The following is an 89,275-nucleotide window of genomic DNA, read 5'->3' as shown; positions in this document are numbered from 1 at the left end:
AGTCCTGAATGCGGTCAGAAACAAGATCATTCACCTGATATTCGCCCTGATAAAAAATCAGACAACCTACCAGAACAACTTGCATTTGTCATAGAAATCGGACTGACACAATGAAGCAGACTTTATAATTCAATACACTGCTCTATAAGGAGTGTATGTCCACAAAAAAATAGGGCGGCCAGAAGCCGCCCTATTTCGGGATTTACATTTCCACAACCTAATACTCTAAATTAAAGACACGGGTAAAGCCTGAGCGTTGCACAGCAGGCTACCTACTTATTTTCTCTTTTACAGCACGCCATTCCAGCCACCCTGGCGGTAGAACTGCAGCAGGCGCTGACGCATCTGGTGCTCGTAGCGTGAGCGGATGGCGTTGGCCTGGGCACGGGCCAGATTGGCCTTAGCCAGTGAGTACTCAAATATGTTGGCCGTACCGGCGTTGAGTCGGCTTTCTACCATCGCAAAGCTCATCGTAAGTGATTCGAGCTGGCTCTGGGCAGCGGCGAAGCGGTCGGAGGCGGCATTGGCATCCAGCACCGCCTGCTCGATGGCCTGGCGCAGCTGCTGACGCGTTATATCCAGTTGGTTCTGGGCGATGCGCTCCTGTACTTGGGCGGTAGCAACCCTGGGGCGGGTTACCCAGCGGCCCATGAGAGGGATGTTCAGGCCCACACTCAAACCTCCGTTACGGGTAGCGTTGAGCTGCTGGAAGTAATCCAGATTGGCATTGGTAGAGGCATAAAACGCCCCGAAATTAGAAGACAGAGTCAGAGACGGGAAATTACCCGCCTTGATGGACTTCACCAGGTACGTAAAGCTCTGCCGACGTAGTTCGGCTCCGCGTAGTTCAGGAAATACTTTCTGGGCATCTTCATAGATATCCTCGGCATTCATAGTTCCATTGGGCTGGTCAGCCGGGGCCAGCGGTTCCAGTTCTACGTTATCGCTGGGGGGCAGGTTCAGGAGCTGGAAGAGCGCCAGACGCGCCGCCCGGTAGTTGTTAAGGGCCGTCACCTGGTCGAAGCGGTCATTGGCCAGCTGCGCCTTGATCTCGTACAGGCCACTCTCGCCCACTACGCCGGCGCTAACCTGCTTCTGCACACGATCTACCTGCTGCTGTGAAGCTTCTACCTGCTGTAGAGCCGCTTCGTTCAGAGCCCGGGTAGCCAGTACCTGTACGTAAGCCTGTACCAGCAGGATGGTCTGGGCGTTCAGGATGGCCGTACGGCTTTCGATGGCCGACTCCCGCAGCAGCTGGTTCTGACGGACCTGGTTCTGGATCTGGAAGCCCCGGAATAGGGTCAGATCAAGCCCCGCTCCTACGTAGTTGGAGTTGTAGAGCTGGTCAATGTAGGCGTTGGTGAAGCGGTCGATGCTCCGGCCCAGGTTGACGCTCTGGCTCGCACCCAGTGCCAGCGAAGGTAGCTGCTGCGATTTTACCTGCCGCCACAGTGCATCCGCCGCCTCAGCCTGCAGCTGCGCATCGCGGTAGGTCAGGTTATTCTTAGCCAGGATATCGACGCACTCGCTCAGGCTGAGCATAGCGTCCGGCGTGGATGCGCCCTGTGCTTTAGCAAGCTCAGGCACCAGAAATCCGGGAATAAAACCAAGTAAGAGTAGTAAATATTTCATGGCTATTTTAGGTAGTTAGGAGGTAGGTTGTTAGGTGTTAGCCTTTCTCCTGTTTTATAACAAATTGAATTTTCTAAGACAGTAGTAAATGAATTGTATCTATGAGTTCAGCTTCCGCAGCCTTATTCCTAAGAACCTAATACCTAACAGGCTAACTCACGCCAGCCAGCCGTCTTTGAGGCGTACGACCCGGTCGCCGTAGGTAGCATTGGACTCCGAGTGCGTCACCTGTACAATGGTGACGCCATCCTCCTGATTCAGCTTCTTGAACAGCTCCATGATTTCGACGGCCTGCTCCGAGTGGAGGTTGCCGGTTGGCTCATCCGCGAATATGACTTTGGGACGGTGTACAATGGCCCGCGCCACGCCTACCAACTGCTGCTGTCCGCCCGATAGCTGATGCGGAAACAGGTCTTTCTTGGCTACTATATTGAAGCGGTCGAGCAGCTCAGCAACCCGGCTCTTGCGCTCCGACGAGGCCACGCCCTTGTACAGCAGCGGCGTTTCGATATTTTCGTATACAGTCAGCTCGTCAATGAGGTGGTACGCCTGAAACACGAAGCCGATGTGGTTGCGGTGCAGATCCGTACGCTTCTTCTCGGACAGGCTCTGAACGGGCTCGCCCAGGAAGAGGTACTCGCCTTCGGAGGGTTCTTCGAGCAGTCCCATGATATGCAGCAACGTAGACTTACCCGAACCGGATGGACCCATAATGGACACAAACTCACCTTCGTTGATGTCTAAATTGATGTTGCGTAGTACGTATGCTTTACCGAAACCGGCGGGATAGTGCTTGGAGATTTTCTGAAACTGTAACATCAGGGTCTGTATTGGGGGTTATAGTTGATTATTTTCAAATTGCATACCAGAACTTGCCTTTGCTGATATACAGCCATTTATGCCTATTTAGACACAAAAAACCGTCCGAAATCGCACACTTTTGTACGAATTCGGACGGCACAAATATCAGGAGTATTTACAATGGAATCGCCTATCAATTGGTAGATATATAACGGCTGCCTTTGGCGTATTTGAAGTCACTGCCCCGGCTGAATGTTACCTGGCTCAGGTCGCCCTCGCGCTTGAAGTCGGTGTACTTGAAGTCGGCGTAGCCCTGGAAGTGGGTACCCTTAAAGGTAACGCCATCCTGAAAATTGGCGTACTTGAAGTCAGCTACCTGGCTGATACGGGTATTGGCAAAATTAGCCTCATCGCTGAACTTGGCATACTTGAAGTTGGCCGAATCCGTAAAATCCACATTGGCAAATCGGGCACCTTCGTTAAACTTAGCATACTTGAAGTTGGCCTGGTGCCGGAACTTACTGTCCGCAAAGGATACCTTTTCGGCAAAGTCAGAGTACTTAAATTCGGCCAGTCCCTCAAAGGTACAGTTCTCAAATACAACGGCTTCCTTGAAGTCAGCCGTGTAGAGTGTCTGGTCATCGCCATCGTTGTTCATGACACTTCCCAGCAGGCCGCGTCTTTTTCCGTCTTTGCCTACCACCTTGTAGGCCACTACATCACCCCTGAAGGTACAGTTACGAAAAGTGATAGGTACCTCCACGCGGCTCTTGTACTCGCGGGTATCCATGTTTCCGCGTTTTTTCAGCTCCTTATTCGACAGCTCCGTCAGGTCCAGGTCCCCTTCGATGGTTTTGTTGTTAACCTCGACCGCGAACTTCCGGTCAATGTTCTGAATGATTTCTTTGGCCGAAAGCGTAGACTGGGCCGTGGCCGACACGGCCAGCAGGGCTACCAGCGCAAGCGAAAAGAAGTAGGAAAATGTGGTTTTCATGGCGTTACGAGTTTTAAGTATCTGATGTGATTTACTCAACAGATGGTGGATACAGGGCAAAGGTTGCATGGGTCTGAAAAAAGCTGTAAGCTATATGCAATAGGCTGTAAGCTTGCTGTCTTCCTTCCCATTATACATTAGAAGTGTACGAAGGAATAATAGTGTATAAAAAGGCGCCTTAAATGCAGCCCCAGAGGGGCCAAACCTTAGTAGCAGATTAGCGAGTTGGAGGGATTTGAGCCCCGGTAGGGGCGATACCAGCCTCATATGTGCCGCTGCCACGGTGGCCGCTCCTACGGAGCTCTTTGTACACATTTGATGCTATTTCTCCTAAAGTACCGCCCGGCAGCGGCCGTCCGCCTCCGGGGCTGAATGGAAATTCCTTCGTACACTACTAATGCGTTATTCATTATCCATTTTTAATTATACATTAATAATCATTCGCTCTTCAGGCTCTTCACCGGATTGACCAGGGCGGCCCTGATGCTTTGGAAGCTGATAGTCAGTAGTGCAATGGCTACTGTCACTACGACCGCTACCACCACCATCCACCAGCTCATAGTGATCTTGTAGGCGAAGTCCTGCAGCCAGAGGTCCATGGCGTACCAGGCCACGGGCGTTGCAATGACAATGGCGATTACTACCAGCTTAAGGAAATCCAGGGAAAGCAGGGTCACGATACTGGCCACACTGGCGCCCAATACCTTGCGAACGCCAATCTCCTTGACACGCTGCTCGGTTGCGAACTTCACCAGCCCGAACAGCCCCAGACAGGCTACGAAGATCGTCAGTCCGGCAAAAAGGGCTAGGATGCGGCCGGTTCTGAGCTCAGCCTGGTAGGTAGCCTGGTAACTTTCGTCCAGGAACGAATATCGAAAGGGTTCGCCGGTTCCGAATCCCTCCCACTTCTCTTTGATCGAAGCCAGCAGATCGGCCATATCCTGCGTCCTGGCTTTGACGATAATTGAGCCAGAGTTGTCACCCAGTGCCATCACCATAGGGGCTATTTCCTCGTGCAGCGAACGGTAATGGAAATCTTTCACTACCCCAACTACCCGGTATACCTTGTTCTGACCCGAACTGAGCAGTACGCCCGGATTCGTCAGGGTCTTGCCTAGGGCCCCTTTGTGCCAGCCAAACGTCCTTACCGCCGCTTCGTTGATGATCACTGCCGACGAATCAGTCAGAAACTCCGGTGAGAAGTTACGGCCAGCCACCAGCTTTATGCCCAGAGTCGGGATGTAGTTGTAATCTACCCCAAAGTAGCCCATCCGGAAGAGCTGCGCATCGTTACCATCCGGGTACAGCGACAGGATGCCGTTATTAGGCGACCCGGCCGGCAAAAAGCCCGAAATACTGGCGCTGGTGACCCGGGTATCCTGCAGAAGCTGGCGGCGTAGTACCTCTTCGTTACGGCCCAGCGTCCAGGTTTCGTTGATTACCAGTACCTGCTCCTTGTCGTAGCCCAGCTTTATATTCTGGATGTAGCGGAGCTGCCGGTATACTACCGTAGTACCGATGATGAGGGTAATGGAAACAAAAAACTGAAAGACCACCAGGCTACTCCGCAAACCGATGCTACCGCGACTTACTACACGGCCGGTAGTACCTCCTTTAAGAATAGAAATGGGTTTGTACGACGAGAGGAAAAAGGCCGGATAGCTCCCCGCCAGCGCCCCCACCAGCAGGCCGAACAAGACCAGCCCCACCAGGGTCCAGGGGGTACGCAGCAGGTCAAGATCCAGTTCCTTGCCCGACAGATCATTGAAGAAAGGCAGAGCCAGGTATACGATTGCAATCGCCAGCACGAGTGACAGCCCCGTGAGCAGAATAGACTCCACCAGAAACTGACCTATCAGCCGGCTCTTCTCGGAGCCCATTACTTTACGGATACCTACTTCCTTGGCCCGCCTGGAGGCACCGGCCGTGGAGAGATTCATGAAGTTGATACAGGCCAGCAGCAACATAAACAACGCAATAGCCGCAAACAGGTATACGTACCGGATATCACCGCCGGGTTCTATTTCGGTTTCGGCTTTGAAGTCGGAGCGGAGGTGGATGTCGGTCAGGGGCTGGAGATACAGGCCAATGTCATTGCCCTTCTTACGGAACTCCGTCAGGCCAATCCCGATCAGCTTCTCCAGGGCCGGTCCCATGTGTGTTTCCACCACACGCGTCAGCTTGGCTTCGAGCTGGCGGTAGTTATAGCCCTCGGGCAGTACCAGATAGGTGAAGTATCCCGACACAAGCCAGTTGGGCTGGCGGGACTCCGGCACGCTTGCCATGGAGGCAAACAGGTCCATGTGAAAGTGTGAGTTGGCCGGTACCTTGTCAAAAACGCCGGTAACGGTATAGGAGGCCTGGGAATCTTTGATGGTTAGTACCTTGCCGATGGGGTCAGCATCGCCGAAGTACTTGCGAGCTACCTTCTCCGATATGACTACAGTATTGGGCTGTACCAGCGCCGTACGGGCATCCCCTTTGAGCAGAGGCAGCGTAAATACCTGAAAGAAGTTAGAGTCCACAAAGGCAAAGGCTTCTTCCTTGAAAGTCCGGTCGCCGTAGGTAATGCGTGGTACCCCGCCGGTTCTGAGGCGGGTAGCGTCCAGTACCTCCGGGTAGTCGTTGCGCAGGACTTGGGCCACGAGTGCCATCACGTTGGCTTCCCGCATTTTTTCTCCGTTCATGGTACCTCTGAATACCACCCGTACGATACGATCGGCTTTCTCGTGGTAGCGGTCATAGCTCAATTCGTTAAACACAAACAAGCCGATCAGCAGGCAGGTCGCCAGTCCCAGGGCCAGCCCCACGATATTGATGGCGGTGAAGGCACGGTTGCGGATCAGGTTCCGCCAGGCTATTTTGATATAGTTTTGGATCATGGCTAGGTTAGGTGGTTAGCTGTTAGGTGTTAGCTATTAGCTCTTTGTTGAACGTGCGCTACAAGGAGTTCGTCGCTAAAGCAGGTACCTACACATAGTAGCAATTATACATTTTTAATTATACATTCTTCATTACTCGCTCCTTAGCGAGCGCACCGGATTCATGAGGGCGGCTCTAATGGACTGGTAGCTTACCGTCAGAAAGGCTATGAGCACGGCCAGTACACCTGCCAGTACAAAGGCCCACCAGGGTATATCGATGCGGTAGGCGAAGTCCTGCAGCCAGCGATCCATAGCGTACCACGCCACGGGTGCCGCAATGACCAGAGCTAGTAGTACCAGCTTCATAAAGTCCTGAGAGAGCATAGCTACGATACTGGCTACTGACGCGCCCAATACCTTCCGGATACCGATCTCTTTGGTTCGCTGCTGTATGATATAGATCGCCAGTCCCAGCAGCCCCATGCAGGCAATCAGAATAGCCAGGAACGAAAACAGGCTAAATATACGCTGCGATACCTGCTCGGCCCGGTACAGGGCACCCCAGTCCGAATCCAGGAAGGAGTAGTGGAAGGGTTGCTCGGGCAGGTACTTCTTCCAGACCTTGCCGGCCTGGGCCACGATGGCCTGCGGATCATCAGCCTGAATACGCATAACGATCTGACTGTTGCTGCGGTTAAACCAGCGATCGTTGAGCACAAACAGCGGTGCTATGCGCTGGTGCAGTGACTGGTAGTGGAAGTTCTTGATGACTCCCACGATAGTATACGTCACATCGGCACCATTGGCCTGACCAAAATTCCCCGGACTAATCAGCTTTTTGCCAACGGGATCGGTCAGGCCCAGTTCCCTAACCGCCTCCTCGTTAATGAGGACTGATAAAGAATCATTGAAAGACTTAGAGAAACCGCGCCCGGCTACCAGCTTTATATTCATAGCCTGCAGGTAGTTATCGTCCACTACAGTACCCCTACCCGTCACAGTTTCAGTTTCGGCCTCTTTCCGGAAAATAATACCGAAGAATCCCCCCTGAGTACCGGGGGTAGCGTTGGTACCTCCTACGGCCTGCACACCCGCTATCCGCCCCAACTCCTGCTTAAAAGCCTCCGTCTTAGGTCCCAGAGAGCCCGCTCCCTGCAGATTAACCACGGCTTCTTTGGTGAAGCCCAGCTCTTTGTTCTGGATATAGCGTAGCTGCGTCAGTACGACCAGCGTACAAATGATCAGGATAATAGATATTGAAAACTGAAACACCACCAGTCCGTTGCGGAGCAGATGCCCCTGCCGGGTCGACATGAATCTTCCCTTAAGTACTTTGATGGGTTCAAACGACGAAAGTACCCCCGCCGGATAGCTGCCTGCCACCAGGCCGATCAGCAGGGCCAGCAACAGCATGAAGGGCGCGGTATCCCACCGTAGCAGAAACAGGGTTGAGAGCTGCTTACCCGCCAGATTGTTGAAGAAAGGCAGTAGTATACCTACCAGCAAAAGCGACAGCAGGAAACTGAAAAAGCTCAGCAGCACCGACTCGGTCAGGAACTGCGTAGCCAGCTGGCTCTTGTTGGAGCCCAGGGCTTTGCGGATACCTACCTCACGCGCCCGCTCCGACGAACGCGCCGTAGCCAGATTCATGAAATTGATACAGGCGATCAGCAGTACAAATACGGCAATCACCGAGAAGATGTACACCAGCGTACGATTGCCGTTGGGTTTCAGCTCGGCTTCCAGGTTGGAATCCAGGTGAATATTCCGTACGGGCTGCAGGAAGTAGTAGTAGCCGTTGCCTGCCCTGACGTACTCCTGGTACGATACCCCAAAACTACGCTGTACCTCACCGGCGGCGTACTTCTCCACCAGCGCCGGCAGCTTGCTTTCTACTACCTGAGCGTCAGTATTAGGCTTCAGCAACAGGTACGTAAGTACCGAAAAGCTGGTGTGGTTTTCCTGCTCCGCAAAGGGAAAGCCTTTCAGGCTTATCACAAAGTCGAAGTCAAAGTGAACATTGTCGGGCAGATCTTCGGCTACTCCCGTTACCTCCAGTTGGGGGCCGTCTACTATTTCCAGGGTTTTGCCCACCGGATCCACTTTTCCAAAAAGACGCTCGGCGGTACTTCTGCTGAGTACTACGGTATTGGGCCGACTCAGGACCTGAGCCGCTTGTCCCTGCAGCAGTGGCACCTTGAATACGTTAAAAAAGGTAGAATCAGCCGCCAATACATTCTTCTCTTCCAGCACCTGCCCCTGGTACTTCATGAGGGTACCTACCCCGTCCCCGCCGAAGGGTACCATACGTACTACCTCCTCTACCTCCGGAAGCTCGCGCTTGACATCCTGCGCGTACGATGCAGGAATAATGGCGTACTTCGTGACGCGGTCGGGGTACTTGCGCTCCAGTGCCATCCGGTAGATGCGCTCCCCTTGGGGCCAGTAACGGTCATAGCTCAATTCATCAGACACATACATCACAATCAGGATGCAGCAGACCATGCCGATGGATAATCCGATGATATTGATAGCGGTGTTCACCTTGTTTTTCAACAGGTTCCGCCAGGCGATTTTGAGGTAGTTCTGGAGCATGAGCTTTGTTGATAAGAATAAAAGGTATGAAGGGAGGAAAGCAGGAAGGGAGAAAAGAAAAACACGTTCGGCACTTTCCTCCCTTATTACCTTTCCTCCTTTACTCACTCCTGAGCGAGCGTACGGGGTTCATCAGGGCGGCGCGTAGTGAACGGTACCCTACCGTAAGCGCGGCAATAAGGAGCGTAGCCGCAATAGCCAGAGCAAATATGCCAACGCCTACTTCAATCTTGTACTTGAACTCCGAGAGCCACTTGTTCATGACCCACCAGGCCATCGGAGCCGCCAGCACAAAGGCGATGATGACCAGCCGTGCAAACTCTTTTCCGAATAGCCACAGAATATTCTCCACACTGGCACCCAGTACTTTGCGTACCCCGATCTCCTTGGTCTTCTGTACCGCCATGAACGAAATCAAACCGTACAAGCCCAGACAACCGATAAAGATGGCTACTCCGGCGAAGAACTGGATCAGCTGGAGCATGATGGAGTCAATAGCATAGAACTCGGCAATGCGCTCATCCAGAAACTCGTGCTGATAGACATACTCCGGGAACGTCTCGCTCCATACCTTTTCGATGGCCGCCAGGGTAGGCTGCAGGTTACTGGTGTTCACCTTCACAGCATAGTTCTGATACCGGCTGATATCGGACATGATGCATACGGGGCTGATGTCGGTACGGAAGGAGTAGTTATAAAAGTCCTTCACTACCCCTACGATCGGAGCCGTCATGGTACCACCGTTGACGCTGAGCTGCTTGCCGATCACCTCCTCCGGCGACTTCACCCCCAGTTTCTTTACGAGTGTTTCGTTCACCACAAACTCACGCACGGTATCTGATGGCACTATATTACGGCCCGCTACGAGTTGCAGATCAAAGGTGGACAGGTACTTGCTATCGGCTACTTTCATGTTGATTGAAAACACTTCGTCTTCGGTACGGGTATCGTAGCGCAGGCCGGTATTCAGGTTGGCACCCGCTGCGGGTGCCTGGAAGCAAAAGGCACTTTCGTTCACGCCTGCTACCTGCTCCACCCGACTGCGCAGCGTACTCAGCTTGGCCTGATCCCGTACCGGTACGGGCAGCATCACTACCGCATCCTTATTGAAGCCCAGATCCGACTCCTGCGAGTACCGCATCTGGTCGGCTATGACAATGGTCCCAATGATCAGGATCTGTGAGATGGCAAACTGCGTGATCACCAGTCCGCGGCGCAGCGTGAAGCCTCCCACGTGTTTCTGAGCCAGCTTGCCTTTCAGCGCCTGCATCGGCTGGAAGCCGGCCAGAATCAGCCCCGGATACGAGCCCGAGAAGAATACCACCATCACCAGCAGTACCACCAGAAAGCCCAGCAGGTAGTAGTCCTGAAGGAGGTTGATGGTCATCTGGGATTCGAAGAGCTGGTTGGCAAAGGGCAACGCCAGATGCGCCAGTCCGAAAGCAATACCGGTCGCAAAAGCGGTGATCAGAGCCGTTTCGGAGATAAATTGCCAGAATAGCTGCGCCCGCAGGCTACCCAGTACCTTACGCACCCCAATCTCTTTGGCCCGGGTGAGTGCCTGAGCCGTAGCCAGATTGATAAAATTAACGCAGGCCGTAATAATCAGGAACAGTCCTACCAGCGACAGAGCCCACAGGTTTTTCTTCTCTACGTAGCCGTCCAGGTCGGGGTTGAAGTGCATATCGGCAATGGGCTGCAGCTTAAACCGGAACACCTTGGCGCCCTCGGCATCGTAGTACTTCCTGGACATCGACGGCAGTGCCTTCTCCACCATAGCCTGGGTGACACCCGGCTTCAGGAGCACAAAGCAGTTCAACCCGCTGAATACACCGCCCCAGCTTTCATCACCGGCCAGCCAGGCGTTCTGGTCTTTCAGATTGGCGTACGAAAGGTATATCTCCTGGCGGCGGTCCGTCGTAGCGGGCAGGTCCTGCAGTACGCCCGTTACCTTGAAGTCGAAGCGGTTGTCCAGACGGATGGTCTGGCCGATGGGATTCTCATTGCCAAAGTACTTATTGGCTATTTTTTGGGTAACTACCGCTGTATTGGGTTCGGCAAGAGCAGTTTTCTTATCTCCCTGCACCAGGGGGAAGCTCATGACATCGAGAAACTCAGGTTCGGCGTACGCTACCCCCTGCTCTTCCTGAAACTTCTTATTGTCGCGTGACTGCGGCAGCGACAGCAGCTGATTCTGGTAGACAGCGACGCGGGCTACTTTCTCGGCAAAGGTGTAGTCATTGCGGAAGGCCTTGCCCAGGGGCTGCGGTACGCCGCTGGAGTAGCTGATCTCTTCGCTATGAAACTCCGAAATAACCCGGTAGATCCGGTCGCTCTGGGCATGAAAGGTATCGTAGCTCAGGTGGTACCTGACCAGCGTAAAGATCAGGATGGCACAGGTAATACCCATAGCCAGGCCCGCTACGTTGATGATGGCGTAGGCCTTGTGTCGCTTCAGGTTCCGAAAGGCGATTTTTAAGTAATTCTTGATCATGGCTATTGCTAAAGGATAAAAGGTTCGAATGGAGAAAAGGAGGAAGGGAGGCCGCTTTGTGGAAAAAAGAAGGGAGAAAAACACTTTCGACACTTTCCTCCTTTCCTCCTCTTCCCTATTATTCAGATCGTAGTGACTTTACCGGGTTGGCCAGGGCGGCTTTCATGGATTCATAGCTGGCAGTGACTACGGCAACCAGGAACGTCAGTGCGATGGCCAGCAGCATAATGCCGGCTCCAATGGGTATCTTGTAGGAATAGTCTTCCAGCCAGGACTGCATCATGTACCACCCCGCCGGTGCGGCTATCACAAAAGCAACGACGATAAGGAGCGCGATTTCTTTACCAAAAAGAGAAAGTATACTCGTCAGGCTGGCGCCTAGTACCTTCCGGACACCAATCTCCTTGGTCTTCTGAGAGGCCATAAACTTCACCAGACCGTACAAGCCCAGGCAGCCGATAAAGATAGCGATCAGCGAAAACACCCGGATGAGCTTCAGCATGATCTTTTCCAGTTGGTAGCTTTCGGCAATTCGGTCGTCCAGGAAGTGCTGCTCGTAGAGGTGGTCGGGAAAGTACTCGTTCCACAGCTTCTCTACGTCCTTCATGGTCTGCTGCAGGTTAGCGGCCTTGAGCTTTATGCCGCAGCTATGATGAATATCCTTCCAGGTAAATATCGCTATGGGATCGATATCGTTCTGGAAAGAGGTATTGTTCCAGTTTTTGAGTACACCATAGATGGGTGCGGGCTTGCCCCAGACACGCAGGGTCTTGCCGAGGGCTTCGTTCGGACTTTTCAGCCCCAGACGCTCTACGGCCTTTTCGTTGATCAGGTACCCCCGGGTGGTGTCACTCTGAGGTATGTTCTGGCCGGCTACGAGCTGCAGACCAAATGTTTTGATGTAGTTGTGATCTGCGTTTTTGGTACTGATCTGCCATACTTCGTCCTTCTGGCGGGTATCGTACCGGAAATTCGTTGTATTGGCGGACTGATCAGTTGGCATAAACAGGCAGAACGAAGCGTCGGCGACACCGGGTATGGTCAGTAGTCTTTCGCGGAAGGTAGCCTGGTTGATCTTGTCAGGAGCGGGTATTGGTACCTGTACAATGCCTTTGGTCTCGTATCCGACGGATTTATTCAGCATGAAGTCCACCTGGTTATTGACCACCAGCGTACAGATTACCAGCAACTGGATCAGCACAAACTGAAATACGATCAGGCCCCGGCGTACCGACATACCGCCGATATGACGGGTAGTGACGGAGCCTTTCAGGGCAAGTACCGGACGGAAGCCCGCCAGGATCAGCCCCGGATAGGAGCCCGCCAGCAGCACTACTACGACCAGCAACCCGGCCAGAAACAGCCACAGCATAGCATCGGACCAGGCCACGCTGGTAGGCCAGGCGCCGGGTTGTTCGAGCCATTCGCTGGCATTGGGCAGGATACTGGCCGCTATACCCAATCCCACAACCATAGCAGCCAGGGTGATGAGGGTAGTTTCGATCAGGAACTGAACAAATACCTGGCTCTTGGTACCACCGATGGACTTGCGTACCCCTACTTCTTTGGAGCGCCGCATCGCCTGCGCCGTAGCCATATTGATGAAGTTGAAGCAGGCGGTCACAATCAGAAACAGACCGATAGCCCCCATGATCCAGATCCACTTCATGGGCATAGAGCCGTAGTAGGTCTCGGAGTGGTGTATTTCGCGGAAAGGGACCAGGTGGTGAAAGTATGACTTATAGTCGTTTTCGCCGTGGTACTTCTTGTTGATCATTTCCAGCTGCTTCTGAACGTACGCCGCACTTACGTTTTCAGGAAGCAGGGTAAAACAAAAGGTATTGGAGTTAACGCCTCCCCAGTGTTCCAGATCGGAGCCTCCGTGTCTGAACTTAGGGTTGGCCGGAAGGGTCTCAAAGGACACAAAAAACTCGTAGGGCAGGTTTGTATTTTCACGTGGATTACCGACAATACCTGTTACTTCCAGGTCCAGCTGGTTTTCCAGACGAATGATTTTTCCGATGGGATTTTCCTTACCAAAGTACTTCTCCGCCATCCGCTCACTCAGTACAATGGTATTGGGCTTGCTCAGCGCCTGCTTGGCGTTGCCTACCTGCCAGGTATAATCAAAAATAGAGAAGTACTCAGGCTGTACATAGGCCGACTTCGGCCCTTCCTCTTTGAACTTCTTCTGGGGTTTTCCATTCGCATCCAGCGTAGCCAGCAGCAGGTCATAAGCGCCCAGGCACATACCGGTAGTCAGTTTGGGCAGTTCGGTACGCATGGCCTTCCACATAGGAGTAGGTACTCCCCGTGAGTAGCTGCTACCATCAAACCTGAACTCAGTCGTGACCTGATAGATACGGTCGATGTTGGTATGGTAGTCGTCGTGGGTTGTCTGGAACCGGATAAACCAGAACACCAGCAGAGCACAGGCTAAGCCCAGCGAAAGACCTCCTATATTAAGCAGCGCGTACGTCTGATTTCTAAGCAGATTTCTCCAGGCGATTTTGAAGTAGTTAAGGATCATGGCGGTTTAGGTAGTTAGCTGGTAGGTACTTACTTTTAGCTTCTCCTGTTCATCAAAAATTCATGGCTAATAGATGGAAATTACGTACACTGTTCCACCTGACAGGTACCTTACTAGTACTAAAAGCTATGCCAATATGCAATTCTAGCTGTAAATCAAGCATTTAGCATACCCATAAAAAACAAAAGTGTCCGATATCGGACACTTTTGTTCATAGGCGAACAAGCCTCAAAAACACGCTATAAGTAGTTGCTACTGGTTGATGTAAACGCTACCGCTGCTCGCTGACAGCTTCACCGGTATACCACCCCCATTCAGGCGGCCTTCTACGCGGTCATTACCGGCGTGGCCGCTGAAGTTCTTCAGAGGTACATTTACCTTGTTGCCACGCAGGTCCAGGTCCAACCCTTTGTCCAGCGGCATGTGTACCCGCACACTACCCGCCGAGGTAGCCAGGGTTACGTAATCGCCTAGTTTATCAAAGTCTACTTCAATAGCTCCGGCGCTGGTGCTGGCCCGCAGGCTGGCGGCCACTCCGGCCAAACGAATGGAGCCCCCGGAAGTACCCGTGTTCAGGGCTCCTTTGATCCCTTCGCCTTTGATACTGCCCCCGCTGGTCTTAGCCTCGATGTCGCCATCCAGGTTATTAAGGGCTATACTGCCCCCGGAAGTTCTCAGCATAATCTTACCATTCAGGTCATTGGCTTTGATACTCCCCCCGCTCGTTACGAGCTCTACATCCTTCGAGCACTTGTCTACCTCGATGCTACCGCCGGAGGTACGTCCACGCACTACGCCATCCAGGTCACGTACCTTGATGCTACCGCCACTGGTGGTAAAATTCTGCTCGCCCGTCAGGGAGGCGATCCGGATGCTGCCGCCGCTGGTGCGGAGGTTGGTCTGCATGTTACGGGGAGTATACACTTTAAAACCGATAGAAAGGCTCCGCTTCCAGTCGTTGTCACGGTTGCGGCGCTTGGCGGTCGCTATGACCGTGCTGCCCTCGGTCCGGATGTCTATGTCGTAGTCCTGCAGGCGCTCTTCGATCTCCTTGCTGCTCAGGTTGTCACGGCCGTTCCAGTTGTTGGGGCGCACGTACATCTCTACCTTGACGCCGCTGCTGTTGTTTCCCTCTACACTGATGGAGCCCCCGGAAGTTTCGACGCGCAGGGCGCTGAGCGAGCCGGAAAATGTTTTGGTCGAGTAAGGCGTCTCGTCGTTGGACTGAGCATAGGCGGCGGCGGAGGCTACCAGTACCCAGATGAGCAGGAGTATACTTTTATTTTTCATGGTTATTGGTTAGTTATTTTTTTAAGGATGATTAATAACTCGCTGAGGTTGCGTCCCTCCATTAATAATTTTACTGTCATTACTCATCCAATAACTATACCCAAAAAAACAACGTACTGATAACCTGATAGTTAACTATTTATATAAAACAAAAAGTGCCCGATACCGGACACTTCACGTACGCAGCCGAACAGTTACTGTCTGCTATTTCTTCTTTACTTCCATGATCTCAATCTCCGTAAACTCGCCCTTCTTACCCCAGCCGCACTCTACCTGCTGCTTTCCGCTGGTAGCACGATACTTAACGGTAATAGGGGTAAAGCTGTAGCTATTTTCGGTTCTCCATTCGGCCACAGCTGCCTTCAATTTATTTTCGGTCGCTTTGGTAGGTACATAGTAGTAGGTCTGCTCGCCCGACGCTACCTCGATGTGCCAGTCACAGCCATCGGCGGCCAGATTGCTCACTACGGTAGCCTCCGTATCAACGACATTCTCGAGAGGTACTTCATTATCCTGGCAACTTACCCACGCCAGCAGCCCAAATAGTGTGATTACTAGTTTCATAATGGCTAATCAATTTTTTGTTTAAGGTGATAACTTATTAAAACTATACCGGCTAGCGTCTTAGTCCGCTTTGGCACAAGGCCCCTCCGTAAAGCGGGTAATGCCCGCCGCCAGAGCTTCACAGTCGTTGGGGTAGGTCTTGCCATTACACCCGCACACAGGAGCATATATCTCGTAACAGGCCCGGTCGTCGCGGGGACGCTCCTGGCAGTCTTTTACTGCATCCTGATCCTGGCATCCGGGTAGGCTCCCCCAAAGCAGCAGTACCAGCAGGGTGGTTTTCGAAATCAGTTGCATAGCTCTTCTGTTCCCTTTGGTTTACACCTACATAGAGTCGGTATAAACCAAAGGGGTTGTAAACTATACAAATATTTTTTTGTAAAGATGAAAGATCAGGCCCAACGGTACGGGCACAAGGGGAGTGAGACCATCCGGGCTAGCCGGTGGCAGTAAAACAACGGGGAAATCAGCAAGCTACTAAGGAAAGCGTAAAGGTAGGTGGATAGGCGTCAGGCGTTGGTAATATAGTGTTCCAGAAACTGAATGTGCTGCCGCTGCTCACTCATGATAGAGTTAACAATATCTCCAATACTAAGTACCCCTACGACCCGTCCCTGATCCACCACGGGCAGGTGTCGGATCTTCTTTTCGCTGAACAGCTTCATACACTCCTGAATACCCATATCCGACGAAACCGTGAATACAGGACTCGTCATAACCTCACTAATGGGGGTACTGCTGGCTTTGCGTCCCTGGACAATCCCCTTGCGGGCGTAGTCCCTTTCGGAGAAAATACCTACCAGTTCTTCTCCATCCAGCACCACTACGGCTCCGATATTTTTGTCGGACATAAAATACAGGGTGTCAATAACGGTAGTTGCAGGTGTTACACTCCATACGCCTGACGTAGGCTTGTCATACAGCAGTTTTTTGACTGAGATCATAACTTTTTCATTTTGAGATAGTAAAGAGAAAAGTACAACGTATCGAATATAAGCACCGGCTATATAAAATACAAATACTTATAAGAAATTTATTATTAAATTTCTATTGAAGCTGATTCTTTGTATATTCACTGAAAAAGAGACGTATGGTACCTGTTCTGATAGTGTCGATCCTACTGGTGCTGTTCGGATTTTTCCTGTTCAGCCTGCGCCTGCTTTTTGTGAAGGGGGGAGAGTTCAGAGGTACCTGCGCCAATAACAATCCACTCCTACGCAATGAGGGCGCTACCTGTGGGGTATGCGGCCGCAAAGCGGGCGAAGCCTGCGAGAAGCAGGAGGAGGAGGTAGTGAAGAGTGAGAAAGGATGATAATGATCTAAAACTTACTCCTTCTGACCGAATCCCGGCGTACTGTATACCTGCAGAGCGCCGTCCTCCCCTTCGTATATTCCGTATAGCTCCATCCTATGGGCTTTGGCGATCGGCAGCGCCTTATCCAGCCCCATTACCAGAAAAGCAGTAGCGTAGGCGTCGGCGGTCATGCAGTCGTCGGCGATGACTGAGATACTAAGCAGGTTATGTGTAATGGGAACACCCGTATGCGGGTCAATGGCGTGGCTGTACCGGCGCCCGTCGCGCTCGACAAACTTTCGATAACTACCCGAGGTAGCCAATGCCCGCCCGCTCAGAGGGACGACCGTCTGCAGGGGCCGCCCCGCCTCCTGGTTATCTACGGGCTTATCGATGCCTATGTGCCAGGCTTCGCTACGTTCATTCTGTCCTTCGGCCCGTACCTCCCCTCCTATCTCTACCAGGTAGTTGCGTACACCTCGGCTTTTAAGAAATCCGGCAATGACATCCACCGTATAGCCCTGCGCAATGGCATTAAAGTCAATCTCCATGGCGGGAGTTTCCTTTACCAGTTGTCCCCCTTCCAGCCGTACCTTCTGGTACCCCACCAGCCGCAACAAGCTATCCACCCGGACCCTGTCGGGCTGCGGCAGGCCTTTCTTATAGCTAAATCCCCAGGCCTTTACCAGCGGGCCTACGGTGGGGTCAAAGTACCCTTTGGTATCCGCTGCTACCTCCTGAGATCGCCGGAACACGGTAGTAAAGTGCGCATCGGCCCGTACGTAGGAGCGGTTGGCATTGAGCCCACTGATCACGGAAGTACTATCCCAGAGGGACATGCTGCGGTCAATCACCCGGAAGATGCTGTCCACCGACTGCGAGAAATCCCTGGCTAATGAGTCGTTGTAGACAATCCGGAAGGTAGTACCCTGGGCCTGCCCTTCGAGGTGGGTATAGCTCTTCCGGGTGGACTGGCATCCTGCCAGCCAACCCGCCCAAACTATACATACACAGATGAACTTTAACCGCATTAGCTACCGAAGTCGTCGAAGGATACGTTTTCGGATGGGATGCCCCAGTCATCGGCCATTTTGAGCACCGACTGGTTCATCATGGGTGGACCGCAGAAGTATACTTCCAGGTCTTCGGGAGCGGGATGTTTACTCAAGAATTCTTTGATTACTACGTTATGAACAAAACCAATGAATCCGTCGCCCTCGGGATCGTTAATGTCTTTCTTTACCGTCCAGTTGTCTTCGGGCAGGGGACCATCCAGGGCTACGACGAATTTAAAGTTAGGGAATTCTTTCTCGATCTGCCTGAACTCATCAATATAAAACAACTCCTTGCGGGTACGGCCCCCGTAGAAGAAGGTTACCTTGCGCTCAGTCTTCAGGGTATGGAACAGGTGGAACAGGTGCGAGCGCATGGGGGCCATACCGGCTCCCCCGCCTACGTAGAGCATCTCGCGGTCAGTATCTTTAATAAAGAACTCCCCGTAGGGGCCTGATATGGTTACCTTATCACCGGGTTTCCGACTGAATATATAGGAAGAAGCTACGCCCGGATTGACATCCATCCACCCGTTACGGGCACGGTCGAAGGGAGGCGTGGCGATCCGGACGGTCAGCTTGATGATGTTGCCCTCGGCGGGATGGTTGGCCATGGAGTAGGCCCGGAACAGGGGCTCGTCATTGACCATTTTGAGCGACCACAAGTCAAATTTATCCCAGTCCTCCTGAAACTTATAGGGCGAGTTGTGGTAAAGTGGGTGCGCCGTGATGTCTATGTCTTTGTAGTCCACTACCGTCTCGGGAATGTCGATTTGAATGTACCCACCCGCTTTGAATTCCAGATGCTCCCCCTCCGGCAGCTTTACCATAAACTCCTTGATAAACGTAGCTACATTGTAGTTGGACTCCACCGTACACTCCCACTTCTTCACCCCAAATACCTCCGCGGGTACCTCTATGCGCATATCCTCCTTGACCTTGACCTGACACGCCAGCCGGATGTGCTCCTTGACCTGACGGCGGTTGAGGTGGTTGGTTTCGGTGGGTAGTACTTCGCCTCCCCCTTCGTAAATCTGGCACTTGCACATGGCACAGGTACCTCCACCCCCACAGGCCGACGACAGGAAGATATTACGCGCCGCCAGCGTAGACAGCAGCGACGATCCCGGCTTCACGACCAGGGGTGTATCCCTGTTGTCATTGATGATGATGGCAACGTCGCGCTGGGGCAGCAGACGCTCCTTGGCCAGCAGGATCAGGAAGGCCAGCAGCAGGATGATGACTATAAAAACTACGACACTGGTGGTGAGTACGGGTAGCATGGGCGGTCAAAGTTTGATTCCGGAAAAGCTCAGAAAAGCCAGGCCCATCAGAGCCGTAATGATCATTGCGATACCCAGGCCCTGCAGGGGCTGAGGGACGTTGGAGTAGCGAAGCCGCTCCCGAATGGCCGCCAACAGCACAATAGCCAGGAAGAAACCAACACCTGCCCCCAAAGAGAAAACGGCCGTTTCGGCAAAGGTATACTGGCGCTCCTGCATGAACAGCGAAGTACCCAGGATGGAGCAGTTGACGGTAATGAGCGGCAGAAAGATACCCAGCGAAGCATAGAGCGCTGGCATAAACTTCTCTACGCTCATCTCGACCAGCTGCACGGCACCGGCGATGGTGGAGATAAAGAGTATGAAGGCCAGGAAAGTCAGATCCACCGAGGCCAGTGACGGATGTATCCAGGCCAGGGCCCCTTCGCCCAGCATGTAGTTCAGGATAAAGTAGTTGAGGGGGGTAGTCAGCACCATTACGAATATAACGGCCAGCCCCAGGCCAGAGGCCGTCTTGATCTTCTTAGATACGGCCAGGAATGAGCACATCCCCAGGAAGAAGGCGAAGATCACATTCTCGATAAAAATGGCTCTGATGAATATATTGATTAGCTCGTACATAGCTGTTAGGTAGTTAGGTGTTAGGTAGTAGCTTTTTAGCGTCACAACACCATGGCCTGTGTCCCCACAGGCCATTTATTCATATCTTTTACTCAGGACGCGTTGATAAGCTTGCGGTTGCGGCTGCGCTGCCACCAGATGTAGATCCCGATCACGAACAGAGCCGCCGGAGGCAGTACCATCAGACCGTTGTTGACGTAGCCCATGTCGTACGCCCACTGAGGTACTACCTTAAAGCCGAATAAGGTACCTGCCCCGAACAGCTCCCGGAAAAAGGCCACCACTAGCAGTATCAATCCGTAGCCGAGGCCATTGCCAATACCATCCAGAAAAGCCGGCCAGGGCCGTTGGGCCAGCGCAAAGGCTTCCAGTCGCCCCATCACGATACAGTTGGTAATGATGAGACCTACAAATACCGACAGCTTTTTGCTGATGTCAAACATGTAGGCTTTCAGGAGCTGGTCTACGATGGTAACCAGCATAGCTACAATGATCAGCTGCACGATGATCCGGATGCGGGTGGGAATGGTGCGCCGCAGCATGGATACGATCAGGTTGGAGAAAGCTACCACAAACGTAACCCCTAGCGCCATGATCAGGGCGGGCTTCATCTGCACCGTTACGGCCAGCGCCGAGCAGATACCCAGTACCTGCACGGTGACGGGATTGGAGTCATCGAGCGGATCCCGCAGGGTTTGTACATTCTTCTTTGAAAATAAAGCTTCTCTTTTCTTAACCGGTACTACGGACGGAGTTACGGTGGTAGCCTCTTCACGTACGGTGGTGAGCTGTTCTTCCTCACTCATCAGTTGTTCTTCTTCATTCATAACACATGCGATGGTCTGGTGAAAAATGGTTTACACTACTGACTCTACTTACGGTACTCACTCAACAGGTTATTACTCTTGTGCTTTTTGAAATAGGTCAGGTACGGTTCCAGCCCTTCTTTGATCATATTGTGGGTACCCTGCGAGGTAATAGTCCCTCCCGAGATGGCATCGACCCGGTACATATCGCCGTACTCAAGCTTATCCGTCTTCTTGATCACGTTCACCGACACAAACTGACCGTCATCCGACATGATCTTCTTGCCCCGGAACTGGTCCTGAAAAGGCTTTTCGGCTATTTCAGCGCCCAGGCCGGGAGTCTCGCCCTTGTGGTCGAAGTAGGCACCATAGATGGTATTGAAGTCCCCTTCGAGCGAGATGTACCCCCATATCGGTCCCCACAGCCCTACCCCCCGCACGGGTATGATATAGCTTTTGCCTCCTTCCGGTGCTGTGTACACGTAGAGGGGCAGCCGACGCTCTTGCCAATCCTTATCCGTTTCTTCTTTCATATCAATATCCTTGGCATCCACTCCCTCCAGTTCCTCTCCGGAGACATTGAGTACTACCTCTTTGATACGACTCCTGTAGGTCTGCTCGATCTGCTGTCGCTCCGTCAGGTCGAGGCGGACTGCTTTTAGAATATTGGCTTTGGTATCCAGTATAACGTTGGCCTGCTGAGCGGGCTTCAGCCCCTCGGCGGTCACGGCCAGTATCACCGCTGTCAGTACCGACAGCACCGCCGCGTAGATGAGTGTGTATTGGTTGCTATGCACGCTTTGCCCGGTTTTTGATGTGTTGCTCTACTACGACATGATCAATGAGTGGTGCAAAGACATTCATCAGCAGAATGGCCAGCATCACGCCCTCCGGATAAGCCGGATTAAATACCCGCAGCACCACCGTAAAGACGCCGATCAGGATTCCGTAGATCCACTTGCCCCGTTCGGTCTGGGCCGCACTCACCGGATCAGTAGCCATGTACACGGCTCCGAATGCAAAGCCTCCCATCAGCAGGTGGTAGTAGGCTGGTGTGTGCATGGCGTGGGTGGTAACATCCGCCGGCGCCAGCCCATTCATAAGCAGTCCCATACCCAGAGCACCCAGACAGCAGGCCACGATAATTTTCCAGCTACCTACTCCGGTACCAATCAGAAGCAGGGCCCCAAGCAGGCAGGCAAAGGTGCTGGTTTCGCCGATGGAGCCTGCTTCAAAGCCCCAGAACTGGCGCCAGGCCGAAGGCATAGCTTCCCAGTTGGTATCAAAAGCGACCAGACTGGTGGCTCCCGAATAAGCATCCACCAGCGTATGCCCCGGCTCGGGCGTAAGGTCCACCCATACGTCGCCGGTCATGTAGGACGGAAAAGCAAAAAACAGGAAGGCCCGCGCCAGCAGCGCCGGGTTCATGAAGTTCATACCGGTACCTCCGAATATTTCCTTGCCCAGTACCGTACAGAAAATTGCTGCCAGCCCCACCATCCAGAGCGGTATGGTCACGGGCAGAATGAGCGGGATGAGCATGCCTGTTACGAGGTACCCTTCACTCACCTGATGCCCCCGCAGGATGGCAAAAATGAACTCCACCCCCAACCCTACCGCGTAAGACACAATGACAATGGGAAGTACCCGCTGAGCGCCGAACAGGAAATTATCGACAAAGGACACCTGCATACCGTAGGCCTGGTAGTGCTGGTACCCTACGTTCCACATACCGAAGAACAAGGTGGGCGTCAGGGCTACTATAACCGTAAACATGGCCCGCTTGAGATCCATGGCATCGCGGATGTGTACTCCGTTGTGGGTAGTGTGTCCGGGCACAAACAGGAAGGTCTCCAGCGCGTCAAAAGCCGGATGGAACTTCTCAAAGCGCCCGCCTTTATGGAAGTGCGGCTTGGCAGTATCAACAAGCATACGGATTGGTCTCACGGCACAAGTAGTGTTAAGGGTTCAGGTATAGGTAATGGGTCCGGCGGGTGAGCATGACGCTCTCCTGACGGGCCTTTGAATACTGGCAAACTGATAAGCTATATCCTCGGGGCGCTGTCCCAGCCGGGACCACGACCCTGAGTTACCGATTCAAAGCAATCCTACAAACTACTGTACGCTACTGTATGGGGAGTAAGCTACCCTTCGGTACGGACGTATTCCAGCCCCTCCGAAATAATACGCTGTACTTCAATCTTGGAAGTACACACAAATTCACATAGAGCGAAGTCTTCCTCCGCAACTTCATAGATACCCAGCTGTTCCATCCGCTCGATGTCCCGGGCCAGGATGGCCTTCAGCAGTACGACGGGCATGATGTCCATAGGGAGTACCTGATCGTACTGGCCCGTCATGACAAAAGCCCGCTCTTCGCCGTGCATGTTGGTATCGAGCTGGTAACTACGCTTGGGAAACAACCAGGAGAAATAGGTACGGGACAGGCTGAGCTTATTAACGCCGGGTAGCAGCCAGCCCAGAAATTCCGGCTCGTCCCCTTCGGGCACGACCGTCAATTGATTGCAATAGTGGGATAGAAAGTCTTCGCTAGAGGAAGTGACACCAGTAAGAATGTTTCCTTGTACTATACGTAACTTTCCTTCTGCCAAACGTCCGTCCAGTAGAGTACCCAGCTTTTGTCCGGTAAGTACCCGATAATACTGCGGCTCCTTCACGCAGCTGCCTGTCAGGGCCACTATGCGCTCGGCCCGATACCGTCCCTCCCGGAACAGTCGGCCCATGATGACGACATCCTGCGGTTGTACGTACCAGACTACCTCGTCCTTCCGGATGGGCGACAGGTGGTGAATCTGTACGCCTACGTTGCCGGCCGGGTGCGGCCCCTGGAAGTAGTGGATGTTTTCGGAAGGAATATCTGCCAGATCCGCTTCATTGATCCTGCTATCAGCCCCTCCCCTCAGGCTTACATGCAGCCGCCCGGGAGCCAGCTTGTGCAGGGCATCCAGACCGGCCTGAAAGTTTTCTTTTTCCTGATCCAGGATGTACTCTATATCCGGAGCCAGGGGAGCGGTGTCAAAGCAGGAAATAAATATCCCCTTGGGCGTATCCTCGGGAGTGGCTATCAGCGTGTAAGGGCGCTGCCGGATGTAGTTCCAGCAGCCACCTTCCAGCAGGCGCTCTACGATAGCCTCACGGGAAAGTCCAACCGGATCTACCTGTGGATAAGACACATAGCGCAGACCAGCACGGTCGGGGATGATGCGTATTTCGAGGATGCGTCGCTTCTCTCCCCGCACTACCTCGGCCACCTCCCCACTCACGGGCGAGGCCACTTTTATAGCTTGGTTGCTCTTGTCATAAAACACAGGCTGGCCTGCCAGCACCTCCTGCCCCACTTCTACCAGTAGCTTAGGAACAACCAGCTTAAAATCAGCTGGTTTGACAGCTATCACATCTGATACGGGAAGTGAAGTGAGGACGTATCCGGCCTTTCCGACAAGATTAATATCGTAGCCTCTGCGAAGTTTGATTGCTTTACCCATAATGCTACAAAATCTTTTAATAGTTCAATAATAAGCTTTTGTAGCCTATTTCCTACTATCTGTTTCAAACATTTTTTCAGAAAATTTAAAAGCATTTTCCGGCACACATCCTGCTGCTCTTGCTGCTAATACTCAGGCAGTTCCACGCATCTTCGCAAAGTACCATTGTAGCCGACCCGGCAACCTTACTATACCATATTCACCTAATGGTATACATACAAAAAAGGTACCCCTCCCGGAGTACCTTTGCCTTGTACATGACTACCTCTGCTAGTTATCTTTTTCGTATTTCAATAATATCAATCTCATCGTATTCGGCTATACGTCCGAAACCACACTGCACATGACCCTTCTGACTAGTGGGACGGTACCTGATCCTGACCCTGGTGGTAATAGCTCCACCCGATCTAGGCAAAGTAGCTATAATGGTTTCGACTTTATACGCCGTGCTCTTACTGGGCAGATAAAAACTGGTGTGATGGTCGTGGGTTATCATAAAGTGCCACTCACACCCATCTACCGGCAGGTTATTTACCAGCCGGGCGTTGGTTTCTATGGTACCATCCGGATCTACTTCTTTGTCCTGACAGCCCACAAATACCCCAAACAGCAATAGTATGAATACATATCTTCTCATGGGTTTGATTCGTTACAGGCGCCTCCTGGTAAAGCAAGTGAATCCTTGCTTCTGTCAGAATCTCTACAAAATCTGTTCCTGACATGAGCGCAACTACCTACTACTGAAACCCAACTAACGGAAGCTGTTACTACTGATAGTCAAAGAGTCATAAATAAACAGGAGCAGTTGCTGAGGCTCTGTCCCCAGGCAACTGCTCCTGTTCGTTTACCCTTGTAGTTTTGCTAAGCCGTGGCTCCCTGTAAGAACCGGCGGCTCTCCTTCTTCACGAAGGTGATGGGTACAAACTCATCGGTAGGTGCCCCGATGTAGTACACGGTCCAGTCGGGGTCGTGGTGCGCGAGCATCTCGCTGATGCAGTCGGCGCGGTGTCCCTGTGGATTGCTACAGTCGTCCCAGTAGAATAGTTCTACGCGGTAGTGCAGCTGCTGCTTCTGTCCGTTGATGGTAACTTCCACCTCAATTTCCTGCTTGCCCGGAAGCGGAGGAATCGGAATTGCTATGTGACTCATACGTGTTAATTTATTTAAAGGTTAAGTAATTTATTAGTAAAAGGTACGAAAGCGGCCGCCGGAGGAGCGCCTCCCGCGCGGGATAAAAGCAGGAAAAGAGTACTGTCACCTATTATTGAGCTTCCCTTTCCTATCACTCAACTCATTATGATTAATAAAGCCTGCAAAGTAACTACTGCCGGGACTGCTGCGTAAACCTGGGCGGCGACTGCCACAGCACATTCACGATGTACCAGGTACCATATAACGTGCCAATGAATGTTTTACCTTTTTACTCTGCTTTCAACACTTTAACAGGTTCGATCTGCCCCGCTCGAATGGTTTGGGATAGGACAGTCAGTAGTCCGACCAAGGCAACCAAACCAAAGCCTATGCTTAAATTTATAAGACCTAAATCAAGATGACTGCCCATTTCTTCTCTTAATAATTTACCGCCAAACAAACCCGCTGGCACACCAATAAGCCCGGCATTCAGGATAAGAACACCAAAATTCTTGGTAACTATCCACACCAATTTTATATTGTTTGCTCCCAATATTTTCCGTATACCCAGTTCTTTGGTGCGCGTTTCTACGGAGTAACTGGCTATACCTAAAATGCCCAAAGCAGCGATTATCATGACAATCAGGGCAGAGCCTCCAAACATTTCCATTTCTCCACTGATTTCTCCATTAACTTCTCCTGAATAACGATACTCTTTTAAGTTATAAAGATTTGCTGTTTTCTCAGGAAAATGGTTTTTCCATACCGATTGAATGGCCTTGGTCGCTTCCAATTCTGTATTTGGCTTTATTTTTATGGTCAAGGTGGTTATTTCATTTGGCAAATACCGATAGATTAAAGGGAGTTGTTGGCCAATAATCTCATTGGGTATGATACCAATGACTTGTACAGAGGCAGAGTCCAGCAAGAGATTTTGCCCCACCAGGGTCTCCGATTTAGATTCCAATAATTTTGCGGCAGCTTCATTCACCAACACATATTGCTCCGTACTTTGGGGCATAGTTGAAGGAAAATTCTGCCCAGCTAGTAAGCTGATACCTTCTGTTTCAATGGCTTTCGGGTCAATACTTACGTACTTCATTTCCAGAATCTTATCGTTAAATGTGACAGAATCTTTGCCCATTTTAATCGGTTCATAGTACCAGTTCGTCGCCAAAATCGTTTCTACCTGACTTAACTGACTTATTTCGTTTTGCAGGTTTTGATATTTTTCACCTTTTAAATCCAGTGTCAGAACATTGGATGGCACAGTTGAGCTGATGATTGCCCTATTTTTTCTATCATAATCGGCTACTATGACAACCAATATCATAAATAGGATAGTCACTGAAAATTGAACGACTAGTAAAGCTTTGTAAATAGCAACACCCCGGAACAGCTTTATATTCTTCATTTTACGCAAAATCTGTATGGGCTGAAACGCTGACAATAGCCATGACGGAAATGCCCCGGCGACTAAGCCCGTGATAACTGCGTAGGTTATCAAGCCTACTATTAAGGATATATCCCAGGAGAATGTCACATCATCCATATCGGGTATATAGTGGGCTAACGTAGTAACACAGGGCACTGTAAACAACAAAGCTAGCAGGGCAACAATGGTCGATTCCAGTAAAAATTGACCGATAACTTGTCCTCTTGTTGCGCCTATGGTTTTGCGAACACCTACTTCCTGCGCCCGGGAGAAAGCACGCGCCAATGCCAAACTGATATAATTGAAAGCAGCTAAAAGGGTTAAAGATAGAATTATGAATAGCTGCGTTTTTACGTCTTCCCAACTAGTGCCCGCATTGGGGTTATTTTTAAGATCGATTTTTCTAGGGGTAATATCTTCTATGGGTTGTGCCAAAAATTGAAGATTGCTCTTATCCAATTTTCGATTATAGTTCTGGAGCGTAGCATTAAGTTGCTTTATATCATCTTCTGATTTTAAACGGGCATAAATTGCTGAACTCTTGAAGCCTCCCCAATCTTGTGAAATACTACTGATTGCTCCTTTTTTTTCGAGCATTTCAGCAGAATTAATAGACAGCATTGCCTCAATGGGCAGATGTGTTTCTAAAGGCGGGTCCTGGATTATTCCCCCAACGGTATAAGAACCTAAGCTTTCAAATTGAAGCGTATGTCCTAAGACATTGGTACTGCCAAATATTTTCTCTGCTGTTTTTTCTGTTAAAAAAAGGGTGGTGGAATTATTGGCAAGGCTTTTCGCATTACCTGACAATAATTTAAAGCCAAAAACATCAAAAAAAGAAGGCTCTGAAAATTTTATGTCAACAGGTACATCACCCTTGTCGGTTTGCAGGTTATGTTTTCCTGCCAGACGTACTTTAACCGTTTTTTCAATAAAGGAGACGCTTTCCATCTGAGTCGCTAACGGCAATGGAGCTGTTGCCCATTTGGTTTGTCCCCCCTCCTTTATTTCCTGCGTGAGTACCCGCACTATTTGGTTTAATTCCGGATGAAAATGGTCTGTATCAAAAGTGGCTTTTAGTCCTGTAAAAAGAATAACACCAACCGCCATACTCAGTGACAGGCTCAGTATATTGACTAATGAAAAAAGTTTGTTTTTCCAGAGTATCCGGATAGCGATTTTTAGATTGTTCTTTATCATGGCTCGTTAGGTGGTTAGACGGTCCGCCGCGCGGCGCTAGCTAGTAGCTGTTAGTTCTTTTTTCTGAAATCTTGACTGGCTTCACTGGGCCTATGTTTCTTCACCGTAACCTGTGTGTCCTCACGGGTCACGGTGAAGAAAAGTAAGATTTTGCGTATCTACTGCCGGGTCTGCTGCGTATACTTAGGCGGCGACTGCCACAGCACATTCACGATGTACCAGGTACCATTTTCCTTCATCAGGTGGATGTAGTCAATACCCCATACAGCCTTTACCTTGGCCGAAGCCGTCTTGTCGGCTATTTCAAATACCTCTACCTCCCGCGGCGACTGCGCATTGGTGCGGTTGCCGTCCTTGTTCCATACTTTGGCCAGGCTGATCAGAGCCGGGAAAGGCATCTCCAGCTGCCGGGAGTAGTTGTTATCCTTCGTGCTATACGAGAAGCCGCGCTTCTGCAGGCTCGGGTGGATGCTCTGGTATGCCAGTGTAGTATCTACTTTATAGAAGGCATCAATGTAGTTGAAGCAGGCTTGCTTGACAGCCGCCAGATCTTCGGTTTGGCTGTTCTGGGCGTAAGTCCGGGTAAGCGCCGTCAAAAACAGAATAATCACAAATAACTTCTTCATAGCTAATCCATTATACGTTATCAATTCTACATTTTACATTATTCGGAGCGCAGCGACCTCACCGGATTCATCAGAGCCGCCTTGATACTCTGGTAGCTCACCGTGGCCAGCGCTATACAGATAGCCGCCGCCGCCACGCCTGCAAATACCCAGGCGCTTATTTCGATCCGGTAGGAGTACTGCTTCAGCCACTGCTGAAGACCAAACCACGCCAGCGGCAGGGCAATAGCCAGCGCGATCACGACCAGTTTCACAAAGTCGCGGCTGAGCAGGTACACCACACTGCTTACGCTGGCGCCCATCACTTTACGGATACCTATTTCCTTGGTTCGCTGCTCAATCACCAGCAGAGCGATGGCAAACAACCCCAAGCAGGACAGCAGAATAGTAATGGTGGCAGCCAGACTGAAAATCTGCGTCAGCGCCTGCTCGTTGCGGTACCAGTTATCAATGTTCTCATCCAGAAAAGATCCCATGAACTCAGAGGCCGGAGCTACCTCACGCCACACCGCTTTCAGCTTATCCATGGTACCGGCCAGGTGGTTAGGCGACACCCTGACAAACACGTAGTTGATCGGCTCGGAAGCTGACAGGTGCATTGTAATCGGCCTTGCCTCCTCAGCCACGGAGTAGAGCTGGAAGTCCGGCACCAGACCGATGATCTGGTAGCGGGTCCCGGCCGTGTCGGTTTCAAAATAGCTACCTACCGGCTGGCTGTTCCCGATGGCCTTGGCCATGCTTTCGGTGATAATGACCCGGTTGACCGAATCGGTTGGGAAGGCCGGATCAAACTCCCGACCCTGCAGCAGCTTTATATCGAGGGTCTTGAGGTAGTCATAGTCCACCAGCAGCCAGTCAGTTACCACCTCTTTGTCTTTATAGTCAAATCCAAGCGTAGCCCTTGAAGAAACCCGGTCTTTGCCCCGCCCCAGATTGACCCCGCTACCCGTTACCGACAGCACCGCCGGATCATTGGCAAACTGGTTGCGCAGGCGCTGGAGTACTTGTCGGCCATTGGCCCGGTTCCCTACCGGTATGCTCACTACCTGCTCTTTCTGGAAGCCCAGTGGCTTTTGTCGCAGGTGGTTGATCTGCTGCCGGGCCACAATGGTGAAGCAGATAAGCAGGCACGAAATAGCAAATTGGGTTACGATCAGCGAATTGCGCAGTATGCCCGGACGTTCGGTAGTGATCTTTCCTTTCAGTACCTCTATCGGATTAAAGCGGGCCATCTTCCAAGCCGGGTACCCGCCTGCCACCAGCGATACCAGTACAAAAATGCCCAGCATGACCGCCAGGAAGCCCGGCTGGAAGAGCTGAGTTACCTGGATGCGGGCATCAAAGGTCGCGTTGAAAGTAGGTACCAGGTTGAGCGCCAACATAAATCCCGTGGTAAAAGCAAGGGTACACACCAGCAGGGATTCCCCCCAGATCTGGACGAATAGCTGCGCCTTCACAGCGCCCATGGACTTGCGGACGCCCATCTCCCGCATGCGGGTAAACAAACGGGCAATGCTGAGATTGATAAAGTTAATGGAGGCGATCAGCAGGATAAACAGCGCGATACCAATAATGGCATACACAACGGCAATCGGAGCTCCCTTGCCACCCGATATCTGGGTATCAAAATGTACATCGGCCAGTGGCTGCAGCCGGATGGCAAACCGGTCACCACGCTCATCAGGTGTAGCGCCTTTTTTGGTGAGGGTCTCGATAGCGGCCGGGAAGTACTTGGTGGCAAAGGGTTTCAATTTGGCTTCCAGGGCACCTTGCTCAATGCCCGGGGCCACTTTGATAAATACAGGATGAGAATAGGCCTCCCAATCATCTTTCTGATCCTGGTACTCGGCAATACTTTCAATCCGGATCAGCGCGTCGCACCGAATGGACGAATTATCGGGTATCTCGTCCATCACGGCACTAACTATGTAGGTCTGCTGGCTGCCTTCGTTGCCTACCTGTAGCTGCTTGCCTATGGGATCTTCCTTACCGAACACTGCCTCCGCCAGACTCTTACTGATCACCATACTGCTCATATTCAGCAGGGCGCTCTCCCGGTTGCCCTTGAGCAGCGGAAACGAAAATATCTTTAAGAAGTCCGCGTCTGTCTTACTCACCAGTTTATCAAAGTACCTTCCCTGGTAGGTAATCAGGGTGGATTTGCCAGTTAGGATCCGGGTAGCGGCTTCTACTTCGGGAAACTCTTCTTTCAGGGCTGGCGTAAGGGGCATGGGCATACTTCCCGTTCGTTTGGCTCCTTCGGGATCGTTGGAGAAGAAGTAGGTTTGAAAAATACGCTCCCTATCTTCATGGAAGGAGTCAAACGTTAACTGACGGTAGGCCGTCAGGAACAGAAAAACACAGATACAGAAGGCCACCGACAGCCCCACCACATTAATAGCGGCAAAGCCCCGGCCTTTCCAGAGGGTACGAATGGCGATTTTGAAGTAATTTTTAATCATGGCTGTTTTAGGTGGTTAGCAATTAACTTTTAGTAGTTAGCTTTTTATGGCTTGTAGAGACACAATCCTTGCGCCTCTTAAGCAGAACATCTTCAGTGGCGGCCGTCCCACCCTGGTAGGGCTTGCTCCTCCCGCCTCCATTATACATTCTTCACCGCGGCGGCGGCCCGCTTTACATTATACATTACTCGCTCCGAAGCGACTTCACCGGGTTCATGAGAGCCGCTTTGATGCTTTGGAAGCTGATAGTGATAAAGGCAATGACTACCGCCAGCGCTCCCGATACCACAAATACCCACCACGGAATAGTAATCTTGTAGGCAAAGTCGGCCAGCCACTGGTTCATGGCGTACCAGGCTATAGGCGAAGCAATGACGATGGCAATGAGTACCAGCCTGAGGAAGTCTTTGGAAAGCAGTAGTACGATACTGCTCACCGAGGCTCCCATGACCTTCCGTACACCAATCTCCTTAGTACGTTGTTGCGCCGCAAAAGCTGCCAACCCGAATAGTCCCAGACAAGAAATCAGGATAGAGATAAGGGTAAAGTAGCTGACGATCCGCGACGTACGGGCCTCGGCCTGGTAGTTCTTCTGAAAATCCTCGTTCAGGAAGGTATACTCAAACGGCTCGTCGGGCCGCAGGGCTTTCCATTTCTGCTCAATAAAACCGAGCACATTCTGCATGTTATCAGTATTGACGTGTACAATGAGATAGTTAAAGCTATCCCCATTATTCAGCAGAAACGCGTAGGGTTCGATGGTCTGGTGCAGGTTTTCGTAATGGAAATCTTTCACCACCCCCACTATCTCAAACGGATAGCTGACGCCATTCCAGTCGAAGCTCAACCGTTGGCCAATTGCTTTATCCGCCGGAATCTGGAACTCCTTTAGCAGCGCTTCGTTGACGACCATCCGGTCGTTGGTATCGCCCGGAAACTCGCGGGAGAATAGCCGCCCCTGCTTCAGCTCAAAGCCCATCGTCTGCATGTACTCGTAGTCGACGCGGTTGATCTTGATGTCGTGCCCCTGGTCTTTGGACTGGTCGGGGCGGTGCATCACCAGGTCGGAGGCGTTGAAGATACCGGGGTAGTACTGGGCACCTCCTGCCGCTACGACCTGGTTGTTGGAGAGTATTTCGTTTCGTAGTGCTGTGTAAGCCTCACGTGACTCCTGTGACCGGAAAGGAATGGCTATCTGCTGGTCCTGGGTAAAGCCCAGCGACTTGTTGCGCAGGTACTTCATCTGCTCCTGAATCACGAACGTAGCCAGCACCAGCCCCACCGAGACCACAAACTGGAACACCACCAGACTACGGCGCAACGCAACCGCCGAAAGAGTATTGGTAAACTTCCCCTTCAGGACCAGCGCCGGGTTGAACAGTGACAGGTAAAAAGCCGGATAGCTACCCGCTACAAATCCCGTCAGCAGGGCCAGCCCCAGGAACGTCAGGAGGATGGACGGCTCGAGCAGCTCATTAAAATGAAGTTGCTTGCTGGTCAGTTGGTTAAATACAGGCAGCAGCAGTACCACGAGCAACAACGCGATCACCAGCGCCAGCAGCGTCAGTACCATCGACTCACCCAGGAACTGCCGCACCAGCGCGAATTTCTCCGCTCCCATTACTTTACGTACTCCTACTTCCGCCGCCCGACGAGCCGAGCGCGCCGTGGACAGGTTCATGAAGTTGATACAAGCAATCAGTAGGGTAAAAATGGCAATGGAAGCCAATATGTACAGGTAGGTAGTCGTATTGGTAGGGGTAACAACGCTCTGAAACTGGTCGTACAGGTGCAGGTCTTTTACCGATATCAGTTGCAGGTCTACATCAAAGCCATACTGCTTCAGATCAGCCCGGGCGTACTTCTCCACGAAAGCCGGTAGCTTCTGCATCAGTTGGGCTGACTCGGTACCCGGCCGCAACCGCAGGTAGGTATAGAACATGTTGTTATTGGCGAAGTCCAGCTGCCCCTCCTTCAGAAAATTACCAATGCTACCGGCGTAGATGGGTACAAAGAAACGGGCGTCGATGTGGGAGTGAGCGCTGGCATCGCGGTACACGCCCGTAACCTTGAAGTCTTCACCGCCCCCCTGGTCACCACTGACCCGGATGGTCCGGTCGAGCGCCGGGCTGTTCCCGAATAGTTTCCGAGCCACCTCCTCCGACAACACCAGCGAGTTGCGGTCAGCCAACGCGTTAGCAGCATTTCCCTCCACAAACTCATAGGAGAACATAGTAAAGAAATTGGAATCCACCTGATAGCCTTTGCTCTCATAAAATGACAGCACCTGTTTTCCCTGCTCGCGTACCTGGAGCAAGGCTTTGTTCTCGGGGGCAAAAAGGCGGCTCGTTTCCTCTATTTCGGGGTACTCCGACTTCAGCGTCGGGGCGTACGGGGCTGGCGAAGTAGCGAACTCCCTACCCGCGCTCTGCCCGATCACCGCTTTGAGGCTCAGCATGTACAGGTTGTCGGCGTGCTCGTGGTGCTTGTCGTACGATAGTTCGTTGCGGATGTACAGCAGCAGGAGCATACAGCAGGTCAGCCCCACCGACAGCCCCAGAATATTAATAGCGGAGAAGGTCTTGTTACGGATAATATTCCGCCAGGCTATTTTAAGATAGTTCTTTATCATGGCTTCGTTAAAGGATTAAGGGTACGAAAGGAGGAAAGTGGACACTTCTCCGTTATGTGATTTTCTCTTCTCTATCTTGTCTATTTTTTCTATTATTCATTTTCCTCATATCAATATTAATTTCCGCAAAGTGCTCTTCCAACAGCTAACAACTTACCTTTCCTCCATTCCTCCCTTCCTGCTTTCCTCCCTTCCTCCATTACTCCGAGCGTAGCGACCTCACCGGATTCATCAGCGCCGCCCGGACTGACTGGTAGCAGACCGTTAGCAAGGCAATGAGGATGGCGAGTAGAGCCGCCAGCGCGAAAATCCACCATTCGATGTCGATCCGATTGGCGAAGTTCTGCAGCCACTGCTCCATCAGGTACCAGGCGATAGGCGAAGCTACCCCAATGGCAATCAGCACCAGCACCAGAAAGTCTTTCGAGAGCAAAGCCACGATGCCGCCCACACTGGCGCCAAGTACTTTGCGGATACCAATCTCCCGGGTGCGCTGCTCCACCGTAAAGGCCACCAGACCAAACAGGCCCATGCACCCAATCAGAATGGCCCAGAGCGAAGCCGTGGAAAACAGGTTGCCATACTGCTGCTCGGAGGCATATTGCTTATTGAAATTATCGTCTACGAAGAAGTACTCAAACGGATTACCCGGAAAGGTAGCCCTGTACATCTGCTCCACGGCCGCGATCTTTTCGGGCAGTTCGCCGGCGGTGAGACGGAGCGTGTAGAAGGTGTTGTTGTCCTGTGGATAGAAGATAATGGGTTCGATGGCCCGCTGCACCCCTGTATGGTGGTAGTCCTGCACCACCCCGACGATTTCCAACTCACGCTCGTCCCACCTGATGCGGGTGCGGACGGCCTCCTCGGGCGTTTCGAAGCCCAGTTGCCAGATGGCCCGCTCGTTCATCAGTACCTTGCTGTTCTCGTTCCAGGACACGCGGCACTCCTCGGGCGTAAAGTTACGGCCCGCTTTCAGCGTCATGCCGTAGGTAGCCAGGTAGCGGCTATCAATGATGGCGAAGGAGTAGGTCTTGTGTTCATCGCCGGGGCGGGGACTAGGCTTGACGAAGCCCGACGTAGCAAAGTTGAACCAGTTGCTGGGTACACTGCCCGACACGCAGTAGTCGCTGATAAAGCTCTGCTGCGTAATGTCACTGATAAAGCCTGTTTTGCGGTTGGCAAAGCTACTGTCTTTGCCCACATCCGGCCCCTTCACTACCAGCAACCGCTCCGTATCGATACCCAGGTTCTTGTTTTTCATGTACCGGAGCTGGCTGTAGATAACCAGCGTCGCCAGTACCAATACAATAGAGATAGTAAACTGTACCACCACCAGCGACTTCCTCAACAGGATACCACTCGTGGAGCGGGTCAGCTTACCTTTCAGAGTATCTACTGGATTGAAGCCCGACAGCCGGGAGGCGGTAAAGGCACCGGCCCCCAGTGAGCCCAGCAGCAACACCCCCAGCCCTACGGCCCAGGTCGAAGTATAACCGAGCATACCCAGCGACAGCTCTCTCCCGATCAATCTATTGAAAAGGGGCTGTAGGAGTTGTACCAGCAGGATAGCGCCCCCCAGCGCCAGTGCCGTCACCAGCAGCGACTCGCCCAGGAACTGCCCCATCAGCATCCGCTGCGTAGCGCCGATCGCCTTACGTACTCCTACTTCGCCGGCGCGTTTCAGGGCATGGGCGGTGGAGAGATTGACATAGTTGAACCAGGCAATCAGGATGATGAGGAGCGCAATCACCCCCAGCATGTACACGTACTTCAGGTTACCGGTAGTTTGCAGCGTATCCGAGAGCGACTCCGCCAAGTGGGTATAGGCAAAGGGCTGCAGCCGGAACTTCACGCCGTCATTCTCCTGCCCCAGCTCATCCCGGAAGGCCGTGAGCTTCTTTTCAAAATCGCTGGGATCCACGCCTTCATTCAGCAGAAAAAAGGTATTGATGTACTGCGAGTCCAGGTTATCCAGCGAAGCCCAGCCGTTGCCATCAATGTAGCCCTTGCTTTTCATCGTTGCCAGCGAAAACACCATGTCGTACCGGATGTCGGAGTTGAGGGGGATGTCTTCGTAAATGCCCTCCACCGTAAAGGGTGCCGAGCCAAACTGGTTAGACAGCGTAAGTACCTCTCCCATCGGGTCCTGCGTACCGAAGTACTTCCGGGCCGCCGACTCGGACATAAACACCACGTTCGGCTTTGCCAGCGCCCGGGGCTGTCCTGCCCGAAGCGGAAAGCAAAAAAACTGGAAGAAGTTCTCCTCTACAAACCCGATGCCCTTCTCCCGGAATGGCTCCTCATTACCCGCAGCGGTCTTGATGACACCCTGCGATACGCCGAACTCAAAGCGGCAGTAGTCCTTTACCTCCGGGAAGCGCTCCTTGATGCGCGGTGCCCAGCCCGGCTCTATCTCCGGCCAGCTTTGCCCTTTTACGTCCTCATTCAGCAGTCGCACCATGTGGGGCAGCTGCGTATGAAATCGGTCGTAGCTCCGCTCGAAACTAATGTATTCCAGTATGAGCAGGAAAGCCGCAATTCCCAGCGCCAGCCCTACCACATTGATAAAGCTATACACCTTGTTGCGAACCAGATTCCGCCAGGCTATTTTGAAGTAGTTGGTAAGCATTGCGTTTTAGGCTTTAGGCTGTATGCAATAGGCTTTTTATTATAGGATAAAAGGAGGAAGGTATTTGCCTTAGTTGAATTTACTTTCGGCACTTTCCTCCGCGCGGCGGCCGCCTTTCCTGCTTTACTCCGTTTTTAATGAGCGCACCGGGTCCATGAGGGCGGCTTTGAGGCTTTGAAAGCTTACCGTCAGGAAGGCTACCAGTACGGCTACTACCCCCGCCAGCGCGAATACCCACCACTGGATATCGATGCGGTAGGCGAAGTCCTGCAGCCACTGCTCCATGGCATACCAGGCCAGCGGCGAGGCTACTACGATGGCGACCAGTACTAGTTGCAGAAAATCCTTTGAGAGTAGGCCTACGATACCCGACACCGAAGCTCCCAGTACCTTGCGCACACCAATCTCTTTGGTACGACGTGCCACCGCCAGGGTAGCCAGACCGAACAGTCCCAGACAGGCAATGAGGATGGAGATGATGGAGGCGATGGTGACGATACGGCTCAGGCGCTGCTCCGCTTCGTACTGCCGATGCAGGTTATCATCCAGGAACGTAAAGTTGAAAGGCTCGTTGAGTGCAACTGTCTTCCAGGTCTGCTCGAGCAGGGCCACCTGCTCCGAGAGCTGTCCCGGCGCCAGCCGTACCGACATGTCCAGTGCGGTAGAGCTTCCGATATTAACGTTTTCGGAGTACTTGAATAATGAGTCAGGACGCATGGTCAGCACCAACGGCTGTACTTTGGAGTGCAGTGAGGCGTAGTGGAAGTCTTCGGTGACGCCAATGATGCGGTGGTCGTGGAAGCGGCCGGGGATCTTTTCGTTCAGCGGGTCCTTCAGGCCAAACTGCTTCACAAAAGCCTGGTTGACGATGATGCCCCCGTATGTGTCGGCGGTATTGGCCGGGTCAAAATTGCGGCCCTGTACCAGCTTTATACCGTATGTAGGTACAAACTGCGGATCCACCGCGTTGAACTGAAACTCACGATATACCTTCCTGTTGTCAGTAAAGCCCAGCGTGCCCCAGCTACCGCGGTCCTCTTCGGCGAAGGGAAAGGCGGATGCCGCAACATTCCGTACCTCTTTATGATTGGCCAGGGCATTTTTGTACCGTTCGGCCAGTTGTCGTCCTTCCGGACCTCCTACTCCTACGGGTATAATCACGGTCTGGTCTGATTGGTACCCGAGCGAGGTACCTTGCAGGAAGTTCAACTGCTGGTTGAGCAGGATGGTACCCGCAATCAGGAAGATCGACAGGCTAAACTGTACTACCACCAGCGACCTACGAAACAGACTCACGTCGCCTTTCAGGCTGATCTTTCCTTTAAGTACCTCCACCGGACGGAAGCCGGACAGTACCAGCGCGGGGTAACTACCGGCCACCAGCCCTACTACCCCTACCAGCCCCAGCAGGAATAGCGCCGTTACCGCATCGAAGCGGAAGGTCAGCTCCTGATTAGACAGCTTACTAAACGTAGGTGTGAGTACAAAGGCCAGCGCTACACCCAGCACTACCGCAAATAGCGTCATTAGCAGGGCTTCGCTCCAGAACTGGTTCATGAGCTGGCCTCTCAGCGCTCCCATGGCTTTGCGTACGCCTACCTCCTGCGCCCGGCTGATAGAGCGCCCCAGCGACAGGGTCATGAAGTTGATGCAGGCAATCAGCAGGATGAAGACAGCAATCGCTCCCAGAATATAGGAATAAGCCGGGTTACTGGTAGGTTCGATACCACCCGTCAGCTCGGTGTTGAGGTGAATGTCCGGGATGGGCTGCAGGTTGATCACATAGTTGTTATCCTGGTATTTATCGCCGAGGGCGGTCTTGAGCAGGGATGGAAACTTCGCTTTTAGCTTCTCCGCATCCGACCCCTCGCGCAGTAGTACGTAGGTTTCGGGGTCAATCATGAACCAGCTTTTCTGCATCTTGTCCGAGACGTACGGTAGTACATTGGCCATGGGGATGATGATCCCAAAGCGGATGCTCGAGTGCGTCGGAGGCGTTTTGGCGACGGCCGTTACGGTATAGGCCTCCATGGCGCTGTCGAGCTGCATGAATAGCTGCTTACCGATAGGGTTCTCATCCCCGAAGTACTTCCTGGCGATCTCCTCCGTCAGTACCACCGAATACAGGTCCTGCACCGGATTGCTGCCCGCTGAGCTCACTAATTCAAAATCGAACATCCGGAAGAAGTCCTTATCTACCTCATGTACGCGTTCGCTCAGTACCTCGCTGCCCTTCCGGACGTTGAGAGTACTCGTCCGGACACGGGTCATGGCTTCTACCTCCGGGTAGGTTTCTTTCAGCGTAGGTCCCAGTACGTAAGGGGTAACCGTATTGGTAAATACTTCTCCTTTATATACCTCCTTCGTCCAGGAGCGGTACAAGCGGTCGGTCTTGGAGTGGAAGCGATCAAAGCTCCACTCGTGCCGGACGTACATCCCCAGCAGGAGACAGCAGGTAATGGCCAGCGTCAGCCCCCCCAGGTTAATGAAGGAGTACACTTTATGCTTCGCAAAGTTGCGCAGCGCTATCTTGAGATAATTTCTGAACATGGCTGTTAGGGCTTTAAGCAGTAGGCTGTAAGCTTTAGGCTTTCATTCTACATTATACATTCATAATTATTCACCGCGGCGGCGGACCGCTATACATTCCCACAGGGCCTCTACATGCTCTTTTGGGTCAGGCCCAAGCTCTTTTCCGTTTCTTCCAGGAGCTTTTTGATTTCCCGTTCGGTGCGGCCTTCAGTGTTGATGGTGCGCTCGAAGATGTGCTCCTCGCCGTTTTCGAAGTACTCATAGCGTACCTTGATACGTTTGGCCTCGATGTCTTCTTCGATGGATTTCTGAAAAGGAGAGTGTTTTTCCATGACCGGATTAGCAGAAGCCGTCGCCTCAGCCGACGCGGTGGTCCAGGTAGCAGGCGCGTCCCTATGAGCTACGGTACTCCGGGCCTCCGGGCAAGTAGCTGATGCAATCCGGGTGGCAGATCTGGCGGGGCGGGGCGCATACGCGGTACTCAATTCTTCCTGCGTCTTCCGGCCCTTTACTGATTCAAGGGTACGAGCTACGAGGTCCTCCTTTTCTTCCTTGCTCATACCACTCACGTTGAAGGTATTGGAGTAATGAATGGACCGTCCTTTTTCTTCAATATCCACCTTGATCTTGAGGCGCTTACCGTCGTCATGAACTTCTTCATGAAATAAGTACTGCTGCGCTACTGCCGTGAAGCTAATAGCCAATAGGAATAGGGTTGCAAGAGTTTTCATAGCGTTAGGTTGTTTATTCGGTTCGTAAGGATTTTATGGGGTTCATCAGCGCCGCTTTGATACTCTGGAAGCTGATGGTGAAGAGCGCAATAAGGATGGCTACGATACCCGCCAACGCAAATACCCACCATTGGATGTCGGTGCGGTAGGCAAAGTCCTGCAGCCAGCGGTCCATGGCGTACCAGGCAATGGGGCTGGCTATGACTATCGCTATGAGTACCAGCTTCATGAAGTCTTTGGAAAGTAAGGCTACCAGGTTGCCCACCGAAGCACCCAGTACCTTGCGGACGCCAATCTCCTTGGTACGCTGCTCGGCCATAAACATGGACAGTCCCAGCAGGCCAAGGCAGGAGATGAAGATGGCGATGCCAGCGAATACCCCGAAGAGTACCTGCTGGGTCTGCTCGCGGGCGTAGAGACGGCCAAAACGCTGGTCCAGAAACTCGTAGCTGTACGGCCGGTCGGGGAAGTGCTTCTTCCAAGTAGCCTCAATATGCCCCAGGGCCTGCTGCAGGTTACCACCTGCTACGTGTACGGACATCCAGTTGAGTCGCCGGGGCTCCAGAAATAGGGCAATGGGCGCCACCGTCTGGTGCAGTGATTCGAAATGGTAATCTTTGGTAACGCCGATGATCTGTCCGCGGTCATTGCCGTAGCCGAAGCCTTTGCCGATAGCCTCGCGGGGATCTTTCCAACCGAGCATTTTCACCGCCGTTTCATTCAGGATGAAACCGGCAGAGTCGTCGGTGGTGTGCTGGCGGGAAAAGTTGCGTCCCGCGGCCATCTCGATCTGATAGGCCGGTATAAAATCATGGTCAACGGTCAGGGCTTTGATACCTACCTCAGCCGGAGCCATGGAGTCGCCTTTCATTACCAGTGCCCCGTACGAGTCGAGCAGGCGCCCCGACGGAATACGCGACGAACTTCCTACCTCCACCACGCCGCTGTTCTGCTTCAGCTCCTGCTTGATGGTTTCGTAGTTGGTACTGGTATCTCCTACCATGCGCAGTAGTACCATCTGGTCTTTGGAGTACCCCAGCTTGTAGTTCTGGATGTACCGCATCTGGTTGTACACCACCACGGTACTGATGATGAGCGCCACCGCAATGGCGAACTGCGCTACGACCAGCGTCTGCCGCAGCTTACCGTTGCGCATGGCCGAGGCAATCTTGCCCTTCAATACGCTGGTAGGCTGGAAGGACGTCAGGAAGAAAGCGGGGTAACTACCCGCGGCCAGGCCAGTCAGAAGAGTAATGGCGAGAATAATAGCCAGAAACTGCGGGTCGAGCAGTACGCCGAATGACAACTGCTTCTGCGTAAACTCATTCAGCACCGGCAGGAACAGCACCACCAGTACCAGTGCAATCAGTACCGACACCGATACCAGCAGCACCGACTCACTCAGAAACTGCCCTACCAGTTGATTACGCACAGCACCTACTACTTTGCGCATCCCTACCTCCTTGGCGCGCGAAGCCGAGCGGGCCGTAGCCAGGTTCATGTAGTTGATGCAGGCAATGAGCAGGATGAAGATGGCAATGGCCGAAAACAGGTACACGTACTGTATATCGCCGTTTGCCTCGATCTCGGAGTCGAGGTGGGAGCGCAGGTGAATGTCCGTGAGCTTCATCAGATTCAGTACTGAGTACGACGAAGCCTTGGTGCCTCCGTCCTGCGGAATGTGCCGGTCCTGAAAAGCCGGAAAGGCCCGCTCCAGCTTCTGCGGGTCGTAGCCCTCGGGCAGCAGCAGGAAGGTCGAGAAAGAGTTGTTGCCCCAGTTGGTGCGAAGGCCTTCGGCTCCATAAAGCCGGTCGTCGTTCAGGGTCGAGAACGACAGCAGGAAGTCGGGGTGGAAGTGCGACTGGGCGGGCAGCGGCTCAAACACGCCCGTGACGGTAAAGTCAAACTGGCTGTCCAGCCGGACGGTCTTACCCACCGGATTCTCATTGCCAAAGTACTTCTCCGCCATGGGCCGGGAGAACATGATGGAGAAAGGATTCTCCAGCGCCTTATCCGGATTACCATTCAGTACATTAAAGCTAAATACCTTGAACACATTAGCCTCCGCCATGAAGGCATTCTCTTCGTTGAAGACTTTATCATTATGCCGGATCAGCCAACTCGTCTCCAGCATCCGTACTACCTCTTCCACCTCGGGAAAGTCCTGCTTGACCAGCGGCCCGAAGGGAGGCGCGGCGTGCCCCAGCCGGAGCGACTCGGTACCATCCTTGGACAGGAAGGTCCGCGACAGGCGGTAGATCCGATCGGCGTGCTGGTGGTGACGGTCGTAACTCAGTTCGTCCTTCACGTACAAAGCCAGAAGCAGAAAACAGGCCAGCCCGATGGCTACGCCTATGATGTTGATAAAGCTGAATGCTTTGTGCTTTATCAGGTTTCTGAGCGCGATTTTGAAGTAGTTCTTGATCATGGCTAGGCTAGGCGTTAGCTGTTAGGAATTAGGTATTAGCTTTTTGTGGCTTGTAGAGACGCAAAATCTTGCGTCTCTACGTTAGTCAACTCCCTTCATTATTCATTCTATCTTTTACGTTCTTCATCAGAAGTGTACGAACCAATTTTATTTCAGCCCCATCGGGGCGGTACTTTAGTAGAAATAGCATTACAAGGGTAAACCAAGCTCCGTAGGCGGCCGCCGCGCGGAGCGGCACATAAGAGGCTTGGTGTCGCCCGGCATCGGCCGTCCGACTACCGGGGCTCAAATCTCTCCAATTCGCTAATCTGCTACTAAGGTTAGACCCCTATGGGGCCGCCTTTGAACGGCTGGTAACTCCTTCGTACACTACTAATTCTTCATTCTACATTACTCCGTTTTTAAAGACTTCACCGGATTAACCAGGGCGGCCTTAACTGCCTGAAAACTGACCGTCAGGAAGGCTACCGTCAGGGCCAGCAGGGCTGCTACTACAAACACCCACCACTCGATACCGACCTGGTACTTGAAGTCTTCCATCCAGGCCTGCATCAGGTACCAGGCTACGGGCGTGGCAATGACAATGGCGATGACCACCAGTTTCAGAAAATCATTGGATAGCAGCGTCACCAGGCTGGGCACTGAAGCGCCTAGTACCTTGCGAACACCTATCTCTTTGGTACGTTGCTCGGCGGTAAAAGCGGCCAGTCCAAACAGACCCAGGCAGGCGATGAATACGGTAAGTCCCGCAAAGGTGCGGTACAGCAGTCCCATCTGCCGCTCGGCCTGGTAGTAGTTTTCAATGCTTTCCTCATAAAAAGTACCGTTGAAGGGTACTTCCGGAAAAACCCGCTCATAGACCGCTTTCACCTTTTCTACCGTCTGAGGCAGGTTCTGAGACTGAATCTTAACTCCGCCTGCCCAGTAGAATTGTTCATTCGTCGTAATCACAATCGGATCGATGTCTTCCTTGGCCGAATGGGTATGAAAATTCTTCACTACTCCCACAATAGGGGCCGGTTTCCCTCTACCTACCCGCATTTCTTTTCCAATGACCGAATTGGGATCCTGGATACCCAGCTTCTTAAGGAGCGTTTCGTTCACTACATACTTTGTCAGGGTATCGCTGGCCGCGTAGGGACCACCCGCCAGGAACTGCAGACCGTAGGTGGTAAAGTAATCGCCGTCGGCCATTTTCATGGAAACACTGAAATCCTCGTCCTCCGATGTTTTTGTGAAGGAGAAGTTGCTCTGCCAGTTATTGCCCGAAGAAGGCTGATCGGACGAAAAGGACACCGAACCGACATCCGGTATCTGCAGCAGCTCGTTGCGCAACGACTGGTACCGCTGGCGGTACTCCGTATCTACCGGAAAATTGTACACGCCTTCCTTCACAAAACCCAGGTCCAGCTTGCTGAGGTACTCCATTTGCCGCAGGTTAATCACCGTACCAATGATAAGTACCAGAGCCGTGGCAAACTGGAAGACAATAAGACTCTGGCGCACCGATAGGCCGCCCATCCAGCTTTTGGGCATCCGCTTCCGAAAAATATCCAGGGGCGAAAACGAGGAAAGGATCAGGGATGGATATACGCCCGAAAGCAGGGTGATGACTACTAAAAATCCTACCAGGTACATGCCAAGCTCCGGAGTGAAATACAAGGTAGCATCGGCCGGTACACTGAATATTTTTTCAAGAAGCGGCAAAGCCAGATACGCTGCCATAATACCTACAAACATCGAGAAGGCTACCACCAGGAAGGTCTCCGTCAGAAACTGCGCGACCAGCTGACTTTTCTGGCTTCCCAGTACTTTACGTACCCCTACTTCTTTGGCGCGTTTGGCAGCCAGTGCAGAGTAGATATTGATGAAGTTGATGCAGGCCATCAGCAGCAGCAATGCCCCCACAATGGCTATATTCCGGATGCGCTGCAGGGGCACCACCTTACCCTTGTAGTTATCAAGGCGCTCGTCGTGGTGTACATCCGCCAGCGGGCTCAGGAGGTGGGTTTTGATATCGTTCTCCTTTCGCTTATCATAGTGCTTGCGTGAGAATTTTTCGAGCAGGGTATTCGCGGTGGCTACCGTGAAGTTTTTGGGCAGGAGTACATATACCTGATCGTTGCTGCTGGTGCTTCCCCAGCTATCGAACTGCCCAAACCCAAACAGATCCGGCCGGGCCCGCTTGGACTCGTACGAGATGACCAGGTTGAGCGGGAAGTCCGTCGTGGCGGGAGCATCTTCCAGTACCCCGGCTACGCGCATGGTAGTGATATTGTTAATCTTCAGGTACTGTCCCACCGCTTTTTGATGGTCCTTGAAGTACTTCTCGGCATACTTCCGCGAAAGCACCACCACATTGGGCTCGGCAAGTACTTTAGGGTTACCTACCAGCCAGCTGTAATTAAACAGGCCAAAGAATTCCGGTCCAACCAGCAGGCCCTCATCATCTTCAATAAATTTGGTGCTTACATCCGTCGAGTTGGGATCGCTGCCCAGTACGGTCACCTGCGGATCGAAGGTACCAAACACGGGTACTACTTTTTCAAATTGGGGTATATCCGCTTTCAGAGCAGCCACTACCGGCAGCGGATTCCCTGGCGAAAGGTCTTCCTGCCCACTGGGGTACACCTGCTTCCGCACAACCCGATAGATCCGGTCGTGGTCGGTATGGAATTTGTCAAAGCTCAGCTCGTACCGCACCACCATAAACAGCAGGAGCGAAGCCGCCACGCCTACACTCAGCCCCAGTACATTGAGGACTGTAAATCCCCGGTGCCGGGACAGGTTTCTGAAGGCTATTTTGAAGTAGTTTTTGATCATGGCATTTTTTAAAGGAAAAAGGTTCGAAAGGAGGAAGGGAGAAAAGGAGGTGGATGCGGATTTTTTACTTTCGGCACTTTCCTGCTTTCTTACCCTTCCTCCCTGGTTTACTCCGAGCGCAGCGATTTTACCGGGTTCATGAGGGCGGCTTTAAGGCTTTGGAAACTTACCGTGAGTAGCGCGATCGTGATGGCCAGCAGGCCGGAAAAGAAAAAGGCCCAGCCGGGTATTTCGATGCGATAGATGTAGTTCTGTAGCCAGTTGTGCAGAAAGTACCAGGCAATAGGCGAAGCAACGAGGGAGGCTATTCCAATCAGGTATACATATTCTCTGGAAAGCATGATAACAATGCTGGACAGGTTAGCACCCAACACCTTGCGTACTCCGATTTCTTTGGTGCGCCGCTCGGCCGTATAGGCCGCCAGGCCGAACAGTCCGAGGCAGGAAATAAAAATAGTAAGCAGAGCAAACGCATTGATGAGGCTACCGATCCGCTCTTCGGTGGCAAATTTTTTGGCGTATTCTTCATCCACAAACTGATAGGCAAACGGATAAGCCGGGGCCAGGCCTTCCACTATTGCTTTGGTACTGGCCAAAGCCTCCTGTCTGTTTACACCGTCCCGGAAGCGTATGTTAATAATGTTGCGGCTTTCCTTTTTTAAGAATACTCCGGTAGGGCGTACCTGAGCGTAGGGTGAATCCATCAGTACATCCTCGATCACCCCGACTACGTGGTAGGTTTTCCCGCCATACTCAATTTGCTCGCCTATGGGATCCGTAAGATTCATTTCCTTTACCGCCGACTCATTCAGCAGGGCAGCGGAGCTATCAGTAATAAACTCCCGCGAAAAGTCCCGTCCCGCTTTCAGCCGGATGCCAAAGGTTTTCAGGTACTTATAATCCGAGCAAACCGTGACCAACCCAATCTCTTTATCACCACCGTAGCCTACTCCGTTCGTATTCCTGATTTCGGTCATGGGAGCCTGGGTAGCCGATACCGCATGTACGTAGCCGGAGTTCAATAATTCATTTCGAAGTACCTCTTCGTTCTGTTTTAGTTCTTCCGTAAAGTCTGCCATGATCAGGTTATTCCGATCATACCCCACAGAGCGATCTTTGGTGTAGTCCAGCTGCTTACTAATGACGACTACGCTAATGATCAGCAGTATTGAAATGGTAAACTGCAGCCCGACCAGCAGCTTGCGGGGTATACCGGCGTTTTTACCCAATCTGACCGTACCTTTAAGTACCCTGACCGGCTGGAAAGACGACAGATAAAAAGCCGGATAGAGGCCAGCCGCCATCCCCGTTGCTAAGGCGATGCCCAGCCCAATGAGCCAGTACACGGGATTGGCAAAGGGTACCTGAATGCTTTTGTCGGTGAGCCCGTTGAACCACGGAAGCAGTACATGGATAAGTAGTACTGCGAGTGCAAAGGCCATAAATGCCAGCAGATTGGACTCCCCCAGAAAATGCAGGATCAGCCTGGTTCGGGAGGAGCCGATCGTTTTGCGGATACCTACTTCTTTGGCCCGCTTCTCGGACCGTGCCGTCGCCAGATTCATAAAATTGATGCAGGCAATGAGCAGTACAAATCCGGCTATCCACAAAAATATGCGGATGTAATCAATCAGTCCTCCGGCTATTTTTCCATTTTCAAAGGTATTACGCAAATGCCAGTCGGGCATGGCGTGCAGCATCAGGGTCTGTTTGACCGTTTCGTCACGGGTAGTCAGGAAATTAACTATTTTGGCCTCCGCTTTCGCGGCCGTTACATTGGGCTGGAGCTGGATGTACGTTCTGACTACGTTATTATCCCATACATCATCCAGCTTAAGAAACCAGGGATCCATCACCGCCTTGAGGCTGTACGGAAACAGGCAATCAAACTGGAAGGTCGAATTTGTCGGTATCCCGGCCAGTACACCCGTTACTTTTACATCCACTTCGTTATTGAACCGGATGATTCTTCCCACGGCGTTCTCTTCTCCGAAAAGGGCTTCCGCCGTTTGCTGACTTAGCACAACGGACCGCGGATCGGATAAGGCCGAATTGGCTGCCCCTTCGGTTAAGGTGAAGGTGAATATATTCAGGAAGTCAGGGTCGGCAAAAACTGCTTTCCGGTATACCTTCTTCTCTCCGGCGGCTAACAGACGGGCATCGTCCTGATCTACCCGACAGGCGTATTTAACATCCGGAAAGTTTTGTCTTAATCCATTCGCTAGCGGATACGGCGTATTCTGACTTACAAAGATCTGCCCGTCCCGCTCCGAGTTCCGGTTGACCTGATAGATAGATCCAATATTTTCATGAAACTGATCGTAAGTCAATTCATCATACGCCCACAACGCTGCCAGAAAGCTACAGGCCATCCCCAAAGCCAGCCCAGCCACATTCAGAGTAGTATACCCTTTGTTGTTCCAAAGGCTTCGAAAAGCTATTTTAAAGTAGTTTCTGAACATGGCTGTTTATTTTAAGGAAAAAGGGTAAAAAGGAGGAAGGGAGGAAAGGAAAATTACATTCCTCCTCTCCTCCTTTACTCCGATTTCAATGACTTTACCGGATTCATCAGGGCGGCTTTGATACTTTGGAAACTTACCGTCAGCAGAGCAATACCTACGGCCAGCAGACCGGCCGCTACGAATATCCACCACTGGATATCAACCTTGAAGGCGAAGTCACTGAGCCAGCGGTTCATGGCGTACCAGGCTATGGGTGAGGCTATGACAATAGCGATCAGTACCAGCTTCATGAAGTCGCGCGAGAGCATGGTTACGATATCTCCAATAGAAGCACCGAGTACCTTGCGCACCCCGATCTCCTTGGTACGGCGCTCGGCCGTATAGGCCGCCAGACCGAACAGGCCCAGGCATCCGATCAGGATAGATAACAGAGCGAAGGTGACGAAGATCTGGCCCACGCGCTGCTCGGCGCGGTACTCCTTATCAAAATCATCGTTCATGAAGCGGTACTCAAACGGCTGCCCCGGAGCCATTCGCTTCCAGAGTTGCTCGACGCTGGCTACGCTGGCCATCATGTCGTCTGTTTTTAGTTTCAGAGCGATAATACCCGGACTGCGGCCCAGTACCATACTCACCGGACCTATGTTTTTGCGCAGCGACTCGTAGTGGAAGTTCTTCACCACGCCAATGATGGTATAGGCTATCTGGTCTTCAGGATTTGGGCCAAAGAGAGTCATTACTTTCTTTCCGATGGGGTTGCCTGTAAAGCCAAGCAGCTTTACCGCCGACTCATTGACCAGCATTCCGAGCGAATCGGATGGAAAGTCACGGCTGAAATCCCGCCCTGCCACAATCTCAAGATTCAGGGTCCTGACGTAGTCGTGGTCTACGGGCCAGTTCTGCATGCTCATGCCTTTGTCCTGCTGCTGCCCTTCCGGATAGAAGGTATTGTCGCTGCGGGAGGAGGGCGTAGGCATGTAGTACGAAATGGTGCTACTCTCTACCTGCGGCAGGTTAAGGGTTTCCTGCTTGAAGGCATCCGTCTGGGTACCGAGGGCGTAGGCGTTGTCAATCAGCAGTACCTGTTCTTTATTGAATCCCAGTGTTTTGGTCTGGATGTAGTTGAGCTGCCGGAAGATAACGATGGTACCGATAATCAGCATCACCGAAATCATGAACTGGAACACCACCAGCGTATTACGTAGCTGTCCGCCCCGACCCTCCAGGACCAGCTTTCCTTTGAGTACCTTGATGGCCTGAAAACCCGACAGGAAGAAAGCCGGATAACTACCCGCCAGCAGCCCTACCCCGGCCCCGGTCATCAGCAGTATGGCCCAGAAGTACGGACTCACGGTTGGTACTTCCAGCTGTTTGCTGGCCAGCTGATTAAAAAACGGCATCGCCAGGTAAGCCAGTACCAGCGCCAGCGCTAAAGAAATAAAGCTCAGCAGCATGGCCTCCGTCAGAAACTGAGCTACCAGTGACGAGCGCTCCGACCCCAGGGCCTTACGTACACCTACCTCACGCGCCCGGTTGGACGAGCGGGCCGTGGCCAGGTTCATAAAGTTGACGCAGGCAATCAGCAGCAGGAATACCGCGATCACCGAGAATATGTAGACGTACTGGATGTTACCGTTGACGCTCAACTCCGCCATCCGGTCGGAGTGCAGGTGAATATCAGTAATGGGTATAAGTGAGTAGCGGATGTAGTTGCCGGCTTTTTTTAAATCATCCAGCGAAGACCCCATAAACCCCTTTACCCAAGGACCTGTGTATTTTTCGAGTATAGTTTCGAGGTTCCTGGCAAACTGTGCCCCCTTTACCCCCTCCTGCAGTACCAGGTAGGTCGAAAAATTATGGGCGCCCCAGTTGTTCTGGCGACTTTCGGCCCGTGAGGCCATGGAGAGCAGCATATTCAGGTCCGCCAGATGCGAGTTGGACGGTATGGTAGTCATGACGCCCGTCACGCGGTAAGTATGCTCATTATCCAGCAGGAGTGTCTTACCAAGGGGGCTTTCGTTGCCAAAGTACTTCCTGGCAGCCCGCTCCGAAAGCACCAGTGTATTCGGTTCGGTCAGGGCCGTTTTGGGGTCACCGGCCACCATGGGTATCGAGAATACATCAAAGAAGGTAGAGTCCGCAAACGTTACTTTATCTTCCCTGATATTTCCGGTTTGCCCGGTTCGTCTGACCAAATAGCTTCCATTCTCACGCAGGCGCGTAGCCGCCTCTACCTGCGGGTAGTCTATCTTGATGGTAAAAGCCATGGGATCGGGGGCTACGGCCAGCTTCATCTCCGGCCCACCAAATTTGATGTCCGCATCTACGCGGTAAATCCGGTCGGCCTTATCAAAGAACCGGTCGTAACTCAACTCATCTATCACGTACAGCGTGATGAGCAGGCAGCTCGCCAGCCCCAGCGACAGTCCAAAAATGTTCAGGAACGAGTAGAACCGGTGCTTCTGCAGGTTACGCCAGGCTATTTTGAGGTAATTTTGTATCATGGCTGTTTTTTTGAAGGAGAAAAGCAGGAACGGAGGAAAGGAGAAGGAGGCAGAGTGATTACTTCCGGCAATTTTCTCCCGCGCGGCGGCCGCTTTTGTACCTTTTATTCCTTATACTGTTCACCTCCCGATATACCAACCCTATGCCAGTCTAGTATAACAACTGATTACCAACCAATTAAGGTAATTTAATAAAACAAAACTGTCCGAAATCGGACAGTTTTGTTCAAGTACGGACGCTGCTGGGCGCTAGTTTATTCGTTAGACGGAAAGGCTCCCGGTTACTCAGCCCGTAAACTCTTCACCGGGTTCATCAGGGCGGCCCTGATGCTCTGACTGATTACCGTCAGCAGGGCGATCAGGACGGCCAGGGTACCTGCCAGCACAAACATCCACCACTGAATACTAATCTTATACGCAAAATCCTGCAGCCATTGCTCCATAATGTACCAGGTCAGGGGGGTGGCCAGGACCAGGGCGATCAGCACTAGCTTGATAAAATCTCCGGACAATAGCGACACGATACTCAAAATATCCGCGCCAAGTACCTTACGTACGCCTATTTCTTTGGTGCGCTGCTGAGCCGCAAAGGCCGCCAGGCCAAACAGCCCCAGGCAGGAGATCAGAATAGAAATAAGTGTAAAAGAATTAACAATCCGGGCCGTACGGGCGTCAGCGGCGTAGTTGCGCTGGAAATCTTCATCCAGAAAACTGTATGTAAAGGGCTCGCCCGGCATCAAAGCGTTCCATTTGGATTCCAGAGCGGAAAGTGCCTTGCTGACGTCGCTGGTGTTTACGTGGGCAATGATATACCGGAAGTCGTTGCCCAGGTGCAGAAAAAAAGCGTACGGCTCGATAGCCTGGTGCAGATCCGCAAAGTGAAAATCTTTGACAACGCCCACAATCTCGAGGGGATAGATCGAGTCGTCGCCTTCGCGGAAGTGGAGCCGGGCACCTACGGCCTTATGCAGCGGGATGCCAAACTTGCGCAGGGTTGCTTCGTTGACCACCATTCGGGAGTTGGTATCACCCGGAAATTTCTCCGACAACATGCGGCCCGCGACCATCGTAAAGCCCATTGTTTGCATGAAATCTGGTGCTACCCAGTTGGTTTTGACCAACGATGCTTCGTTCACACTTTGGTCGGGACGGTACACCGATATGTCGCTGGGATTGATGATGCCTGGGTAGTAAGAGGTACCTGAAGCCGCAGTGATCTGATTATTCTGTAAAATCTCCTGGCGCAGCGCGTGGTATGCCTGCCGGGATTTATCACTCCGCAGCGGAATGACCAATTGCTGCTCTTTGGTAAAACCCAGCGGCTGGTCGCGCATGAACTGGATCTGCCTTTGGATCACCAGCGTAGCCACTACCAAGCCGATCGAAATCACAAATTGGAACACCACCAATCCGCGTCGCAAAGCCGTAGCCGAAACCGAATTGACAAACCTACCCTTGATCACATCCAGGGGATTGAAGACTGACAGGTAAAACGCCGGATAACTACCCGCCAGCAGGCCGGTCAGGAAAGCCAACCCAACTAAAGCCAACATGATTTCGGGCCGAAGCAAGTCCTGAATATCCAGTGCTTTGTCGGCCATTTGGTTGAACGCTGGCAGGAAAAGTAACACCCCGGCTACCGCTACTATCAGCGCCAGGAAGGTAAGTACCATCGACTCGCCCAGAAACTGTCCGATCAGGTTGCCTTTACCAGCTCCCATTACTTTGCGTACCCCTACCTCCGCAGCCCGCTTGGCCGAACGTGCCGTGGCCAGGTTCATGAAGTTGATACAGGCAATGAGCAGCGTAAACAAGGCAATGGAAGCCAGCACGTACAGGTAGGTAGTACTGGTGGTAGGTGTCACGATGGCATTGATCCTGCTAAATAGGTGAATATCCGGCACCGGCAGCAGGAAGAGGTATTTTTCCACACCGGTGGCTTTTAAATCCTGCCGGGCGTACTTGTCTACAAAAGCGGGTAGTTTCTGGGCAAACTGCGTCGCGTTAGTACCTTCCCTCAGCCGGACGTACGTAAAAAACATACTGTTGTTGGTGAAGTCCTGCGGCTGGTCGCGCAGGAAGCCACCCACCCAACCGGCCGTCATGGGAAGAAAATAGCGGGCGTCAATGTGCGAGCGAGTACTTTCGTTTCGGTAGACGCCCGTAACGTTATAGCTTTCGCCGTACCCACTCGCCCCGCCAATGCGGATCGTCCGACCCAGGGCGGGTACTCCGCCAAATAGCTTCCGGGCCACGTCATCCGACAGCACCACCGACTTAGGATCGGCCAGCGCCGTGCGGGCATCGCCTTCCAGGAAGTCATACGTAAACACGTCGAAAAAAGTAGAGTCGACCTGGTAGCCGTTGGTTTCGTAGAAGGACTTTACGGCCTGGCCCGGCTCCTCTATTTTCAGCAAAGCCTGGCTTTCGATAAAGTTTGGCCACAGACGCGTCACCTGCACTACCTCGGGGTACTCCGCCTTGATGGCCTGGGCGTAGGGCGAGGGCGCGCGCGGGTTATCCATCTTATCACCGTTGCGCCATATTTCGCTTCGTAGTAAATAAATATCCTTAGCGAAGGTGTGGTGCCGGTCGAACGAAAGCTCACTGCGAATGTAAAGCAGCAGCAACATACAGCAGGCCATACCCAAGGCCAGCCCCAATACATTAATTGCAGAGAAGGTTTTGTTGCGGACTATATTCCGCCAGGCAATTTTGAAGTAGTTGGTGAGCATGGCTGTGTTAGCTATCAGCTGTTAGCTTTTAGACGGTCCGCCGCGCGGTATTAGCTTTCAATGTTTTTCAAAAATGCAAAGAATCGCACCTGCAAATAAGGCGCTTTCACCCATTATACATTATACATTTTCCATTATACATTACTCGCTCCTGAGCGTGCGCACCGGATTCATCAGGGCGGCTTTGACTCCTTGTAGGCCTATTGTCAATAACGCGACCGCAATAGCTACCAGTCCGGCTACGAGTAGCAGCCACCACTCCACCGTGATGTGGTAGGCGAAGTTCTGCAGCCACTGGTCCATGGCCCACCAGGCCAGCGGCGAGGCTACTGCGATAGCGACGAGTACCAGCACCAGAAAGTCTCTGGAAAGCAGCGCCACGATACCGGCCACACTGGCTCCCAGTACCTTGCGGACACCAATCTCCTTCGTACGCTGCTCGGCCATCAGCGCCGACAAGCCAAACAGGCCCATGCAGGCAATGAGTACCGCCAGCAGGGTAAATACCACTACGACCTCGCCGAATACCAGCTCACGCCGGTACTGCCGGGCGAGCTGCTGGTCCAGAAAATCATATTCAAAGGGCTGGTTAGGTACCACCCGCTTCCAGGCTTTCTCGAGATCGGTAATAACGGTACCTACCGGCCCCTGTACCCGTACCACCAGCTGGCTATAGCCGCTGGGCCGTACCAGCATCACCAGGGGCTCCACGGTCTGGTGCAGTGAGGCATGGTGAATATCTTTGATGACGCCTACTACCTTGCCTTTGGGGGCGAAGCGCCCTCCTACCTGTACCTGCTTACCCAGGGGCTGCTGCCAGCCCAGGGTGCGGGCGGCGGTTTCGTTGATGAGGTAGGCGTCGGTCGTATCGGTACCAAAGCGGGTAGAGAAATCGCGTCCGGCGGCCAGACCGATGCCGAGGGTACTTACGAAGTCCTCATCTACCCACAGCATATCCACCGGTCGCGGCTCCGACTGCCCCTCCCAGATCACCCGCATTTTCTCAATGGTGCTACCCGGCACACCGGAAGCCGCCGCTACCTTTCCGACACCTTTGATGGAGCGAAATGCCTCTTTCAGGACCGGTAACTGTTCATTGCTACCGTACCCTTTCACAATCAGGACGGATTCCTTCTCAAAGCCCAGCGGCTGGCTCTGCCAGTGGTCCAGCTGGCGGTACAATACCAGCGAGGCGATCAGCAGAAATACCGAAACCGAAAACTGCCCAACCAGCAGGCCCTTGTGCAGCCAGGTGAGTGAGCGGGTGGTGGTCAAGCCATTTTTCAAGGTCGCAGCCAGGTTCAACCGGGCAATGAAGCGCGCGGGCAGTAGCCCTACCGCCACAATGATTACTCCAATGCCCGCTACTACCAACCCGTTGTATTCGGTACTTATCAGGAGCGCCTCGCTATATGACTCTCCGGTTAGCCGCTCGAGCCAGGGCAGGGCCAGCCAGCTAAACAGAGCCGTCAGTACCAGAGCTATGGTGGTGAGCAATGCGGCCTCCATCAGCAGTTGCAGGGGGAGCTGGGTACGACCCGCGCCAAGTACCTTCCTGACGCTCATCTCCACGAGCCGGCGCGACAGGCGGGTCAGTTGCAGGTTAATAGAGTTGATACACGATACCAGTAGGACCAATACCGCCACCACGCCAAGTACTTTCACATAGAGAGCCTTGCCGTTGGGCTGTACTTCCCACTGCCGGTCGGAGTAGAGATGAATGTCCGTCAACAGCTGTAGCTCAAACCCATACTCGTACCCGCGCATTTCTTTAAAGTCCGGCAGGTGCTTACTGACCAGCCCGGCCACCTTCTGAGAAAGTACTTCCGGGCGGCTGCCCGGACTAACTACCAAGTAGGTATAAGTCAGGTCCCAGCCCCAGAGTGAGAGCATATCGCTGTACTTCTCCTTTACAATATCAAACGAAGCGATGATGTCCGCCTCCAGGTGTGAAGGCGAATAGCTATCACGTAGTACTCCCGTTACTTCAACCTCGTATTTTCCATCCAGAGTCAGCTTCTGCCCCAGTGGGTCCTGGTTACCAAAGTACTTCTGCGCGGCGCGCTCGGTCAGTACCACCGAACTAGGGCGCAGCAGAGCCGTGGCCGGCTGACCCGCTATGAATGCATAGCCACCTAATACCTGAAAGAAAGTGGAGTCAGCAAATATGAGGTCTGATTCGTAAAAAGTACGGTCAGGACCGGAAGCCACCAGGGTCTTCTGCGTAGTCCACTGCGGGCTGAATACCTGCGTAGTTTGTACTACTTCGGGTAGCTCCTGCTGAACCAGCTGCGCCAGGGGTACCGGAGCGGTAGCATACTTCTTCTGCTCACCGTTAGTGTAGTTGCGATCAGCCACCAGCCGGTACACCTCCTGCTGCCGGACGTGGTGTTGGTCGTAGGCCAGTTCGTGGCTAATGTACAGCCCGATCAGCAAACAGCTCGTCAAGCCAACGGCCAGACTCATCAGGTTAATCAGCGTCAGCCACTGGTTTTTCCATAAGTACCGCCAGGCTATTTTGAGGTAGTTGACAATCATAAGCGATAGGCTGTATGCTTTAGGCTATAGGCTTTTTTACGTTTTATAGTCCCTTATCCAGGGCCAGTGTCTCACAGGCCTTAGGTACCTTGCCCGGTGCATGCCTGGGTCTCTTTATCCATGGCCTGTGTTTCCACAGGCCTGTAAAGACGTTACCTTCGGCACATTCCTCTTTTTCTCCCTTTGTACCTTCCAGACGTAATACACACCTGTCTCTGCACCAACACTATGCCAGTCCGCCACACCTTCTGTATATCAATATGTTACAGACCCATATAAGCCAAAAACTGTCCGATATCGGACAGTTTTTGCGCGCCTGCGAACAGGCTCCTAGGTACGATTCATTTCTTCCAGACTGTTGTTTCTCCGCTTCACGTCTACCTTCTGCCCTTTACTGAAATTGTAGCGGAGGGTAGCGCCCACACTACGCCAGCGGAAGTACTGGTCAAACTCGTTGACGTTGCCGCCGATGTCGGTGGTCCAGTAGTAGCGGAAGCCCTTGAACAGGTCATTGGCGTTGACGGTCAGGTCCAGCTTTTTCTTCTTGAAGCTCCGCTTGAAGGCTACATCTACTCTATGCATGGGTGCCATGTGGTACAGGCCCGAGGCAGCCGGACCACGGTACAGCAGGTTCAGCTCCATGCGTACCTCCAGCGGCAGCTGTATGGTGTGGTTGGACTGCAGCATGAAGAACACCTGGTCATTTACGAGTGGTCCTTCATTGGATACCATCGTGAACTTGCTGTACGAAAGTACCGTCGTGTTCTGGGTGTCCCACCACTTCGCAATTTTGAGCGGGGCTACGCCCGTGAAGCCGATGTTATACCCGTCGTTGACATTGCCTGTGGTATAAATAGTGGTGGCATTGGCAACGTCCAGTATAGGAATCTCGGCCATGACATCGCGGTTGTAGTTATAAAAGGCATTCAGATTATATACCTTTTTAAACGTTTGGTTAATCCCAAACGACTGGGTGTACTGCGGCCGCAGGTACGGATTGCCCTCCGTATAGGTATACGGGTCACGGTACGATCGGAAGGGGTTGAGGTTGCCGTAGTTGGGGCGCGTCAGGCGGCGGCTGTAGCTGTAGCTGACCTGGTAGTCCTCACGTACCTTTTGCTGCAAAAACAGGCTGGGGAAGAAGTTGAGGTAGTCGCGCTCGGTCACCTGCCCGGTCGTATAGGAGGTACCCAGCGAACTGGTATTCTCCGCCCGTAGCCCCGCCTGTAGGGTAAAGCGCTTGCTGAGCTTGCCGTTCCAGTTGACGTAAGCGGCCAGAATGCTCTCGCGGTAGTTGAAGTGGTTGGTCCGCTGCGGGTCTAGTACCAATCTTTCGTTGTTGAAGTAGAAGCGAAAATCATTATCCGAGACAACTCGACTGCCCTTTATCCCCGCCTCCATCTTGTGTCCAGGTGCCAGCGGACGCGTGAAGTCTACCTTAGCCGAGTATATATTGTAGCCGTTGGGAGTATTGGTATACAAGAAATCCCGGGTCTGCTGTCCGGTAGCCAGGTCGGTAAAGTAGTTGTAGAAGTTGGCCTCGCCCCGGTTGCCGATGCGGGCATAATCCAGGTCCGTCGAGAGCGTGGTACCCAGCGTATCCAACTTGCCGGTATAGTGCAGATTAGAAGTAAAGCTGGTGAACGTGTTGCTACTGATATTATCGGCATCGATGTACTGCGAAGGCGTAGCCGGTGCGTAACCAATGTAGGTATCTGTCAGGAAGTCCGACACGGCGCGATTGGTAACGTAGTAGGACGTAAACCCGACGCTGTGCCGGTCGTTGAGGCTGTAGTCCGTGCCCAGCCGCACCGACGGCGGCCCTTCGGCTGTAAAGTTGCCGGTAGCGACCTGGTCGAAGTAGGTGGTGCGGTCCTGGCCGTAGAAGATACGGGTGAAGGTAGCTTCGCGGCCTCCTACCCGACGGGCCGCGTCGAGGTTCAGGAAGGAGTTCCAGCGGCCGCTCTTGTGGTTGATGTTTCCGCCGTAGGTATAGCCGTACTGCTGGAAGTTATTGGTATAGCCCGCATACACGCTACCATTGATGCCCCGCTGCGTATTCTTTTTCAGATTGATATTGAGGATACCCGAGGTACCTTCAGCGTCGTACTTAGCGGATGGATTAGTGATAATCTCGATGTTCTTGATATTCTCCGCCGACATCCCTTCCAGCATCGCCCGCAGATCCCGCGCCGAGAGGTAAGTGAGCCGCCCGTCGATCATCACGGTGACACCACTGCGGCCGTTGAGCTGAATATTGCCTTCGGCGTCGACGAATACCCCCGGTGAGCGGGCCAGTACCGTAAAAGCCGTGTTGCCCGCCGCCATGGCGGTACCTTCTACGCTCACCACCATCCGGTCGGCTTCCTGCGTAATGGTAGGCCGCATGGCCTGCACGTTTACTTCTTTCAGATTAGTAGCCACAACCGGTAGCTGAATGGGCCCCACATTAGCGCGGGGCCGCTGCTCCGTTAGCGCTATACCACGGATGGTTTTGGTCTCGTAGCCCAGGAAGCTCACTACCAGTTCATATTCACCCAACGCTACTCCTGTAAAGGTGAACCTGCCCTGTCCGTCTGTAAGGGTACCGGCGGTGGACTGGGTCTGGCCTTTGGGTAGCAGCGCCACGGTAGCGTACTCAATGGGTTTGGTGGTAGTAGAGTCGAGCAGGAGGCCCGAGATAACTCCCGGAGGGGTAGTTTGGGCCTTCAACACAGTTGAGAACAGCAGGAAAAGGCATAGTTTGCCCAACCAAACAAGTAGACTTTTTTTCATGGCTAGCAGAATAGTAAAAGGTGTTGAATAGTATCTTAATTAGAGGTGTTGACAGCGGGCGGAGGCTATACCCCCACCCCTTCTGCCATAACCTGAGGCTTTAGTTAATGGGGCGCCAGGCTGATCTACTAGCCCTTTGGTGGCGTTACACCCGTTGATTTTAGATTGACATAGGTACCGTAAGGAACATTCTTGAATCCCGCGTCTTCAAAGCTCCTGATAAACTCAGGAGTCACTCCCACTGACTTAAAATTGATGATGGTACCGTAGGGTATATCCCGATACCCCGCCTTTTCGAAACTCTGGATATAGTCCGGAGTCACCCCTACTGATTTGAAATTGATCATGGTACCCGGCGGGATGTTCTTGTAACCTTTGTCATGAAAGCCCTTGATAAATTCATCGGTAATCCCGACCATTTTAGAGTTGATCATTACACCCAGCGGATCAGTATCTTCCGGTCCGGGCTCCGGCACATCAAGTGTATCCTGCTTGTCCGCTTTACCTACTCCAAAAGTGGCCAGTGAAGTAAGATCCTGCTTCTTCAGTTGGGTATATCCGTGCTTTTTCAGCGTTTGTACATAGGCGTTGGATATGTCCAGCAAGAAGAATGTCATCAGTTCTTCATCTTCTTTGATACGAATTCCTTCCTTGCTCATTAAGTCGCGATAACTCTTGTTGCCTATGAACTCATAGTGGCCTGAGCCTTTATTCTCTTTGAAGCTTCCTGTTAACTGTAAAGTACCTGCTTCACGTGTCAATGAGAAAGTATCAGAGCCCTTCGCTGAGTATCCCTCTAATTCACTAAGTCGGAACTGGCTGCTCCGATCGCCGTAGCGGTCAAAGAACTGCACCGTCACCCGGTCTCCTTCCAGGGTAGCCAACCAGGTACCCTCTGCTTTTTCAGGCTTTGATTGGGCCACCGGTTCAAAATTCACATTGATGGATTCCCCCCTTGCCATGGGTTCATTGAGCAGGCATACCGTAAGTACCAGGACTGGAAGCAGGAAGAAGTACTTCCAGGCTGAATTCAGATTTGATTTTTTCGCGTTCATCATGGCTATTCTTCTTTTTAGAAGTGATTGATTGTAATTGGTCGTAAGACTGAGCGGAAAATGGGGAGCCGCTACTTTCAAAAGACTCATCTGATAGGCGGTTTTCTCGCAGTCACCCTGTTGAAGCACCTGATCATCAGTCAGAAACTCCAGGTTGGTTTCCATCTCTCTGCGGTACAGCCACGCCAGAGGATTGAACCACTGAAAAACCAGCATTACCTCTGCGAGCACGAGGTCCAGGGTATGCCCCTGCTGCACATGAACCTTCTCATGTATCAGGATTTGTTCGTAGGTCTCCCAGTCGTATTTTTCGGGATTGATAAAAATAGTATTTCCAAAGGAGCAGGGGGCCTGATCGCCGCTTAATTCCACAATACGGTACCTCCCGTCCCGTATGACCGGACCCGAGTACGCCCGGTAGCCTAACATACTGAGCTGTACCAGGAAATTGAGGCTGAAGGCGGCTACCCCAATCCAATAAATCCACGTAACCAGAGTACCAAGCTGTTCAACATAAAAAGAACTTTCTGGTAGTACAGTTGTCAGGTTGCCGGATACCAGGTGATCACCCTGAGATAACCCGGAGGCCGATTGAATTCTACCAGATACGGACGGTTCCGACTGCTGGGCAGTCGGGGGAGTACCCTGTAGGCTAATCGCCCATTGATGAGGAACAGGAGCCAGTGGAAGCAGGAACGACAGCAACAGGCAAGCCAGTAACAGGAAACGGTTCAGCTGGTAGAAAGTCTCTTTCTGCAGCAGAATCCTATAAAATACATAGCAGCAGCCAACAAGCAGGGCCGTATGCAGAATGTAAGGTATCATTTCTTCTGGGCTTTAATGATTTCCAGGACCTCCTTCAACTCCTCTTCGGTCAGATTCTGCTCTTTGGCAAAATAAGCTAGCATGCGCGGGTACGAATTATCAAAGTACTGATTGACAATATCCTTAATGGTGTGATTCTGGTATTCTTCGCGGGCAATGATCGGATGATAGCAGTTCATATTTCCTACCGTTTCATGGGCTAGGTACCCCTTTCCTTCCAGAATTTTTACCATAGTTGCTACACTGTTATAGTGGGGCTTGGGGTCAGGAAGGAGGGGAATCACATCCCGGATGAAAGCCTTTCCCAGGGTCCAAAAGGCGTGCATAATCTGTTCTTCTCGGTTAGCCAGTTTCATATCACTAATAAGTTAAAGGTTAAAGTACTAATAGATTAGGCGGTCTACTAATGAATTAGTATACAATTATACTACTAATCAATTAGGAATACTAATAATTTATTAGTTTTTTATTTTTAACCTAAACTAACCTCTTCTCTTACGCCTTAAGCTCAATGAAAGACAGGGCAATACAGTAACTAAAGGAGCAGTAAACAGACCTAAAACCCAGATCGGTGTCTCACAGGTTTGGGTTGTCAGGTTGGGAAAAGGCAGAATATAGGAGGAACAGAAGGCGTTGTTGTCCTGACTGGAAGCGTACATTTTTTATCATGGCTACTCAGTTAATGAGCTTGGTTAGGATGCAAGTAAGAGCAAAAGGATATGCACAAAGACACCGGAAGAGGGCTGCTGTTGCATATCCTTTTGTAAATTATTGCGGGCAAGTACCTTACCTACTTTACTTACCCCCCGCCTTCCTCACGTAGATGTTGCCCTGCATGCTCTTCATCATGATTTCCGGGCCGCCGCCGTTGATCTTGCCGTTGACCCAGTTCTCTACCGTCACGCGGTATACGCCCGACTGACTGGACCGCGTAGCCTGCGGCTGGCTTTTGTCAATATCCATGTCGAAGTCACTGTAGATATCACCCCGGTCTGACTTCATTTTTACGTTGGCTTTCATGTTGGGCGGGAAGGTAACGTCAATGCGGCCGTTGAGGGTCGAAAAGGCCATGGGTGTGTTGGCGTTGACGTTGGTAAAGGTAGCTTTGATGCTTCCGTTGATGGTATTAGCCACCGCCGAGCCGCCTACGTTGGTCAACTCAATGGGCCCGTTCACGTTGTCCACTTCCAGCTCGCCTTTAACATTCTCCACCGAAATAGTACCTCCGTTGACACTGCTTAGTTTGAGCGAAAAGCGCTCCGGTACTTTTATTGTCAGGTCCACAGCTTTGGCGTGGCTGTTGGTACTTACCTTCACCCGGTTGCTACGTTCCTCCGCCGTTAGTTCCAGTCCGTTGTTGGGCGTGATGCGGCGCATGCCGCTGGATTGGGCCTCGCTGGCGGCGGTGTTGTCTCCCTTTACTTTCTCTTTGATCTTCTCCTTACTTCCCTCTCCTTTGGCCATGCCCCGGGCACCTGAGGTAGCCTCAATGACCACATCCTTGCCGGTATGGGTCATGACCTTGATGGAGCCGTTGACCAGCCCTACTTCCAGGGCCCCCGGCTTAGCGGGATCAGACAGCGGAATGACCAGTTCTTCGGTGATGGGGTTCTGAGCGAGTAGCGTAGCAACAGGAGTTATAAGCAGTACTATGTATGTTAATAGAGTCTTCATTTTGGAATAATTAAGTAATTTATGATTGCTTTCTGATATATACATTGCCATTGAAGGTCTCGAAGCGCAGGTTCTTTCCACCACTTCCGATACGTACCGAAGTGGTTTTATCCAGCTTGTACACCGTCTTGTCGCCGCGCTGCGTCTGGTTCTTTACTACCCGCGCCGGTAGGGCCTCGGCCTGCGGAAAATCGGTATACAACTCTCCCTGGAAGCTCTTGAACTCCAGATCAGCCGATAGGTTAGCGGGGTAGACTACCTTAATATCGCCGTTGAGGGTGTAGTAGGTTGAGGCGTCGGCGGGTGCGGTCGTGTAGGTGGCTTCCAGGTTGCCGTTGATGGTATGCGCATCCGTCAGGCCCGAGGCATTGGTGAGTCCGATGGCGCCATTGATATTCCGCACCCGCAGGGCTCCCGCCACATCCTTCACCACCACGTCTCCCCGGTTAATGGTCGAGACGTTCAGGTTCATCTGGCGGGGTACCTTTACGGTAAAGTCCAGGGTGAAGTCGTAGCCCAGTTCTTTATGGTTCCAGTTGCGCTTTTCCCGGCTTGACCTATCCAGGCCGGGACGGGTGTCGAATGGCTCAGCGATGTAGGCATAGAGGGTATCACCTACCTGTTCAAAACCCAGCTTAAATTCCTGCCTGCCTTCTTCCAGCCCCTGCGGCGTCTTCGCCGTGAGCTGCTGGTCTACCTCTATACTGACCTTGTTGGACGAAGTACCTTCTACGTGGATGGAGCCGTTGATGTTGTAGATAATCAGCGTACTGGCTCCGGCGCTGCCGGTGAGGGCAAATTCCCGCACCACTTTTTCCTTGAACTCCTGTTTCTGCGCTATCGATGGAGCACAAGAGAGCACCAGCCCCCCCAGCAGGGGGAGTAAAAAGAATAGTTTCATAGCTAATGGATGTTGGTTTAGTTAGTCGTCAGGATAGATCCTTAATAGATTGTTCGATTTTGCTCTTGACCAGGTCGTTGATGTCGTCCCGGTGGAGCAGTTGCCGCAGGGGCTTGATGGACTTCTTCATCTGCAGCTTGACCATCACGTCCGCCAGGGCCACCTGTACCAGGGGCGACTCCTGTTGCGTGAGGGAGTGGACCAGTCCTTCGCGTACGCGGGCGTCGGTGGCCAGCTCGGCCAGGGCTTCCAGCGTCACCAGGCGTACGTTTACGTTCGGGTCGTTGTTGAGGGTCGTGAGCAGGGCGTCAATCACGCGGCCGTCCACATCGCTGATCTCTTTGGTGTAGCTGACCGCCCGCAGCCGCTCCGTAGCCGAAGGGTTTTCGAGCAGGGAGAGCATCATCATCTGGCGCATTTCCTCTACCTGCGTGGAGAGGGTGTCAATCTGTTGCTGGTAGGCTACCGTGGGCGTACGCTGGAGCTGCAGCCAGTAGCCTGCCAACACGCCTACCCCCAGCAGCAGAAAGCTGTACGCCAGGCGCAGGGCCTGCCGGGGCTCCCACCACTGCTTCAGCTGATGTACCCACTCGGCCCAGGTACTGCGCTGCTGCGCCTTCTCTTCCTCCTTGAACTCATCCAGCATGACGTAAAACTGCATCCGCAGCTCGGGGCGAGGCTCCGGTACCCGGATCTTCCCCATCTGTTGCCACAGCTGCCGCGTCGCGCTTAGCTCCTGCTGACAGTCAGGGCACTGGGCCAGGTGATCGTCCAGCACGGCCTTTTCAGCAGCCGGGAGCTGTTCGTTCAGCCATTCAGGCAGTTGTTCCTTTACATTATCGCAGTTCATGCTGTATCTCTTACTGTTCAATTCGTAGGTAAATCTTCTTTAACTCATTCATAGCCCGGTGCACCCGTACCTTTATGGCGCCTTCGGTAGTATCCAGGATGCGGGCTATCTCTTCGTACTTCAGCTCCTGAAAGCGGCTAAGTACCAGTACTTCGCGGTACTCCGGGCTCAGGCCCGCCAGGGCTTCCTGCAGCATGGCCAGTTCCTGTTCCTTTTGCAGCGGCTCGTCAGCCGCCAGGTCACCGCCAATCTTTTCATCGTATTCGACCATATCGTGGTGGTACGCCATCCGCTTGTTCTTCTGGGCCGTGTCGACCAGGACGTTGCGCGCCAGGTGGTACATCCAGGAGCGAAACGAGCCCTCGCCGGTGAAGCTATGGCGGTACTTTAGCATCCGGTAAAACACCGTCTGGACGATATCTTCACTCACATCGGGGCGGCCGCTCATGTGGTACAGGTAGCCGAACAACTCCCGGTGGTACCGCTCAAAGAGCAGTCCCATCTTGTCCAGGTCGCCCGCCTTGACCTTTAGCATCAGGGCATTGTCAGCTAGTGAATTCAATCGTTTGGCTGGTGGTTTAGGAATTTGACGTGAAAACCGGGGTAACCCGAGGAGGTTACAGAGAATTTTAGTTTTTTTTGTAAATATTTTCTGAACGCATCAGCTCACACCACCTCTTTTGCCCATGAACTACCCCGACAAATGGCTGCGCTTACTGGGCATTCCGTTTCTGGCCATACTGACCCGTCATATCGGGGACCCAACTCCCCTGTATGATCTGCTCCAAAAGTCTGATTACTACTATGATATACTGGCTGGCCTGGTGATCACAGCCCTTACGTGGGAAGTCAACCGCTACTGGATCCGGTACTTCGACGAGCGGTACTCCTGGATCAATGACACCTTTCAGCGCTTTACGTTGCAGGCGGTCGTTAATTTAGGATTGACGACCCTGATCCTGATCAGTACGATCATGCTGTATAACAACCTGATCATGCAGCGTGGCCCCTCCTATAACATCCACTACCTGTTTGTCATAGATGTACCCATGGGGCTGGTGTTCATTACCTTTATCAACCTGATCTACGCCATCATCAACATTGTCAGGACCTACCAAACCCAGATCAGCCACTACGAAGCCCAGCTCCGTGACCTGAGGGTGCAGCTGGCCGACGCGCAGGTACGGCCGATTGTGTTTCCGGAGCCGGAGCGGGTGGGTAAGAAAAACCTGGTAGTCAGCAAGGGAAGCGCCATGGTACCCTTATCTACGGAAGAAATTGCCTACATCTATAAGGTGAATGATTACAGCTTTGTAAAGGCCTTCGATAATCAGGAGTACCTGGTGGAGCATACGCTGGACCAGCTCACTCAGATGCTGTCCGATACGGAGTTCTACCGGATCAACCGGCAGATGATTGCCAACATAGAGGCCATTAAGCAGGTGCAACAAAAAGAACAGGGCGGCTTCGTCCTGCAACTGCTCCCCCCCTATACCGAGGAGGTCACAGTCAGCAAGAAGAAAGCCGCCGAGTTTAAGGCCTGGATGGAGCGGTAGTAGTTTATGCTTACCGGAGTTGCTTACTGGAGCACCCGCTCAATGATCCGCTTTTCGGTAGGGATACTACGGTTAATAAAGAGTATGATGGTAGCTTTTCTCTCAGGGAAGTAGAGCCATAGGGCATCTATACCTACCACTCCTCCGTCGTGCCCATAGCCAGTACCCATATCCAAATTCCAGGTCGAAAGGGCTAATCCATACTCACAGTCGCCGTTGGGGCAGGTAGGTAGCTTCACCGAGCCTTTCATTTCACTGAGCGATTGCTCATTCAGGAGCTTTCCTCCAAATAGGGCCTCCGAAAACTTCAGCAGGTCTGTAACTGTTGTGATTACTCCCCCGGCGGCACCACCGTCATCGTAGCTTTTCTCCCAGTCCCCCACATCAATCAGCTTGCCATCCCCGTAGAGGTCAAGGTACGAGCGGGCTACCCGCGGATCATCGCGCTTTTCCAGGTAAGAGTCGCTCATACCGGCGGGAGTGAAGATATATTCCTGATATAGCGTCTTCAAGGTTTTCTGCCCAGCTTTCTCAGCAATCATTCCCAACAACATAAAACCGGTATTGCTGTAAAGGAAGTGGGTGCCCGGCTCATAGGCCAGCGGTTTTCCGTACACGTACCGCTTCAGTATTTCATCGGGACGGGTCATGTCTACGTTGGCTGGTCGGTTGACGAGTGCCAGCTTGAAAGGAATATTATCATCGCCGAGGTTGCGAATGCCACTGGTATGGCTGAGCAGCTGGCGCAGGGTGATCTGGTCGGCTTTCGGGATGTTGCCCTGGGTCTGCGGGAGCCAGTCGGCCAGCTTATCATCCAGGCTGAGCTTGCCCTGCTCTTTCAGTTTCAGGATGATGGTAGAAGTCATGGGCTTAGTAATGCTGCCAATACGGATACGCTCCGTGCCCTGCATAGCGGTGCCGTGCTCGAGGTTGGACTTACCCGAGGCTCCTACCCACAAGCCACTGGCCGGGGTCTTGACCAGCATGATGGCACCAGGAGCACCGGCAGCCTTGCGGTAGTTTTCGATCTCAGTCTGGAAAAACTGGTGACGCGGGTTTTGGCTGTAATCAACCTGGGCCGGAGCGGAGGTTTGAGGTACGGTCAGTTCGGGTTCGCAGGCGGTGAAGCCGAGGCATAGCGCGGCCAGTAGTAGTTGATGCGTTATCTTTTTCATGGCTATTGTTGAATAATAAAATTGCAATTGGGTACTACTTATTAAGATTCAGACGAGCTCCTACGTGCAGCGCTTTGTGGGGCAGCACGGGCACATCCTGCTGGATGGGCATGATACCAAATACCTCGTAGCGGGTAAAGATGGCGCTGTGGTTGCGGAAGCGGTAGCCCGCTCCGAGGCCCAGCGTAGGCATAAACTTGTGACGAACGGGCGAAGCTTTGGTATACTCACCCGGACCCGTTGGCTCGTAGGTGGAGCGGGTAGAGCGCAGGTGCAGGTAGCCGCCCCCGATCGTGGCATCGGCGTAGAAGTTGCCGATATACTTCCGGTACCCTACCTCACTGCTGACAAACCAAGCGTTGTGCAGACTCTTCTGCTGGTAGAAGCCGACGTTGATGGTCTGGAACACCTGGGCGTTGGAGCGATTGCGGTAGTAAAACTCAGTACCTACCCGTACCCCCAGATTAGGATTACGGAAGAAGCCCTTGAAGTCGGGCAGGCTAATGGACTCAGAGAATACGGACACGTTGAGGGGTACCCCCGGCGCACGGCGGGAAAGAGGAGCATCCTGCGCTTTGGCCGCAGAGACCAGAGCCAACAAAGCGATGGCCCAGGTGAAGTACTTGATTTTTTTCATGGCTGTTGTTTTTGTGATTAACGATGCAAAGTTGGCCCTGAAAATGGTACCGCGCTGGCCGAAGAAGGGTGAAAGAACTGGATCCGGACCCGAAGTTCCCGAATTGGAGGGTGAAGTATCATAGATAAAAAATGGCTTTACGCGGTACTGAGGCGGATTTAGGTTCCTATTCCTTTATCTTTGCCCTGGTATGGGCTCTTTCCCCCAAACTACTATGTATCTCCTGCCATGAACTACCCCGACAAGTGGCCCCGCCTGATAGGCATACCGGTATGGGCTTTCTTTTTCCGACTTATCGGAGATATCACACCCGTTGGCGACCTGCTGAAAAGCTCTCAATTTTACCTGGACATCTTAGTTATAACCGGAGTTACCGGAATCCTCTGGGAAGGCAATCGGTTTCTCATCCGGTACCTTGACCGGCAGTACTCCTGGGCCACCCAATCTACACAGCGGCTTTTTATCCAGGGAGGAGTAGCCATGGGCTGTACCGCACTGGTCATAGCCTTATTTAGCTTTATCTATAATGATATTGTAATTGAGCGCCCACCACAGGCTACCCTCAGTATACTTATTGCGAACGACGTACCCATCGGCCTGCTTTTTACGACACTACTGCACATGGGCTATACCATGTACTGGCTGCTGGCCTACCACCGTCAGGTAGTAGCTGACCTGCAGCTACGGATCGCTGAACTGGAAGCCAATGCTCCCGGACCGTTACCTGCTCCTGCTCCGGAGAGCCGGAGCAACGAAATGAAAACGTTGCTCGTCAATCAGGGGAAAGGATTTGTACCGCTGGCAACCGAGCAGGTCGCGTACATATTTGTAGCGAACGAAACCAGCATCGTCAAGACCGTCGACAACCAGTCGTTTACGGTGGATGCTACCCTCGAGCAGCTCAGCGAGCGACTTCCTTCCAGTGAGTTTTTTCGGACCAACCGGCAGTTTATCGCCAGCCGTGTCGCCATCCGGAAGGTTGAGAACGACGGCTCCGGCCGGCTCCTGCTGCACCTGCACCCCCGCCCAGCCGAAGAGATTGCCGTCAGCCGGCGGCGGGTACCTGAGTTCCGCCAGTGGCTGGGTGCATCCTGAAAGTACCGCTGCGGCCATTTTCCCATCCAAAATGCCCTTTTCCTCCTACCGCTCACTCCCGCTAACCCGCCGCTCACCGGTTAGGGCTGACCGGTAGGGGTTCGCCGCCCCCACGCGCCTTGTTGCTGATGCTACCTTTGCCCCATCAGTCTACTTAAAAACAAGGTTTTATGAAACTACTTTTCAAATGCGTACTTCTGGCCGGGTGCCTTAGTACGCCGCTCGTACGAGCACAGGATGCCATCCACCCGCGGCACAACCGCCCAGGCCTCCCACTGACCGTTTCGGTCTTCTCGGAGTCCATTAGTCTGCCTACGTTGGCTAAGATGCAGAAAGGAGGCGTGGGCATCAAGATCGGCACTGAACTCTACTACCGCAACCGAAGCGGCTCGCAGGTTTTTCAGGCCGTAAGCGTAGGGTACTACCACCATCCCCGCGTACAAAACGGATTATTCATAAACTCCGAACTGGGCTACCGTAAGTACTTTGGCGGGCTCTATGCTGACGCCACCATCGGGGGTGGAGCCATGCTACTCCAGCCCATGGCTCCCTCCTACGTCCGCAACGAGACGGGAGGGTATCAGAAAGCCTCCTCCCATCAGATTAAGTTCATGCCTACACTGGGCCTGGGAGCGGGCTATCGCTTCCGCAACCACAGCGCCATCTTCACCCGCTATGAAGTCTTTGGTGAAATGCCGTTCAGCCAGATACTCCTGCCGCACCAGGCGCTGCACCTGGGTGCCCGTTTGAATTTTAATAAGTAAATAGTACCCATTAGTATCAATATACCAGCCATGAAAACAACATATTTTTGGGCGACCCTGGCCGTCGCATGTATCAGCCTTAGCGCCTGTGAGCAGGACTCCATCCCGCAGCCCAATCTCACCCCTACCGACACCTATACCAATCACCCCAACCACCTACGGTATCAGCAGTACCTGGACGACTACGTACAGTCCAATCGCCTGCCCGGTGCGGTGCTGCTTCTAAAGAAACCTAATGAGCCCGTATGGGCGGGAGCGCAGGGGTACTCTAACCTGGAGCACCAGACTCCTATGCAAACCAATACACCCGTTAGAGCCGGGAGTATTTCCAAGACATTTGTTGCCACTCTGGTGATGCTCCTGAAAGAACAGGGCAAACTGGGGCTGGATGATACACTAGCTGATCTGCTGCCCAAGGTAAAAGGAAAGATACCGCAGGCCGACCAGATCACCCTGCGACACCTGCTTAGCAATACCAGCGGCCTGTTTGACCCGGTCAATGATGATATACACTACCAGTTGAATATGGTAAATAACCCCGCTCGCAGAACCGCTATGAGCGCCGATGAAGTACTGCAGCGGTATGTGTATGGCCGGGCCCTGGCCTTTAATCCGGGCGAACGGTACAGCTACAGCAACACCAACTACCTGCTGCTCGGACAAATCATTGAGAAAACAGAAAATAAACCGCTACAGGCCGTACTGGACAAACGGATCAACCAACCGCTGGGCCTGAAGAATACCTTTATAGATAAACGGGAAGATCATAACGTAGCCCGCGGCTACGCCGACTTCTACGCCAACGGCCAACTGATGGACGTAACGGCGCTGGACCACGCCGATGGGGACGGAGCCTACGGTGGTCTGGTATCTACGGCATCTGATTTGTTCAGATTCAGCGAAGCCTTGTTTGGAGGAAAGCTCGTGAGTGCAGCCACTCTGAAAGAAATGATGACGCCCTTCCCCGTCCGTCAGGGGGAGTCTATCTATGGGCTGGGCATTGACCAATGGCCCTCCACGACACTGGGTACCGGCTACGGCCACAATGGTAGCCTGATCGGAGCCGAGGCCAACGTCTTCTACTTCCCGGATCAGCAGTCCACCTTCGTCATTCTGACCAACTACGGCAGCGGCTCCCGAAAGAACTTTCTGGATGAAGTACTACACAATAAGTAGTTCTGTGCTACCCCTTATATATTTTTGATTAAGGCAGTTGTAGTCTGAGAATCCCCTTTGGGAGCGAGTCTTTACCCGCTCCCAAAGGGGATAATTATTGGCCAGCGGCCGGTGTAATGGTCAGGTTTGCAAAATCACCTTCTGAATTATTCCCGACCCACAGCCCCACCGAACCCGTCTGCTGAGTACTTAACTTGTCCACCACCAGGCTGGGCTGCTCAGCCCCGTTGACGAATACACTTACCTTGGGCGACGCGACCACTACTTTTACATGAAACCAGCCGTTGGGGTCGGGCGCGTTGGCCAAGGGTTGCTCATACTTATCGGGAAATTCGCTGCGGAGCTTGGGCCAGTCGTAGCCGGGCATGGATATGTACTGTACGCTGTGGCTGCGGCGGACGGGGTCATCGGACCGGAAGTTGAAGGGGCGGAAGTAGATGGCATCGTAGGTCCCCAGATCTTTGCCGTGAAAGGCTATCCCCAGAAAACTCTGCTGTAGCACATCCTTACCCCGTACGTCAAATTCTATTTCGCCGTTGCCAAACTCTACATCGTTTAGCCAGATGATCCCCGCGCCGGGCTTGGCGTCCATGTGAATGGCTTTTCTTGATTCACCGGTCAGGACAGTTGCCTGCCGGTTCTGAGCCTTGTATTTGTTAGAGTTAAGTACCTGCGTTAAATCCAGTTCCGTTCTTTTTTGCGCGCTGGCAGTCGGAACCGCCACCCATTGAACCAGCGTGCAGAGCACTACTACTGTCAGGAGATGTTTCATGGCTAAGGAGTATATAGGTTAATGTAAAAGTTGCTCTTTAAAGTACTCACACCTCTCCTTCCGCGCGTACCTCCAGCCTGTAGCCCACCCCGTGTACTGCCACGAGACGGACACTGGAGTCGGGTTGTAAAAGCTTACGAAGCCGCGATACAAACACATCCACACTCCTGCCTACAATGACTCCCTCATCCTCCCAGACTGATTTTAGGATAAAGTCACGTTCGAGCAGTTGGTTGGGATGGATGGCGAAAAGGTGCAGCAGCTTGGCCTCACGGTAGGTGAGCGACTGGCGGGTACCTGCCACTTCCATTGACTGGTCGGCAGGGTGAAAAAGTATTTGCCCGATCGGTATGCCAGCCGGGCGCTCCTTATCCGGGAGAGCAGGAGCGGTAGCCGGGCTCTTTGTGCGCGTACTTCGGTACCATACCAGTCCACCAACCGACGCCAGCAAAAAGCCCAGTGTCCCCGCCCACCACATGCCTACCGGTGCGGGCGTTGGTGCGGGAGCGGCCTCGGGCGCAGCGAAGGTTACCTGCAGCAGGTGACAACCACCTGCCTGTTGCCGGCCGGTACAGGGTACTTTGCCTGCCTCGGTAAAATCAAGAATATTATAGCCCAGTTGCACTTCACCCTTTTCACAATCCAGCACGGCCACGTTGTACCCGACACTGAGGCGGTGAAGGGTGAGCGACTCCTGCAGCAGGGCCGGGATTCGGTCATAATCAAAGGACTCTTCCAGTTGAATGCTGTAAGTCGTAGCGCTGACGTGGCGCACTGGCGGGATCAGAGTAGTGGAGTCGCCCCGTTCCAGCAGCAGGTGGTGGGCTGTACGCCGCAGGGCCAGGTCTGCCTTCTGCGCAAACTGACGTCTATCCTCCCGCCGATTATCTTCGGGAGCCAGTCTGACAAATTGCGCAAACAACAGCATCGACAGCAACAGTACGGTGCCCACTACGACCTTTCCCATAGATTTTTTAATACATCAATTCAAACCATTAAGTACCTGATCTAGCAACCGTCGCCGGTTTTGTTCCGCAAAAGCAGCCAGTTACAAAACGGAAAACCATTTACCCGGATTACCCGCCTTGCCTCTATCTGACTTTTCTCCGTTGGCTCAATCACCAGTTCATCCCCCGCCTGGGCATGCGCCAGTATCTTGCCCAGTTCCACCTCCCGCAGCGGCTGGCCAAAATCGGAGCCCGTTAGACTCACTACCGCTGTACCCCGTTTCACGTATATTCGGAAGGGAATTTTAACGGCTTCATCCGTTTCAGGATCGGCCACTACTACAGCCAGAGTACCCCGACTCCCGACCGACAGGCTGGCAGCATACAGCGGCTTACCGTTTAGCAGAACAGAAGTTTCGTTAAGACCCTCTACCTCCGTCCGACCAAACCCACAGGTACCGGCCACCAGCGCCGCCAGTATAGCTATCTTTACAATCAGGTGCTTTTTCATTGGATCAGGATTTCGTTGTGAGGTAATGCGTACTGGTTATTCACGGAAAGCAGGACAATGGAGTCGCCCCGCTTGCACCGGGTCAGTACCTTTTGAATATCGACCTGCTTAAAATCCTCTTTCGAGTACATCGCCAGTGTATTGGTTTCCTTATCCCTGATCGCAACCTTGAAGAAGATCTCAGCCACCCGGCTAACCTTATCAGCAGACAAATCAACGGTCTGAACGGTGAGGACACCTACCGAAGTAGCGAGCAGTACGCATTTGCCTTTAGGGCTGTACTCGTCTACCACCAGTTGAGTACCCAGAAAAGCGGCGGTGCAGTGTTTGAATGGGTCCTGGGCGTAGGTCAGGCTGTTCAGCAGTGCGTAAGCCACCAGAAACATAAGTCCGGTCTTGATTTTCATTTTGGTAAAAATTTAGTGTACCGGACAAATGTAACGGCTGCTATTTCAAAGGCTCAATAACGCGCGTAAAAGAGTGTTAAGGAAATGTAAAAGTAGCTAACACCTTTAATACCAATAAGTTACCATTACCAATTCATTATCTTATTACCTTTTATTATTTATGAATAGTGTATGAAAAAGTTGAATGGTACCGCTCCTATGGAGCTTTTACTATGACTTTTTTAATGTTTCTACTTAAGTTGTGCCACTCCGGGGCTAAATACTGCTAGCCAGCCTCGAAGGGACGGTACTTTAGTAGAAATAAAAGTAGCCTGCCAACAAAAGATCCGTAGGTGCGACACCTCTTCTATTCCTTCATAATGAATTAAAAATCCTTAATTCTCCATTAATCACTTCGCAAGCTTTTTACCGGATTCATCAAAGCTGCCTTGACAGACTGAAATGAAACCGTCACCAACGCAATTACCGTCACCAGCAGGCCGGCCACTACGAACATCCACCACTCCATGTTAATCTTGTAGGCAAAGTCGGCCAGCCACTTATCCATGAAGTACCAGGCAATGGGCGAGGCAATGACCATCGCCACCAGCACCAGTAGTACAAAGTCTCTGGAAAGCATAAGCACCACGCTTCCCACACTCGCCCCCAGTACTTTACGGATACCTATTTCGCGCGTTTTCTGCTGCGTCACCAGCGATATAAGGCCGTATAGACCCAGACAAGAAATAAGGATAGCCAGTCCGGCGAAGTAGCCGATGAGGGTACTGCGGCGCTGCTCGCGGTCGTAGAGCTGCGCCAGGTTCTGATCTACAAATTCGTAGTCGAAGCTCTTTTCGGGGAAGTACTTATCCCACTCGGCCTGTACCTGCTTCAGGGTCGTCTCCACCTGGTTGGGGCGGAGCTTTATGGACACCAGCGTCAACTGGGGCTGCACGATGCTCATTACCTGGCTGGTGATAGGCCCGTACAGCGACTGGTTATGAAAGTCCTTCAGTACACCCACTACCCGACCGGACCGGCCTTCCACATTGAGCGATTTTCCGACTGCCGCTTCGGGCGAGGGCCAGCCAAATTCCTTCACGGCGGTTTCATTGATCAGGTACCCTTCGGTTTTATCGGTGCCGTACTGCTCCGAAAAATCCCGCCCGGCTACCAGTTGCAAACCGTAGGTATCAGCAAAGTTATAGTCCACGGCCAGCACCGACACGAACAGGTTGTCCTCGGCAGTGCGGCCTTCGGGTACTACGTTGCGCCGTACGCTACCATTGCCCAACGGCTGGCTTGATAGCGTCACCGCCTCAACCTGCGGATTCTGCGTCAGTACTTCGCGGAAGGTACTTAATCGCTGGTAGCTGCTGTCGGAAGCGGTGGCGAATACATTGGTAATCTTAGGGTTGCGGATATTAGCAGTAATGATAAAGTCTTTGTTGAAGCCCAGCGGCTGATTCTGTAAGTAGTCTAATTGTCGCCACATCACCAGGGTACCAATGATCAGCGCCACCGACGTCACAAACTGTACCCCCAGTAGTACCTGACGCAACATACCACCACGCGCCTTGCCGCTCAGGAAGTTGCCTTTCAAGGTCGTGACCGGCTGGAAACCGGACACCACAAAAGCCGGATAGATACCCGACAGTACACCCGCGCCCAGGGCTATGCCTACAAACAGGAGCATCAGCAGGGCATCGTTCAGGAAGTACTCCATGGTCAGCTGTTTGTCGGTCAGCTGATTCAGGACCGGTAGCAACCCACCAATCAGCACCAGTGCCAGCACCAGCGCCATCCCACTCAGCAGCAGCGACTCTCCCAGAAACTGCAACACCAGCTGCTGCTTCTGGCTGCCCAGTACCTTACGGATACCAACCTCTTTGGCACGCTTCAGGGAGCGGGCCGTCGAGAGGTTGATGAAGTTGATGCAGGCGATCAGGAGCGTAAGCCCGGCAATCCCCAGGAACACGTACAGCCGCGACATACTACCTACAGGCTCGGGGGTATTGTCTGTCCGGGTGCGTAGGTAGAAGTCACGCATAGGCTCCAGCATGTAATCAATGCCATCGGCCACCTGGGCATCAGCATGGGCTTTGATGAACTGCGGAAAACGGGCATTGACCCCGTCGGGCGAGCGGCCTGGACGCAGCAGTACGTAGGTATAGGAGTGCGAAATCACCCAGTTATAGGGCAGGTTCTCTCGCGCCCGCTCAGTTTCGGTGGCGTACATGGTTTCGTAGTTGGCCAGTAGCTCCGGGTGAATGTGGGAGTTGTCGGGGAAGTCTTTGACTACACCACTCACCTTCATAGGGTACTTGCCTTCGTAGATGAGAGTCTGCCCCATGGGGTCTCCTTCGCCAAAGTACCTATGTGCGGTTTTCTCGGTAAGTACTATGGAGAATTTATCCCGCAGCGCCTCCCGCGGATTTCCTTTTACAAACTCAAAGGAGAAAATATCCAGAATAGCCGGGTCAGTAAAGTAAAGTTGTTCTTCGTCGTACTTGGCGGCGGCATTAGCTCCCGACTGCTTCACCTCCACCGTAGCCGGACTCCGGAACATCCGGGCAGAAGTTTCTACTTCCGAGAATGTCTCGGCCAGCAGTGGTGATACCGGTGGGGGCGTCAGGGCCAGCGGCTGCTCCAGACCCGCGAAGCGGGGCAGGTAGGTAATGCGGTATATACGGTCAAAGCGCTCCTGGAACTGGTCGTAGCTCAATTCGTGCCGTACGAAGATACCAATCAGAAAGCAGCAGGTCAGCCCCACCGTCAGACCAATAATGTTGATAAAGGAGAGCACTTTCTGGCCCCATAAGTTCCGCCAGGCTATTTTGAAGTAGTTTTTAATCATGAGCTTTGCTAGCTGGTAGACATTGGCTATTAGCTGGTAGTTTTAGCTTAAAATAGATTGTAGAGACGCAATATCTTGCGTCTCTACGTCTCGCCCGATTTTTTAGTATTTTTGTTATATATCAAATGGAATGGTATGGAAAATCAGAAATTAAGCTCTCTGCAACTCGAATTACTGAATGTATATTCTTTTCAGCCAGACGAAAAGGACCTTCTTGCCATCAGAAAATTGCTTGCTGACTACTTCTCAGATAAGCTTATCGGTAAAGTAGAACAGGCAGTCTCCGAAAAAAACATTACCGAAGAGGACCTCGACCGCTGGCTCAATGAATAAACTTCGCGTTGTTCTGGACACCAACGTCTTTTTGGTATCTCTGGCTCCCCACTATAAGTACCACTGGTTATATCAGTCCCTAATTCAGGGGAAATATGAATTGGCCGTATCAAACGAAATTCTAATAGAGTACCAGGAACAGATAGCCTTACGCTATGGTCTTCAGCGAACCGATACAACACTGGACTTCTTGCTAATGCTTCCAAATATCCACCTATTTAATCCATCGTATCTGTGGCAGCTCATTGAAAGTGACAAAGATGACAATAAGTTTATTGATTGCTTCCTTGCCAGCCAGTCTGACTATATCGTAAGCAACGACCGCCATATTCACCAGATCAAAACCATCGACTTCCCTCCCATTCAGGTACTTCGCTACGAAGAATTTGAGCAACGGTATCAATCTGACTTCGTATCATAGTATCTCTACATTATCCCTTCCTCCAAGCGGTGGCCGCCGTGCGGAGGAAGGGATAATGTAGTCACCGATCGTACATGTACTTTCGGCACTTTCCTCCTACATTACTCACTCCGCAGCGATTTCACCGGGTTCATCAGCGCGGCTTTGATACTCTGGAAACTGACGGTGGCAAAGGCAATGGTCACGGCCATAACCGCAGCTACCAGGAATACCCACCAGTGGATATCGGTCCTGTACTCAAAGTTTTGCAGCCACTCGGACATGAAGTACCAGGCAATGGGTGAGGCAATGAGGAAGGCAATCAGTACCAGCTTCAGGAAATCTTTAGAAAGCAGCCCTACGATGCTGCCGATCGAAGCGCCCATTACTTTGCGTACTCCAATTTCCTTAGTGCGCTGCAGGGTACTGTATGATGCCAGCCCCAGCAGCCCCAGACAAGAGATAAAAATAGCCAGGATAGCAAAGTTTAGGAATAGCTTCTCAAAACGCTCTTCGCTGCGGTACTGCCGGTCAAAGAACTCGTCCATGAAGTAGTAGCTGAACGGCCGGTTAGGTACCAGCTGGTTCCATTTGGCTTCTACGGCCTTGATGGTTTCGGGAATGTTACCACCTGCCAGTTTTACCGATACCAGGCTGCTTCCCCCGGGCTCTATGCGCATGGTGAGGGGCTTGATTTTTTCCTGCAAGGACCGGAAATGAAAATCCTTAATTACTCCGACAATTTTACCCTCACGTCCCCACTGTTTAAATCGGCGGCCGATGGCTTCCTCCGGCGTACTGTACCCGAATAACTTGGTGGCCGCTTCGTTCATGACCATGGCCTGGGTAGTATCCGTCCCAAACTCCCGTGAGAAGGGCCGTCCGGCGGCCATTTTTAATTTATAGTGAGGAATATAATCAAAGTCAACGAAGTACAGGTCCAGGTTAGCGATCTGCAGATCGCCGCTCTTGTTTTCTATTTCGGAGTAAGCTCCGGGATTACCACCACCCGGTACGCTGGACGAAAGAGCGGTAGACATAACACCCGGTATTGAAGCCAGCGACTCCTTAAAATTAACCTTGGCCGGGTCACCCTGCGTGTTCACAATCAGCATCTGGTCTTTACTGAAACCCAGATCACGATCCCGCATGTAGTTCATCTGGGTAAAGACAATAATAGTAGCAATGATCAGGGCAATGGAAATAGCGAACTGAGCCGCTACCAGCCCCTTACGTAGCAAGATACCACGAACACTGGTGGCAAAACGACCTTTCAGGACGACTATTGGCTCAAAGGAAGATAGGACCAGAGCCGGATAGAAACCTGCCAGTATACCAATGAGAATAGAGGCAATGAACATGCCCAGTACATACAGTCCATTATCAAGAATGCCGGTACTGATGGTCTTACCCGCCAGATCGTTGAACAGCGGGATCAGCAGGGCAGAAAGTAGTATAGAAAGTACAAAGGCAATCATACACAGCAGGATGGACTCCGCGATAAACTGCCGCGCCAGCAGCGCCCGGGGGGCGCCTACTACCTTACGTACCCCTACCTCCTTGGCCCGTTCGGCCGAGCGGGCGGTGGTCAGGTTTACGAAGTTGATACAGGCAATCAGCAGAATAAAGACCGCCACTATGGAGAAGATGTACACGTTGTTGGCATTGCCCTGGCTCTCACGGGTGGAGTGCAGGTATATGTCTCTGAGCGGTTCCAGAAACAGCGTGTAGTGCATCTTGTTATCCTTCATCAGCTTACCGGCCCGGGTTTCCAGAAAAGCCGGAAGCTTTTTCTCCAGCGTACTTCCGGTAGTACCGGGCTTCAGCAACAGGTAAGTCGAAGCCCCAAAGTTGCCCCACTGATCATCAATACCCTTGGCAAACCGCTGGGTAAAGGTTGACATGGAAACAAAGACATCCGCTTTTACCTGCGAGTTCTCAGGTATATTTTTCATTACGCCCGTTACCGTCGCTACCAGCCCTTCGCCAGTTAGCAGTAGGTTCTGGCCTATGGGGTCCTCTTTGCCAAAGTACTTTTCGGCGGCTTTTTCGGAAAGTACGATACTTAACTGCTCTTTCAGAGCCGTTTTGGGATTTCCCTTGATCAGCTCAAAGTCGAATACCTGAAAAAGAGAGGAGTCGGCATAAGCCGAATTTTCTTCCTGGAACTTGATGTCTCCCTTCCTGACCAGCAGGCTTTCGCCACTCACCCGGGTAAAGGCTTCCACCTCGGGCAGATCAGCCTTGATAGCCGGAGCAAAGGCCCAGGAGGTAGCCGAGGTATTAATGGTTTCGGAAGGCGTTTTTATGTCTGTTACCAACCGGTAGATTCGGTCGGCTTTGGAGTGGAAGGCATCATAGCTCAACTCAAAATTGACATAGATGAAGATCAGGAAGCAGGCCGACATACCGACGGTCAGTCCCATGATGTTAATAAAGGAGTACACCTTGTTCTTCAAAAGGTTACGCCAGGCGATTTTGAGGTAGTTTTTGATCATGGCTTTGGAGTTGGTATTTTGGTTTAATCAAAAGCTATACCAAGACCGACACCTCGCTGTATATCAGTATATTATAAACAGACACCTGAACAAAACTGTCCGATATCGGACAGTTTTGTTCAGGTGCGGACGCGGCTTTGTTGTAAGATTTTGGATTAGGATCAGGTACCGGGTTAGTTCCCGGTCTGGACATCGTCATTACGGATGCCTCGCTTGTTTTTCTTGATGGCTTCCTTCAGCTTTCCAAACTTGTAGTTCAGGCTGAACTGGTAGGAGCGGAAATAATCCAGCCGCTCGTTGGACTGCACAAAGTCAGGCCCGAAGGACTCCCGGTAGTCGCGTCTGAATTTGGTAAAAGGATTATTCACTGCGGCCGAAAAGGACAGCTTGTCTTTAACTACATCTTTGTTGACGCTGAACGCTGAGCTGATCATACGGTTGGAGGTACCCTGCAGGCTCAGGTTAGGACCGTTGACATTCAGATTCGCATTGACGCGCCACCCCTTCTCCAGTCGGTAGCCCGTCGACAAGGCCATATTGTACATGAGTCCCTGGTTTTTGATCAGCACCCCGTTTACCAGTCCTTGTACCATACCGTAGGCCGCCCGGCTGTTTAGGCTCATATTCCATCGTTTGGTAATCGGATAGTTCACGTTCAGGCTTGCGCTAGGTAGCTTGGCCCGGCCGGTATTGCCAAACGTGGTGCGGGTAATCCGGGTAGTAGAGTCATATATCGACACCGGAAAGATCAGATCCCGGAAATACGTAAAGCCCAGTCCAATATTAACCGATCCTTTTTTGGACCAGTTATAGCCCAATTGGATATCATTGACCAGGGCGGGCCGCAGGTTAGGGTTTCCCGTCCGCTCAAAGTTTGGATTTGATCTGTCCACAAAGGGATTCAGCTGGTAAATACCCGGCCGCTGTATACGCTGTGAATAACCAAGATTCAGCGCCTTACCACCTTTGAACTTCCGATTGGCAGATAGGGATGGTATCACGTTGAAGTAGTTCTGTCGTACCTTCAGTTCGGTAAACTGAAAATCCGCGTTAATGATCGTCTGCTCTATACGGACGCCCCCTTTGAGGCCCCAGTTTTTGAAGTTGTACTGGTACGTATTGTAGGCGCCGTAGACATTCTGCTCGTTCCGGAACTGATTGCTCAGGCCGGGCTGTATCTCAAACTCCCCCGTTTCGGTGTTCTGGCTGTGGTGCCGGAAATCACTCTCGTTGATCCGGAGAATGGCTTTGGCCCCGGCTTCAACCGTTAGTTTTTTCACCGGGTACACGTAGTCCATCTGGTAGGTTTGTTCGGCGAAGCCCTGATCGTTTAGCTGGCGGTAATCAGGCTGGAAGTAGGCTACCTCATCCGTGATGTCAATCGTGTTTCTTTGCTCATTGCGGTACGAGAAATAGCGGTACGAAAAGGTGAGCATCCGGTTTTTATCCGCCCTGAACCCTTTCTGGTAGTTCAGTGCTGCATCCATACCCGTGCCCCGGCCCTGGGTAAAATTGTTCAGGTTATACCCTTGCAAAAGAAGGTCATCGCGCAGGAGCCGGCTGTCCTGCCCCATCCGCCCGTTGGAGCGGCTGCCGTTAATATTAAATTGTCCCGAAAACAGGTTCAGGCTGTCCAGTTCGTAGCTTAGTTCATATCCCAAATAAGCACTATTATTACGTGACTGCTGGCTGCCGTTCTGAAAAAGGCTCGTTGGCTGCATGCCGGTGGTAGTGCGCTGAGTGGCAATCGAAATACGCGGAGAAGTAAAGGTATTGGCCCCGCCAATGACCGACATACCAAACTTGCCTACTTTGGCTGAAAAAGAGCCTCCCACACCGGGACCGCCAATCGGGAAGCGCTCACTTATATTCAAGGTACCATTATACCCATTGTCGACCTTTTTGTTGGTAATGATGTTGATGATCCCCGCCAGCCCCTCGGCATCGTACTTGGCCGGTGGCGTGGTAATAACCTCAATGCGCTGAATGGAGGAAGCCGGCATAGACCGCAGGATATCCTTGTAGTTCCGCTCAACCATGCTGGACGGCTTGCCGTTGATCAGGATCCTGAAGTCGGTGTTGCCCTTGAGCAGGATGTTGTCATCGGCATCCAGCGAAAGCAGAGGTACCTTGCGCATCATTTCCAGTACGCTGAAAACTTTGCTTTCCGGATCCGCCTGCAGGTCATAGGCAATGCGGTCTACCTCCTGGACCACGATGGGTTTGGCTGCCTTCACCGTTACCTCTTTTAGCCCGACGGTACCCTGGCTGAGGTAGAGCGGGCCCAGATCCAGGTGCTGCCGGGTACTATCCGTAAGGTCCGCGGCTACGGTTTTGGGCAGGTACCCTACACCTACCAGGCTTACCAGGTACTTGCCCGGGCGCAGGCCTTTAAAGGCAAAAGTACCGTCCGTCCGGGTGTAGTCTACTTTCAGGAGGGTACCAGGGTTGGTCATCAGGTGAACCGTGATAAAATCCAGTTTCTTCTGGCTGGCAGAGTCGGCCAGGGTACCGGTGATGGAAGCTGTACCGGAGGTACTTTGGGCCAGAGCAGCCGGAGCGAAAAGCAGGAGTCCACAGGCCACCAGCCAGGACATCAGGATCGTACTCGTTCTGTTTTTCATGGTAGTAATTTTCATGGCTAATAGATTATGTTAGGCATAGGGATTCCGCTGAAAACCATTGTGTTTTTCAGGGTATTGCTGATTGGTACTTCGAATTAGAGTGGGGTTACTCTTCTAAGCGAATGCTGTTTCTTTTGGCCGGCTTCTGTTCTTCTTTAACTATTATAATGAACGAATATATAAAAAGGTACTTTGCGTAACAAGGTACCTTGTTGGAATTTATGGTTTAAATGATAAGCGGTTACTGGGTAGGGCAAGTGGTAAACGAAAAGCAGAGTTAGCCTCTGTTACCAATGTCATTGTTGCTCCCCTCTCCCTTTCCGGGTTGGTAGCAACAAGATTAGTGAGTACATGGGATAACCTAGATTAGATGGGATGGAAAGCCGCAAAAATGGGACGAAGCGGCGGCTTAATTCAGCAGGCACATGGGAGCAGCGGTCAACTGTCGCCGCGCTATAGCATAAAACTGTCGTGGAGACGCCATAAGCTGCGTCTCCACGACAGTTTCAGATAGAAAGATTTCTCTCGAAATCGGATAGGCAAGTACCGTTATTCGCCTGATTTAAGACTCTTCACCGGATTGATCATAGCGGCTTTGATACTCTGGTACGATACGGTAAGTAAGGTAATAGCCATAGCACCCAGGCCCGACAAGATAAATACCCACCACGAAATACCGGTACGATACTCGTAGGTTTCCAGCCACCCGTACATGAAGTAGTAGGTAATGGGTGCGGCGATGAAAAAGGAAATAATCACCAGCATGGTAAAGTCCTTAGAAAGGAGTCGCCACAGCGTAAATACCGAAGCCCCCAGTACCTTACGTACGCCAATCTCCTTGGTACGTTGCTCGGCGGTAAAGGAAGCCAGACCAAATAGACCCAGACAGCTAATGAATACGGCAAGTCCGGCAAAGGCTCCCGCCAGCTTACCGATACGCTCTTCGGCCCGGAACTTGGCATCGTACTCCTCATCCGTAAATTTATAGTCGAACGGGCTATTGGGACTATGTACTTTAAAGACTGCTTCTACCTTAGATATGGCTTCTTTTACGGGTATACCTGGCTGGAGCTTAATATTGATAATGTTGGCCCAGTCGTAGTTCATGGTAAATATGGTAGGCTTAATGGGTGTATAGGGCGACTCCATCACCATATTCTTTACCACCCCCACTACCTGATACGGCGTATCGTTCCACCGAATGGTTTTGCCTACTATATCTTTCAATCCCGTGAGTTCTACGGCTGCTTCGTTCAGGATCAGGGCGGATGTATCGGTCGAGTACGCGCGGGAGAAGTCCCGTCCTTCAATAATATTCCAGCCGATGGTTTTGCCAAAGTCGTGTGTACAGGCCACGGTACCAAAGAGCGGGAGCGAGTTAGGGTCTTTGCCTTCCCATTCGAACCCGATCTGGTTGGACCATACTCCGGTAGCGGGGCTTGATGACACACTCATCTCAGCCACGGCTCCTGACTTCAGCAGGCCGTCCCGCAACACATCGTACTTGCCATTCAACTCATTATTAATATTGGTCTGAATGAGTCCCTCCCTCGAGTACCCCACCGGACGGTTCTTGGCGTGCTGGATCTGATTGAAAACGACAATGGTACCGATAATGAGCACAATGGAAACGGTAAACTGTACCACTACCAGTACCTTGCGGGGAACCGCTGCCCAACGCCCCACCCGGAAGGTACCTTTCAGTACGCTGAGCGGGTTGAAAGAAGACAAGTACAAGGCAGGATAACTTCCGGACAGGAAGCCGGTCATAGCCGTAAAAAGCAGGATCAGGAGCCAGAATACAGGATTTGCATAGGGGATACGTACTTCCTTGCCGGCTACCTCGTTGAACCAGCCCAGCGACAGCAGCACCATAATAATAGACAGCAGGAAAGCGAAGGAAACAACCAGAAACGACTCGCTATAAAACTGGAAGATTAGCTGCTCCCGCAGCGAACCAATGGCTTTACGGACCCCTACCTCCTTGGCTCGCTTCTCAGAACGGGCGGTGCTCAGGTTCATAAAATTGATACAGGCCAGCGCCAGCACAAAGATGCCAATAATGCCAAAGAGCCACACAAACGTGATGCGGCCTCCAATATTTTTGCCATCCTTAAACTCAGAGTGCAGGTGCCACTTGCTCATGGGGTGCAGGAAGTACTCTGGATTCTCCTGCGGCGTAGAGTGCGGTTTCTCCACGTCTTTGATTTTAGCCGTTACTTTATCAAAGTCAGCCTTATCACTGATCTGGACGTAAAGCTGGAAGGAGTGGTTGCCCCATTGATCCTTTGAGTTTTTGACCCACTCCTGGTCGGCCTCGTAAGCGGCCCAGGGTATATAGAAGTAGGTTTCGTGGAAATCGTTGTTGAAGGGTAGGTCTTCAAAGATACCCGTTACTTTGAGGTCGGTCTTATTATCGATCTTAATGATCTTGTTCAGCGCTTCTTCCTTACCAAACAGGGCCTTAGCAACCGACTCAGACAAGATAATGGACGAAGGCTCCCGAAGGGCCGTCTGGTACGAGCCTTTAATCATGCGGAGCGAGAGCATCTCGGGCAGATCCGGCTCTGAGTACATGCCGCTCTTGATAATCTTGGTTTGCCCGTTGGCCAGTACGTGATCAAAGTTCCAGGAAGCCTGGGCTATGTGCTTGAAATCAGCTGCATACTTATTCTGAATTTCCCCCCGTATTGGTAGCGATACCGCCCGACTACTGCCGGTACTCCCATTGAAGGTCTGGTTGAGCATCACCTGAGCTACCCGGTCGTAGTTCTTGTGGTACTTGTTAAAGGATAGCTCATCCCATATCCACAGTCCAATCAGGATAGCGACCGCCATACCCACGGCCAGGCCAAAAATGTTAATGAAGGTGTAGACCTTGTTTTTCAACAGGTTCCGCAGGGCTACTTTGAGGTAATTTCTGATCATGGCATTTTGGTTAAGGTTGCTTGGTAAGGAGAAAAGCAGGAAAGGATAAAAGGAGGAAGGGAGAAATTACTTTCCTCCTTTCCTCCATTTCTACCTTTACTCCTCCTCTTATTCTGTTCGTAAAGACTTCACCGGATTCATTAACGCTGCTTTGATAGACTGAAAACTTACAGTTAGTAGCGCCACCCCCACTACCAGCAGCCCCCCCAGTACAAAAACCCACCAACTTATTTCGACGTGGTAAGCAAACTTACCCAGCCAGTCATTCATGAGGTACCAGGCGGGATAAGCGGCCAGCAGCAGGGCTATAAGTACTAGTGCGACAAACTCCCGGGAAATAAGGGTAAGTACACTCACCACCGAAGCGCCCAGTACTTTGCGCACTCCAATTTCGCGGGTGCGCCGCTCCACCGTAAACGAAGCCAGCCCAAACAACCCCAGACAGGAGATAAAAATGGCTAATCCCGAAAACCAGCTGGCCAGTTGTCCGATCTGCATTTCGCTCTTGTACATTTTATCATACTCCTGATCCAGGAACTGGTACTTGAAGGGATAGCCTGGCAGCAGAGATTTATAGACTTCTTCCAGCTTCGCCAGCGACTGGGGCACGTTCTGTCCATCCAGCCTTACCAAGGTAATCCAGGTATACTGGGGCTGATAGGTGATAACAGTAGGCTCAATGGGTGAATGGATCGACGAGAGATGAAAGTCTTTGACTACGCCAATGATCGTGCCCTTCCAGGTATCACCAAACTCAACCGGCGTTCCCACGGGATCTTTCAATCCCATGCGCCGGGCGGCCTCTTCATTGATGATAATATGAGTGGAATCAGCACCAAAGTCTTCTGAAAAGTTCCGGCCATCTTTAAGCTGCAGCCCCATAGTAGGTATCATATCCTGATCCCCGTTGATTACCGCAAAAAGGGTTTTATCATCCTCGGTCTTACCCGGCCAGCGGAGGCCGTTCTCACGGTTGGTGGGTCCGTTGAATACCGTATTAGCCACCGTTACCGATTCTACACCCGGTACTTTGCTAAATTCAGCATGCGCTAGTTCGTACCGTTTGTAGTTAAGGTCTTCGGTCGAAAACAACAGTACATTGTCTCTGCTGTACCCGAGGTTCATATTCCGGATGTAGTTGACCTGCTGGTATACTACCAGCGTACCGATGATCAGCAGGATAGACAGCGTAAACTGCATCACCACCAACGACTGCCGGATCCGGACTGCGCCGCCACCGGGTTGCATCCGCCCCGCTTTTAGTACCTTGACCGGCTGGTAGGCCGAGAGAACAAAAGCCGGATACAGCCCCGCCAGCAGGCTGGTAACAAGCAATATACCCAGGTAAGTAGCCAGATACGTTTCATTCTGCCATTCAACCTGAATCTGTCGCGACAGCAGGTCATTAAACATGGGGAGTACCAGAGATACGATAAGTATGGCCAGCACACCAGCAAAAGCGGTGAGTAACATAGATTCGCCCAGGAACTGCCAGACCAACGCATGCTTGTCAGCGCCCGCCACCTTACGTACCCCCACCTCTTTGGCGCGCTGAGTAGCACGGGCCGTGGATAGATTCATGAAATTGATACAGGCGATCAGCAGTACAAAAATGGCTACAATAGTAAATAGGCGGACATAGGTAATGCGTCCTCCTCCGTTGTACTGTCCATTCTTGAAGTCATAACGCAGGTACCAGTCCTGAGCCGCGTGCAGAAACAGCGTAATGTTTTTGCTGCCCGCTTCATGCTGGCCGACCATATCTTTGATTTTCTGATTTACTTTTTCTGCCTCTGTACCGGGTTTTAGTAGTAGGGCTGTGCGGATGTTGTTGTTTCCCCATGAATCCGGGTTCATCTGCTGCTCCCGGATGTAGTCCGTTATAGGCATCAGCCAGTCAAACTTGTAGGTGGAGTTGGCGGGTACATCCTTGAGTACTCCTACTACCTTGTAGTCCAGCTTCTGGCTGATCCGGATGGTTTTGTTGATAGGATCGTCGCTACCAAAGTACTTGGCAGCTAATTTTTCGGAGATGAGTACGGTATTGGGTTCGGTGAGAGCGGTCTTTCTATCGCCGGACAAGAGTGGGAACGTGAAAACCGTCAGGAAGTCCGGATCTACGTAGAGCCCCCGCTCTACAAACGTTTTTTCTTTATAGTTAAAAAGCCTCTCATCGCCCCAGGAGATGCGCGAGGCCGCCTCTACCTCCGGGACATCCCGCTTTATGGTAGCCGCAGCCGGCATGGGAATGGATGAAAAGGTAGCCACCTCAGCGCCGTTGGCCTGGTGCTCCATGACATTATAGATGCGCTCGTAGTTGGCATGAAACCGGTCCATACTTACCTCATCCTTTACCCACAGGAGGATCAGCATGGTGGTGGCTAGCCCTACGGCTAACCCCGTAATATTGATGAAGCTGAACGCCTTATGCTTCGTCAGATTTCGCCAGGCTATTTTGAAGTAGTTTTTGATCATGGACTTATAAGGATAAAAGGAGGAAAGGAGAAAAGTAACTATACTGAATAGCACTTTTGGGACTTTCCTCCTTTCCTGCTTTACTCCGTTTTTAAAGATTTCACCGGATTCATGAGAGCGGCTTTGACCGATTGGAAACTTACCGTTACCAGCGCTACACCTACGGCAAGCAGTCCGGCTACTACGAATACCCACCAGGGGATGTTGATGCGGTAGACAAAATCCTGTAACCAACGATCCATGGCGTACCAGGCGAGTGGCGAAGCAATGACAATGGCGATCAGGACAAGTTTGAGAAAATCCTGCGAGAGCAGGGCTACGATACTACCCACGGAGGCGCCAAGTACTTTACGGATACCGATCTCCTTGGTACGGAGTGCCGTCGTATAGGCCGACAGGCCAAACAGCCCCAGACACGCCAGAAAAATGGACAGAAACGCAAACACACTGAAAATACGGCCGGTGCGGGTTTCGGTAGCGTAGAGTTTATTGAACTCCTCATCCAGAAACTGGTACTCAAAGGGACGGCTGGTGATCAGTGCGTTCCATTTGCTTTCCAGAAACTGCAAAGTACCCGGCAGCTGATTTCCCGACAGCTTTACCAGTAGTACATTACCATACCCCTCGGGGAAGATGACCAGCGGACGGATCGTCTCGCGCATGGAGGCAAAATGAAAGTTCTCCACTACGGCCTTTACTTCACCCTTACGATTCTGGCCCATATCTATCTTCTGACCAATGGCCTGCTGCGGGGTCCAGCCCAGCTCTTTGGCAGCAGCTTCATTAAGGATAAAATGGTAGTAGTTGGCCGTATCACCGTACATAACGGGCGCCAGCTCCATGTCCTGCCGGGTCAGGTCGCTGCCTGCCAGGATGCGCAGCCCCATGGTTTTTACGAAATCTTCATCCACCGGCAGGCCCGATACCATCTTGTACTGGTCTTCGGATCTATCGGAGCGCCGCATCCCGTACCCGCCCTTGACAAACACCGGCGACTCGTACGCCAGCGAAGCCTGCTGTACGCCGGGGTGCTGCTTCAATTCGTTTTTAAGCGTTTGTATTTTCTCCCCCACCTGCCGGTCGGCTGGTAGCACTAGTACGTGATCCTTGTCATAACCCAGCTTCTTGTTCTGAATGTAGGAGAGTTGGTTCTGTACGATAAAGGTACTGATGATCAGAAAGGCCGTGATCGCAAACTGAAACACGATGAGCGTACGGCGGAAGTTACCAGCGCCGGTGGATTTGAGGTGGCCTTTCAGGACCCGGATCGGCTGATAATTGGTTAGTACCAGAGCTGGATAGCTACCTGCCACAAAACTCACCCCCACGCCAATACCGGCGATGATCAGCAGGTTGGCTGGCTGGAGCCACACTTCAATGGAAAACTGCCGGTCCGACAGCTGATTGAATAGCGGCAAAGCCAGGTACGCAAACAGCAGCCCGATCAGCAGGGCGATGAAGGTAACAATGACTGACTCACCGATAAACTGTCCAAACAGTTGCATAGGAAGCGCTCCCATTACCTTACGTACACCTACCTCCTGGGCCCGCTCCACCGCCCGGGCCGTAGCCAGGTTGACATAGTTGACGCAGGCTATAATCAGAATAAGTACCGCAATGGAGCCAAAGATATAGATGTAAAGCAGGTCACCGTTCGGCTCGAAGTTACCCTCTACCTCCGAATGCAGGTGCACCCGGCGAAGGGGTTCGAGGGTATAGGACAGGTAGTTCTTACCAGTCATTTCGGTCTCGGCCGACCTGGACTTCATGTAGCCGGGTACTTTGGCCTGCAGACCGGCCAGTGCCTCCGGCGTACGGAGCAGCAGGTAGGTAGCGTAGTTGGCCGACCACCACTCCTCCTTTTTGGAAGCATCAAGCGTCGAGAAGGAAGCCAGCACGTCGTACTTGATCTGCGAATTAAGCGGAGCGTCTTCCACCACACCCGTTACGGTATAGTCGGTTTCGCCCCGGCGGGCATCTACCCGCAGTACCTTGCCAACAGGGTCTTCAGCGCCAAAGTACTTCCGGGCCGTTGACTCCGAAAGTACCAGTTGGTTGGGTCCGGCCAGGGCAGTCTGCGGATTGCCTTTCAGTAGCCGAAATGAAAATATGTGGAATAGCGCGGAGTCAGCATATACGAAGCGCTTCTCACTAAACTTCTGTTCGTTGTTGCGTACAATGGCTGAGCTGTTCAGCAGCCGTACACCCGCCTCTACTTCGGGAAAAGCCCTGACAAATTCAGGAGCTACTTTAGTACCGGTTACGGGAACCTTGCCTACGTTCCCATCCATGCTATACTCCATCGTCACGCGCACCGTCCGGTCGGCCTTCTGCTGAAAATCGTCGTAGCTCAGCTCGTGCGATACGTACATAAACAGCAACAGGCAGCTCGCCAGTCCGACGGCCAGCCCCAGCACCGTGATCAGCGAGAACATCTTGTTCCGCCACAGATTCCGGAAAGCGATACGAAAGTAGTTCTTTATCATGGCTATTTTAGGGATTAGCTGTTAGCTATTAGTTGTAAGCCAGATCTTTATAAGATGTCTTGGTTTTATTAGGGTGAATCCACCTGAATAAATCCTGGAAAATTTCCTGTAAAAAGAAAACTAACAACTAACCGCTAACTCCTAACAGCTACTATACATGTACCTTTTCGGTCACGATTTTACCGTCGAAGAGGTTGACGATGCGGTGGGCGAAGCCGGCGTCGTAGGGGGAGTGCGTTACCATGATGATGGTAGTACCACCTTCGTTGAGCTGACGGAGCAGGTTCATTACCTCTTCACCGTTCTTGGAATCGAGGTTACCCGTAGGCTCATCCGCCAGGATGGTTTTGGGAGTAGCTACTACCGCCCGGGCGATAGCCG

60 protein-coding genes (1 of these 60 cut by a window edge) are annotated in these 89,275 nt (G+C 52.3%); 7 read left to right on the top strand and 53 right to left on the bottom strand.

Annotation, left to right across the window (positions count from 1 at the left end):
* Positions 1-288 precede the first annotated feature (288 nt).
* The 11 genes from JTN23_RS06185 to JTN23_RS06135 all read right to left on the bottom strand — a co-directional run bounded on the left by JTN23_RS06185 (position 289) and on the right by JTN23_RS06135 (position 16,708).
* The gene (locus JTN23_RS06185) at positions 289-1,632 is read right to left on the bottom strand and encodes a TolC family protein (RefSeq protein WP_247233131.1); all 1,344 of its coding nucleotides are present in this window, start codon (positions 1,630-1,632) and stop codon (positions 289-291) included.
* Between the two features lie 156 nt (positions 1,633-1,788).
* On the bottom strand, positions 1,789-2,451 hold the full coding sequence (locus JTN23_RS06180; protein WP_247233130.1) for an ABC transporter ATP-binding protein: 663 nt from the start codon (positions 2,449-2,451) through the stop codon (positions 1,789-1,791).
* A gap of 175 nt (positions 2,452-2,626) precedes the next feature.
* The gene (locus JTN23_RS06175) at positions 2,627-3,427 is read right to left on the bottom strand and encodes a pentapeptide repeat-containing protein (protein ID WP_247233129.1); all 801 of its coding nucleotides are present in this window, start codon (positions 3,425-3,427) and stop codon (positions 2,627-2,629) included.
* Between the two features lie 437 nt (positions 3,428-3,864).
* Entirely contained in the window at positions 3,865-6,309 is a 2,445-nt protein-coding gene (locus JTN23_RS06170) for an ABC transporter permease (protein ID WP_247233128.1), read from the bottom strand.
* Positions 6,310-6,441: 132 nt separating this feature from the next.
* Entirely contained in the window at positions 6,442-8,886 is a 2,445-nt protein-coding gene (locus JTN23_RS06165) for an ABC transporter permease (RefSeq protein ID WP_247233127.1), read from the bottom strand.
* Positions 8,887-8,986: 100 nt separating this feature from the next.
* On the bottom strand, positions 8,987-11,380 hold the full coding sequence (locus JTN23_RS06160) for an ABC transporter permease (protein WP_247233125.1): 2,394 nt from the start codon (positions 11,378-11,380) through the stop codon (positions 8,987-8,989).
* Between the two features lie 118 nt (positions 11,381-11,498).
* Positions 11,499-13,910 carry an ABC transporter permease gene (locus tag JTN23_RS06155; protein WP_247233123.1) on the bottom strand — a complete coding sequence of 804 codons (2,412 nt, stop codon included), beginning with the start codon at positions 13,908-13,910 and terminating at the stop codon, positions 11,499-11,501.
* A gap of 252 nt (positions 13,911-14,162) precedes the next feature.
* Positions 14,163-15,200, bottom strand: coding sequence for a DUF4097 family beta strand repeat-containing protein (locus JTN23_RS06150; RefSeq protein WP_247233121.1), 1,038 nt, complete (start codon positions 15,198-15,200; stop codon positions 14,163-14,165).
* Between the two features lie 204 nt (positions 15,201-15,404).
* Positions 15,405-15,764 (bottom strand): hypothetical protein, encoded by a 360-nt coding sequence (locus tag JTN23_RS06145; RefSeq protein WP_247233120.1) that lies wholly within the window; start codon positions 15,762-15,764, stop codon positions 15,405-15,407.
* A gap of 60 nt (positions 15,765-15,824) precedes the next feature.
* Positions 15,825-16,061 (bottom strand): Kazal-type serine protease inhibitor family protein, encoded by a 237-nt coding sequence (locus JTN23_RS06140; RefSeq protein WP_247233118.1) that lies wholly within the window; start codon positions 16,059-16,061, stop codon positions 15,825-15,827.
* Between the two features lie 212 nt (positions 16,062-16,273).
* The gene (locus JTN23_RS06135) at positions 16,274-16,708 is read right to left on the bottom strand and encodes a CBS domain-containing protein (RefSeq protein ID WP_247233117.1); all 435 of its coding nucleotides are present in this window, start codon (positions 16,706-16,708) and stop codon (positions 16,274-16,276) included.
* Positions 16,709-16,854: 146 nt separating this feature from the next.
* On the opposite strand from JTN23_RS06135, the gene JTN23_RS06130 reads away from it, so the two are divergent.
* A complete protein-coding gene (locus JTN23_RS06130; protein WP_247233116.1) occupies positions 16,855-17,076 on the top strand; it encodes a hypothetical protein in 222 nt (73 codons plus the stop codon).
* 14 nt (positions 17,077-17,090) lie between these two features.
* Here JTN23_RS06130 and JTN23_RS06125 read toward each other — a convergent pair whose 3' ends face one another.
* The 29 genes from JTN23_RS06125 to JTN23_RS05985 form a co-directional block, all read right to left on the bottom strand.
* On the bottom strand, positions 17,091-18,089 hold the full coding sequence (locus JTN23_RS06125; RefSeq protein WP_247233115.1) for an FAD:protein FMN transferase: 999 nt from the start codon (positions 18,087-18,089) through the stop codon (positions 17,091-17,093).
* On the bottom strand, positions 18,089-19,393 hold the full coding sequence (gene nqrF, locus JTN23_RS06120; protein WP_247233114.1) for an NADH:ubiquinone reductase (Na(+)-transporting) subunit F: 1,305 nt from the start codon (positions 19,391-19,393) through the stop codon (positions 18,089-18,091). The genes JTN23_RS06125 and nqrF overlap by 1 nt, the downstream gene beginning before the upstream one ends.
* Before the next feature lie 6 nt (positions 19,394-19,399).
* Positions 19,400-20,014, bottom strand: a complete 615-nt coding sequence (nqrE, locus tag JTN23_RS06115; RefSeq protein ID WP_247233113.1) for an NADH:ubiquinone reductase (Na(+)-transporting) subunit E — start codon at positions 20,012-20,014, stop codon at positions 19,400-19,402.
* 92 nt (positions 20,015-20,106) lie between these two features.
* Positions 20,107-20,820, bottom strand: a complete 714-nt coding sequence (locus tag JTN23_RS06110; RefSeq protein ID WP_409049434.1) for an NADH:ubiquinone reductase (Na(+)-transporting) subunit D — start codon at positions 20,818-20,820, stop codon at positions 20,107-20,109.
* Between the two features lie 65 nt (positions 20,821-20,885).
* Positions 20,886-21,617: an NADH:ubiquinone reductase (Na(+)-transporting) subunit C gene (nqrC, locus tag JTN23_RS06105; protein WP_247233109.1), complete on the bottom strand. Its 732-nt coding sequence runs from the start codon at positions 21,615-21,617 to the stop codon at positions 20,886-20,888.
* Positions 21,610-22,752, bottom strand: a complete 1,143-nt coding sequence (locus tag JTN23_RS06100; RefSeq protein WP_262918457.1) for an NADH:ubiquinone reductase (Na(+)-transporting) subunit B — start codon at positions 22,750-22,752, stop codon at positions 21,610-21,612. Before JTN23_RS06100 ends, nqrC begins: the two co-directional genes overlap by 8 nt.
* Positions 22,753-22,964: 212 nt before the next feature.
* Entirely contained in the window at positions 22,965-24,326 is a 1,362-nt protein-coding gene (locus JTN23_RS06095; protein ID WP_247233105.1) for a Na(+)-translocating NADH-quinone reductase subunit A, read from the bottom strand.
* A 274-nt stretch (positions 24,327-24,600) separates the two neighbouring features.
* Positions 24,601-24,963, bottom strand: a complete 363-nt coding sequence (locus tag JTN23_RS06090; protein ID WP_247233104.1) for a hypothetical protein — start codon at positions 24,961-24,963, stop codon at positions 24,601-24,603.
* Positions 24,964-25,187: 224 nt separating this feature from the next.
* A complete protein-coding gene (locus tag JTN23_RS06085; RefSeq protein ID WP_247233103.1) occupies positions 25,188-25,475 on the bottom strand; it encodes a hypothetical protein in 288 nt (95 codons plus the stop codon).
* A gap of 271 nt (positions 25,476-25,746) precedes the next feature.
* The gene (locus JTN23_RS06080; RefSeq protein WP_247233102.1) at positions 25,747-28,092 is read right to left on the bottom strand and encodes an ABC transporter permease; all 2,346 of its coding nucleotides are present in this window, start codon (positions 28,090-28,092) and stop codon (positions 25,747-25,749) included.
* Between the two features lie 158 nt (positions 28,093-28,250).
* Complete coding sequence (locus tag JTN23_RS06075; RefSeq protein WP_247233101.1) at positions 28,251-28,718, bottom strand: nuclear transport factor 2 family protein; 468 nt, start codon at positions 28,716-28,718, stop codon at positions 28,251-28,253.
* A 38-nt stretch (positions 28,719-28,756) separates the two neighbouring features.
* Positions 28,757-31,180, bottom strand: a complete 2,424-nt coding sequence (locus tag JTN23_RS06070) for an ABC transporter permease (RefSeq protein ID WP_247233100.1) — start codon at positions 31,178-31,180, stop codon at positions 28,757-28,759.
* Between the two features lie 184 nt (positions 31,181-31,364).
* A complete protein-coding gene (locus tag JTN23_RS06065; protein WP_247233098.1) occupies positions 31,365-33,812 on the bottom strand; it encodes an ABC transporter permease in 2,448 nt (815 codons plus the stop codon).
* 199 nt (positions 33,813-34,011) lie between these two features.
* On the bottom strand, positions 34,012-36,441 hold the full coding sequence (locus JTN23_RS06060) for an ABC transporter permease (RefSeq protein ID WP_247233097.1): 2,430 nt from the start codon (positions 36,439-36,441) through the stop codon (positions 34,012-34,014).
* A 123-nt stretch (positions 36,442-36,564) separates the two neighbouring features.
* Positions 36,565-38,991, bottom strand: coding sequence for an ABC transporter permease (locus JTN23_RS06055; RefSeq protein ID WP_247233096.1), 2,427 nt, complete (start codon positions 38,989-38,991; stop codon positions 36,565-36,567).
* Positions 38,992-39,101: 110 nt separating this feature from the next.
* The gene (locus tag JTN23_RS06050; RefSeq protein ID WP_247233095.1) at positions 39,102-39,704 is read right to left on the bottom strand and encodes a hypothetical protein; all 603 of its coding nucleotides are present in this window, start codon (positions 39,702-39,704) and stop codon (positions 39,102-39,104) included.
* A gap of 13 nt (positions 39,705-39,717) precedes the next feature.
* Positions 39,718-42,132 (bottom strand): ABC transporter permease, encoded by a 2,415-nt coding sequence (locus tag JTN23_RS06045; protein ID WP_247233094.1) that lies wholly within the window; start codon positions 42,130-42,132, stop codon positions 39,718-39,720.
* Between the two features lie 390 nt (positions 42,133-42,522).
* Complete coding sequence (locus tag JTN23_RS06040; RefSeq protein WP_247233093.1) at positions 42,523-44,955, bottom strand: ABC transporter permease; 2,433 nt, start codon at positions 44,953-44,955, stop codon at positions 42,523-42,525.
* A 107-nt stretch (positions 44,956-45,062) separates the two neighbouring features.
* Positions 45,063-47,417, bottom strand: a complete 2,355-nt coding sequence (locus JTN23_RS06035) for an ABC transporter permease (RefSeq protein ID WP_247233091.1) — start codon at positions 47,415-47,417, stop codon at positions 45,063-45,065.
* Between the two features lie 74 nt (positions 47,418-47,491).
* The gene (locus JTN23_RS06030) at positions 47,492-49,921 is read right to left on the bottom strand and encodes an ABC transporter permease (protein WP_247233090.1); all 2,430 of its coding nucleotides are present in this window, start codon (positions 49,919-49,921) and stop codon (positions 47,492-47,494) included.
* Between the two features lie 281 nt (positions 49,922-50,202).
* Positions 50,203-52,656, bottom strand: a complete 2,454-nt coding sequence (locus JTN23_RS06025) for an ABC transporter permease (RefSeq protein WP_247233089.1) — start codon at positions 52,654-52,656, stop codon at positions 50,203-50,205.
* A gap of 141 nt (positions 52,657-52,797) precedes the next feature.
* Entirely contained in the window at positions 52,798-55,194 is a 2,397-nt protein-coding gene (locus tag JTN23_RS06020; protein WP_247233088.1) for an ABC transporter permease, read from the bottom strand.
* A 330-nt stretch (positions 55,195-55,524) separates the two neighbouring features.
* Positions 55,525-57,969, bottom strand: a complete 2,445-nt coding sequence (locus tag JTN23_RS06015) for an outer membrane beta-barrel family protein (protein WP_247233087.1) — start codon at positions 57,967-57,969, stop codon at positions 55,525-55,527.
* A gap of 128 nt (positions 57,970-58,097) precedes the next feature.
* Complete coding sequence (locus JTN23_RS06010) at positions 58,098-59,849, bottom strand: M56 family metallopeptidase (RefSeq protein WP_247233086.1); 1,752 nt, start codon at positions 59,847-59,849, stop codon at positions 58,098-58,100.
* On the bottom strand, positions 59,846-60,205 hold the full coding sequence (locus JTN23_RS06005; RefSeq protein WP_247233085.1) for a BlaI/MecI/CopY family transcriptional regulator: 360 nt from the start codon (positions 60,203-60,205) through the stop codon (positions 59,846-59,848). Before JTN23_RS06005 ends, JTN23_RS06010 begins: the two co-directional genes overlap by 4 nt.
* Positions 60,206-60,644: 439 nt before the next feature.
* Positions 60,645-61,523 (bottom strand): DUF4097 family beta strand repeat-containing protein, encoded by an 879-nt coding sequence (locus JTN23_RS06000; RefSeq protein ID WP_247233083.1) that lies wholly within the window; start codon positions 61,521-61,523, stop codon positions 60,645-60,647.
* Between the two features lie 19 nt (positions 61,524-61,542).
* A complete protein-coding gene (locus JTN23_RS05995; RefSeq protein ID WP_247233081.1) occupies positions 61,543-62,424 on the bottom strand; it encodes a DUF4097 family beta strand repeat-containing protein in 882 nt (293 codons plus the stop codon).
* 28 nt (positions 62,425-62,452) lie between these two features.
* Positions 62,453-63,274 (bottom strand): HEAT repeat domain-containing protein, encoded by an 822-nt coding sequence (locus tag JTN23_RS05990; protein ID WP_247233079.1) that lies wholly within the window; start codon positions 63,272-63,274, stop codon positions 62,453-62,455.
* A 10-nt stretch (positions 63,275-63,284) separates the two neighbouring features.
* The gene (locus JTN23_RS05985) at positions 63,285-63,809 is read right to left on the bottom strand and encodes an RNA polymerase sigma factor (RefSeq protein ID WP_247233145.1); all 525 of its coding nucleotides are present in this window, start codon (positions 63,807-63,809) and stop codon (positions 63,285-63,287) included.
* A 151-nt stretch (positions 63,810-63,960) separates the two neighbouring features.
* Here JTN23_RS05985 and JTN23_RS05980 point away from each other — a divergent pair, with 151 nt between their 5' ends.
* A complete protein-coding gene (locus JTN23_RS05980; RefSeq protein ID WP_247233077.1) occupies positions 63,961-64,830 on the top strand; it encodes a LytR/AlgR family response regulator transcription factor in 870 nt (289 codons plus the stop codon).
* Positions 64,831-64,853: 23 nt separating this feature from the next.
* Here JTN23_RS05980 and JTN23_RS05975 read toward each other — a convergent pair whose 3' ends face one another.
* Positions 64,854-66,005, bottom strand: a complete 1,152-nt coding sequence (locus JTN23_RS05975) for a serine hydrolase domain-containing protein (RefSeq protein WP_247233075.1) — start codon at positions 66,003-66,005, stop codon at positions 64,854-64,856.
* Positions 66,006-66,039: 34 nt separating this feature from the next.
* Positions 66,040-66,642, bottom strand: coding sequence for a hypothetical protein (locus JTN23_RS05970; protein ID WP_247233073.1), 603 nt, complete (start codon positions 66,640-66,642; stop codon positions 66,040-66,042).
* Between the two features lie 228 nt (positions 66,643-66,870).
* Here JTN23_RS05970 and JTN23_RS05965 point away from each other — a divergent pair, with 228 nt between their 5' ends.
* From JTN23_RS05965 to JTN23_RS05955, 3 genes are all read left to right on the top strand, one after another.
* A complete protein-coding gene (locus JTN23_RS05965) occupies positions 66,871-67,737 on the top strand; it encodes a LytR/AlgR family response regulator transcription factor (protein ID WP_247233071.1) in 867 nt (288 codons plus the stop codon).
* A 170-nt stretch (positions 67,738-67,907) separates the two neighbouring features.
* Positions 67,908-68,501, top strand: coding sequence for a hypothetical protein (locus tag JTN23_RS05960; protein WP_247233069.1), 594 nt, complete (start codon positions 67,908-67,910; stop codon positions 68,499-68,501).
* Between the two features lie 30 nt (positions 68,502-68,531).
* Positions 68,532-69,677 (top strand): serine hydrolase domain-containing protein, encoded by a 1,146-nt coding sequence (locus tag JTN23_RS05955; RefSeq protein WP_247233067.1) that lies wholly within the window; start codon positions 68,532-68,534, stop codon positions 69,675-69,677.
* A gap of 94 nt (positions 69,678-69,771) precedes the next feature.
* Here JTN23_RS05955 and JTN23_RS05950 read toward each other — a convergent pair whose 3' ends face one another.
* The 5 genes from JTN23_RS05950 to JTN23_RS05930 all read right to left on the bottom strand — a co-directional run bounded on the left by JTN23_RS05950 (position 69,772) and on the right by JTN23_RS05930 (position 75,150).
* Positions 69,772-70,449, bottom strand: coding sequence for a 3-keto-alpha-glucoside-1,2-lyase-like domain-containing protein (locus tag JTN23_RS05950; RefSeq protein ID WP_247233065.1), 678 nt, complete (start codon positions 70,447-70,449; stop codon positions 69,772-69,774).
* Positions 70,450-70,495: 46 nt separating this feature from the next.
* The gene (locus JTN23_RS05945; RefSeq protein ID WP_247233064.1) at positions 70,496-71,416 is read right to left on the bottom strand and encodes a helix-turn-helix domain-containing protein; all 921 of its coding nucleotides are present in this window, start codon (positions 71,414-71,416) and stop codon (positions 70,496-70,498) included.
* A gap of 41 nt (positions 71,417-71,457) precedes the next feature.
* Positions 71,458-71,907 carry a hypothetical protein gene (locus tag JTN23_RS05940; protein ID WP_247233063.1) on the bottom strand — a complete coding sequence of 150 codons (450 nt, stop codon included), beginning with the start codon at positions 71,905-71,907 and terminating at the stop codon, positions 71,458-71,460.
* Complete coding sequence (locus tag JTN23_RS05935; RefSeq protein ID WP_247233062.1) at positions 71,904-72,314, bottom strand: hypothetical protein; 411 nt, start codon at positions 72,312-72,314, stop codon at positions 71,904-71,906. The genes JTN23_RS05940 and JTN23_RS05935 overlap by 4 nt, the downstream gene beginning before the upstream one ends.
* Before the next feature lie 385 nt (positions 72,315-72,699).
* Complete coding sequence (locus JTN23_RS05930) at positions 72,700-75,150, bottom strand: ABC transporter permease (protein ID WP_247233061.1); 2,451 nt, start codon at positions 75,148-75,150, stop codon at positions 72,700-72,702.
* A 135-nt stretch (positions 75,151-75,285) separates the two neighbouring features.
* Here JTN23_RS05930 and JTN23_RS05925 point away from each other — a divergent pair, with 135 nt between their 5' ends.
* Both JTN23_RS05925 and JTN23_RS05920 read left to right on the top strand, forming a co-directional pair.
* Positions 75,286-75,483 (top strand): DUF8507 family protein, encoded by a 198-nt coding sequence (locus JTN23_RS05925; protein ID WP_247233060.1) that lies wholly within the window; start codon positions 75,286-75,288, stop codon positions 75,481-75,483.
* On the top strand, positions 75,476-75,904 hold the full coding sequence (locus JTN23_RS05920) for a putative toxin-antitoxin system toxin component, PIN family (RefSeq protein ID WP_247233059.1): 429 nt from the start codon (positions 75,476-75,478) through the stop codon (positions 75,902-75,904). The genes JTN23_RS05925 and JTN23_RS05920 overlap by 8 nt, the downstream gene beginning before the upstream one ends.
* A 101-nt stretch (positions 75,905-76,005) precedes the next feature.
* Here JTN23_RS05920 and JTN23_RS05915 read toward each other — a convergent pair whose 3' ends face one another.
* From JTN23_RS05915 to JTN23_RS05890, 6 genes are all read right to left on the bottom strand, one after another.
* Positions 76,006-78,381, bottom strand: a complete 2,376-nt coding sequence (locus JTN23_RS05915) for an ABC transporter permease (protein WP_247233058.1) — start codon at positions 78,379-78,381, stop codon at positions 76,006-76,008.
* Positions 78,382-78,554: 173 nt separating this feature from the next.
* On the bottom strand, positions 78,555-81,005 hold the full coding sequence (locus JTN23_RS05910) for a TonB-dependent receptor (RefSeq protein WP_247233056.1): 2,451 nt from the start codon (positions 81,003-81,005) through the stop codon (positions 78,555-78,557).
* A gap of 549 nt (positions 81,006-81,554) precedes the next feature.
* Positions 81,555-83,933: an ABC transporter permease gene (locus tag JTN23_RS05905; RefSeq protein ID WP_247233054.1), complete on the bottom strand. Its 2,379-nt coding sequence runs from the start codon at positions 83,931-83,933 to the stop codon at positions 81,555-81,557.
* 108 nt (positions 83,934-84,041) lie between these two features.
* Positions 84,042-86,408 carry an ABC transporter permease gene (locus tag JTN23_RS05900; RefSeq protein WP_247233052.1) on the bottom strand — a complete coding sequence of 789 codons (2,367 nt, stop codon included), beginning with the start codon at positions 86,406-86,408 and terminating at the stop codon, positions 84,042-84,044.
* 80 nt (positions 86,409-86,488) lie between these two features.
* Positions 86,489-88,894 carry an ABC transporter permease gene (locus JTN23_RS05895; protein WP_247233050.1) on the bottom strand — a complete coding sequence of 802 codons (2,406 nt, stop codon included), beginning with the start codon at positions 88,892-88,894 and terminating at the stop codon, positions 86,489-86,491.
* 151 nt (positions 88,895-89,045) lie between these two features.
* Positions 89,046-89,275: the 3' end of an ABC transporter ATP-binding protein gene (locus JTN23_RS05890; protein WP_247233049.1), read on the bottom strand. Its footprint extends 448 nt past the window's final position; the window shows 230 of its 678 coding nt (coding positions 449-678); its start codon lies off the right edge, out of view; it ends in the stop codon at positions 89,046-89,048.

Source organism: Telluribacter roseus (assembly GCF_017355915.2).
Taxonomy (GTDB): Bacteria; Bacteroidota; Bacteroidia; order Cytophagales; family Spirosomataceae; genus Telluribacter.
Note: the sequence above shows the minus strand (reverse complement) of the source record. Positions and strands in the feature narration are given on the sequence as shown.

Coding starts and splice junctions, on each gene's coding strand:
- JTN23_RS05985 (WP_247233145.1), bottom strand. CDS start 63,809: ATGCTAAAGGTCAAGGCGGGCGACCTGGACAAGATGGGACTGCTCTTT.
- JTN23_RS05915 (WP_247233058.1), bottom strand. CDS start 78,381: ATGATCAAAAACTACCTCAAAATCGCCTGGCGTAACCTTTTGAAGAAC.
- JTN23_RS05895 (WP_247233050.1), bottom strand. CDS start 88,894: ATGATAAAGAACTACTTTCGTATCGCTTTCCGGAATCTGTGGCGGAAC.
- JTN23_RS06155 (WP_247233123.1), bottom strand. CDS start 13,910: ATGATCCTTAACTACTTCAAAATCGCCTGGAGAAATCTGCTTAGAAAT.
- JTN23_RS05990 (WP_247233079.1), bottom strand. CDS start 63,274: ATGAACTGCGATAATGTAAAGGAACAACTGCCTGAATGGCTGAACGAA.
- JTN23_RS06145 (WP_247233120.1), bottom strand. CDS start 15,764: ATGAAACTAGTAATCACACTATTTGGGCTGCTGGCGTGGGTAAGTTGC.
- JTN23_RS06090 (WP_247233104.1), bottom strand. CDS start 24,963: ATGAGAAGATATGTATTCATACTATTGCTGTTTGGGGTATTTGTGGGC.
- JTN23_RS05930 (WP_247233061.1), bottom strand. CDS start 75,150: ATGATTAAAAACTACTTCAAAATAGCCTGGCGGAACTTATGGGGCCAG.
- JTN23_RS06135 (WP_247233117.1), bottom strand. CDS start 16,708: ATGATCTCAGTCAAAAAACTGCTGTATGACAAGCCTACGTCAGGCGTA.
- JTN23_RS06055 (WP_247233096.1), bottom strand. CDS start 38,991: ATGTTCAGAAATTATCTCAAGATAGCGCTGCGCAACTTTGCGAAGCAT.
- JTN23_RS06160 (WP_247233125.1), bottom strand. CDS start 11,380: ATGATCAAGAATTACTTAAAAATCGCCTTTCGGAACCTGAAGCGACAC.
- JTN23_RS05975 (WP_247233075.1), bottom strand. CDS start 66,005: ATGAAAAAGATAACGCATCAACTACTACTGGCCGCGCTATGCCTCGGC.
- JTN23_RS05945 (WP_247233064.1), bottom strand. CDS start 71,416: ATGGGAAAGGTCGTAGTGGGCACCGTACTGTTGCTGTCGATGCTGTTG.
- JTN23_RS06140 (WP_247233118.1), bottom strand. CDS start 16,061: ATGCAACTGATTTCGAAAACCACCCTGCTGGTACTGCTGCTTTGGGGG.
- JTN23_RS06180 (WP_247233130.1), bottom strand. CDS start 2,451: ATGTTACAGTTTCAGAAAATCTCCAAGCACTATCCCGCCGGTTTCGGT.
- JTN23_RS05940 (WP_247233063.1), bottom strand. CDS start 71,907: ATGAAAAAGCACCTGATTGTAAAGATAGCTATACTGGCGGCGCTGGTG.
- JTN23_RS06045 (WP_247233094.1), bottom strand. CDS start 42,132: ATGATCAAGAACTACTTCAAAATCGCGCTCAGAAACCTGATAAAGCAC.
- nqrE (WP_247233113.1), bottom strand. CDS start 20,014: ATGTACGAGCTAATCAATATATTCATCAGAGCCATTTTTATCGAGAAT.
- JTN23_RS06000 (WP_247233083.1), bottom strand. CDS start 61,523: ATGAAGACTCTATTAACATACATAGTACTGCTTATAACTCCTGTTGCT.
- JTN23_RS06025 (WP_247233089.1), bottom strand. CDS start 52,656: ATGCTCACCAACTACTTCAAAATTGCCTGGCGGAATATAGTCCGCAAC.
- JTN23_RS06110 (WP_409049434.1), bottom strand. CDS start 20,820: ATGAGTGAGGAAGAACAGCTCACCACCGTACGTGAAGAGGCTACCACC.
- JTN23_RS05960 (WP_247233069.1), top strand. CDS start 67,908: ATGAAACTACTTTTCAAATGCGTACTTCTGGCCGGGTGCCTTAGTACG.
- JTN23_RS05970 (WP_247233073.1), bottom strand. CDS start 66,642: ATGAAAAAAATCAAGTACTTCACCTGGGCCATCGCTTTGTTGGCTCTG.
- JTN23_RS05955 (WP_247233067.1), top strand. CDS start 68,532: ATGAAAACAACATATTTTTGGGCGACCCTGGCCGTCGCATGTATCAGC.
- JTN23_RS05910 (WP_247233056.1), bottom strand. CDS start 81,005: ATGAAAAACAGAACGAGTACGATCCTGATGTCCTGGCTGGTGGCCTGT.
- JTN23_RS06040 (WP_247233093.1), bottom strand. CDS start 44,955: ATGATCAAAAACTACTTCAAAATAGCCTTCAGAAACCTGTCCCGGCAC.
- JTN23_RS06010 (WP_247233086.1), bottom strand. CDS start 59,849: ATGATACCTTACATTCTGCATACGGCCCTGCTTGTTGGCTGCTGCTAT.
- JTN23_RS06080 (WP_247233102.1), bottom strand. CDS start 28,092: ATGATAAAGAACAATCTAAAAATCGCTATCCGGATACTCTGGAAAAAC.
- JTN23_RS06050 (WP_247233095.1), bottom strand. CDS start 39,704: ATGAAAACTCTTGCAACCCTATTCCTATTGGCTATTAGCTTCACGGCA.
- JTN23_RS06130 (WP_247233116.1), top strand. CDS start 16,855: ATGGTACCTGTTCTGATAGTGTCGATCCTACTGGTGCTGTTCGGATTT.
- JTN23_RS06035 (WP_247233091.1), bottom strand. CDS start 47,417: ATGTTCAGAAACTACTTTAAAATAGCTTTTCGAAGCCTTTGGAACAAC.
- JTN23_RS05950 (WP_247233065.1), bottom strand. CDS start 70,449: ATGAAACATCTCCTGACAGTAGTAGTGCTCTGCACGCTGGTTCAATGG.
- JTN23_RS06175 (WP_247233129.1), bottom strand. CDS start 3,427: ATGAAAACCACATTTTCCTACTTCTTTTCGCTTGCGCTGGTAGCCCTG.
- JTN23_RS06065 (WP_247233098.1), bottom strand. CDS start 33,812: ATGATAAAGAACTATCTTAAAATAGCCTGGCGGAATATTATCCGTAAC.
- nqrF (WP_247233114.1), bottom strand. CDS start 19,393: ATGCTACCCGTACTCACCACCAGTGTCGTAGTTTTTATAGTCATCATC.
- JTN23_RS06060 (WP_247233097.1), bottom strand. CDS start 36,441: ATGCTTACCAACTACTTCAAAATAGCCTGGCGGAATCTGGTTCGCAAC.
- JTN23_RS05905 (WP_247233054.1), bottom strand. CDS start 83,933: ATGATCAGAAATTACCTCAAAGTAGCCCTGCGGAACCTGTTGAAAAAC.
- JTN23_RS06005 (WP_247233085.1), bottom strand. CDS start 60,205: ATGAAACTGGCTAACCGAGAAGAACAGATTATGCACGCCTTTTGGACC.
- JTN23_RS06100 (WP_262918457.1), bottom strand. CDS start 22,752: ATGCTTGTTGATACTGCCAAGCCGCACTTCCATAAAGGCGGGCGCTTT.
- JTN23_RS06150 (WP_247233121.1), bottom strand. CDS start 15,200: ATGAAAAATAAAAGTATACTCCTGCTCATCTGGGTACTGGTAGCCTCC.
- JTN23_RS05925 (WP_247233060.1), top strand. CDS start 75,286: ATGGAAAATCAGAAATTAAGCTCTCTGCAACTCGAATTACTGAATGTA.
- JTN23_RS06095 (WP_247233105.1), bottom strand. CDS start 24,326: ATGGGTAAAGCAATCAAACTTCGCAGAGGCTACGATATTAATCTTGTC.
- JTN23_RS05980 (WP_247233077.1), top strand. CDS start 63,961: ATGAACTACCCCGACAAATGGCTGCGCTTACTGGGCATTCCGTTTCTG.
- JTN23_RS06170 (WP_247233128.1), bottom strand. CDS start 6,309: ATGATCCAAAACTATATCAAAATAGCCTGGCGGAACCTGATCCGCAAC.
- JTN23_RS06020 (WP_247233088.1), bottom strand. CDS start 55,194: ATGATTGTCAACTACCTCAAAATAGCCTGGCGGTACTTATGGAAAAAC.
- JTN23_RS06165 (WP_247233127.1), bottom strand. CDS start 8,886: ATGCTCCAGAACTACCTCAAAATCGCCTGGCGGAACCTGTTGAAAAAC.
- JTN23_RS05900 (WP_247233052.1), bottom strand. CDS start 86,408: ATGATCAAAAACTACTTCAAAATAGCCTGGCGAAATCTGACGAAGCAT.
- JTN23_RS06075 (WP_247233101.1), bottom strand. CDS start 28,718: ATGAAGAAGTTATTTGTGATTATTCTGTTTTTGACGGCGCTTACCCGG.
- JTN23_RS06070 (WP_247233100.1), bottom strand. CDS start 31,180: ATGATTAAAAATTACTTCAAAATCGCCATTCGTACCCTCTGGAAAGGC.
- JTN23_RS06030 (WP_247233090.1), bottom strand. CDS start 49,921: ATGATACAAAATTACCTCAAAATAGCCTGGCGTAACCTGCAGAAGCAC.
- JTN23_RS06085 (WP_247233103.1), bottom strand. CDS start 25,475: ATGAGTCACATAGCAATTCCGATTCCTCCGCTTCCGGGCAAGCAGGAA.
- JTN23_RS05995 (WP_247233081.1), bottom strand. CDS start 62,424: ATGAAACTATTCTTTTTACTCCCCCTGCTGGGGGGGCTGGTGCTCTCT.
- JTN23_RS05920 (WP_247233059.1), top strand. CDS start 75,476: ATGAATAAACTTCGCGTTGTTCTGGACACCAACGTCTTTTTGGTATCT.
- JTN23_RS05935 (WP_247233062.1), bottom strand. CDS start 72,314: ATGAAAATCAAGACCGGACTTATGTTTCTGGTGGCTTACGCACTGCTG.
- JTN23_RS06015 (WP_247233087.1), bottom strand. CDS start 57,969: ATGAAAAAAAGTCTACTTGTTTGGTTGGGCAAACTATGCCTTTTCCTG.
- JTN23_RS05965 (WP_247233071.1), top strand. CDS start 66,871: ATGAACTACCCCGACAAGTGGCCCCGCCTGATAGGCATACCGGTATGG.
- JTN23_RS06185 (WP_247233131.1), bottom strand. CDS start 1,632: ATGAAATATTTACTACTCTTACTTGGTTTTATTCCCGGATTTCTGGTG.
- JTN23_RS06125 (WP_247233115.1), bottom strand. CDS start 18,089: ATGCGGTTAAAGTTCATCTGTGTATGTATAGTTTGGGCGGGTTGGCTG.